The organism is Nitratireductor sp. CH_MIT9313-5, from assembly GCF_037029545.1.
GTDB lineage: Bacteria > Pseudomonadota > Alphaproteobacteria > Rhizobiales > Rhizobiaceae > Chelativorans.
In genome coordinates, this window is the sequence record NZ_JAYMER010000008.1 from 1 (window position 1) to 102571 (window position 102571).

108 protein-coding genes and 1 pseudogene are annotated in these 102571 nt (G+C 61.9%); 48 read left to right on the forward strand and 61 right to left on the reverse strand.

Annotation, left to right across the window (positions count from 1 at the left end; translation table 11 throughout):
* Positions 1–169 precede the first annotated feature (169 nt).
* Positions 170–1120, reverse strand: a complete 951-nt coding sequence (locus WA367_RS00675; protein WP_336054965.1) for an RHE_PE00001 family protein — start codon at positions 1118–1120, stop codon at positions 170–172.
* 31 nt (positions 1121–1151) lie between these two features.
* Positions 1152–1766 (reverse strand): recombinase family protein, encoded by a 615-nt coding sequence (locus WA367_RS00680; RefSeq protein ID WP_108610824.1) that lies wholly within the window; start codon positions 1764–1766, stop codon positions 1152–1154.
* A 125-nt stretch (positions 1767–1891) separates the two neighbouring features.
* On the opposite strand from WA367_RS00680, the gene WA367_RS00685 reads away from it, so the two are divergent.
* Positions 1892–4777, forward strand: a complete 2886-nt coding sequence (locus WA367_RS00685; protein WP_127601112.1) for a Tn3 family transposase — start codon at positions 1892–1894, stop codon at positions 4775–4777.
* A 32-nt stretch (positions 4778–4809) separates the two neighbouring features.
* On the opposite strand, the pseudogene WA367_RS00690 reads toward WA367_RS00685, so the two are convergent.
* The 8 genes and pseudogenes from WA367_RS00690 to WA367_RS00725 form a co-directional block, all read right to left on the reverse strand.
* Positions 4810–7926 (reverse strand): annotated as a pseudogene (locus WA367_RS00690) (DEAD/DEAH box helicase family protein); the annotation flags it as partial.
* Between the two features lie 86 nt (positions 7927–8012).
* The gene (locus WA367_RS00695) at positions 8013–8411 is read right to left on the reverse strand and encodes a DUF3085 domain-containing protein (protein WP_127601110.1); all 399 of its coding nucleotides are present in this window, start codon (positions 8409–8411) and stop codon (positions 8013–8015) included.
* Between the two features lie 8 nt (positions 8412–8419).
* Positions 8420–9022, reverse strand: coding sequence for a DUF1419 domain-containing protein (locus tag WA367_RS00700; RefSeq protein WP_127601108.1), 603 nt, complete (start codon positions 9020–9022; stop codon positions 8420–8422).
* 127 nt (positions 9023–9149) lie between these two features.
* Positions 9150–10148, reverse strand: coding sequence for a DUF3991 and toprim domain-containing protein (locus WA367_RS00705; protein WP_127601106.1), 999 nt, complete (start codon positions 10146–10148; stop codon positions 9150–9152).
* 198 nt (positions 10149–10346) lie between these two features.
* Positions 10347–10619: a hypothetical protein gene (locus tag WA367_RS00710; RefSeq protein ID WP_127601104.1), complete on the reverse strand. Its 273-nt coding sequence runs from the start codon at positions 10617–10619 to the stop codon at positions 10347–10349.
* A gap of 280 nt (positions 10620–10899) precedes the next feature.
* On the reverse strand, positions 10900–12414 hold the full coding sequence (locus WA367_RS00715) for a Fic family protein (RefSeq protein WP_336054966.1): 1515 nt from the start codon (positions 12412–12414) through the stop codon (positions 10900–10902).
* A 338-nt stretch (positions 12415–12752) separates the two neighbouring features.
* Positions 12753–13427 (reverse strand): glutathione S-transferase family protein, encoded by a 675-nt coding sequence (locus tag WA367_RS00720; protein WP_127601099.1) that lies wholly within the window; start codon positions 13425–13427, stop codon positions 12753–12755.
* A 94-nt stretch (positions 13428–13521) separates the two neighbouring features.
* The gene (locus WA367_RS00725) at positions 13522–13959 is read right to left on the reverse strand and encodes a winged helix-turn-helix transcriptional regulator (protein ID WP_127601097.1); all 438 of its coding nucleotides are present in this window, start codon (positions 13957–13959) and stop codon (positions 13522–13524) included.
* 96 nt (positions 13960–14055) lie between these two features.
* Here WA367_RS00725 and WA367_RS00730 point away from each other — a divergent pair, with 96 nt between their 5' ends.
* The 3 genes from WA367_RS00730 to WA367_RS00740 all read left to right on the forward strand — a co-directional run bounded on the left by WA367_RS00730 (position 14056) and on the right by WA367_RS00740 (position 16998).
* Entirely contained in the window at positions 14056–14931 is an 876-nt protein-coding gene (locus WA367_RS00730; RefSeq protein ID WP_127601094.1) for an SDR family oxidoreductase, read from the forward strand.
* A gap of 36 nt (positions 14932–14967) precedes the next feature.
* A complete protein-coding gene (locus WA367_RS00735) occupies positions 14968–15873 on the forward strand; it encodes an NADP-dependent oxidoreductase (RefSeq protein WP_127601092.1) in 906 nt (301 codons plus the stop codon).
* Positions 15874–15951: 78 nt separating this feature from the next.
* Positions 15952–16998 carry an LLM class flavin-dependent oxidoreductase gene (locus WA367_RS00740; RefSeq protein WP_127601090.1) on the forward strand — a complete coding sequence of 349 codons (1047 nt, stop codon included), beginning with the start codon at positions 15952–15954 and terminating at the stop codon, positions 16996–16998.
* A gap of 94 nt (positions 16999–17092) precedes the next feature.
* Here the strand turns inward: WA367_RS00740 and WA367_RS00745 are convergent, their stop codons facing one another.
* From WA367_RS00745 to WA367_RS00755, 3 genes are read right to left on the reverse strand one after another with little or no spacing between them, the layout of a single operon-like run.
* Complete coding sequence (locus tag WA367_RS00745; protein ID WP_127601088.1) at positions 17093–17449, reverse strand: DoxX family protein; 357 nt, start codon at positions 17447–17449, stop codon at positions 17093–17095.
* Complete coding sequence (locus WA367_RS00750) at positions 17446–18057, reverse strand: flavin reductase family protein (protein ID WP_127601086.1); 612 nt, start codon at positions 18055–18057, stop codon at positions 17446–17448. Before WA367_RS00750 ends, WA367_RS00745 begins: the two co-directional genes overlap by 4 nt.
* Positions 18058–18093: 36 nt before the next feature.
* Positions 18094–18696 (reverse strand): superoxide dismutase, encoded by a 603-nt coding sequence (locus WA367_RS00755; RefSeq protein ID WP_127601084.1) that lies wholly within the window; start codon positions 18694–18696, stop codon positions 18094–18096.
* Here WA367_RS00755 and WA367_RS00760 point away from each other — a divergent pair.
* From WA367_RS00760 to WA367_RS00770, 3 genes are read left to right on the forward strand one after another with little or no spacing between them, the layout of a single operon-like run.
* Positions 18661–19449 carry a helix-turn-helix transcriptional regulator gene (locus WA367_RS00760; RefSeq protein WP_336054967.1) on the forward strand — a complete coding sequence of 263 codons (789 nt, stop codon included), beginning with the start codon at positions 18661–18663 and terminating at the stop codon, positions 19447–19449. The two genes, WA367_RS00755 and WA367_RS00760, sit on opposite strands and share 36 nt — an antisense overlap.
* Positions 19446–19919: a group III truncated hemoglobin gene (locus WA367_RS00765; protein ID WP_127601082.1), complete on the forward strand. Its 474-nt coding sequence runs from the start codon at positions 19446–19448 to the stop codon at positions 19917–19919. The genes WA367_RS00760 and WA367_RS00765 overlap by 4 nt, the downstream gene beginning before the upstream one ends.
* Positions 19916–20263, forward strand: a complete 348-nt coding sequence (locus WA367_RS00770; RefSeq protein ID WP_238720023.1) for an MFS transporter — start codon at positions 19916–19918, stop codon at positions 20261–20263. The genes WA367_RS00765 and WA367_RS00770 overlap by 4 nt, the downstream gene beginning before the upstream one ends.
* Before the next feature lie 333 nt (positions 20264–20596).
* Here WA367_RS00770 and WA367_RS00775 read toward each other — a convergent pair whose 3' ends face one another.
* The 3 genes from WA367_RS00775 to WA367_RS00785 form a co-directional block, all read right to left on the reverse strand.
* On the reverse strand, positions 20597–21184 hold the full coding sequence (locus WA367_RS00775) for an RES family NAD+ phosphorylase (RefSeq protein ID WP_336054968.1): 588 nt from the start codon (positions 21182–21184) through the stop codon (positions 20597–20599).
* Positions 21181–21939 (reverse strand): hypothetical protein, encoded by a 759-nt coding sequence (locus WA367_RS00780; protein WP_336054969.1) that lies wholly within the window; start codon positions 21937–21939, stop codon positions 21181–21183. The genes WA367_RS00775 and WA367_RS00780 overlap by 4 nt, the downstream gene beginning before the upstream one ends.
* Positions 21940–22298: 359 nt before the next feature.
* A complete protein-coding gene (locus WA367_RS00785) occupies positions 22299–22694 on the reverse strand; it encodes a hypothetical protein (protein WP_336054970.1) in 396 nt (131 codons plus the stop codon).
* 184 nt (positions 22695–22878) lie between these two features.
* Between WA367_RS00785 and WA367_RS00790 the strand changes: the two genes are divergently transcribed.
* Entirely contained in the window at positions 22879–23667 is a 789-nt protein-coding gene (locus WA367_RS00790) for a hypothetical protein (RefSeq protein ID WP_127601156.1), read from the forward strand.
* Between the two features lie 187 nt (positions 23668–23854).
* Positions 23855–24433: a poly-gamma-glutamate hydrolase family protein gene (locus WA367_RS00795; protein WP_164749969.1), complete on the forward strand. Its 579-nt coding sequence runs from the start codon at positions 23855–23857 to the stop codon at positions 24431–24433.
* Positions 24434–24472: 39 nt separating this feature from the next.
* Here the strand turns inward: WA367_RS00795 and WA367_RS00800 are convergent, their stop codons facing one another.
* A complete protein-coding gene (locus WA367_RS00800) occupies positions 24473–25579 on the reverse strand; it encodes an RHE_PE00001 family protein (RefSeq protein WP_127601152.1) in 1107 nt (368 codons plus the stop codon).
* Positions 25580–25861: 282 nt separating this feature from the next.
* Between WA367_RS00800 and WA367_RS00805 the strand changes: the two genes are divergently transcribed.
* Positions 25862–26785, forward strand: coding sequence for a recombinase family protein (locus WA367_RS00805; RefSeq protein ID WP_223006666.1), 924 nt, complete (start codon positions 25862–25864; stop codon positions 26783–26785).
* A gap of 369 nt (positions 26786–27154) precedes the next feature.
* Here WA367_RS00805 and repC read toward each other — a convergent pair whose 3' ends face one another.
* The 3 genes from repC to repA all read right to left on the reverse strand — a co-directional run bounded on the left by repC (position 27155) and on the right by repA (position 30932).
* Complete coding sequence (gene repC, locus WA367_RS00810; RefSeq protein WP_223006667.1) at positions 27155–28471, reverse strand: plasmid replication protein RepC; 1317 nt, start codon at positions 28469–28471, stop codon at positions 27155–27157.
* Positions 28472–28661: 190 nt separating this feature from the next.
* Entirely contained in the window at positions 28662–29657 is a 996-nt protein-coding gene (gene repB / locus WA367_RS00815; RefSeq protein ID WP_223006668.1) for a plasmid partitioning protein RepB, read from the reverse strand.
* Between the two features lie 78 nt (positions 29658–29735).
* Positions 29736–30932 carry a plasmid partitioning protein RepA gene (gene repA, locus WA367_RS00820; protein WP_223006669.1) on the reverse strand — a complete coding sequence of 399 codons (1197 nt, stop codon included), beginning with the start codon at positions 30930–30932 and terminating at the stop codon, positions 29736–29738.
* A 515-nt stretch (positions 30933–31447) separates the two neighbouring features.
* Between repA and trbB the strand changes: the two genes are divergently transcribed.
* The 12 genes from trbB (at position 31448) to WA367_RS00880 (ending at position 41720) form a co-directional block, all read left to right on the forward strand.
* On the forward strand, positions 31448–32419 hold the full coding sequence (trbB, locus tag WA367_RS00825) for a P-type conjugative transfer ATPase TrbB (RefSeq protein ID WP_223006670.1): 972 nt from the start codon (positions 31448–31450) through the stop codon (positions 32417–32419).
* Complete coding sequence (locus WA367_RS00830; RefSeq protein WP_009452544.1) at positions 32409–32786, forward strand: TrbC/VirB2 family protein; 378 nt, start codon at positions 32409–32411, stop codon at positions 32784–32786. The genes trbB and WA367_RS00830 overlap by 11 nt, the downstream gene beginning before the upstream one ends.
* Complete coding sequence (locus tag WA367_RS00835) at positions 32779–33078, forward strand: conjugal transfer protein TrbD (protein WP_009452543.1); 300 nt, start codon at positions 32779–32781, stop codon at positions 33076–33078. The genes WA367_RS00830 and WA367_RS00835 overlap by 8 nt, the downstream gene beginning before the upstream one ends.
* A gap of 5 nt (positions 33079–33083) precedes the next feature.
* Positions 33084–35531: a conjugal transfer protein TrbE gene (locus WA367_RS00840; RefSeq protein WP_336054971.1), complete on the forward strand. Its 2448-nt coding sequence runs from the start codon at positions 33084–33086 to the stop codon at positions 35529–35531.
* Positions 35503–36303, forward strand: a complete 801-nt coding sequence (gene trbJ / locus WA367_RS00845; RefSeq protein ID WP_252928225.1) for a P-type conjugative transfer protein TrbJ — start codon at positions 35503–35505, stop codon at positions 36301–36303. The genes WA367_RS00840 and trbJ overlap by 29 nt, the downstream gene beginning before the upstream one ends.
* On the forward strand, positions 36300–36509 hold the full coding sequence (trbK, locus tag WA367_RS00850; protein WP_252928222.1) for an entry exclusion protein TrbK: 210 nt from the start codon (positions 36300–36302) through the stop codon (positions 36507–36509). The genes trbJ and trbK overlap by 4 nt, the downstream gene beginning before the upstream one ends.
* Entirely contained in the window at positions 36490–37656 is a 1167-nt protein-coding gene (gene trbL / locus WA367_RS00855; RefSeq protein WP_336054972.1) for a P-type conjugative transfer protein TrbL, read from the forward strand. Before trbK ends, trbL begins: the two co-directional genes overlap by 20 nt.
* Before the next feature lie 2 nt (positions 37657–37658).
* Positions 37659–38321 carry a conjugal transfer protein TrbF gene (locus WA367_RS00860; RefSeq protein ID WP_336054985.1) on the forward strand — a complete coding sequence of 221 codons (663 nt, stop codon included), beginning with the start codon at positions 37659–37661 and terminating at the stop codon, positions 38319–38321.
* A gap of 20 nt (positions 38322–38341) precedes the next feature.
* Entirely contained in the window at positions 38342–39166 is an 825-nt protein-coding gene (trbG, locus tag WA367_RS00865) for a P-type conjugative transfer protein TrbG (protein WP_336054973.1), read from the forward strand.
* A 3-nt stretch (positions 39167–39169) separates the two neighbouring features.
* Positions 39170–39637, forward strand: a complete 468-nt coding sequence (trbH, locus tag WA367_RS00870) for a conjugal transfer protein TrbH (RefSeq protein ID WP_106573610.1) — start codon at positions 39170–39172, stop codon at positions 39635–39637.
* Entirely contained in the window at positions 39634–40935 is a 1302-nt protein-coding gene (trbI, locus tag WA367_RS00875; protein WP_336054974.1) for an IncP-type conjugal transfer protein TrbI, read from the forward strand. The genes trbH and trbI overlap by 4 nt, the downstream gene beginning before the upstream one ends.
* Before the next feature lie 80 nt (positions 40936–41015).
* Positions 41016–41720, forward strand: a complete 705-nt coding sequence (locus WA367_RS00880; protein WP_336054975.1) for an autoinducer binding domain-containing protein — start codon at positions 41016–41018, stop codon at positions 41718–41720.
* 23 nt (positions 41721–41743) lie between these two features.
* Here the strand turns inward: WA367_RS00880 and WA367_RS00885 are convergent, their stop codons facing one another.
* From WA367_RS00885 to traA, 6 genes are all read right to left on the reverse strand, one after another.
* On the reverse strand, positions 41744–42082 hold the full coding sequence (locus WA367_RS00885) for a transcriptional repressor TraM (protein ID WP_106573606.1): 339 nt from the start codon (positions 42080–42082) through the stop codon (positions 41744–41746).
* A 290-nt stretch (positions 42083–42372) separates the two neighbouring features.
* Entirely contained in the window at positions 42373–43032 is a 660-nt protein-coding gene (locus tag WA367_RS00890) for an acyl-homoserine-lactone synthase (RefSeq protein ID WP_106573605.1), read from the reverse strand.
* 83 nt (positions 43033–43115) lie between these two features.
* Positions 43116–43865 (reverse strand): LuxR family transcriptional regulator, encoded by a 750-nt coding sequence (locus WA367_RS00895; RefSeq protein WP_106573604.1) that lies wholly within the window; start codon positions 43863–43865, stop codon positions 43116–43118.
* Between the two features lie 517 nt (positions 43866–44382).
* The gene (locus WA367_RS00900; protein ID WP_245414232.1) at positions 44383–45534 is read right to left on the reverse strand and encodes a conjugal transfer protein TraB; all 1152 of its coding nucleotides are present in this window, start codon (positions 45532–45534) and stop codon (positions 44383–44385) included.
* Positions 45535–45538: 4 nt separating this feature from the next.
* Entirely contained in the window at positions 45539–46072 is a 534-nt protein-coding gene (traF, locus tag WA367_RS00905) for a conjugative transfer signal peptidase TraF (protein WP_106573602.1), read from the reverse strand.
* Complete coding sequence (gene traA / locus WA367_RS00910; RefSeq protein WP_106573601.1) at positions 46069–49374, reverse strand: Ti-type conjugative transfer relaxase TraA; 3306 nt, start codon at positions 49372–49374, stop codon at positions 46069–46071. Before traA ends, traF begins: the two co-directional genes overlap by 4 nt.
* 251 nt (positions 49375–49625) lie before the next feature.
* Here traA and traC point away from each other — a divergent pair, with 251 nt between their 5' ends.
* The 4 genes from traC to WA367_RS00930 all read left to right on the forward strand — a co-directional run bounded on the left by traC (position 49626) and on the right by WA367_RS00930 (position 52387).
* Positions 49626–49889, forward strand: a complete 264-nt coding sequence (traC, locus tag WA367_RS00915; RefSeq protein ID WP_223006686.1) for a conjugal transfer protein TraC — start codon at positions 49626–49628, stop codon at positions 49887–49889.
* Positions 49890–49893: 4 nt separating this feature from the next.
* Positions 49894–50109 (forward strand): type IV conjugative transfer system coupling protein TraD, encoded by a 216-nt coding sequence (gene traD / locus WA367_RS00920; RefSeq protein WP_223006746.1) that lies wholly within the window; start codon positions 49894–49896, stop codon positions 50107–50109.
* Positions 50096–52009, forward strand: coding sequence for a Ti-type conjugative transfer system protein TraG (traG, locus tag WA367_RS00925; protein WP_336054976.1), 1914 nt, complete (start codon positions 50096–50098; stop codon positions 52007–52009). Before traD ends, traG begins: the two co-directional genes overlap by 14 nt.
* A gap of 111 nt (positions 52010–52120) precedes the next feature.
* Positions 52121–52387 carry a WGR domain-containing protein gene (locus WA367_RS00930; RefSeq protein WP_336054977.1) on the forward strand — a complete coding sequence of 89 codons (267 nt, stop codon included), beginning with the start codon at positions 52121–52123 and terminating at the stop codon, positions 52385–52387.
* Positions 52388–52475: 88 nt separating this feature from the next.
* Here the strand turns inward: WA367_RS00930 and WA367_RS00935 are convergent, their stop codons facing one another.
* The 4 genes from WA367_RS00935 to WA367_RS00950 all read right to left on the reverse strand — a co-directional run bounded on the left by WA367_RS00935 (position 52476) and on the right by WA367_RS00950 (position 55676).
* Positions 52476–52793 (reverse strand): DUF736 domain-containing protein, encoded by a 318-nt coding sequence (locus WA367_RS00935; RefSeq protein WP_223006688.1) that lies wholly within the window; start codon positions 52791–52793, stop codon positions 52476–52478.
* A gap of 589 nt (positions 52794–53382) precedes the next feature.
* Entirely contained in the window at positions 53383–54324 is a 942-nt protein-coding gene (locus tag WA367_RS00940) for a hypothetical protein (protein ID WP_336054978.1), read from the reverse strand.
* On the reverse strand, positions 54324–55256 hold the full coding sequence (locus WA367_RS00945) for an ArdC family protein (RefSeq protein WP_336054979.1): 933 nt from the start codon (positions 55254–55256) through the stop codon (positions 54324–54326). Before WA367_RS00945 ends, WA367_RS00940 begins: the two co-directional genes overlap by 1 nt.
* 234 nt (positions 55257–55490) lie before the next feature.
* A complete protein-coding gene (locus WA367_RS00950; protein ID WP_106573446.1) occupies positions 55491–55676 on the reverse strand; it encodes a hypothetical protein in 186 nt (61 codons plus the stop codon).
* Positions 55677–55951: 275 nt separating this feature from the next.
* Here WA367_RS00950 and WA367_RS00955 point away from each other — a divergent pair, with 275 nt between their 5' ends.
* Genes WA367_RS00955 through WA367_RS00965 form a run of 3 tightly spaced genes read left to right on the forward strand, consistent with a single transcriptional unit; the run spans position 55952 to position 58777 of the window.
* Entirely contained in the window at positions 55952–56431 is a 480-nt protein-coding gene (locus tag WA367_RS00955; RefSeq protein ID WP_106573445.1) for a DUF6932 family protein, read from the forward strand.
* Positions 56428–57705: an XRE family transcriptional regulator gene (locus WA367_RS00960; protein WP_106573444.1), complete on the forward strand. Its 1278-nt coding sequence runs from the start codon at positions 56428–56430 to the stop codon at positions 57703–57705. The genes WA367_RS00955 and WA367_RS00960 overlap by 4 nt, the downstream gene beginning before the upstream one ends.
* Positions 57692–58777 carry a beta family protein gene (locus tag WA367_RS00965; protein ID WP_106573443.1) on the forward strand — a complete coding sequence of 362 codons (1086 nt, stop codon included), beginning with the start codon at positions 57692–57694 and terminating at the stop codon, positions 58775–58777. Before WA367_RS00960 ends, WA367_RS00965 begins: the two co-directional genes overlap by 14 nt.
* Here WA367_RS00965 and WA367_RS00970 read toward each other — a convergent pair.
* The 6 genes from WA367_RS00970 to WA367_RS00995 all read right to left on the reverse strand — a co-directional run bounded on the left by WA367_RS00970 (position 58731) and on the right by WA367_RS00995 (position 64270).
* Positions 58731–59336, reverse strand: a complete 606-nt coding sequence (locus WA367_RS00970; protein WP_106573456.1) for a sce7726 family protein — start codon at positions 59334–59336, stop codon at positions 58731–58733. The genes WA367_RS00965 and WA367_RS00970 overlap by 47 nt on opposite strands.
* A 222-nt stretch (positions 59337–59558) precedes the next feature.
* Positions 59559–60146, reverse strand: a complete 588-nt coding sequence (locus WA367_RS00975) for a hypothetical protein (protein ID WP_106573442.1) — start codon at positions 60144–60146, stop codon at positions 59559–59561.
* A gap of 502 nt (positions 60147–60648) precedes the next feature.
* Positions 60649–60966, reverse strand: coding sequence for a hypothetical protein (locus tag WA367_RS00980; protein WP_199190554.1), 318 nt, complete (start codon positions 60964–60966; stop codon positions 60649–60651).
* Between the two features lie 196 nt (positions 60967–61162).
* Positions 61163–62041, reverse strand: coding sequence for a DUF7007 domain-containing protein (locus tag WA367_RS00985; RefSeq protein WP_106573441.1), 879 nt, complete (start codon positions 62039–62041; stop codon positions 61163–61165).
* Entirely contained in the window at positions 62038–62511 is a 474-nt protein-coding gene (locus tag WA367_RS00990) for a hypothetical protein (protein WP_106573440.1), read from the reverse strand. Before WA367_RS00990 ends, WA367_RS00985 begins: the two co-directional genes overlap by 4 nt.
* A gap of 91 nt (positions 62512–62602) precedes the next feature.
* Complete coding sequence (locus WA367_RS00995; RefSeq protein ID WP_106573439.1) at positions 62603–64270, reverse strand: ParB N-terminal domain-containing protein; 1668 nt, start codon at positions 64268–64270, stop codon at positions 62603–62605.
* 391 nt (positions 64271–64661) lie between these two features.
* Between WA367_RS00995 and WA367_RS01000 the strand changes: the two genes are divergently transcribed.
* Both WA367_RS01000 and WA367_RS01005 read left to right on the forward strand, forming a co-directional pair.
* Complete coding sequence (locus WA367_RS01000; RefSeq protein WP_106573438.1) at positions 64662–65012, forward strand: MbcA/ParS/Xre antitoxin family protein; 351 nt, start codon at positions 64662–64664, stop codon at positions 65010–65012.
* A 2-nt stretch (positions 65013–65014) separates the two neighbouring features.
* Entirely contained in the window at positions 65015–65515 is a 501-nt protein-coding gene (locus tag WA367_RS01005; RefSeq protein WP_280951752.1) for an RES family NAD+ phosphorylase, read from the forward strand.
* A gap of 12 nt (positions 65516–65527) precedes the next feature.
* On the opposite strand, the gene WA367_RS01010 is transcribed toward WA367_RS01005, so the two are convergent.
* From WA367_RS01010 to WA367_RS01035, 6 genes are all read right to left on the reverse strand, one after another.
* The gene (locus WA367_RS01010; protein WP_106573437.1) at positions 65528–70600 is read right to left on the reverse strand and encodes an N-6 DNA methylase; all 5073 of its coding nucleotides are present in this window, start codon (positions 70598–70600) and stop codon (positions 65528–65530) included.
* A gap of 86 nt (positions 70601–70686) precedes the next feature.
* Positions 70687–71085, reverse strand: a complete 399-nt coding sequence (locus WA367_RS01015) for a DUF3085 domain-containing protein (protein ID WP_106573436.1) — start codon at positions 71083–71085, stop codon at positions 70687–70689.
* Positions 71086–71092: 7 nt separating this feature from the next.
* Positions 71093–71692: a DUF1419 domain-containing protein gene (locus WA367_RS01020; RefSeq protein ID WP_106573435.1), complete on the reverse strand. Its 600-nt coding sequence runs from the start codon at positions 71690–71692 to the stop codon at positions 71093–71095.
* Positions 71693–71816: 124 nt separating this feature from the next.
* A complete protein-coding gene (locus WA367_RS01025) occupies positions 71817–72785 on the reverse strand; it encodes a DUF3991 and toprim domain-containing protein (protein ID WP_106573434.1) in 969 nt (322 codons plus the stop codon).
* Positions 72786–73102: 317 nt separating this feature from the next.
* Positions 73103–73435: a YnfA family protein gene (locus WA367_RS01030; protein ID WP_106573433.1), complete on the reverse strand. Its 333-nt coding sequence runs from the start codon at positions 73433–73435 to the stop codon at positions 73103–73105.
* On the reverse strand, positions 73432–73881 hold the full coding sequence (locus tag WA367_RS01035; protein WP_199190552.1) for a MerR family transcriptional regulator: 450 nt from the start codon (positions 73879–73881) through the stop codon (positions 73432–73434). The genes WA367_RS01030 and WA367_RS01035 overlap by 4 nt, the downstream gene beginning before the upstream one ends.
* A gap of 82 nt (positions 73882–73963) precedes the next feature.
* Between WA367_RS01035 and WA367_RS01040 the strand changes: the two genes are divergently transcribed.
* Positions 73964–74332 (forward strand): hypothetical protein, encoded by a 369-nt coding sequence (locus WA367_RS01040; protein WP_106573453.1) that lies wholly within the window; start codon positions 73964–73966, stop codon positions 74330–74332.
* An 11-nt stretch (positions 74333–74343) separates the two neighbouring features.
* Positions 74344–74808: a hypothetical protein gene (locus WA367_RS01045; protein WP_106573431.1), complete on the forward strand. Its 465-nt coding sequence runs from the start codon at positions 74344–74346 to the stop codon at positions 74806–74808.
* A 77-nt stretch (positions 74809–74885) separates the two neighbouring features.
* Here the strand turns inward: WA367_RS01045 and WA367_RS01050 are convergent, their stop codons facing one another.
* From WA367_RS01050 to WA367_RS01060, 3 genes are all read right to left on the reverse strand, one after another.
* Positions 74886–75398 carry a hypothetical protein gene (locus WA367_RS01050; RefSeq protein ID WP_146149224.1) on the reverse strand — a complete coding sequence of 171 codons (513 nt, stop codon included), beginning with the start codon at positions 75396–75398 and terminating at the stop codon, positions 74886–74888.
* A 67-nt stretch (positions 75399–75465) separates the two neighbouring features.
* Entirely contained in the window at positions 75466–75879 is a 414-nt protein-coding gene (locus WA367_RS01055; protein WP_106573429.1) for a MerR family transcriptional regulator, read from the reverse strand.
* A gap of 333 nt (positions 75880–76212) precedes the next feature.
* A protein-coding gene (locus WA367_RS01060) for an IS3 family transposase (RefSeq protein WP_106573428.1) occupies positions 76213–77267 on the reverse strand; the annotation gives its coding sequence in 2 pieces (ribosomal slippage) (positions 76213–77015 and positions 77015–77267; 1056 coding nt in all).
* On the opposite strand from WA367_RS01060, the gene WA367_RS01065 reads away from it, so the two are divergent.
* Positions 77255–77752 carry a copper chaperone PCu(A)C gene (locus WA367_RS01065; RefSeq protein ID WP_106573427.1) on the forward strand — a complete coding sequence of 166 codons (498 nt, stop codon included), beginning with the start codon at positions 77255–77257 and terminating at the stop codon, positions 77750–77752. The genes WA367_RS01060 and WA367_RS01065 overlap by 13 nt on opposite strands.
* A 183-nt stretch (positions 77753–77935) precedes the next feature.
* Entirely contained in the window at positions 77936–78526 is a 591-nt protein-coding gene (locus WA367_RS01070) for a transglutaminase-like cysteine peptidase (protein ID WP_106573426.1), read from the forward strand.
* A 1-nt stretch (position 78527) separates the two neighbouring features.
* Here the strand turns inward: WA367_RS01070 and WA367_RS01075 are convergent, their stop codons facing one another.
* Positions 78528–78722 (reverse strand): hypothetical protein, encoded by a 195-nt coding sequence (locus WA367_RS01075; RefSeq protein WP_106573425.1) that lies wholly within the window; start codon positions 78720–78722, stop codon positions 78528–78530.
* A gap of 490 nt (positions 78723–79212) precedes the next feature.
* On the opposite strand from WA367_RS01075, the gene WA367_RS01080 reads away from it, so the two are divergent.
* Entirely contained in the window at positions 79213–80181 is a 969-nt protein-coding gene (locus tag WA367_RS01080; protein WP_442935509.1) for a L,D-transpeptidase family protein, read from the forward strand.
* Between the two features lie 12 nt (positions 80182–80193).
* On the opposite strand, the gene WA367_RS01085 is transcribed toward WA367_RS01080, so the two are convergent.
* Positions 80194–80919: a heparan-alpha-glucosaminide N-acetyltransferase gene (locus WA367_RS01085; RefSeq protein WP_106573423.1), complete on the reverse strand. Its 726-nt coding sequence runs from the start codon at positions 80917–80919 to the stop codon at positions 80194–80196.
* Positions 80920–81610: 691 nt separating this feature from the next.
* On the opposite strand from WA367_RS01085, the gene WA367_RS01090 reads away from it, so the two are divergent.
* From WA367_RS01090 to WA367_RS01110, 5 genes are all read left to right on the forward strand, one after another.
* Positions 81611–82267, forward strand: a complete 657-nt coding sequence (locus WA367_RS01090) for a L,D-transpeptidase (protein ID WP_442935510.1) — start codon at positions 81611–81613, stop codon at positions 82265–82267.
* Positions 82268–82336: 69 nt separating this feature from the next.
* Positions 82337–82963 (forward strand): DsbA family protein, encoded by a 627-nt coding sequence (locus tag WA367_RS01095; RefSeq protein WP_106573421.1) that lies wholly within the window; start codon positions 82337–82339, stop codon positions 82961–82963.
* 92 nt (positions 82964–83055) lie between these two features.
* Complete coding sequence (locus WA367_RS01100; protein ID WP_106573452.1) at positions 83056–83859, forward strand: peptidylprolyl isomerase; 804 nt, start codon at positions 83056–83058, stop codon at positions 83857–83859.
* 32 nt (positions 83860–83891) lie between these two features.
* Positions 83892–84452 (forward strand): L,D-transpeptidase, encoded by a 561-nt coding sequence (locus WA367_RS01105; RefSeq protein ID WP_106573420.1) that lies wholly within the window; start codon positions 83892–83894, stop codon positions 84450–84452.
* Complete coding sequence (locus tag WA367_RS01110) at positions 84449–85504, forward strand: flavin-containing monooxygenase (RefSeq protein ID WP_106573419.1); 1056 nt, start codon at positions 84449–84451, stop codon at positions 85502–85504. Before WA367_RS01105 ends, WA367_RS01110 begins: the two co-directional genes overlap by 4 nt.
* A 50-nt stretch (positions 85505–85554) precedes the next feature.
* On the opposite strand, the gene WA367_RS01115 is transcribed toward WA367_RS01110, so the two are convergent.
* From WA367_RS01115 to WA367_RS01150, 8 genes are all read right to left on the reverse strand, one after another.
* Positions 85555–86055, reverse strand: coding sequence for a copper chaperone PCu(A)C (locus tag WA367_RS01115; protein ID WP_336054981.1), 501 nt, complete (start codon positions 86053–86055; stop codon positions 85555–85557).
* Positions 86056–86481, reverse strand: a complete 426-nt coding sequence (locus WA367_RS01120; RefSeq protein WP_336054982.1) for a copper chaperone PCu(A)C — start codon at positions 86479–86481, stop codon at positions 86056–86058.
* 38 nt (positions 86482–86519) lie between these two features.
* Positions 86520–87089 carry an SCO family protein gene (locus WA367_RS01125; RefSeq protein WP_336054983.1) on the reverse strand — a complete coding sequence of 190 codons (570 nt, stop codon included), beginning with the start codon at positions 87087–87089 and terminating at the stop codon, positions 86520–86522.
* Between the two features lie 107 nt (positions 87090–87196).
* On the reverse strand, positions 87197–87850 hold the full coding sequence (locus tag WA367_RS01130; protein WP_106573415.1) for a cytochrome c oxidase assembly protein: 654 nt from the start codon (positions 87848–87850) through the stop codon (positions 87197–87199).
* A 405-nt stretch (positions 87851–88255) separates the two neighbouring features.
* Positions 88256–89269, reverse strand: coding sequence for a cell wall hydrolase (locus WA367_RS01135; RefSeq protein WP_106573414.1), 1014 nt, complete (start codon positions 89267–89269; stop codon positions 88256–88258).
* Positions 89270–89380: 111 nt separating this feature from the next.
* Positions 89381–91753: a heavy metal translocating P-type ATPase gene (locus tag WA367_RS01140; protein WP_199190549.1), complete on the reverse strand. Its 2373-nt coding sequence runs from the start codon at positions 91751–91753 to the stop codon at positions 89381–89383.
* Positions 91754–91882: 129 nt separating this feature from the next.
* A complete protein-coding gene (locus WA367_RS01145; RefSeq protein ID WP_106573412.1) occupies positions 91883–92434 on the reverse strand; it encodes a methyltransferase family protein in 552 nt (183 codons plus the stop codon).
* Positions 92435–92720: 286 nt separating this feature from the next.
* Positions 92721–93320: a transglutaminase-like cysteine peptidase gene (locus WA367_RS01150; RefSeq protein WP_106573411.1), complete on the reverse strand. Its 600-nt coding sequence runs from the start codon at positions 93318–93320 to the stop codon at positions 92721–92723.
* A gap of 349 nt (positions 93321–93669) precedes the next feature.
* Here WA367_RS01150 and WA367_RS01155 point away from each other — a divergent pair, with 349 nt between their 5' ends.
* Genes WA367_RS01155 through WA367_RS01165 form a run of 3 tightly spaced genes read left to right on the forward strand, consistent with a single transcriptional unit; the run spans position 93670 to position 95762 of the window.
* The gene (locus WA367_RS01155) at positions 93670–94473 is read left to right on the forward strand and encodes a ZIP family metal transporter (RefSeq protein WP_106573410.1); all 804 of its coding nucleotides are present in this window, start codon (positions 93670–93672) and stop codon (positions 94471–94473) included.
* The gene (locus tag WA367_RS01160) at positions 94463–95431 is read left to right on the forward strand and encodes a cation diffusion facilitator family transporter (protein ID WP_106573409.1); all 969 of its coding nucleotides are present in this window, start codon (positions 94463–94465) and stop codon (positions 95429–95431) included. The genes WA367_RS01155 and WA367_RS01160 overlap by 11 nt, the downstream gene beginning before the upstream one ends.
* Complete coding sequence (locus WA367_RS01165; protein WP_106573408.1) at positions 95400–95762, forward strand: STAS/SEC14 domain-containing protein; 363 nt, start codon at positions 95400–95402, stop codon at positions 95760–95762. Before WA367_RS01160 ends, WA367_RS01165 begins: the two co-directional genes overlap by 32 nt.
* Positions 95763–95918: 156 nt before the next feature.
* On the opposite strand, the gene WA367_RS01170 is transcribed toward WA367_RS01165, so the two are convergent.
* The gene (locus tag WA367_RS01170; RefSeq protein WP_106573407.1) at positions 95919–96167 is read right to left on the reverse strand and encodes a TFIIB-type zinc ribbon-containing protein; all 249 of its coding nucleotides are present in this window, start codon (positions 96165–96167) and stop codon (positions 95919–95921) included.
* A gap of 166 nt (positions 96168–96333) precedes the next feature.
* Here WA367_RS01170 and WA367_RS01175 point away from each other — a divergent pair, with 166 nt between their 5' ends.
* Both WA367_RS01175 and WA367_RS01180 read left to right on the forward strand, forming a co-directional pair.
* Positions 96334–97464 (forward strand): multicopper oxidase domain-containing protein, encoded by a 1131-nt coding sequence (locus WA367_RS01175; protein ID WP_106573406.1) that lies wholly within the window; start codon positions 96334–96336, stop codon positions 97462–97464.
* Positions 97461–98672 (forward strand): ZIP family metal transporter, encoded by a 1212-nt coding sequence (locus WA367_RS01180; RefSeq protein ID WP_106573405.1) that lies wholly within the window; start codon positions 97461–97463, stop codon positions 98670–98672. The genes WA367_RS01175 and WA367_RS01180 overlap by 4 nt, the downstream gene beginning before the upstream one ends.
* A gap of 83 nt (positions 98673–98755) precedes the next feature.
* Here WA367_RS01180 and WA367_RS01185 read toward each other — a convergent pair whose 3' ends face one another.
* The 5 genes from WA367_RS01185 to WA367_RS01205 all read right to left on the reverse strand — a co-directional run bounded on the left by WA367_RS01185 (position 98756) and on the right by WA367_RS01205 (position 101474).
* Positions 98756–100075, reverse strand: a complete 1320-nt coding sequence (locus WA367_RS01185; RefSeq protein ID WP_106573404.1) for an MFS transporter — start codon at positions 100073–100075, stop codon at positions 98756–98758.
* A 7-nt stretch (positions 100076–100082) separates the two neighbouring features.
* Entirely contained in the window at positions 100083–100358 is a 276-nt protein-coding gene (locus WA367_RS01190; protein ID WP_106573403.1) for a metal-sensing transcriptional repressor, read from the reverse strand.
* Positions 100359–100484: 126 nt separating this feature from the next.
* Positions 100485–100718: a GDCCVxC domain-containing (seleno)protein gene (locus tag WA367_RS01195; RefSeq protein WP_106573451.1), complete on the reverse strand. Its 234-nt coding sequence runs from the start codon at positions 100716–100718 to the stop codon at positions 100485–100487.
* A 5-nt stretch (positions 100719–100723) separates the two neighbouring features.
* Positions 100724–101056, reverse strand: coding sequence for a heavy-metal-associated domain-containing protein (locus tag WA367_RS01200; RefSeq protein ID WP_106573402.1), 333 nt, complete (start codon positions 101054–101056; stop codon positions 100724–100726).
* A gap of 10 nt (positions 101057–101066) precedes the next feature.
* Positions 101067–101474 (reverse strand): mercuric transporter MerT family protein, encoded by a 408-nt coding sequence (locus WA367_RS01205; protein WP_336054984.1) that lies wholly within the window; start codon positions 101472–101474, stop codon positions 101067–101069.
* 67 nt (positions 101475–101541) lie between these two features.
* Between WA367_RS01205 and WA367_RS01210 the strand changes: the two genes are divergently transcribed.
* Positions 101542–101955, forward strand: a complete 414-nt coding sequence (locus WA367_RS01210) for a MerR family transcriptional regulator (RefSeq protein ID WP_106573401.1) — start codon at positions 101542–101544, stop codon at positions 101953–101955.
* 2 nt (positions 101956–101957) lie between these two features.
* Positions 101958–102281: a YnfA family protein gene (locus WA367_RS01215; protein WP_106573400.1), complete on the forward strand. Its 324-nt coding sequence runs from the start codon at positions 101958–101960 to the stop codon at positions 102279–102281.
* Positions 102282–102571: the final 290 nt, after the last annotated feature.

The following is a 102571-nucleotide window of genomic DNA, read 5'->3' on the forward strand; positions in this document are numbered from 1 at the left end:
CAAGCAGGGGTGGGTTCAAACATGGGTCACTTCTCGATGGAAAAATCCCTCAATCCCGGGTCAGTTCTCGGCGGAAATCAACACTCTGTCGGCTTTCGTGTGGGTTTGGTCATTTCGCTCGCCTCGAAACCACTGATTGACGTATGGGAAAATGTTGGCGATGAGCAACCTATAAGATCCCCCACGCTCGATAGCGCCCTCTCCCAGTCATTTCACGGACGCTGAGTTCTCTCACCAAGTTTAAGGCCCCGCGTGGCGAGATCCTGGCCGCCTTCGCAATCATGTGCGCTGACACGATAGGTCGCGACAGAAGAAGATCGATTGCGATGGGCAGGCTGCTCGTCGATCGCTTGCCCGCCGCCTTCCGCTGGAGTTGCCGCCTTGCCAGTGTCAGGCGGTCAACATCCTTGAGCCCGGCTCCAGCGGAAGCGCTCAGGGCATCGAGATAGGCGACCAGCCTGGTCGTTCGATCGCGTGCTCGACGGCGCTCGCGGGGGATTTCTCGCAAACCCACCGAATAGGCCAGCAAGTGCGATCGGACCTTTCCGCGCGATCTCATGAAGTCAGAAATAAGAATTTGCCCGAGCCAGTGCTGACGCTGTATCGGCTCGAGATGCTCCCATGCGTCCCATAGAACGGCCGCGGCCAAGGTTGCCGGAAGCACCTCCACCGTCTTGACCAACTCAAGCCAGGCGGCGACCCGCTCGGTTTCATCCCACTCGGGATCACGGATGAGCAGCTCGCCGATGCTAACTTCCGGTTCACGCGACTTCTGGGCACCGGATGCGTCACCATCGACCAGCCATTCCGTTCTGGCTAGGACCTCATCGATCTCGGCCAGTTCGGGAGAAAGAACGTCGATGTCATCGTGTTCGACGTCAGCCCCCTCCTCTCCTCTATCGAGCTGTTCTTGCTCGCCAGCAGGCTCCTGGGCGATTCCGGCGAGCGCCATTATCCCTGATCGGGAAACCGCCCAACCGGGGTCGTTCCGCGATATCCGCCGTCTCGCCCGGACGATCCTGTGCGCTATGACCAGCTCGTGACTCGGTGCGCGAACGTCCATCTGTGCATCGTGGAGAACCAGATCTTCGAGATGGACGAGTTCGCCAGCAACCCACATACTGGGGTCGTTTGCGGGAGGGGGCGAAATCCTACGCTAAGCCGAGGACACGCTTTCCGTAGTTCCTGAGTTCGCCGTTCGGGCCGACATAGCGGTAGAGGGTGACGCGCTCGATCCCCAGTTCCTTGCACAAATTGGAAACGGACGTGTCGCGTTGCGCCATGGCGGCTTGCGCGAGGCGCACCTGAGCTTTGGTGAGGGCAAATTTTCGACCGCCCTTGCGTCCGCGCGCCCTTGCGGCGGCGAGACCGGCCATGGTGCGTTCCCGGATCAGATCCCGCTCAAACTCGGCCAAGGTGGCGAAGATACCGAACACCATGCGGCCGGATGCGGTTGTGGTGTCGATCTGCGCACCCTTTCCGGTCAACACCCGCAGGCCGATCCTGCGTTCTGACAGATCCTTCACGGTGTTGACCAGGTGGGCAAGCGACCGTCCGAGGCGATCGAGCTTCCAGACCACCAGCACATCGCCTTCGCGCAAGGTTTTTAGGCAGGCGGCCAGGCCAGGCCGATCATCCCGAGCGCCGGAAGCGCGATCCTCATAGATGTTGTCCTGTTCGACACCGGCGGCGCGCAGATCGTCGTGCTGCAGGTCGAGGGACTGTGAGCCATCGGCTTTGGAAACGCGGGCATATCCGATCAGCATGTTTCTTAAACGTTGGTTTGAGGCGGCGCGCCGGCCACGATTGCATCGGTCTCTAGAAATGTATCTCAACCAGCTTCATAAACAAAGCATCTTGAACATCATCAAATTTTGAAAAAGGAACATCGATGCCACGTCGCGTCACTCTAACCGATCGGCAGAAGGACGCGCTGTTGCGCCTGCCGACCTCGCAGGCGGACTTGCTCAAACACTATACGCTGAGTGACGAGGATCTCGGGCATATCGGGCAGCGTCGCCGCCCGCACAACAGGTTCGGCTTCGCCTTGCAATTATGCGTCCTACGCTATCCTGGTCGGGTGCTGGCTCCGGGCGAGCTGATTCCGGCGGAGGTCGTCGAGTTCATCGGAGCGCAACTCGGCTTGAATGCCGACGATCTCGTTGACTATGCCGCTCGCGAGGAGACGCGGCACGAGCATCTTTCCGAGTTGCGGGCGCTCTACGGATACCGCACCTTTTCGGGACGTGGTGCGCGCGAGCTGAAGGATTGGCTGTTCCGAGAAGCCGAGATGGCGGTGTCGAACGAGGATATCGCCCGTCGCTTCGTGATCGAGTGCCGTCGAACTCGCACGGTCCTTCCTGCGACATCGACGATCGAGCGGCTTTGCGCCACGGCCCTGGTCGACGCCGAGCGGCGGACCGAGACGAGGATCGCCAGCCGGTTGTCCATGCCGATCCGGGAACAGTTACTGGCATTGCTCGAGGAGACGGCGGACGATCGGGTGACCCGCTTCGTGTGGCTGCGGCAGTTTGAGCCTGGCTCGAACTCTGCGTCGGCCAACCGGCTGCTCGATCGGCTAGAATACCTGCAACGTGTTGATCTTCCCGAGGATCTGCTGGCCAGTGTTCCTGCCCATCGGGTGACACGTCTGCGCAGGCAGGGCGAGCGGTATTATGCCGACGGCATGCGTGATCTCCCGGAGGACAGGCGGCTTGCGATTCTGGCCGTGTGCGCATCAGAATGGCAGGCGATGCTTGCCGACGCCGTGGTCGAGACCCATGACCGGATCGTCGGCAGGCTCTACCGTGCTTCGGAGCGCATTTGCCAGGCGAAGGTCGCGGATGAAGCGAACGCGGTGCGCGACACCTTGAAATCCTTCGCCGAAATTGGCGGTGCCCTGGTCGATGCACAGGATGACGGCCAGCCGCTGGAAACCGTCATCGCGAGCGGTTCGGGTTGGGATGGCTTCAAAACCCTTGTTGCAGTGGCAACCAGGCTGACCGCCACCATGGCCGACGATCCGCTCAATCATGTGCTCGACGGGTATCATCGCTTCCGTCGCTATTCCCCGCGGATGTTGCGTTTGCTTGATCTTCGGGCTGCGCCGGTCGCAATGCCGCTGCTGGAAGCCGTGATGGTCCTACGCAACGGTTTGAACGATCGTGCACATACCGGCTTCCTGCGGCCGAGTTCGAAATGGCATCGTCATCTTCGTGCCCAGGCGGCTGGCGACACTCGCCTCTGGGAGATCGCGGTGCTGTTCCATCTGCGCGATGCCTTCCGATCCGGGGATGTCTGGCTGGCCAGATCCCGGCGCTATGCTGATCTGAAACACGCACTCGTTCCGGCGCAGGCCGCGGCGGAAAGCGGCCGTCTTGCCGTGCCGTTGCGGCCGGAGGAATGGCTGGCAGACCGGCAAGCGCGCCTCGACATCCGTTTGCGCGAGCTTGGCCGTGCCGCGCGCACGGGCACGATTCCCGGCGGGTCGATCGAAAGCGGCGTCCTGCATATCGACAAGCTCGAAGCCGCCGCACCCGACGGCGCCGAGGACCTAGTGCTCGATCTCTACAAGCAGATAGCGCCCACACGCATCACCGATCTTTTACTGGAAGCGGATGCTGCGACCGGCTTCTGCGAAGCTTTCACCCATTTACGCACGGGCGCCCCCTGCGCCGACCGGATCGGGCTTATGAACGTTATCTTGGCAGAGGGGATCAATCTCGGCCTGCGCAAAATGGCGGACGCCACCAACACTCACACCTTCTGGGAGTTGATCCGCATTGGACGGTGGCATGTCGAAGGCGAAGCGTACGACCGGGCGCTGGCCATGGTGGTCGAGGCGCAGGCAGCGTTACCCATGGCCCAGTTCTGGGGCATGGGCACTTCGGCTTCGAGCGACGGCCAGTTCTTCGCCGCCACAGAGCAGGGCGAAGCCATGAACCTGGTCAACGCGAAGTACGGCAATACCCCGGGCCTGAAAGCCTATAGCCACGTCTCCGACCAATATGCGGCGTTCGCGACCCAGGTGATACCTGCAACGGCGAGCGAAGCCCCCTATATCCTCGACGGCCTGCTCATGAATGACGCTGGCCGCCATATCCGCGAGCAGTTCACCGACACGGGCGGCTTCACCGATCACGTCTTTGCCGCATGCGCCATTCTCGGCTACCGGTTTGCCCCTCGCATCCGGGATCTGCCGTCCAAGCGACTCTATGCGTTCAATCCATCGGCCGCCCCGGCGCACTTGCGGGCCTTGATCGGCGGCAAGATCAACCAGGCCATGATCGAGCGCAACTGGCCCGACATCCTGCGCATCGCCGCCACTATTGCGGCCGGAAGCATCGCGCCCAGCCAGATACTGCGCAAGCTCGCCTCCTATCCGCGGCAGAACGAACTTGCCACGGCTTTGCGCGAGGTCGGCCGCGTCGAGCGAACCCTGTTCATGATCGACTGGATTCTGGACGCCGATCTGCAACGCCGCGCCCAGATCGGGCTCAACAAGGGCGAAGCGCATCATGCGCTGAAGCGGGCAATCAGCTTCCATCGCCGGGGTGAAATCCGCGACCGTTCCGCCGAAGGCCAGCATTACCGGATCGCCGGCATGAACCTGCTCGCTGCGATCATCATCTTCTGGAACACCATGAAGCTGGGCGAAGTCGTCGCCAACCAGAAACGCGAGGGAAAATTGCTATTGCCCGATCTGCTGGCCCATGTCTCGCCCCTCGGATGGGAGCACATCAACCTTACCGGAGAATATCGTTGGCCAAAGCCTTAGCGTAGGATTCCGCCCCCTCCCGCAAACGACCCCAGGAGGTCGTCCTTGACCGAGCCGAGCGCCTCCAACCGGTCCCGCAATCCTTCCTTCAGCCGCTCGAGGCGTTTGCGCGACACCCGGTCGTCGCTTTCGACCCGGGTGAGCAGTTCCTCGTAGAGCGTAAGCTCGTCCTCGATCATCTGGCGCTCGAATTCGGCCGGGACGGCGATGAACTTGAAGGCCGAATGGGTGATGATGATCGCGTCCCAATTGGCCGTGGCGGCCCGCGACAGGAAGCGATGGCGCTTGTCCTTTGTGAAGTTGGTCTCGTCGGCGACCAGGATCCGCGCCGTCGGATAGAGCGCCAGGAACTCTCGTGCGGCCTGCGCCAGGCAATGGCCGGGAACGACCAGCATGGCTTTCGAGATCAGGCCGAGCCGGCGCTGTTCCATGATGGCGGCCGCCATCGTCATGGTCTTGCCGGCGCCGACGGCATGGGCGAGATAGGTGGCGCCCGACGAGATGATCCGCCAGATGCCGCGTTTCTGGTGGCCATAAAGAACAAAGGCGCCAGAGGCGCCCGGCAACTGGAGATGGTCCCCGTCGAAGGATCGGGGCGCGATATTATTGAAGGTATCGTTGTAGACCCGCGCCAGCCGGTCGGTGCGGACGGAATCGGACCAGACCCAACTCTGGAACGCGTTCTTGATCTTGGTCAGCTTTTCCTTGGCCGCCTCGGTGTCGACGACATTGAGCACCCGCCGCTCGCTATCGCCGTCCTTCACGGTATCGAAGATCTGCGGGATCCGGCTGTTGAGGGCATCGGCGAGCAGCTCGCCGGCATGCCGGCGCTTGGTTCCCCATTCGGACGTGCCCTCGGCGCGATAGGCAAGCATGCGGGCATCGACCGTCCAGGAGGCGAGTTCCGGCATGTGCCGGATCGTGATGTCCGTTCCCATCGTCTCCTTGACGAAGTCGACGACATCGGAAGCGGGAATCCATGGCGCGCCAAGCCGCGCGGTGATCTCGGATGGGCTGAGATCGGCCGGCTGCACGGCTTCGAGCGCCTCGACATTGCGGCTGTATGCCGGGTCGAGCTCCGCTGCGGCCTCGGCGATCGCCAGCTTGTCGCGCACGGGACCGGAGAGATAGGCGTCGGATGTCTGCCATGACCCATCCGCCGGATCGCGGTAGATCGCGCTGCCCAGCTCCTCGATGACCGTCTCGCGGTCTTCATGCAGCAGTTCGGCGATATGGTCGACATCGACATGCCCGCGCTCGTTGAGAACGACGGCGAGCGCATCGGCGGCACTGGTGATCACCGGCGGCGACGGCGGTGCGATGACCCGCTCGGAAAAGATCGGGCCGGGCTTGGCCGTATCCGTATCGAGATCGTAGGTCTCGATCGATGCGACCAGCCAGCAATCCGGGTCGTCGAGGAAGGGCTGCAGGTTCGGACGGCGATGGGTCTCGCGCGTTTCACCCGTCGCCTCGTTTTCCGTGATCGACACCCTGGTTTGATTGATCGGCCCGAAGTCGCGCACGAAGCTCGACCAGGCGATGCGCAGCTTCACCTGCAGGTCCCGCCAGGGCTGATCGGTCTCCTGGGCCTTGAGGACCGCGCGCACCGCGTCTCGGACCGGGATCAGCTTTCGGACGATGTTGATCTGCTTTTCGGAGAACCCTTCGCCGGATCGGCCCCTACGGATGAGAACCGGAGCGGGTTTGCCGTCAAGCACCTGCATGAGGCCCCTCGACGCGTCGAAGACAAAGCTGCCTTCCCTGACATGGACATCCTCGGGTCTAACGATGTCGATATCTGTGGGGCGAAGCTCAAGATCGACATCGATCGCTTCGGGCTCGCCATCATAAAGGGCTTCCGGGAGGGAAAGGATGGCCGTGTCTAACCTGGTTTCGAGATCGCCCTCATCGGGCAGACAGGTATAGGTCTCGCCGAAGGGACCGGATGTGGTCGCGTGACGGCCGAGTACATGGTCCGGATGGTCGGCAAACCAGCGGTTGACCCGGACGGCCTCGCTGTCCTCGCTGGCGGCAACGACCTCGACGAGGTCCAGCCAGTTCGCCTCGCCCTGCGGCTCGCCGGGCTTGCGCTTGCGGAAGAACAGGATATCGACGACGACATCCGAGCCGGCATCTGCGCGAAAACTGCCTTCGGGCAGGCGGATCGCGGCGATCAGGTCGGCCGACTTGGCGATGTGTTTGCGCGCCGCGGCATCCACCTTGTCCATCGTGCCCGACGATGTGACGAAGGCGGCCAGCGCGCCGGGTTTCAGAAGGTCTATCGATCGGGCGATGAAATAATCATGCAGACGCAGACCCATCGACCGGTAGGCGCGGTCGGAGCGAACCGTCCGATCCGAGAACGGCGGATTACCGATGGCGAGATCGAAATGCGCCGGCAGATCGGTGCGCGCGAAATCGCCCTCGATGATGCGGGCGACCGGCTGCAGAAGGCGAGCGATCCGCGCCGTGACCGGATCGAGCTCGACGCCGGTGACGAAAGACGCATCCCTTAGTGCCGCCGGGATCAGGGCCGGAAACAGCCCCGTCCCGATGCCCGGTTCGAGCACACGGCCGCCTCGCCAGCCGAGGCGCTCGAGCCCTTTCCAGATCGCCCGGACGATGAACTCAGGCGTGAAATGCGCATATTGCGTGCAGCGGGCGAGCGAGGCGTAGTCGGCCTCGTTCACGGATGCCTGCAGCTCTTCGCCAAGCACTTCCCAACCCTTGCGGAATCCCTCCTCGCCCGGCCGGGTGAAGATTGTGTTGGCGAGATCGGAGGCGCCGAACCCGGTGAACCGGATGAGGCGTGCCTGCTCTTCGGACGTCGCGGGCCGGTCCTCCCCCGCGATCGCCGCGGCAAGCGAGATGGCGTCGAGGTTGGCACGGGCGCGGGCTTTCCAGCCCTTTGCCAAGGCGCGATTTCCGGAAAGATGGAAGTTGCTGCCGCGCTCGGGCGCTTCGGCCGCCGGTCGTTTCGCGGACTCCTCGCGCGCTGGCGAACCGGATGAATTCGCCAAGGGCGCAGGTTCGGTCTCGCCTGTTTCAGCCTTTGGGCCATCGGCGAAGGCGGTGACGCCAAGGCCGAGCCCCGAGGACAAGGCCGAGCTACCGAACATATCGAGCGTGAAGGGATCGTGGTCTGACATGGTGATGTCTCCTGTAAGGCGGGCGCACGAAGCCGCGCCGCCGGGAGGCCCGGCAGCGTTTGCCACGTGCGGATTTGAAAGCGGGGTTAGCGGGTGATCAGCGAGAACGAGATATCGTTCTCCGTAAGCTGGATGCCGAGATGGGTGATCCCGAAGCTGCGGTTGAAGCTTGGAACCAGCAGATCGGCATCGATAAACTCGATGCCGTCATCGCCGCCGAAGTGTCGGCGTTTGTAGTCCCACCAGTCGGTATCGCCCTTCGGGTGGCACTCGGTCGAATAAACGACGAGTGGTTTCTGACCTTCGGCGAGCTTGCCGTTGGAGATGATGTAGACGCCCTCGTCGCCGACGAGCCAGAAGCCGGGCTTTTCGCCCTCTCCCGGCCGTGTGCCGTAATAGGGATTGCGGAAACCGCCATTGGCGGCGGCATCCTCTTCGCCGCGCGCGATGACCTTGCGCACCGCAAGGATCGGAAATGTGAACATGGCCCACCTCACGCGGCTTCGGGCAGCGGCAGGTGACGCAAATGCACCGGCAGCTTTTCGGAGATCTGCTGATCGGTCAGGCTCTCGAGCAGCTCGAACCGCGTGACCGGCTTGGCGTAGACGATGACTGTCCGCTTGCCGCGATGTTCGGGGCGGAAGTCGTCGCCGGCATAACCGCGATACTTGTCGTGGGTGGCGCTCCAGATGTGCTCGATCCGCTCGTCGCGGGTCATCGCCTTGACCGGCTGCCGTTCGCGCTCGACGATCGCATCGCGCATGTCATAGACGGACCGCGGATCGGACAGGTCGCAATAGGCGTGGAAGTACCGGGTCACGCCATTGATGCTGAGCGTATAGAAGACGCTGGCGATGCTGCCGGTCAGGAATTCGCGCATGGCGAACATCTCTCCGCGCATCCAGAGCGGCGGCAGGATTTCGAGCATATAGTCATGCTGGGCTTGCGCGATTTCGAACCATTCGCCGGCGTAAAGCGCGCTGTCATCGTTTTGCCAGCGGTTGGGCCGCTCGGCATGGCGGTCAAATAATCTGAACATCTGGTGGCGATCGGTAGTGCCGAAATAGACTTTTCGGATGGATGGATGAGAGGTCATGGCAGGCTCCTTCGGGACTTGTCCCGGGCCGGAGCGCGGCGCACCCTTTCGGTGTCACCATCTTCTTCAGCCCTTCCGGACCCTTTCCCGCGGCCGCCTCTCCGTCCGGCCGGGTCAAGGGCCGGCGTCAGCCGGGCGGAGCTTCACCCTTGAGGCGGGTGGCGGGCATGCGGCAGGGCTTTCTCCCCTCTCCCTCTCCCTCTCCCTCTCCCTCTCCCTTTTCCTTCGTCTTTCTCACCGTCTCCCGCAGGACGTGGTTCCAGTCCTCAAGCTCCGGGCACAGGCGCACGAAGCCGCAACCGGCATCGGTGGCAAGCGCCTCGAGTCTTGTGGCATAGGTCTCCCCTTGCGCATTGTTGTCGGTGGCCGCGACCAGGAGGGCGTCTGGCTGGACGGCAAGATCGAGCAGCGCCTCGGAGCTCGCCGGCGACCAGCCGCCGCCGGTGCTGAGATAGCGCGTGTCGGGGCGCTGTTCCTCGAGTGCGGCAAGGCTCATAGCGTCGATCGCGGCCTCGGTGACGCAAAGTCGCGGCCCATCGGCGGGCCCAAACCGAAAGAGGACTTTCGCGCCTCCCGTTGCAAATCCACGCCAGTCGGGACCGCGCTCCTCCCAGCCGGTCACGGCGCCGGAGCGGTCCCGATGGGCCGCCCACATGCTGCTTTGCGGGCCTTCGCACAGGATGTCCTGCGTGATGGCCGCTCTGAGAATCGCCTCGGGAATGTCACGCTCGTCGTGCAGATAGCGCCATGTCAGCGATCCACGCCAGGGTTTGCGCCGCGCGTTCCAGCGTTCGGGAATGGAGAGATCAGGCGCGTGCGCGCGTGACAATCGCTTCCATTCCGGTTCGGAAGGGACGAAGCCGACCAGATCGGCGACGACATAAAGCGCGGCCGCGAACGGGAGACCGTCGAGATGCTCGACCAGTCTGAAGACGTCCCCCTTGGCCTCCGACAGCGGATCGAACCAACCCTTGCCCTCGTGAATGACGATGATGATGTCGTCGCCGCGGCGGTACTTGACCGCCTTGCGGGTGCTTTCCTTCAGATCGACGGCGAAGCCGGCGGTTTCCAGGACCGCCCCGCAATTCACCTTCTCTCTCAGCTCTTCGAGCTCGGCTTTTTCCATTTTCTTTCCGCGTCTTGCGCGGTCCTCTATCCGGTTTCCGCTCCCTGGTCTTTAGGGGCGGGACCCGGATGCCGCGAAGAGCAAGGCAGGCCAGGGCGCGGCTGGCAATCCGGCAATTGTGCCGGGGCAGATTTATTCGCAGCCAGACGTGGCGCAGCTTCCCTTGCCTGCCGCCGCGCGCAAGCGGCAGGCCCAGCCTCACATCCCCTTGGCTTCCTCCTCGTCCGCGATCCGGCGGACGACATCGAAGTCCATTTCTGCGAGGGGACTGATGCGCGCGACTTCCGCTGCCACTTTGACCCAATGATAGAATTCGTCCCGGTCCCCGTGATGACGGGCACGCGCGGCTCGGCGTTGTGCCTCGTAATAGGCGTTGACCTCATCGGCAGCAGCAAGATGACGGGCATCGGCCTGCCAGCGGCGCCGGATCGCATTTCTGTGCTGAACCCATCGGTGAATCGCCGTGAACACTGGTAGTCCTTGCCTCCAGGTCCCGCCCCCTGGGTCAGGGATGGCCGCCCGCATGGGTGAAAACCCGTTCCGGGGCTTCAGCATTGCCAACAGCCCGGTCCGAAGGGCGACGCCCACAGCAACGTCATTTCCGGCCGTACCTCCAATATGTTCACTGCCCGACATTCCGGCTTTTGGAAGAGACCGCTGACCAAAATTTATATCTAATCTTTGGTCAGTGAGGGTAGCCAGCATCCTGCCCGATCCCTCGGGTGGCTCTCTCCAGGCTCAATCTACAAAGTCATGACGACAAGTGTGCTTTTTTCGGCAACTCGCCAGACCAGGCAAGCCGGTCCGCAATCAATTCGGCAAATGATGCAATTGAACCTTCGACACTCGCGGCCTCCAAAGACGTCATGTAGGCGGCCCTGTGTTCCAGATCGATGATCGTCCAGGGATAGCCGCCCGAAGCAAGCATGGTGTTCATCAGGAAACGCGCCATACGGCCGTTACCATCCGGATAGGGATGAATGTAACCCAGGAGCCAATGGCCTAACACGGCCCGAACTGCCGCTGATTCCTCGTGCTGAAGCCGATGAAACAATGCCGCCATTCCATCGGAAATGGCCTCGACACGAGGTGGAGTATGTCGCGAACCGCGCAGATAGACGGGATGATTGCGATATCCGGCCAGTGCCCCCGCCTTCAGGATGCCTGCAGTCACCGATGGTCGAAACAGCTCTTCATACCAGCTATCGTGTTCCTTGCTCACAACCAGACCTGGCGGTTCTCCTGCGATGATCTTTTCGATTGATGCCCGGACAGCCTGGAACGCCTGCCAGTATCCCCTCGCCGCCAAAGCGTCGATGTCCTTCTTGTGTTCGGGATTGCCAAGCGGATCAAACGAACCTTGCCGTACCTGTTCAATCAACTCCTCAGTGACGGAATAGCCCTCGATGGACAGCGAGTGATAGGCGTCGTTGACATAGATATCATCGACCTTGGCCAAATAGGCTTGCCTGTCTGTGGGCAGGCCGGGTTCCTTCGGGAACAGGTCGATGATCGTTTGCCGATGTTTGTCCCATGCGTTGTTCACGCGCGCTGCAAGGGCAGAAATCCCGATGGGAAGAGACGCGACATGCTCAACATCGGCAAACGGGTCTTTTTCCCGGATATCGTAGTCGGCTGCCTTCATTTTCCGAATTATGGCGTCGGCCTCGTCTCCCCGTTCCATGCGACGTAGCGCACCGGCGATCCTCCCCGCAGCCGACACGTGACCTCCGTCAAGTAGCCGGGAAAGAAGCGGATTTGTGTTCTTCAGGCCGCTGAGAACGATCTGCGCCTCGGCCGGATAGTTTCTGAAAAACGCTTCAGGAACGTTGATCAGTGCCGCCTCGACGGTCAGAAGAGACAATCCGTCCTTTGCGGCGATGTCCTCTTTGGGAGGCAATGCCTTCTTGAGATCATAAAGCGACGTGTCGAATGGCAGGACGGTGTTGTTCCCCGATCCCTTTGGGCTCCATATGATGACCTGTTTTGGGATAAACCCGCTTTCCGCGTGGAGCAACAGCGACTGCTCGGATGAGAAACACCAGTCCGATCCGAAACGCTCATGGCAATAGCGGCGGCAGAAATCCCAAAAGGAGGTGTACCAGAAGGTGGATTCGTTGGGCTTGTCCTGCGGACGGGTGACGATCAGCCAGCCAAGGATGATGTCCTTCAGGAAACCGTTCTTCTTGAGCCTCTCACGATGCGTACGGCTGAGTTCACCGCTTTTCAGCACATTGCCGTGCTGCGCTTGCAGGTCCTTGAGCACCTCGAGCGAGGCAGCGAGCTTTTCATTTGGCGTGGCCATGATATGTGTCCGCGATCAGCATCCCGGCAGGATACGCGTTTTCTTGGTTGTTGAATTACACGTATTTACTGCTGATAGATTACACGTTTTACGCGCCGTGTAAATGCGCGTACATCACGACACGCGCCCAAACTATGCCGCGCCGCGACCGACCCGCTGGAACCTTGCTTCACGTCGAATAGCAGGTCAGAGGTCACCGATCACAGCCGCCCTGAACACCGAGGCCACTGCTCATCACCGTGAATCCAAAGGAACAATGCCTTCTCCCTGGGATTAGCTGCGCCTAACTGATGCGGCAACTATGTATGGCTGCCCAGGACGAATGCGTCGTTCTTGCGCAGAAAGCCCAGGTAGCGATCGACGTAGTCGGTTGGAACAGCGGTCTTTACGCTCGCACGATCGGCAAGTGCTTTGCGCCAAGCCTCTAGCTTGGCAAAGCCCTCGACCAAACCCGTTGGCAAAACGGTTTCGATAGTATCGATCTGACGAAACGCCGGTCCGAACGCGGCGTCGACAAAGGAAAACCCACCGCCGGCAAAATACGGCCCCTCTACTTCGCCTTCCAGACGCCCGAATTTTTCCCGGACCGCCATTGCAGCTGCATCGAGATCGGCTGCATTCCCCGCTGTGGTGTATTTCCAGAGATCGCCCAGCAATTGCGAGGCAAACTCCATCCACGCACGATGGCGCGCCCGTTGCAGGGCATCCTGTGGATGCAGTTTCGGTCCCGGCGCCGCCTCTTCGATATACTCGACGATCACGGAGCTTTCGAAAACATAGACCGGCTCTTCCCGATCCCTTTCAACCTTGAGTATGGGAACCTTCCCGAATGGCGATATCTCGCGAAACCAGCCCGGCCTGTCCGCCAGATCAATGTAGACGACATCGAAATCAGCACTTTTTTCTTTCAGTGCGATGACGGCCCGCTGAACGAATGGGCATAGCGGGAAACTGATCAGTGTAAGCTTGGTCATCAGGTTGCTATCCTATTTGAAATAAAGAAAATGTCTGCGAGACAATGTTTCCACCAATCGGCATTAAAAGTGCTCGATGTTGCGCGGCGATGCGTTAAGCGGCAACGGTCTCTTGCCTGTCGAAGGCATCACGCGCGGCGCGGATATCGTCATGGCGCTTGTCGGCCCAGACGATCAGCCCGGCCAGCGGCCGAAGCGCCGAATGGCCGAGGTCGGTCAGGCGGTAGTCGACTCTCGGTGGTGTCGTTGGATAAACGGTCCTCTCAACCAGTCCGTCGCGCTGCAAAGCCCTCAGCGTCTGTGTGAGCATCCGCTTGGAGATGTCCCCGACCGCCTTGTTCAGCGCACTGAATCGTTTGGGCTCGCGGGCGAGCATCATCAGGATCAACACCGACCATTTGTCACCGATCCGGTCGAGCACGTCCCGAACCGGGCAGTTGGAGGCATCGACGCCTTCAGCCTGCCATTGATCAAAGTGTTGGATAATCTCTTCCGGCACCTCCGGGAGGTTACTCACGTGTTCCCTGGTCATTGAAAACTGCCTCCTTCCAATGCCTATCGATCCTTGGTAACGAAACGAGACCATAACTCATTTTGTAACCAAAATCAAAGCGTGAAGGAAAATGTCATGGCTACCAAATACCTCGTCACCGGCGCATCAGGCCAACTGGGCGCTCTTGCGGTCGCCGATCTGGTGAAGGAAGTTCCTGCGCAAGATGTCGTCGCATTGGTGCGGCGGCCGGACTCGGCAGCGCCGCTCGAGGCGCTGGGCGTCGAGGTGCGTGTCGGGAACTATGACGACCCTGCCTCGCTCGAGAAGGCGTTCCAGGACATCGACCGTCTGCTTCTTATCTCAGCCTCCGAAATGGGAAAGCGGACAGCACAGCACAAGAATGCGATAAATGCCGCAAAGGCGGCCGGCGTCAGCTTCATCGCTTATACCTCTATTTTGAGGGCCGACAGTTCCCCGATCGGGCTCGCCGCAGAGCATCTGGAGACCGAGAACGCCATCAAGGCGTCCGGCATCCCCTATGCCCTGCTGCGCAATGGCTGGTATACCGAGAACAAGACCGCCTCGATCGCGCCTGCGCTTGAGCACGGCGCCTATATTGGGGCAGCCGGGGAAGGACGCTTCTCTAGTGCAACCCGGCAGGATTTCGCGGAGGCCGCCGTTGCCGTCCTGACCGCCGATACGCCGGAAGCCGGCGCGGTCTACGAACTGGCTGGCGACGAGAGCTACACAATGGCCGAGTTCGCCGCGCAAATCGCCAGCGCGTCCGGCAAGCCCGTCGCCTATGTCGACATGAGCGAAACAGAGTTTGCCGCGGCGCTCGAAGGCGCCGGCCTGCCGGGGCCAATCGCCGCCATGCTGGCTGACAGCGATGCGCAGGCGGCAAAGGGTGCGCTGCAGGACGACAGCCACACACTTCAGAGCCTGATCGGCCGCCCGACCACACCCTGGGCTGAGACCGTGCGCGCCGCGGTTAAAGAGCTGAGCGCCTGACGCAGGCTGGACAACAAGAACCACAAGGAAACCATTATGAAAGCAGTGCAGTTCAATGAGTATGGAGGACCGGAGGTCCTGAAGATCGTCGAGATCGACGAGCCCCATGCCGGTCCGGGCCAGGTTCGGATCGCGGTCAAGGCGGCCGGGGTCAATCCGGCAGAGTGGAAGATACGGGCAGGCCTCTTCAAGGACTTCATGCCGGTCGAATTCCCCTCTGGTGTCGGCTTCGAAGGTGCCGGGATCGTCGACGAGGTCGGCGAAGGCGTGACAGGCGTCGCGGTTGGCGATGCCGTATTCGGCTCGGGTGTCGCCACGGCGGCGGAATATGCGGTGCTGAACTACTGGACGCGCAAACCCGACGACATGCCCTTCGACGTGGCCGGTGGGTTTTCCGTGGCTTCGGAGACAGCGATCCGCAGCCTCAACTATACGGACGCGAAGGCCGGCGAGACAGTTCTGATCTGTGGCGCAGCGGGCGGGGTCGGCTCCGCGGCGATCCAGATCGCGCGGGCGCGCGGGATGACCGTCATCGGGACGGCGAGCGCGGCCAAACACGACTATCTGCGCGAACTGGGCGCCATTCCGACGACCTATGAACCGGGCCTCGCAGCACGCGCGAAGGAACTGGCGCCGCAGGGCGTGGACGTGGCGCTGGATCTCGCCGGCGCCGGGATCATCCCAGAACTGATCGAGATTACCGGCGATGCGTCGCGGGTCATCTCGATTGCCGATTTCACCGCGCCGGAACATGGCGCGCAGTTCACGCCGACGCCGCAGGAGCACCCCGAACGGGCGTTGGCGGAAGCGGCGCGGCTCTACTCGGAAGGCGCCTTGCGCCTGCAGGTGGAGAAGACCTTTCCGCTTTCGCAGATCGCCGAGGCCCAGGCGCTCAGTGCCGAAGGGCATGTCACGGGTAAGCTGGTCGTTACCGTAAGCTAACCCACGAGTGAGTTACCACTCCGACACCCGGGCGGCGCTACTGCTACCCGGTTGTCCTGACCAATCATGCGAGGCCCAATGGAAATCGGACTCTTCACCTTCGGCGATATCGGCACCAATCCGCATACCGGATTAACGGTCAGCGCGCCCGAACGTCTGCGCAACATCGTCGAGGAAATCGTTCTTGCCGATCAGGTCGGGGTCGACGTCTACGGGCTGGGCGAACATCACCGGCCTGACTATGCGGTCTCGGCGATCGCGGTCGCACTTGCGGCCGCGGCGACACAAACTAAGCATATAAGGTTCACCAGCACCGTTTCCGTTCTGAGTTCCGACGACCCGGTGCGGGTGTTCCAACAGTTCGCAACCCTGGACGGGCTGAGCGATGGACGCGCCGAGATCATCGCCGGGCGCGGTGCCTTCATCGAGTCCTTCCCCCTGTTCGGTTATGATCTGGATGACTACGAGGATCTGTTCATCGAAAAGCTCCACATGCTGCTGGCGATTAATAAACAGGAGCATGTGAACTGGCCGGGCAGCAAACATACCCAGGCGCTCGACGGGCTGGGGGTCTATCCCCGGCCTGTGCAGGCCCCGCTTCCGATCTGGATGGCGGTCGGTGGAACGCCACAGTCGGCAGCTCGCGCGGCAAGCCTCGGCCTGCCCGCCGCCTTCGCCCTGATCCTCGGCGGCGAATGGGCGCGGCTTGCGCCGCTGCTGCAGCTCTACCATCAAACGGGTCACTCCGCCGGGCAAGACAGGTCCCGCCTGAAGACCTCGCTGAATGCGCATGCGTTCGTTCATGAAAGCATGGAAAAGGCGATCGACATCTATTATCCGGCGCATTCCGCCAGGATGGGCGATCTGGGGCGCGAGCGTGGCATGTCTACCCAGAGCCGGGAGACCTTCACCGCGTTTTGCGGTCCGCGCGGCGGCTACTTCGTCGGCGGGCCCACCGAAGTGGCCGAGAAGATCCTCGCCGCCCACGAGGCATTGAGGTTCGACCGCATAATGCTGCAGTTCGGGGTCGGCGTCATCGAGCATCGCGAAATGCTGAAAGCCATCGAAATCCTCGGCACCGGCGTTATTCCGGAAGTGCGCAGGGGACTTTCAAAGAGCGCTTGAAACCGACGGCTTCCTGCGGCCATCTGCAAACGACAGCAAAATGCGGCCCGCGACGAGTTGACGGGGCGGATGTCGCCGAGGGCGGCGCTCCCGGTCAGTACCTTCTGTGCTGGGCACGCCATGTGAGCCAGCCGTTGAGACATACGAGACAAAGCACGATTAGCGGTGCGACCGCGTGCGAATATTCCCCGTTGAGGAGCACCGTTACTGCCGCCGCCGCCATGACAGCGGCCGCAAGCAGGCAACCGGCAAGCCGTGTGAACGGCACTGCGATGAGCACGGCCGAGGTCCATTCAAGAATTCCGGTGACATAGTGGAACCAGCCCGGGTAGCCCCAGGTCTCATAATCTTCGATGACCTCAGGCGATGCGAAGATGTTCAGAAAGCCCCCGAATAAGAAGAAGGCCGCCAGCAGCCAGGCGTAAATGTGTCTCCAGGGAATGTTCTTCACGGCTTCTCTCCGTTCTCGATCAGCGCGCCGTCAGGGACGACATGACCGCCGTTGCGTCCGATGGATTCTGTAATCGACTTGTACCGGCGTTGATGCCAGATCAGGGGCCGCCGTTCGGAAATTTTCTCGATAGCCACGACCCCACCGGCGAAGAGCATATGGGTCTCAGTTTCCATCGCGCCGATCAGGTCACAATCCATGGCGACGACCGCTTCCGCCAACCGTGGATGTCCGGAGGGCCATTCGGACCAGGAGCCATGGTCGAACCGTTGGTCCGGGTGGCCGCGGCCCGCGAAGGCGTCGGCCACGTTCTGCTGCTTCCGCGACAGCATCGCGAGCGAGAAGCCGTTGGACTTGCCGATCATATCGGCAAGGTCGCTCGTGATGTCGATTGAAACCAGAATGGAGGGCGGATCGACGGACAGCGAGAATAGCGACGTCACCGTTCGTCCGAGGCGCCTATCACCATGACGCGCCGTCACGACGCAGGCGGTTGTGGCGAAGGAGGCCATGGCGTCGCGGAAGTCACGCTGAGCGGCAAAGGGCCGAAATGCGGTGCCGAGCCGAAACGCCGTTGGCTCGGTCGGATGAGCCTCATGGTCTGTCATGATCCTTGGTCTTTCCGGCTCTGCCGGTGGCGGACCCTATCCGAGGTTCGCTTCCGCGAATTCGTAGTTGGCCAGATTGTCGAGGAAGTTCGACACATAATCCGGACGGCGGTTGCGGAAGTCGAGATAGTAGCTGTGTTCCCAGACATCGAGGCCGAGAAGCACCCTGCCCCCGCCGGTCGCCAGCGGGTTGGAGCCGTTCGGCGTCTTGGCGGTCTTCAGCTTACCGTCGTCGCCGAGAACGAGCCATGCCCAGCCGGACCCGAACTGGCCGACAGCGGCGGTCTTGAAGGCTTCCTTGAAGGCGTCGACCGAGCCGAAATCCTCGACGATCTTCGCTTCCAGCTTACCAGGGATCGCGCCGCCCTTCGGCGAGAGCGCGCTCCAGAAATGGATGTGGTTCCAGTGCTGGCCGGCATTGTTGAAGACCGGCGCCATGTCGGGCTTGTCCTTGACGAAGGCGATGATCTCCTCGAGCGACTTGCCCTGCAGGTCGGCGTTCTTCTCGACGAAGCCGTTCAGCGCCGTCACATAGGCCTGATGGTGCTTGCCGTGGTGCAGTTCCAGCGTTTCCTGGCCCATGCCGCGTTCGGCGAGAGCGGATTGGGCGTAATCGAGGGCGGGCAGTTCGAAGGTCATGACGGGTTCCTTTCATTGGACGGCTTGCACCGGCATACCGCATCGGTTATTTTCCAAGTGATGTCTTTGAAAACTACCTCCGATAATATGTCAAGTGAAGGCTTGGAAAATACCGGCTGGACGCCACGCAATCCGGCAGAGCGCGTCCTTATGCTGCTCAAGATGCATGGATCGCTGACTGCAGCTGCCCTCGGCGATAGGCTCGGCACGACCGGCGAAGCCGCGCGCCAGCAGCTTGTCCGGCTGGCTGACGAGGGTCTCGCGGTCGCCTCCAGCGAGCCGGCCGGCGTCGGCCGGCCAACACGGATCTGGAAACTGACCGCGGCGGGACATTCCCGCTTCCCGGACACCCATGCCGCGCTGACCGTGCAAGTCCTGGAGTCTGTTCGTTCGGTTCTGGGCGAGGATGCTCTCGAGCGGATCATCGAGAAACGCGAGGACGAGACCCGCGCGCAATACAGGGCCGCCATGGTCGGCTGCACCGGCCTTCATGAACGCGTCGCAGCCCTCACGGAATTGCGTTCAGGCGAGGGATACATGGCGAGTTGGCGGGAAACAGACGACGGGAATTTGTTGCTGGTCGAGAACCATTGCCCGATCTGTGCCGCTGCCACCTCCTGCCAGGGCTTTTGCCGCGCCGAACTCAATATTTTCCGCGACGTCCTGGGTCCGGAGGCCACGGTGGAGCGCGCGGAACATCTGGTCAATGGCGGACACCGCTGCAGCTATGTCATACGTGAGGCCGACGCATGAATACGTCCGCCACCGGGCGGCTGCGCGCCGTCCATCCCGACATCGGGCGCGCGCTGGGCGAAGGCCTCGACGAGGCCATGATCCGCCGCGTGGTCGACCGCTTCTACGCGCTTGCCCGCCACGACGGGTTGATCGGTCCGATCTTCCTGCGCGTCGTCCCGGACGAGCGTTGGCAGGCGCATCTGGATACAATCATCGATTTCTGGAGTTCGATGCTGCTCGGCACCGGGCGCTATGGCGGGCGGCCGATGCCCAAGCACATGGCGATTCCGGAACTCGACGACGTGCATTTCCAGCGCTGGCTCGCGCTCTTCCGCCGGACCGTGGAGGAACTGTGCCCGCCGGCGTCCGCCGCCCTCTTCATTGATCGCTCAGAGCGGGTCGCCAATTCCTTCCGCATCAACATCAAAATGCGCCGCGGCGAAGAAATCATTCATATGAAGCCGCTGGATCGCGAGGAATTGTCTTGAACGCCCTGCAAGAAACGCGATCTTCGACAACCAGTTTCTATCTGACCGCTGTCATTCTCGGATTGCTCACGGCTGTCGGGCCATTCGCGATTGACATGTACCTGCCGGCGCTCCCCTTCATCGAAAAGGGGCTCGACACGGACACGGCTACCGTACAGCTGAGCCTCCTGTCCTTCTTCGTCGCAATGTCGCTCTCGCAACTGGCTTACGGTCCGCTTGCCGACATATATGGACGCAAACGACCACTCTTTCTCGGTCTTGTGCTCTATCTTCTGGGTGCCGTGGCCCATTCATCGAGGACCAAAACAAACCCGTACCCCCAGGCGACGTTGCCTATACCGTGAGCCTGCTTTCCGAGATGTTCGCAACCGAAATTTCCAATATGCGGAGCCAAATTACGCGCAACTTTGCATCGGTAGTCTCTCACGAAGTGTCGTGAACGATAGGGCTCGACGCTGAATCGACGCCCAATGAAAATTGGCCATCGAGTGAAGGTCGCGGACCGCCCCTTTGGAGGACAAAGATAGTTCGGCCTGATGTCAATCTCCGGAGAGCCACGTTGGCATGCCCTGCTCGCGGGATTTGATCTTCAAGTTGTATCACTCGCGAGACGATTACCAGCCTATGGAGGCAAGTGAATGGCGAAACGGCCTTAGTACAGGAACCGCGAGAGGCTTCTAGGGCGCAAAGCCAACGCCGTACTGCTCGGCCAAACTCCAGAACCAGTCGTGATCCAGATCCGTCTCGCGGGCCACTTCGCGAATTGCGCCTTCTGTCGCGTCGAAAAGAGCATGACAGAGCTCATCATCGTCATGCCGCGAGAAATAGGCTATTCCGTCAACATTTACCGGGTGGCTTGCCAGCGCCTTCGACCAGGACTGAGGCACATCATAGGGTAGACCGCTGTGAGTCACCTCGGCGGTTGCGCCAAGCCGAGCAAGGCCGGGACCCGCCATGCGGATCAAACGTAGGGATCTGGTAACGCTCAGCCGTACGTATGCCTTGCGATCAAGAAGCTCGCCGTCAATCAGCGTTCGTCCGGGTGTCCTGAGAAACGTCTCCGCGAATGCTCCAGCCGGGTTCTCGGCCGTGTAAAGGACACCATAAGTCTGATCCGGTGCATTAAAGCGACCCTGCTGGGATTTATCGAAATAGATCGGGTCGTATGCAGCACTGTAGAACCGGTGAATGATAGTCCCTTTAGGGATTTCTACCAGTTCCGGCTCGCGTGAATTCAGGTCAGGCGGCGGGAGCGGTCCACTCACGCTCCCTGCTCACCATGTCGCTTTGCCGCTTCGACAACGGTGGAGACATCGCCTGCTTTCAGCAACTCAATCGGTCGCTGGCCGTCCAGCCGAACGTCTGGATTGACGAGGAAGTTGAGAACCATCCAAGAATTCTTCGTCCGCAATGCGTCACGCACGGCTTTCAAGCCAGGGACGACAGTTCCATCGCGCTTGAACTGAACAGTTGGAAAGGCACGCCGGTTGCTGGGGCCGGGCACGGCGATTAGCGACCCCTCATGCACACGCTTGTCGACAGCTTGCCGAGAGACGCCACGCATTAATGTCCGGACTTGCTCAAGATCGTAGGCGCCACCCGCCTCACGCAAATCCTCTTGAGCAATACGAACGCCTTCCAAAATGGCGCGGCTGCGTGCGTCAGGCTCGAAAGCGCTTTTATCGACAGCCGTCTCGGTGCCCTTGCGTGAACCCAACGCGCGGGCGACGAGTTCGGCCCGGCGAGCTACTCTAGGACCAAGCGCCTTTTCGATTCTGTTCGCAGAGCTTGGTTTCGAAGAAACAATTGCCACCTCGGCATCCGCTGGCAGCTTGTAGTCGACGAGCACCTTGGCCATGTCACGCTTCACGGTGAACATGGTGATGACGTCCTTGGATCTTGCGCTCTGCCCGATGGCCAAGCGACCTGCGGGCTTTGATACTGCTTTTTCAGCCATGTCACTCACCTCCAATGACTGCAATATATGCCTGAATGCAACTTTGTCAACTAAAGCAACCATGACAACCTAGCTAACTCTAGCACATCGGGGTGCCAAGTCCGTTTGACAACCGCCCGCGAGATTATGGCATCATGTTTCCAAAAACAGATTTCAACATGGTGATTCCTTGCAATGCTCGCTCGAATACATTTGGACATATTGAGAGAGGATTTCGGAGATTTCTTCTCGGGCTGGGGTGATCAGCAATTCACCAACGCGATTAGCGATGGCATCAAGACAGCCGTTGAACGCTGTTTGCGTGGATTCTTTGGTCCTTCTCTTATGAAAGTGCGGATCGAAGATTCGATCACGGCTCAATGCGTGGATGGATACAACAATCTGGGTCTCGATCTCGCTGCGATTTGCAGACTTGGATGTTTCTACGTCCACGGACTGCGTTTCGAGATCGACCTGCCGAACGAAACCAGCGTGTCGGACTGGCAATTTGTAGCGGGGCCATCCGGATGCATGAACTCCTCATCGTCAGCTCTAACACCGCTGTAGGGACAGACGGTACCGGCGGTACCGGGAGCATATTTCATGCGTTCCGCCTTGGCTGGGTCTGCCGCGAACCCTGCGACGGTATCACCAAGTACGAAGTGGCGGGGATGGGCGTCAGCATTGGGCGAATATCGGTAGACCCGACCGTCAGGTGTCTTGGGAATCGGGATGCTGAGCTGCATTTTCGTGCGCGTTCCACCGCTGCGCATCTTTTCAAGTCGTTTCAGCTTCATCCGCTCGCTCTCATACCAACTGGTCTCTGCAGGGCAGAGCATCCAGGTTCTCCGCGATCAGCCACCGGTGCCGTCGAAATAATAGGCTGGTGGCCGCTTTGTCGCTCCGTCTGACCGTATCACCCGAAGTACCCGAAAGCGTATGAACTATTTTTATTTCCGGTCCCCCTGATTCGGCCGCTCCAGACTATGGTTCGATAATAGATCAAAGACGGAGAAAAGCAGAATGGAAGACGGAAGAAAGGCAGTGGAGAAGATACTGGAAGAGCACGTAAGCTATAATACCGAAAATGGTACCCTTCCCTCCGAGACGACCGTTTGCAGGAGCCTGCTATCGCGATATGCCGAACTGATTGAAGCTTACGACGAGCTCTGGACAAAGGCGAACCAAAGCGAGTTTCAGTTGCGGGTGTTCATTGACGGACTGCTCGGAACAGCCGCATTTTGGAACCCCGCCAAGATGGCTGAGGCTCGACGGATGCGTGCCAAGCTGGAGGATGTGAACCAGAAGATCTCGGGAATGGCTATGGAATTGGCCGAACTGTTTGAACAACGCGCTAAGCTCCATGACCATTCCGGCTTCGTCAGCGAGACGCACTATCACGTGCTGGATGTTCTCAGCGAGGCCGCTAGGAACAATCCCCGCTTCACATCCTCTGTGCGAGAACCACTCGAAGCCCTGCATAGCCAATTCGACTTGAAGTACTGGCCTTCCATGTCGGAATTCGTGTCCGTCTTGGGGACCGACGCCGCAAGGGCAACCGTTCACGCTCATCAGTCGGTGACCGCGGCTGGAACAGCATCCTCTCGCCCGTCTCGCGCTGATTTCTTCAGGGCGCTGCTTCAATTCATCGAAGAAAACCGCGATGGCCGCCATCTACCGACCAAATTCAGCCTTTCTGACGCCACATATGCTTCACTTGCCAACTGTGCGCTGGATCTCGGGCCGGACGATCTTGCGAGCGCTGAATACGTGAAGCGCTTGCGCCAAAGGGATCGGGAGGAGGATCGGTGATGAGAACGACGAAGCGCCTTCGCGAAATAAACTGCCTGTTCGATGACTTTTCTGGTCTGCCAACGATCTGATCCGATCACGAACAAGTATGCGTGGTGTGGACATCGACAAAGTCGGACCTTTGTCGTTCTTAATGGTATTCCTTTTCCGACAGGATCGAAAATCACCCTGTTCGGGAGGAGAAAAGATGTCGCGCGAACACGAATACGAAAACTTCGAAGCGCTCCGCCAGAATGAGCAAGAAGACGTGGACTTTAGCGTGACGGCGCGCACCGTCGCTGAGAGCAAAGTGGCAATCGTCGCGCCGCATGGCGGCGGAATTGAACCTCTCACTGCGGAGCTTGCGGAATCAATCGCAGGAAGCAACCACAATTATTACGCGCTCCGAGGCCTTAAGAAACGGGGGAACAAGGTCCTGCATATCACCTCACATCGCTTCGACGAAGAGCGGGCGCTGACGCTGATCGGGCCTTGCGAGAAGGTAGTTACGGTTCATGGCTTGGCGGGGGACAAGAGATCTCTGCAAATCGGTGGACGCGATGAAGCGTTGCGAAACCGTGTTCATAAGGCCCTGGAAAGCGCGGGCTTTGAGAGCGAAGTCGTCACTGACGGAGCATATGGCGGCATGGAGCCAGGGAACATCTGCAATCGCGGAAGTACCGGCGCTGGTGTGCAACTCGAAATCCATGCTGGGCTTCGTCAGATGATGAAGGAAGATGTTGCCACTTATAACAGGTTTGTCGATGCGGTTCGGTCAGCGTTGTAGAAGCCACCTTCCGAGTTCTACGCGCGGCTTCATCTACGGCTAGAGTACGCCCCACGCACGGTAACGCCCCCTCCCCGTCATCTCTCGAACTCCGAGTTCGCTGACCAGATTCAACGCGCCGCGCGGCGTGATTTTCGCGGCCTTCGCAACCATGTGTGCTGAAACGATCGGGCGCGATAACAGGAGATCAATCGCAACGGGAAGGCTGCTCGTCGTCCGCCTGCCCGCCGCCTTCCGGCAAAGTTGCCGTTTCGCTAGTGTCAACCGGTCGATGTCCTTCATCCCGACCGCAGCGGCCGAGCCCATCGCATCGAGAAACGCGACAAGCCTCGTCGTTCGGTCGCGCGATCGCCGACGCTCCCTCGGAACTTCCCGCAAGCCCACAGCATAGGTCAGCAGGTGGGATCGGACCTTTCCTCGCGATCGCAGGAAATCCGAAACGAGCACCTGCCCGAGCCAGTGCTGGCGCTGCAGGGGTTCGAGATATTCCCATGCATCCCAGAGAACCGCTGCGGCTAGAGTGGCCGGAATTGGCTCGACCTTCTTGACCAGCGCGAGCCACTCGCCGATACGCTCACCCTCATCCCAATCCGGATCGCGAATGAGCAGCTCGCCGACACTGGGCTCGGGCTCCCGCTTCCTTTGCTCGGCGGGCTCGTTGCCATCGACCAGCCATTTCGTGCGGGCTAGGATTTCGTCGATCTCGGCGAACTCAGGCGACAGTGCATCGTGATCGAGTAGGTCGAGCTCCACCCCCTCCCCTCCCCTGTCGGCCGGTTTGGCTTCGGCGGAGGGTTCCTCGGCAACGCCGGCGAGCGCCATAATCCCCGCCCGCGAAACCGCCCAGCCGGGATCGTTCCGGGACACGCGCCGCCGGGCCCGCACGATACGGTGCGCGATAACAAGCTCATGGCTCGGCGCGCGAATGTCCATCTGTGCGTCGTGGAGAACCAGATCCTCGAGATGGACGAGTTCGCCGCCGACCCACATACTGGAGACAGAATCGAAGAAATCAGCCCGCTCTGCAAAGCCTGCGCCGACCTCGGATCGGGCGACGCGCTCATCGAGTCGGGCAAGCGCGTCCTCCGCGGCCGCAATCGGCCCAAGGAGGGTCTCGTGGTTCAATTTTCCGATTTCATAAGCCATTGATAACAAAACGCTTCGATTTTAATACGGAAGCTAACACGCTTTTCACTTCCGTCACACCGGTAATTCAATTGCCTCTCCATATATAATGAGCGCTGCGGTCTCCGGGATTGAACAGAGACCTGGCAATCCGTGCTCAGATCGACGAGAGAGCTTGTTTTTCCGGGGTTTTTGACGCTTTCGGTTGTCAGAAAGGCACTCAAGAGACGTTTACAAACGATCGGTTATCCGTATCTTCTATGTTTGTAAACTCGCCTTCAACACTGCAATCAGGCGCTCCAAATGGCCAAAACACCGCCCAATCCCTCTTCCCGTCGGCCACAGGGCCGGCTTATCGGCTATGCGCGCGTCTCCACGGACGAGCAGGCGACGGAAGCGCAGGAGATGGAGCTGAGGTCGGCCGGATGCGATACTATCATCCAGGAGCATGGGTCTGGCGCCTCGCGGACCCGCCCCGCCCTCGCCCGGCTTGTTCGCGAGATCGGCGCCGGCGACACCCTTGTTGTGGTTCGCCTCGACCGCCTGGCGCGCTCGGTGAGCCACCTGCTCAATGTCATCGAGGAGCTGACGTCCAAAGGCGCCTATTTCCGCTCGTTGAGCGATCCCATCGATACCACGACGCCGCAGGGCATGTTTTCGCTGCAGGTCCTTGGCGCCGTCGCCCAGCTGGAACGGGCTCTCAACTCGGAGCGGACGAAGGCAGGCGTCAAAGCTGCCAAGGCAAAAGGCCGACTACCAGGCAATCCCGGTATTCGCGAACGCAGGCCGGAGGCACTGGCCAGGATGACGGCTGCTCAGAAGGCGGCCTACGGCGCGCGCATCCAGTCCACTGCCAATCAATGGCTTCCGATCGTTCGGCGCATGCGCCCGGACCACACCTGGGACGATATCTCGCGCGTGCTGAAGCAACGCGGCTTCGATTGGACCCCGGAGCGCCTGCGGCGTGCGGTAAGATGGATGGTCAGCGAAGGCATGGCCGACAAGTCGCTCCTGAGGAAGTCACCGCCTCGACCGCCCGAGGATCGCCTGATGACGCTTGTGGCGGGCATCCATTCCTCCAATCCGGAGCTCACCTTGCGAGAAATCGCAAACCAGCTCGAGCGCCTTCATGAGCGCACGCCGCGGGGTGGTACGAGATGGGCGCCCTCCTCCGTCAAGAATCTTCTCGACCGGGCAAAGCGCAGCGGCCTGCTCGAGGCAGCCTGAGCACGGAAGCCGGAATGACGTTGGGGCGCGAACGCGGTACAGATCGCGGGTGCCCACCGTCGCCAGCATACGCCAACAAACCCGGAGAGCGCTGCAATGGAAACGATGACTGTCAACAGCCGGGACGACTTCGCGCAATGGGCGATCGCGCGGGCCTGATCGATCCTAGAGGACCAAGGTTCGGAACTCGCTACAGCGGTCCGGAACGAAGGCGAACGACGGATCGGTGAAACCGCAAACGCTCTTGGCCAAGCGATCGTCGACGCACTGCTCGAGGCATTCGACGAGCTTGTCGACGGCGACTGAGCACAATGTTTCCGCCAAAAGGTGGCCGGGGGAAACGAGGCAGTTCGGCTCATCGAGGTACCCTCACCGTCTCGGGCGTTCCAGCGATCGCAGCAGCGCGTCCGAGACTTCCAAACGCTCGCCCGCCTTGTTCCCGTCGCTTTGCGGCTCTGGAGCCTTCGCGGCGGAAGACCTGCTGGCGTCCAGCTTGGCGCGCAAAAGCGCCATAACCATCGGCCATGTGGAGAATTTGCCCTCCCTTGCCTTGTCCGTCAGGCTGCGCAGATAACCGCCGGCGCTGTTGATCTGGTCGGAGCGCTGCAGGATCGCCGCGAGCGTAATCGCAGCCTGCACCTCCCCCATTGCCTCGCCCGCTTCTCGCCAGGCGCTGGGGCTGACCCCAAGCAGTGGCCGGGCCACCTCCGCGGCCGCCAGAAAGTCCCGCCAGTGGCGAATCTCACCCCCTGGCACCAAATCTTTCACGTCCGGGCAGGCATCAAGCACGATCCCCAAGGGCAATTCCCGCTTCGGCAAGCTCCGCAGGTTGTCGTTCTCCGCGGCGCTGCCGCCCGCTTCATCTTCTTTTCGAGAGCCTTCTTCAGATTCAGATATGGAGTCTGGGTTTGAATTCTGTATGTGGCGGCCAGAATGGGACTCATTGGCGTCCGGATTCTGTGTTTTTGCAAATGATTCCAACACCTCGAGGATCTCCGTGTAGAGACCGTGGAGATCGCAGCAGATGTCCTCGATGAGTTGCCTAGGGGCAGATCGCGGCAGGCGGCCGACAATAGCCTGGTAGGTCTGCTGTACCCTGCCCCAATTGCCCGGAACGTTCTCCTCGATGCCGGTCTCGATGAGCTTGACGATGTCGCGGCGCAGTAGCGTCAGGCGTTCCTTGGCAAGCCGAAATGCATTCTTTTCGGCTCGAACCGCGTCCGCCAGTTCCTCGAATTCCTCTGCACGGGCGACGATCGGGGCCAGATCGAACCCGTAGGCCTGTTCGACCTGCCCGCCCCTGCCCTTGCGGGCGAAGCGTTTGCCGTTCGGACTATCGCGACGAATGATCAGTCCGCAGTCGACCAGGACAGCCAGGTGCCGCCGCAGCGTTGTCGCCGGCATGCCGTTTGCACGAGCCATGAGTTGCTCGTTCGACGGCCAGACAATCAGTTCACCGTCGCCCGAGAGCTCCGTTTCTGGATGGAACGAGAGCAGGGCATTGAGAATGGCCAGCGAGCGGTCCGTGGCGCCGATCAGGTCGCGCGCTTCCCGGATCGTGTGGAACACCTTCCATTTCTGGACCTGCGCACCTTCCGGCACGGTCTTTGCCGCAGCCTGGCTTGCCATCATGCCAAGCGACATCGTTCGCCGCCCAAAGGGCGTCGTTGGGGTATGCGTCTGCATTTTTCTTCACCTATCGCTAGGCAATAGAAAACTGCTCGCCGAATCGGCGCTCACGACTCAGAAGAGCCTTGACTGTGATTCTCGGAAGTGCGATTCTCTAGTCACCACAACAAGAGAGGGCTTCCGGAAGCGATTTCGGTGGCCTTTTTCTTTGCCAAATTTCCTTCTGGCCGGAGTTCCGGCCGTTGATTCAGTCGCTGCCCTCCTCTCCGTTTTCCTGAAATTCCTGATAGAGGCGCTCTAGTCTCCTCGAGAGATAGGCGCCAAACTGCGAGGCGTCCTTGGCTTTCAAAGCTAAGGTGAAAGCCTTTCCGTTGTCCTTGGTTGAAACCTTCACGGCGTCGTTGGATAGGCTCCAGGCCCTTTCCGTGGGTGGTTGTTTCTTAGGCTTCCTTGCGCCCGAGACCTTGAGCTTTTCAAGCAAGAAGCCAAACCGATCGGCCTCCTCAAGGGCGGTGAACGCGTCCGATTGAACCAGTTCCAGAGCCTGGGCAGATTTCGCGGGCACCTGTACGATCTTCTTGAGTTCTTCCCAGCGATCACGTCCGATACCCTTGGCGGCGCCAAGAGCTTCGAGAACAGGAGCAGGGACCGTTTCGGCTACCGAGAGCATTCTGGACAGCAAGGTATCATCTATGGTGAGAGCGCTCTTAATTGTGCCTTTGTCGATCCCGGACTCTTGGAGCCGTCTTGCGTAGAGCGATTTTTCAATAAAACTGAGGTCGTCTCTGGCAGAGTTCTCCTGGCCCTGCGCAATCACGTGGGCAATCTCTTCGAGAGGCTTGATTACCGCCTTGACCTTCTGGCCAAGTTTTTTGGCGACGCGCACCCTGCGATGTCCAAACACAATGATATGACGGTTGCTTTCTTTGGGATGCGGCCGAACCAGCACGGGCTGATGTTGGCCCGCTTCCTTGATGGCTTCGAGGAGTTCCTGATCCTTGCCTGGATCCTCACCAATTCGGTCCTGATAAGGGGAGGGATCCAGTGTTTCAGGGTCCAGTGAAACGACCACGTCACCTTCTAGGACCCGCATCGAATTCTCTGCTAGGTCATCCAGCGACTGCATCATTGAACGCGATGCACCACGACGCGCGTATTCGACGCGCGACTCCCCCTTCTCGGCGGTTTCCGCTGACTTTGCTGGCTGCACGCCAATATTCGCGAGAAGATGCTTCCTAGCCATTCGTCATACCCGAAATCAAAGATATCTTGTTGAACTGCCTCTGTTTTTTGGCGATTTGCACGGCTGTCAAATTCCCGGTCATTTTCGACCCCAAGCCTTGTGAACAAGAGCGGTTATTTCGCTATTCACAGCGTTCAGCGACTCGACCGCCCGGTCATAGGTCGCCCGCACAAACTGAGTGCGCTCGACTTCGTAGACTGTCTGCTTCGTGATACCGGCATCGGAGATGGCTGTAGACTTCACCATTTGATTGTTCAGCATTCTCTTGCTGAACATAGCCTGCATGAAGCCAACCATTTGCGACTGGGGCCCATCCGTCGCCTCGTATCTCGTCGCAAGAAATCGGAACCAGTCGAGATTGACCTTGGCTCCGGCACCTTTGATGGATTGCAGGATACCGCCAAGCATCAGCAGGAATTGACTCATGCTCATGATGTCGAGCATCTGGGGATGCACGGTGATGAGCACTGCAGTGGAGGCGGTTAAGGCGGTCAGCGTCAAATAGCCGAGCTGCGGGGGGCAATCGATCACGACCACATCATACTGGTCGTCGACCTCCTTCAGGGCTTTCGAGATGCGCGTAAAGAACAGGCGGCCCTCATGCGAGTTGGCGGCTGCCAACGGCGTTTCGTACTCGTACTCCTGGAGTTCCAAATTCGCGGGAACGATATCCAATCCCGGGAAGTTTGTGGGCTGGATTATGTCCTTGATCGAGCGCTGCTGATCGTCATAGCGCAGTGCTTCGAACAAGGAAGGATTTTTGTCGAGCTCAGGCTGAATACCGTGAAGTGCCGTCAGCGACGCTTGTGGATCAAGGTCAATGGCGAGGACCCTGTGTCCCGTAAGCGCAAGATACTGAGCGAGATGGGCAGTGGTTGTTGTCTTGCCCGAACCACCCTTGAAGTTGACAACAGAGATCACCTGCAGGTGCTCGCCCTCGCGACGGCACGGCACATAGTTTTTCACGTCGCTTCGGCCGTGTTTGTCAAGATACTGGCGAAGCTCCAGCATTTGCTCTGCCGTGTAAGAGCGTCTGCCCGAGGATGACACCGTCGGAACAGGACCCTTTCCGTCGAGGTGAAGCTTCTTGATGTGGTTTTGTGTTACACCGATAAAATCAGCCACTTCGGCAAGCGAGAACAATCGCAGTCCCTTTTGCGCGTCAGGCGGATACTGCTCCAGACGCAGCATGTTCAACCGGTCAGAGATCAACTCACCCTGCTGGATGATCTCTTCGTCGAAATCCAACTCTTGTTGCTCTATGACCGGCACCACCGAGCTCTCTCCTTGAAATAACGCTTTTTCCAAAACAACGCACGGGAAAGCGTTATTACTATGGGCGATTCTGGTTCGGGTGCAAGCGGTTTTTGGTTAATGAAACCCTAATACGAGTCGCGCCGAGAGAGCGTCACATTTCGGCTCTGAGCCATTTCTTGTCGTTTTTTCTGTCACTTACGCCGCACCCTCCGCGCATTTGGCCCAAGATTTTATACTGGCAGTTTTGACGGGGGAGACAGCGATGGCACCGGCTGAGCCTCGTCACTGATCCGAAATTGGCGGAACTCTGCCGATTCTGAACCCGACTCAGCAAAAGTGAGTCGCATCAACGCCCCTGCCAAGAAGGTATCCAGGGCAAATCAGGGAACCACCCCGGCACTTCTGCCGGGGTGATCAATTCTGGTCCTTCGGGCAAGAACTGCATCTCGCACAGGAGTAGTGGCGGTGGATGCAATGTCGGCAATGAATGGCCGTAGCGAAAGTGACCTGACAATCTCGGGAAGGAGCGAGCCATGAGTTCGACTCCTTCCCATTCGCGGCTCGTGCGCAAACTGACGGACGCACTCGGAGAGGCAATCTGCCAGGCGCTCGACGATCCGCTGGTCGTCGAGATCATGCTCAATCCGGACGGCCGGCTGTTCGTTGAACGGCTGGGGCAGGGGATCGAGTCCATTGGTGAGCTCGCGCCCGGCGCCGCCGAAATCATTATCGGCAGCGTGGCCCATGCGTTGCAGACCGAAGTGGATGCGAGCCAGCCGATCATCTCGGGCGAACTCCCCATCGGAGGGCACCGCTTCGAGGGACTGCTGCCACCGATCGTCGCTGCGCCCACATTCACCATTCGAAGGCGGGCATCCCGGCTCATCCCGCTGGAGGAATATGTGGGCGCCGGGATCATGACCCACCGTCAAGCTACGGTGCTACGAAGCGCCGTTGCCTCGCGCATGAACATCGTGATCAGCGGCGGCACTGGGTCGGGCAAGACGACTTTGGCCAACGCCGTGATTGCGGAGATCGTCTCCCTGTCGCCCGATGACCGTCTGGTCATCCTGGAGGACACCGCGGAGATCCAGTGTGCCGCCGAGAACGCGGTTGCCCTTCATACCAGCGACACAGTGGACATGGCCCGGCTGTTGAAGAGCACGATGCGACTGAGGCCGGATCGGATCATCGTCGGCGAAGTCCGCGACGGTGCCGCGCTCACCCTGCTCAAGGCATGGAATACCGGCCATCCGGGTGGCGTGACGACCATTCACGCCGACAGCGCCGTCTCCGCGCTTCGCCGCCTCGAGCAATTGACCGCGGAGGTCAGCCAGCAGCCGATGCGCGAGGTCATCGGCGAAGCCGTCGACCTTGTCGTCTCGATCGAACGTGCCGGCCACGGGCGGCGGGTGCGTGATGTCATGCGTGTCACGGCCTTCGACGGCGCGCGCTACGCAACCGATCACCATCCCCAGATCGACGAGGAAAGTCATGCCGCATAACACCCGCGCTCTGGCCGCCGTCCCGGTCGCGGCAACGCTCTTGCTTGTCGCGCTTGCCACGCCAGCGCTCGCCTCAAGTGGCGGCGGTCTGCCCTGGGAAGGGCCGCTTCAACAGATACAGCAGTCCATCACCGGTCCGGTTGCGGGCTTCATCGCGCTGGCCGCCGTTGCGGTCGCAGGCGGCATGCTCATCTTTGGCGGAGAGCTCAACGATTTCGCGCGCCGGCTGATGTATGTCGTGTTGGTCGCCGGCATCCTCCTCGGCGCCACGCAGATCGTTGGCCTATTCGGCGCGAGCGGCGCCTCGATCGGCTATCCGGCCGACGAGGCGCCGCCGGCCGGGGCAGGGGAGGGGAGCGATGGCTGAGCCAGGCGTTGCTCTCACACGATCCCGCATCCATCGGGCGCTTTCGCGCCCGAACCATTTGATGGGGGCCGATCGGGAGCTGGTGTTGCTGACCGGTCTTGCCGCGGTGATCCTGATCTTCGTGGTCCTGACGTGGTTTTCCGTGCTGCTCGGGATCGCTATCTGGACCGCCGTGTTGGCTGCGCTTCGCATGATGGCCAAAGCCGATCCGATGATGCGGCAGGTCTATCTGCGCCATATTCGCTACCGCGCGGGCTACCGTCCGACCGCCTCACCATGGCGGAGGCCCTGACTGGAATGGTCGCGCTTCGTCAGTTCCGCAACACCCGGCCGTCCTTCTCCGACCTTCTGCCCTATGCGGGCCTGGTCGACGACGGCGTGATCCTGCTCAAGGATGGGTCGGTGATGGCCGGCTGGTATTTTGCCGGCCCGGACTCGGAAAGCTCGACCAATCTCGAGCGCAATGAGGTGTCGAGGCAGATCAACACGATTCTGTCCCGGTTCGGCTCGGGCTGGATGATCCAGGTCGAGGCGGTGCGCATCCCCACCGTCGCCTATCCCGCACGCGAGGACTGTCATTTCCCTGAGCCTGTGACACGCGCGATCGACAACGAACGCCGGGCGCATTTCGAGGCCGAAAGCGGGCATTACGAGAGCCAGCACGCGATCATTCTCACTTACCGGCCGCCCGAACGACGGCGGTCGGGCCTCGCACGCTATGTCTATTCTGACAGTGACAGCCGCTCGGAGACCTACGCCGATGTGGTCCTGGAGACCTTCCGCACGTCTATCCGCGAGTTCGAGCAGTATCTGGCCAATGTGCTTTCGATCCGGCGCATGGTGACGCGCACGGTCGCCGACCCTGAGACCGGCCGCGAGATCCAGTACGATGAACTCTTCCAGTTCATCCGGTTCTGCATCGTGGGAGAGAGCCATCCGGTTCGACTGCCGGCGATCCCGATGTATCTCGACTGGCTGGCCACGGCCGAGTTCCACCATGGCCTCTCGCCGGTGGTCGACGGGCGGTATCTGGCCGTCGTCGCGATCGACGGGCTTCCGGCCGAGAGCTGGCCGGGCATTCTCAATTCGCTCGACCTGATGCCGCTCACTTACCGGTGGTCGAGCCGCTTCATTTTCCTCGACGACCAGGAAGCGCGTGCAAAGCTCGAACGCACCCGCAAGAAATGGCAGCAGAAGGTGCGGCCGTTCTTCGACCAGCTTTTCCAGACCCAGAGCCGCGCGGTCGACCAGGACGCCATGACGATGGTCGCCGAGGCCGAGGACGCCATTGCCGAGGCCTCTTCCCAGCTCGTCGCCTTTGGCTATTACACACCGGTGATCGTCCTCTTCGATACCGACGACGCGCGGTTGCGCGACCAGGCCGAGGCGGTGCGCCGGCTTGTCCAGGCCGAAGGGTTCGGCGCGCGCATCGAGACACTCAATGCGACCGAAGCCTATCTCGGCAGCCTGCCGGGCATCACCTATGCCAATGTCCGCGAACCGCTCGTCAACACGCGCAATCTGGCGGACCTCATTCCTCTCAACTCGGTCTGGTCAGGCAGCACGACCGCGCCGTGCCCGTTCTATCCGACCGGATCCCCACCCTTGATGCAGGTCGCTTCGGGCTCGACGCCCTTCCGGCTGAACCTTCATGTCGACGATGTAGGGCATACGCTCGTGTTCGGTCCGACCGGTTCGGGCAAGTCGACATTGCTCGCGCTGATTGCGGCCCAGTTTCGCCGCTACGAGAACGCGCAGATCTTCGCCTTCGACAAGGGCCGGTCCCTGCGCCCGCTCACGATCGCCGCGGAGGGCGATCATTATGAGGTCGGGGCAGGGGAGGGGACTTCCCTGTCGTTCTGCCCGCTGGCCGAGTTGTCGACCGAGGGAGATCGGGCCTGGGCAAGCGAATGGATCGAGACGCTGATCGCTATGCAAGGTGTTGCGATCACACCAGATCATCGCAACGCGATCTCGCGGCAGGTCGGCCTCATGGCGTCGGCGCGCGGCCGCTCGCTCTCGGATTTCGTGAGCGGGGTGCAGATGCGCGAAATCAAGGACGCGCTCCACCATTACACGGTCGACGGGCCGATGGGGCAACTTCTCGACGCCGAGGAAGACGGGCTGGCGCTCGGCGCGTTCCAGACCTTTGAAATCGAGGAGCTGATGAACATGGGCGAGCGCAATCTCGTGCCCGTGCTCCTCTATCTCTTCCGCAGGATCGAAAAACGCCTGACGGGCGCGCCCAGTCTCATTGTTCTCGACGAGGCCTGGCTAATGCTCGGCCATCCCACCTTCAGGGACAAGATCAGGGAGTGGCTCAAGGTGCTGCGCAAGGCGAACTGCGCGGTGCTTCTGGCGACACAGTCGATATCCGACGCCGAACGGTCGGGCATCATCGACGTGCTCAAGGAAAGCTGTCCGACCAAGATCTGCCTGCCGAACGGCGCCGCGCGAGAGCCGGGCACGCGCGAATTCTATGAGCGCATCGGCTTCAACGAGCGACAGATCGAGATCGTCGCGACGGCAACGCCGAAGCGCGAATACTACGTCGCAAGCCCCGAGGGCAGGCGGCTATTCGACATGGCGCTTGGCCCGGTCGCGCTCGCCTTCGCTGGCGCCTCGGGCAAGGAAGACCTCAAACGCATCGATCAGCTGCACAAGGATCATGGTCCGGACTGGCCGGCTGCTTGGCTTTTGGAAAGGGGTATAGGCAATGCCGAAGCCATTCTCACACGCGATTAGGATCACCGCCGCCTCGGTGGTGAGCGCCTGCCTGGCTTTCACGGGCCCGGCGCATGCCGGCGCGGTCACGGGGAACGCAACCGAATGGACGCAGCTGCTCAACAACGCCGAGCTGGTGGGGCTCACAGGCCAGTCGGCCGAGCAGATCCAGAACCAGATGACGCAGATCACGCAACTTTCCGAGCAAATCCAGAACCAGATCCGCATCTACGAGAACATGCTGCAGAACACGTTGCAGCTGCCCGATCACATCTGGGGGCAGGTCGAAAGCGACCTCATGCAACTCCAGAGCCTCGTCAACCAGGGCGAGGGCATCGCCTTTGCGATGGGCAATATCGACGACGTTCTCAAGCAACGCTTCGAGAGCTTCGCCGAGTTCGAGACGGGGCTCGCGAACGGCGAGGATTTTTCCTCGAGCTATCAGTCATGGTCGGACACCAACCGCGAGACGATTTCGGCGACGCTGCGGGCGGCCGGGCTGACGGCCGATCAGTTCGCCAGTGAAGAGGCGACGATGAGCCAACTTCGCTCGATGTCGCAGAGCTCCGTCGGACAGATGCAGGCGCTTCAGGTCGGCCATCAGATTGCCGCGCAACAGGTGGCGCAGACGCAGAAACTGCGCGGCCTCGTCTCCCAGCAGATCACGATGATGGCGACCTGGCATCAATCCGAGCAGGCCGCAAAGGATCTCGCGCAGACACGTCGAGAGGACTTCTTCAACTCGAACGCGCCGTCGACATCGGGCGGCCAGGTCATGGAGCCGCGCTGGTGACGAGAACACTTATCATCGTGGCGGCGGCCACTGTCATTGTCGGAATCGCTGTTGCGATCTGGGTCGTCCCGAACCTTGGCGGGGAACCGGACCGGGCACGCAGAGTCCTCGACAGACCGACTGAGTATGACACCACCGGCGGGCAGGAGATGCGGCCGCGCTGGGGCAACGGAGAGGGGCAGGGCGATGAGGCCCCCGAGAACTAAACTCGCCCTTGCCGTATTCCTCGGGGCCCTGCTTCTTCTCCAGCCCGCCCTTGCACAGGATGGCTCGCTCCTCACGACGCTGGAAAACGAGGTCGCGGACGCCGCGCAGGGTTGGGAGACGACCGTCATGCAGGCGGCCCGCTCGCTGTTCTGGATCCTTGCCGGCATCGAGGTTGGCATCGCTGCGGTCTGGCTGGCCCTCGGTGCGGCATCGCTCGACACGTGGTTCGCCGAGCTGGTGCGGCGCATCATGTTCATCGGCCTGTTCGTCTTCATCCTTGAGCAGGGACCGGACTTCGCACGGGCAATGGTCGACAGCCTGTTCCAGATCGGCGCAGGGGGCGGATCGGCCTCACCGGCGAACGTCTTCAATGCCGGCCTGCAGGTCGCCAGCCAGATGTCGGAGAAAGCGCAGTTCGGGCTGTTCGAGGACAACGCGCTGGCGATCGCGGCGGTGTTCGCCATGGTGATCGTCGTCATTGCCTTCAGCCTGGTGGCCGCGATCTTCGTGGCCGTGATGGCCGAGATGTATGTCGGGCTGCTCGCCGGGATGATCATGCTGGGTCTCGGCGGCTCGAGCTTCACCAAGGACTTCGCCGTCCGGTATCTCGTCTATGCGTTCTCGGTCGGCATGAAGCTGATGGCGCTGGTGATGATCGCGCGCATCGGTTCTGAAGTCCTCATCAATCTCGCCAACTCCCCCTCGGGCGCCGACGAGTTTCTCTCCACGCTGGCGATCGGCGGCATTTCCGTCGTGGTGTTCGTCATCGCCATGTACGTACCCAACATCGTCCAGGGTGTCGTGCAGGGGGTATCGGTGACCGGCGGCATGGAGACGATCCGCCACGGCGGCCAGGCCGCAACCATGGCCGCCGGCAGCGCCGCGCTGGCCTGGGGCGGCGCGAGGGCAGGGGCCTCGGCCTATTCCGATGCACGGGCCGCTGGCAGCTCGTTCGGAGCCGCGGCGCTCAAAGGCATGACCAGCGGCGCGACGGCAGCCGGCTCCGCGCTCGCCTCGGCCGGGCGGGACAAGGCGATCGGCGTTCCCGGGTCCTGGGGGGCATCGACGCTCGGCCTTGCCAATTCCAAGCTCGATCAGAGCCAGGGCCGCCCCACCACCAGAAAATCAGCAGACGACAAGGCGTGACCATGGCCGCAAAGAGCCCACCGGAAAATCCCTACCTTGCCGCACGCCAGGAATGGAACGAGCGCTACGGCTCGTATGTGAAAGCGGCCGCGTCCTGGCGCATCGTCGGCGTGACGGGGATGCTGATGGCGGTGATTGGCTTCTCCTATGCGCTTTATCAGAGCACGCAGGTGCAGCTGGTGCCCTACATCGTGGAAGTCGATCGGCTCGGCACGGCGGTGAGCGCCGGCTTCCCGCAACAGATCGAATATGCCGACCCTCGCGTCGTGCGTGCCACGCTTGGCAGCTTCGTAAGCAATTTCCGTTCGGTCACGCCCGATGCCGTGGTCCAGAAGCAATATATCGACCGCACCTATGCGCACTTGCGCGCCGCCGATCCGGCGACCGAGAAGGTCAACGCCTGGTTTCGGGGCAACTCTCCGTTCGACCGCGCCCGCACGATGACGGTGGCCATCGAGGTCACGAACATCGTGCCGCTTTCCAACCAGAGCTACCAGGTCGACTGGACGGAATATGAGCGCGACCGGCAGGGCAGGGAACAGGACGTAAAGCGGTTTCGGGGCGTCGCCACGGTCACCCTGACGCCGCCCCAGGACGAGGCAGTCATCCGCCTCAACCCGATCGGCCTTTACCTCATAGATTTCGACTGGACGGCGCAGCTGTGAGTGCCCGGAGGATCCCTTTCATGAACATACCCAGACTCCGGAGCGCAGCATTCTGCACCGGGCTTGTTTTCTCGACAATTGCAGTGCCGGCCCTGGCACAGCCCCTGAGTGTCAACGAACAGCGTGGCACGAGCCTCTCCAGCCAGTGGCAGCAAGGGCAGGGGGTCGTGACGCGCGGCCCCGACGGTAAGGTCATCTTCCTCTTCGGCCAGGTTCAGCCATCGGTGGTCTGCTCGCCGCTGCAGGTGTGCGACATCGAACTCCAGCCGGGCGAAATCGTACGCGACGTGTTGCTCGGCGACACTGTGCGCTGGAAGGTCGAACCGGCGACGTCGGGCGCGCCGGGCAGCCAGGCAGTGCATCTGATCGTCAAACCATCGGAACCCGGCCTCGTCACCTCGATGGTGGTGACGACCTCGCGGCGCACCTACCACATCCAGCTCAAGTCCCATCAGACGAACTACATGGCGCGGGTCGGCTTCGACTATCCCGAAGACGTCAATGCGCGCTTCGCCGAGATTGCCGCGCGCATGGAGGCGAGCATCGTGCCCGGCGCCGGCGTGCCGGCGGAGCAGCTCAATTTCTCGTTTCGTGTGAGCGGAACGGCGAGATGGCGGCCGACCCGCATCTACAGCGACGGCCAGAAAACCTACATCCAGTTCCCCTCGTCGCTGTCGGGCCAGGATGCGCCGGTGCTGTTCGTGGTTTCCGGCGGCGAGAACCGGATCGTCAACTACCGCATGAACGGCACCATGATGGTGGTCGACTATTACATCGACAGGGCGATCCTCGTCTCGGGCGTCGGACGCTCTCAGGAGAAAATCACGATCAGGCGGGGAGGGTAGGGGATGCACCGTTCGATTTTCCTACCTCGCCTGGTGGTTTTCGTGCTGTGCGCCGCACTGCTGGCCGGGTGCCAGACACTGGGCGGTGCGGGTCTGGTCACGAGTTCGGCAACCGCAGAGCTCACCCCGGAGGCGGCGTCCGCGATCGCCGGCGACATGGTCGGGCGGCTTGCCGAGCAGGTCGGTCCAGGCACGACGACGATCCAGCTTGAGCCGGACGGCTCGATGTTCGGCGAGGCGCTGGAGTCTTCGCTCAGGGAATGGGGCTATGCCGTCGCCACGGACCAGGTGACGGAGGGGACGAATACCATTGCCCTCGCCTATGTCGTCGACACATTCGAAGGCAGCATCCTGGTCCGGTTGTCGACCCACGCGCTCGATCTCACACGCATGTACCAGATGGGCGGGGAGGGGGCGACGCCGATCTCGCCGCTGTCGATGATGCAGCGCGATGGAAGGGAGCCGTCATGACCGAGAGTCTCAAGCTCGGCGGCTCCGATCTCGCTGGCGGGCCGAGAATCCGGCGCCTCAATCGCCTGCCGATCGTCGTCGCGATCGTGCTGGTGGTGCTTTTCCTTGCCGCGATTTTCTATGGCCTGTCTTCGCGCGGTCTTCGCCTGGGCGATGACGATGCAGCGTTCACACCTGGGTCCCGACCGGCCTCGACCCATGCCGACCAGCTCAAGGAGGGTGTGCCGGACGGGATTATCGATGAACCGGCCCAAGCGCAGCCGCTCCCGGTCCCCCTCGAGCGCACGGAGCCAGAGGAAAACCCGTTCATGCCGAAGCCACCGGAAGCGTCCACGGCCGAACGGCAACGGGCGGCACTGGAGCCCGAAGAAATATGGCGCGCGCGCCTCGAGCGAGAGCAAGAAGAACAGCTCATGCGCGAGCTCCACCGTCAGCGCATGGCGCGATATCAAGCCAATGACGCGGCGTTCGATTCCCCGATCGCCGTTTCGCTGGGCGGCCTTTTGGCTGACGCCAACGACGGCACGAACGTGGCGCCTGGCGATCCGCAATCGTCGACAACGCGGCCGCAGAGCGCGCTCGACCTCTACGCCGCCGCCATGGAGGCGGGCGTTGGTGGCGCCACGGACGCGAACGGGCAAGCGGCCAAGGAGCGCTTCTTCAATCAGGACATCCGGGATCTGGGATATCTTCCCAATCCGGTCCTCGGTCAGATCTCGCCCTTTGAGCTCAAGCGCGGTTCGGTCATCCCGGCAACGCTCGTCACGGGCATCAACTCGGACCTTCCCGGGCGGATCACGGCTCAGGTCTCGCAAAATGTCTATGACAGCGCGACGGGCCGGCACCTTCTCATCCCGCAAGGATCGAAACTCTTCGGCCGCTACGATTCCGAGGTCACGTTCGGGCAGGACGGCGTGCTTGTGATCTGGACCGACCTCATTTTTCCGAACGGATCGACGCTCCAGATCGGCGGGATGGCGGGAACCGACGCCGCCGGCTATGGCGGGTTCCGGGACCAGGTCGACAACCACTATTTGCGCACGTTCGGCTCGGCGATCCTCGTCGCTCTGATCGGGGCCGGCACCGAAATGATGCTGCCGCAGGACCGCAACAGCTTCGGCACCGCCAACAGCGCCGAGGACGCCGCCAGGCGCTCCTTCGCCGAAACCTTCGGTCAGATCTCCGAGCAGACGGTCTCGCGCAACCTCAACGTCCAGCCGACACTCGAGATCCGTCCGGGCTACCGGTTCAACGTCCTGGTCGACCAGGGCATCGTCTTCCCCGGGTCGTATCGGTAGCGATGACCCAGTTCGTATTCAGCGCGCCGTGCAGAAGGGTCGCCTTCTCTCGCGGGGCTTGCCATTGGACACGCCTGCCATTGAACGCCAATCTGCTCAATCTCATCGACAGGCTTTCGCTGCCGCTTGACGAGCGTGCGGCTCGCCGGTCCTTGCGGGATTTTGCGGACGATACAGGGTTCGATTTCTTCGCCTATCTCTATCTTCGTGGTCCGGAGAGCTTCGCGGTCTCGAACTATCCGCGCGCCTGGCAGGAGCTTTATGTGCAACGGGAGTTCATCCGGGTCGATCCGGTGGTGACCAAGGCAAAGCACGGACCGCCGTTGTTCTCATGGTCGGCGGATGAGGCGCGTCGCAACGGACGAAGGGACGTGATCAGGTTCTTCATCGAGGCCGACCGGTTCGGCATCAGGTCTGGAATCTCGATTTCGATTCCCGTGGGGTTCAGGGACCGCATGGTGTTCACGCTTGCGAGCGGGAGGCCTGTATCGAAACTGAGCGAGGACATCGATCCGGTCACCGCTGCGGTCTCCGTCGCCTTCGTGCACTCCCGACTGGGAGGTGAACGTGGCGACGCGTCGCTAGCGACCGGCATCCGGCTATCGCCGCGCGAGGCTGAGTGCCTGCGCTGGTTCGCGGAGGGGATGTCGATGGCCGATATCGCTCTCATGCTCGACATCTCGTATCGCTCCGTTCGGTCCTATATCGACGCGGCTACGAACAAGCTGGGCGCCGCCAACAACCGGCAGGCAGGTACGATTGCTACACGAATCGGACTAATATGACCGTGGTCATGCCAGCTAGCCGGCTAATTGATCACTGGGCGCTGCCCGTCGACCTCAGGAACGAACCCGAGGCGCTCGACCACCAGGCTCACGACCTGATGCTGCGCATGAAGGTTGAGCATGGCGATCCGGTAGTCGTGCCTCAACTGCCCCAGATGCTCGTCTGTCGAACCGGCGGCGTCAAGCTGGCTGACCTCCTCGAACAGCTCCTGGGCCTTCTGCAACCGGCTCCTGTTCTCCCGAATGACCGCGACGGCCACCTGTGCCAGCTCTTTCTCACTCAGCTCGGCCAGGAGGGCGTTGATGACACTGGATGTCGCCGCCGGGCCGGGTCCGATGTCGACGTCTGGTTTTGTTCGCATTCAATCCCTGCGGCTTGGTTCGCGGTGCGCCCCCGCAAACTATAAAGACCATGACCCCAAGCCGGGGGTTAGAAAACCGCCACAGACGGTCCCTGCGACCTTTAGCACGAGTGCCTGGACATGCGTCGCAGGCCCCCGGCCGTGGCCAGAGGATCCTTGGTGTCGCGTCAGCCGACACCTGCTCTGTGGTGGGGTTTCTAAGCCCCAAGGCGGCGCGTACCGCCTCGGAGCCCTTATAGGACATGGTTGCCGCGTCGACCAGAGAACCATGTCACAAAAGCGAGGGTCGATTAGGCGTGGCGGGGGATTGGGGTCTGCCGCGGCTCTACATTCGCCAGCACAGGCGCGAGAAGTCTGCCGGCTTCGCCCAATCGCTCGCGCATGTCGTCTGACATGTCGAACACGCCGGCATAGGTCATCGTCCTGCCGATGCGCGTGGGGGTGCCGATGACCTCGAAGACGCAATCGATCGTGCGAAAGATTCGCGCCATTCGCGCGTCGAAGACGGATACGACGTGCTCGACACCAGCCCGCTGGCAAGCCTCGACGATGCCGCACAAGAGCTCGATTGTCGTGCGGTTGACGACATGGTTGGCTTCCGCACGTTCGCATGTGTTGAACGCGGCAGGATTTACGGCGAACCGGGAGCTTTCCCAGATGAGGGGGCTCGCCGGCGCCCCGCCCGGCACAAGAACCGGAAAGACGTCGCGCAACATGTTCGGGCCGGTGGTTGGCAGCAATCTCACGGCGCCCAGGAGCGCTCCGGTCCGGTCGTCCAGCGACAGAAGGTAAAGGGGATCTTCGGCGTCGAAGCGGTCTACCTCCCTGCCATCGGTGACGGTGACATCCCATTCAAGCCGGTCGGCGAATACCGCCGCCCGCATCCGAAACATCTCGTCGATCAGGGTTGGATGACGGTCGCGCTCTGCGCCCTCGACGATGGTGATCATGGTGTTGCTCCTTGCGTTTGTTAAAAACGCTGAAGCAACTAGACCCCGGGAGATGGCCTCGAAATCCGGCGCATCTGCCGGATTTACGGCAGTTGAGTGAGCAGACTAGCCTTGCCGGCTTTGTTGACCGCATGGGTGTTGTTGGCGGCACCTAGCTTGTGGCGGGCGCTCTCAAGATAGCAGCGCACGGTGTGCTCCGACAGACCGAGGATAACGGCGGTCTCCCACGCCGTCTTTCCCTCGGCTACCCACAACAGGCACTCTCGCTCGCGCGGGGACAGCCTGGCCTGCTCCACGGTCTTCCCCTCCAACCGCAGAATCGCCTGGTGCATATGGAGCGCCAGCATTTGGAAGTCGCGCATGTAGTGGAGTCGGAGGTACCGCCAGTCGCGATCGCTGGCGTCGCTCGTGATCGAGACCAGCGCTCTATCACCATGCTGGCCGTGGACGGGCAGGGAGATGCCACGACGGCCGAGGCCGAACTCCTTTGCCTCCCCGAACAGGCGCCGAACGTCCTCGTCTGCCCGATCGAACTCGTCCCAGTCGATGGGCAGCATACGGCGCATACCGATCTGCACGGTCGGATCGATATCGACGAAGCGCTGGGCCTTGTAGTGATCAACCCATTCGTTCGAATAGGTCACGGCGAGATAGGGGGATTGTCCAGGCTGTGCAGTCACCCCAGCGCCCAGATAGGCCACCGTCTTCAGCCCATAGATGTCGAGCAGCCTACCCAAGAGTGCGGGAATCCCAGTCGCGTCGGTTAGCTCCCCAAGCTTTTCGAGCAGTTCGAACAGTTCCAGATCATCGGAATTTCGATCTCGTCGGTTCATGCTCGACGCCCTTTCTGCAGTGCTGTAGTGCGTACGACCGATGATCGTCGATCAAGGAAGACCGGACCAGGCGACATTCCTGCCCGGCGATGAATTCTATGCGGGCCCCACGGCCAGCCGCCGTTCGGGTGGCCGATCCGCTCACGTTCTGGTGGCCGCCGGCCGGCCGCCTTCCATCGTCGGTCGCATGCAAGACCTGGCGCACGCCCCGACGACATGGCGCCGAGCTTTGCCGTGCAGGGCGCCAACACCATGACGCTCGGGTGGTTCTGGTGGCGGCTCTAGATCGGCGCGTCGAGGAGACGTACTTTGTGTTGAATAGGTTGGAAATTGGGCCGAATAAAGATGATTTTTTCCATCATCTTTTAGAGGCACATTGGCTGCAGAAAATCAAGGAGAGGCCTTCGCAAATGCTCTCATGATCGGGTTGTACTTCCCCATTTGAGCTTGGTTCGCGCCATACGGCTTCCGGTCCCCTGACGCTTAACCGCACAGCCCGGCTAGTCATCTGCTCATCTCAGATGTTGAACGCCATGATAAGTGGAAGATCAAAGAGCCGTGCCCAGGCAATGGTTGCGGACTTCTGAATAGCGACGATGCTGGTGCCGTCTGTCCACCAGCCGTTTCCCGTCGCCACAATGATGTCGGGCGAGTAGAGTGCCGATTGCAGAAAGGGCGATACAATGAGCTGCTCGTAGCAGATCAACGGGGCAATCCGTGCGCCACCGAATTCGACGATCGGATTTGCGAAGAATTGGGCCCGCGCGCCACCGGACTTGCCGATCAGCGCTAGCCAGGGCTGCCACATCGAGACCGGCACCGGCATTCTCTGACGGTAGAGGATGCGCGCTCCCTCGCCCGAGACTTCGACCATGACATTGTCATAGCCCTGCTCGTCAACCAGGATCGCTCCGGCATTGACGGTGACGTCGACTCCCTTGAGCTCACGGACCCAAAGGCGTTCGACGGTCGGCGACCAGACACCGGCGGCACCCTCGGGCAGTACCACGATCTTGTTGCCTTGGGCCACTGCCGCCTTTACTGCGGCGATCGTCTCGCGATGCTGGAACAACTCTGCATATGTGCCGCGCTCACCCCCGAATTCCGTGTCGACACCGATCCAGCCATCAGGCAGGCTGGGATCCGTCCATGTTGCGGCGGACCAGGCAAACGCTCCTCCCAAGACGAGCGTTGTGATCGGCCAGACCTTTGTCGTCATGACGAGGAGGCCGATCGCTGTCGCTCCGAGCCCCCACCAACCCCAGCCCGGGAACACGATACCGGCGGCGGTGATCGGATGCGCCCACCCAACGATGCCGAAGGGCGGCACGCTCATGAGGACCGCTGCCATGGCATATCGCACAGTCCGCCCACTCCCCGGCCGGGACGTCCACAACACCGCATGTACGGAGACGAAGGCGAGCGATGCGCCGAGCCAGAGCGCGAGACCTTCGGCTGTCCCGCTGCCAAAGTAATTGACAACGCCCTGGGGGAGACCGCGTGAAGCCGCGAGGAAATACCCCGCCGATACAATGCCGGCGGCGATCGGCGAGGGAGCATTTGCCCACAGGGCGGGGAACGCTATGGCGAGCGGAAGGGTGAGGGGATTGCCGCTCCATGCGATTGCTCCGGCGGCAACGGCAAGCACCGTGAGACCGACAGTCTTCACGACGTCACGGGTGAATGGTGAGGACGGGCTGGGCCAGGCCGAGGACACCGGCGGCCGGGACCGGCCCGAAATATCTCGAGTCATAGGAACCTGCGAAATCAGAGTGGAGGAAGATGCGACCGGGCGGCACGACGCCGCCGGCGAAGGGAATGAGCGCCCTGCCCTCGCCGTCAGCAGCGCGCAGCTCCGATCCTGCGAGCGGCACGCCGTCGACGGAAACGGAACCGGCGATCTCCACGCGCTGTCCCTGTGTCGCAGCGACTGTCTTGATCATCGGGCTCAGCCATCCCGAACAGAGCCCCGACCGCAGATATCCTCGCTGCCGCGCGAGCGTGAACACAGGTGTTGGCGGTGGGCAGATCATTATGAGATCGCCGACGGCAACCTCACGGTCGAGCGGCGCGATCCGCCAGATTCCGAGCGGGTAGCTCGAGGTAAGATTGAAGCGCAGGCTACCTAAATAGCCGAGGGAGAACAGGCCGCTCACGACCGCGACGCCGATCCAGAGAACTGTGAGCGCCCGACGCCTGCGGGTCATTTGAGCACCTGGGACTGACGCTGGCTCTGTCGCAGCGCCTCGATCTCCTTTAGCGCCTTCACGGTGCGCTCGTGGGCAGCGAGTTGCTGGCCGGCGCGCATGATCGGCCAGGCCGCAGCGAGCTTTTCGCGTTCGGCCGTGGGCAGGCCGAGGGCTGCTCTCCTGAACACGGCGCCCTCAGTGTCGCGCGCGCCGTTCGAGAGCAATGTGCGTTCTCCGAACCGCTCGGACACCGCCTTGTTGAAGCCGTCGATTTCGGCTTTGGCCATGCGATCGGCGAGAGCGAAGCCGAGTGCTGCCGAGAGATCGTTGCGGTCGATTGCATCGCGCACCTGTTCGAGCACGACACGCGCAGCGGGTGAAAGCGCAGGAATATCGATCGAGACGCGACGGCGTAGCGCCGTTTCATCGGCCTCGAGCCTGCGCTTGGCCGCTTCACGCAAACGCAGGTAGCGCTCAACCTCGCGCCCGAGGGCCGGCACGTTCGCCTCGGCCTCGTGCCGCGCCTCGCGATCCACTCTGCCCGCCAGAAACCCTTCACGGCCGCGCAACGCGCCGATCGAAGCGGGTTCACGCGCAAGCAGTCCGAGACGCTCTGACGCAGTTGCCGGATCGGTGAGCATGGCGTCGAAGCGCATGGCGCCAAACGCCGCCTCCGGATCTGCGAAGACCATGCGGAACCGGTCGGAAACCTCCTCCCACTGTCTCGCGACCTCCTTTTCCGCATGGGCCTTCTCGGCTGCGACGTCGGCGACGGATCTGGAGAATGTGGTCACGCCCTTGACCATCGGCTCGGCCTCCTTCTTCGATTGGACCTCGGACAGGGTGGCGTCGAACAGCCCGATGCGGGCGCCGACGGCGCGAAGCATTCGGCCGAGATCGGCAAGGCGTCGCTTCTGGCGCAGCGTCCAGTCCAGCCGGTCGCGAGCGAGTGTGCGGGCGACCCGCATAAGCTGAAGTCCACGGCTGTTGGCGAAGCTGAGCGCCTGCCGGTAGAAGCGTCCAGCGGCATAGTCGAGGGTGGTTTCCTTGGCGTTCCGCCGCGACAGGAGCGTGTCGAGCCCACCCGCGATCTGGAACGACCGCGCGCCATAGAAGAGCTGAAGGTCCTCCCTGTGCCGGGTCATCGCGACATAGGTCAAATGCCGGTCCAGCGAGAGCGAGGCGAGCACCTTGACGCGATCGACGGTCGCGCCCTGGCTCTTGTGGATCGTGGTGGCGTAGCCGAGATCGAGATTGCGATAGAACCGCTCCTCGACCTCAACGCGGCGCCTGTCGGTGCCCTCGCCGATCTCGGCGACAATCGTGCCGGGCCCGGCTTCGACCACCCTGCCGATCATGCCGTTCTTGACGCCGAGCGCGCCGTCATTTCTGAGAAACACGATCTGGTCACCGGCGTCGAAATTCCGTCGCCCCTCTTCCGTCTGGAACACGTAGCCCTCGCCGACAATCCCACGTTCGACCAGCCTTTCGCGGGCGAGCCGGTTGAGTTCGCGCACGTCACGACGCAGATGGGCCAGGATGAGCGTGGATTTCTTGGGATCGTATTCGCGGTTCCAGGATGCGATCAGGCTGTCGACCGCCTGGGCCTTGAGCTTCTCCCCGATCACCATGCCGTGGCCCCTATAGGCCGAGAGCGCCGCCGTCACATTACCGCGCGCCAGATCGAGCGAGGCGGTGCGCATCCAGGCGTCCTTCTGGCGGTAGATCGTCTCGAGCTCTGCATAGCCTGTGCGCTCGACGATGGCGCGGAAGGCAGCACCTGACTCGATCGGCTGGAGCTGCTCTGCATCGCCGACAAGCACCAGCTTGGCGCCAGCCTTCGAGACCGCCTCGACGAATGTCGCCATCTGTTTCGACGCGACCATGCCGGCTTCGTCCAGGACAAACACGGTCTTCCCATCGAGGCGCCGGCGGCCCTGTTTCCAGGCTAGCTCCCACGACGCCAGAGTACGCGAAGGGATCCCAGCTTCCGTCTCGAGGCCCTCGGCCGCCTTACCGGCCAGCGCGCCCCCGACCACCGTGTAGCCTGCCACCTCCCATGCCTCGCGCGCCGCGCGCATCATGGTCGTCTTGCCGGCGCCGGCGCGGCCGACAACGGTGGCAATCCGCGCGCCGGAGCTCACGTGCGCGATTGCCGTGCGCTGCTCCTCCGACAGACGGTCGTGACGCGCGAACACGTCGGCAACGATCTTCTCCCGGACGCCAAACCCCTTCGCCTTCACGAGCGCGGACGCCCGGGACACCATCTCCGCTTCGAGGCGGATCAGTTCGCGCGTGGTGAGCCTGTCCGGCAAGCGCGCGCCGGTCACAAAGTCGACCGCCCCGGTTTCGAGGCGAAGACAATCCGGGCTCTGAAGAATCCGCGCCAGGAGCTGCTGGAAGGCACCGGGATCGTCGACATAGCGGTGCAGCACCTTGGCGATGTCGCGCTCATCGAACACGCTCTTTTCGCGGCTGACGAGATCGAGCACGATGTCCGGCCGGGCCTGAATGCGCTCGGCGTTCACCGCGCGCGCAGCCGCATGCGAAGCGAGACGTTCGAGCCTGGGTGCCCTGCCCTCGCGCGTTGCCCGGCGCTCGATCGCCTTTGCGCCCGGGCCGATATGGGGCGTGGGCACAAGGTCGATGCCGCGCTCCGCATAGGATCGTCCGTCGACGCGGATCTCGAAGCCGCCCAACGCGAGGTGCTGGTTCTGAAGATCGAGCCAGCGTTGCCGCTGCTCGAGGAACTCGGCCTTCTCGCCCGCCCAGAGACGATACTGGATCTTTCCGTTCTTCGTGCGGATCGCCTGGCCGTCCGCTCCGATCACGGCGACCTTCTTTGCCCCGAAGCCGCTCTCGGTCAGGGGGCGCAGCGTCGTCATCAGATGCACATGCGGATTGCCTGGATCGTCGTGATAGACCCAGTCGGCGACCTGCCCGCGGCCGAGCACCTGCTCATGGACAAACTGGCGCACTAGCGCGGTGTTCTGCGCCTTCGACAGTTCCACCGGCAGGGCGATGATGAACTCCTTGGCGAACTGCGCGTCGGCGCGTTTTTCAAAGGCCTCGACCTTGTTCCAGAACGCTTCGGCGGCGCCCGCGGTCGAGCGGTCGGCGATCATCTCGCGCGCCCATTTGGGCGCATCGGCGGGAAGCAGGAATTCCTCGTGAGCGAGATTGCGCTTGCCCGAATAGTCGACGGTCCTCGCCTCGGCCGCATGCTCCATCTTCGCGCAGTGCCGATAGGCGGCCGACAGCACGGCACTGCGCCCGTCGGCACGTCCGATGATCTGGGGCGTGAAATGCGTGATGGCCACGGTGAGAGTGATCCCGGCGGTTGAACGACATGCGTTCCGCAGGCCACGCCTCTCCCGGGCGGGTCCGGGCGCGGAACGTCGCGTCAGCGACGTATTACTGCGCCCTTGGGGCATTCCTTCGGAACGCCGGGATGATCTCTCAAAGCGTCGGCTTCGCCGACCCGTCATTTCTGCCGGGTCGCGCTGCGCGCGATCCCGGCCGATCCTCGCCATCGCCACAACGCGAATGGTCGAGAAGGAAGACTACCGGAATGAAGAAGCCGTCATCGAAGATCAGAGAAGAAATCGCCAGGCTGCAGGAGCGGCTCAAGCAGGCCGAAACGCGCGAGGCCGAGCGCATCGGACGGCTCGCCCTCAAGGCAGGACTCGGCGATATCGAGATTGAGGAGCGCGCGCTTGTGACCGCGTTCGAGGAACTCGCGGCGCGGTTTCGCAAGGGGAGCGGACGGGCGGTCAGGCCAGCATCCGCGCCGGTCGCGTCTGGCGCGGCTCATGGGCCGTCTGGCGAGGCTTGAGCGGATGCGACAGGCAAACCAGTCAGAGGCGCGCAAGAAGGATACGCGCGAGAAGATCCAGCTCGGTGGGCTGATCACCAAGGCCGGGCTTCGTTACGAGAAGCGCGCTCTGCTGCTCGGCCTGCTGATCGACGGCGCCAGCCGAATCAGGACCGACGAAGCCGAGCGCGCGCGGCTGACGGCGATCGGGATGAAGGTGTTCGCCGATGACCCCGACTAAGCTCGCCTTGCTTCTTGCCCCGGTCATAATCATGACTGGTGCCTGCCTCGCCCTGACAGGCATAGAGCATTGGCTCGCAGGCTTCGCCCGCGCGCCGGACGCGCGCCTGATGCTTGGCCGGATCGGCATCGCGCTGCCCTACGCGGCGGCCGGCGGGACCGGTGTCGTCTTTCTCTTTGCGGCCAGGGGCGCGATCTCGATCCGGCTCGCGGGCTGGGGGGTCGTCGCCGGCACGCTGGTGGTGATCACAATCGCTGCGGTCCGCGAGATCGGCAGGCTCGCCGCATTTGCTGCAACGGTGCCGCCAGGCACATCGATCGTCGAATACATTGACCCCGCCACGCTGACGGGGGCGGTTGTTGCGGCGGTCGCCGGCGTGTTCGGTCTGCGCGTCGCCCTGCGCGGCAATGCCGCTTTCGCGTCGGCCGCGCCCCGCCGGGTCTGGGGCAAACGTGCCATCCATGGGGAGAGCGCGTGGATGACCATCTCTGCGGCCCGGCGCCTCTTTCCCGAGGCCGGCGGCATCGTCGTCGGCGAGGCCTGCCGCGTCGACAGGCAGGCGGACGGCGGGCGCGGTTTCCGCGCCGACGACCGCGAGACATGGGGTGCTGGGGGAAAATCGCCGCTGCTGTGTTTCGACGGTTCGTTCGGCTCCTCGCACGGGCTGGTCTTCGCCGGGTCGGGCGGCTTCAAGACCACCTCGGTCACAGTCCCGACCGCGCTCAAATGGGGCGGCGGGCTTGTTGCGCTCGATCCGTCGAACGAGGTCGCGCCGATGGTGATCGGGCACCGGCGCAAGGCCGGCCGATCGGTCTTCGTCCTCGACCCGAAGGAGCCGGGCACCGGCTTCAACGTGCTTGACTGGATCGGGAGGTTCGGCGGGACAAAAGAGGAAGACGTGGTGGCGGTCGCCACCTGGGTCGTGACCGACACGGCCCGCCAGGCTTCGATCCGCGACGACTTCTTTCGCGCGTCCGCGCTTCAGCTGATCACCGTGCTGATCGCCGATGTGTGCCTGTCGGGGCATACGGAAAAGGAAAACCAGCATCTGCGGCAGATGCGAGCGAACCTCTCTGAGCCAGAGCCCAAGCTGCGCGAGCGGCTGCAGCTGATCTACGACAACTCCGAATCCGCATTCGTCAAAGAGAACGTGGCACCCTTCATCGCCATGACGCCCGAGACCTTCTCCGGCGTCTACGCCAATGCGGTCAAGGAGACGCATTGGCTTTCCTATCCGAACTATGCCGCGCTGGTTTCCAGCAACAACTTCTCGACCGACGATCTGGCGGACGGCGACACAGACGTCTTCGTCAATCTTGATCTCAAGACGCTCGAGGCGCATCCCGGCCTGGCGCGCACCATAATCGGCGCCCTTGCCAATGCGATTTACAACCGGAACGGCAGGGTAAAGGGGCGCACCTTGTTCCTGCTCGATGAAGTCGCACGGCTTGGATATCTGCGCATCCTCGAGACCGCTCGGGACGCCGGCCGCAAATACGGCATCAGCCTGCTGATGCTGTTCCAGTCCATTGGCCAGATGCGCGAAACCTATGGCGGGCGCGACGCGACTTCGAAATGGTTCGAGTCGGCCTCGTGGATATCATTCGCCGCAATCAACGACCCGGAGACCGCCGATTACATCTCGCGGCGCTGCGGCAACACGACGGTCGAAGTCGACCAGCTCAGCCGGACGTCGCGCATGTCGGGTTCCTCGCGCACGCGCTCGCGGCAGCTCTCCGCGCGGCCACTGATCCTTCCGGAAGAGGTGCTGCGCATGCGCGGAGACGAGCAGATCGTGTTCACCTCAGGCAACCCGCCGCTGCGATGCGGCCGCGCCATCTGGTTCCGGCGAGACGATATGATCTCGGTCGTTGGGGAGAACCGGTTTCACCGGACGTAGTCGCCAAGAATCGCGCAAGGGTTCTCGGCATCAATGCCATGAATCGATGACCGTTCATCGATTCAAGAAAGTCGTTGGACGCCGCTTCCGTAGGAAGCGAGACTCCCCAGCATGAAAGATCTACATCCGGTTCATCTTCGCCGTATCGACCCGTCGCAGAACATGCGGCGGTTCTACAGCATTTCCCTTCAGCCCACATTGTTTGGAGGAGCGTCCCTCGTGCGCGATTGGGGTCGGATCGGAACGCGCGGACAGTCGATGATCGAAACCTTCGACACACCCGCTGAGGCCGGCGATGCGATGACTCGGCTCGAACGGAGGAAGCGGCGCCGGGGCTATCTTGACCCGCAAGTCTCGCGGAGCGGCAGGCGGGAGTGAAGTGGACGACCGGTGTCGCATCTGGCGGCCGTCGTTTCGTCGACACAGAAATGGCCCCGCCTTCGCGGCGGGGCCGTTTGGGACCTCGTCAGTCTCGGTTGCCGTTGGGGCGGGACCAGATGAGCTGCACGCCTTCCTGGCCTTCCACTTCGATCAGGGTGGCGTAGATCGGAGCCGGGAAGCTCGGGTCGTCCAGCTTGACCGAAAGGTAGTCGCGTTCGGTCTGCTTGGCCTGTTTCTGCCACGCCGCACCCAGCTCAACTGCATTCGAGTAGATGCGGAAATGTGGTCCGTTCTCGGAAGGGTTTTCGACGCGCTCGAAGCGGGCCTTGACGTTGAGCGTTAGAGTTTTGATCGCACCCGTGAATCCGGTCTTGGTGGTGGTGAAGGTGCCGATGTTTGCCATTGTCGTGTTCCTTTCGAAGTTTCGAGCCGCGCCCATCGCGGTCTCGATGGCTGTCGAAAAGATCGGGAACGACCGGCACGCACCTGAAAGGCCGCAATGAAATGGAGGACGGCCGGGATGAACTTTCTTGGTTCGCGAGGAATGCGAACGTCGGTTCGCAGGGGAAGAAAGTTCCGGACGGGCGTTGCGAGATGCCGGACGAGGCGGAGCCGGTTCCCGGTCAGACATGCCCCATCGAGACCGCGCCGGGCGAGCTCCAGGACATCGAGGCGAAGGAAACACGACCACGGCGTCCTGGCCCGGAGCCATTGCTATTCCGCGACACCGGTTGGTGGGATCAATCGCGCCCTCTGCGCCGGCGACGTTCACGGCAGGCCGCGCCCCTGCAACGGGCCCTATTCGCTCGTTCTCGCGCGCACGACGAGCGATGCCGTGAGCAGTCGGCCGAAGCACATAACCATCGCCCTGACCGTCCTCCGCTGGTCAGCCAGCTTCGGCAGAGTTACGCTTCTGGCATCCGCTGGAAGCCCGATGCCCGATGCCCACGATATCCCGCGACCTGACGGCATTCGAAAAGATCGAAGGCTGGCTAGACACCACACATGCCCTCGCACTCGTTCGGCCACAGGTCGAGTTGCCCATGGTCGGACAGCGTCGACAGATCGGCTTCGTCAAGGGGAACGGCGGACCGATGGAGAAAGACCTGTCCCCGAATGCCGCGCAAACCCGTCCTGATGGCTCGATCGACCTCGACCGCATCGGACCAGGCAGCGGCATCATGATCGCGCATGGCACGCCAGCGCGCGTTATCGTGAAACGGACAGCCGATGCAGGCCGATTTCGGCGGTTGAGGGTAATCGTGGCGGCGCAGCCAGGCGTGGCAGTCCCATCGGCTCATGCGCATCTCGATCAACGGCCAGCGGTTGACCTGCCAGGTTTCGCGGCTCGGCTTCACGCGCATGATCTCATCGCACGAGATTCCGATCCATTGCTCGACAACAGCATGGCCGGGCGAGCGCTTCCGGGCGAGCCCCGCAAGTTCCCTGACTTTCCGCCGGATCGGTACGATCTTGAAATCCGTGGTGCATTGACGCCGGATCATGCCGACGGAAACCGTGTCGCGTGTTGTGCGCCGTGTGGAGACCTCGACGAGCGCACCGGCCGCATCCTCGTCGAATACGGGCACGGCGGATCCCACCGGAGTGACGGTTTTGGCGAACGCTGGAATCGACGCCCAGCGTTTACCCTTTGCGGCTCGCATGAGCTGATCACGTATGTTGCCCGCCGAAACGACATGGACGGGAAACGGCAGGACGTTGGGCGATCCCAGCCAGTTGAGATGGTCATAGACCGCCTTGGGCTCCCAGCCGGTATCGGCGAATATCGCGCAATCGGGCATCGGGCCGATTTCGCGATGGGCGGCCATCAGCGCCAGGGTGGTCGATTGGACGCCGGCGCCGAGCGATAGCACGCGCAGTCGGATGGCGGAGGGCTCGATGCCCTCCGCAGCAGCATTCGAAAAGGAAAGCATCAGGCCGCCTCCAACTGTCCCGTGCCGGTGGCGGAGGGCTGCAGACCGTGCAGATAGGTCACGGCCCGTTGCGCATGGGCGGCGGCCTGAAAGATTGCTCTTCGGTCGTCGGAAAGGACCCGCAACCAGCTCGCCACATACGACGCATGGTCCGGCCGCGGTTCAAGCTCGGGAACGATGCCGAGGTCGGCGCAAAGCAGTGCCGAGCCAATCTCGGCGACGAGCTCTTCGCGCGCGCGCTCGGTCTTGTCCCTGGCGTAGCGGCTCAGATCGCGGCCAACCCGGTCGGGCCTCGAGGTCCAGTGGACTGTTTCGTGACTGAGCACCGCGACGTAGGATTCAGCATCCCGGAAGGCCTCGAAGGGCGGCATCTGGATGTGATCGCTTGCCGGCGCGTAGAAGGCCCGGGCGCCGCCATGCCGGATCACGGCCCCGGTACTGGCGAAGAACCGGTCGGCATGTTCGATCCGCTCGACAGGATCGATGACCTTCTCGGGTCGGTGGTAATAGTGATCGGGAAGCCCGTCGATCTGATCGCAATTGAAGACGGTGTACGTTTTGAGGAACGGAATATCGCGCTCCAATTCCTCGCCCTGCGCGTCAGTCTCGGTTTTCGTGAACCGGCTCGCATAGACGACCGTCGCGCCGGTTTCGCCCTTGCGGACTTGTGCGCCGATCTGAGCCGCCTGCCGATAGGTCATCCAGAGCGGCGCGGTGAACCCGCGCGCCAGGCTCTCCGACCACAGCAACAGGACGTTGATGCCGGTGTATGGTTCACCGGTGTGGCGCAGCGGCCGGGTGATCCGGCCGTCGACATGGCCGACGCTCCAGGGTTTCACCCACGGCCGCACGCCCTTCTCCAGATCGGCAACGATCTTTTGCGTTATGCGCGCGTAGATATCGGTCTTCGCGCCCTTTTCTTTCCTGCTCATTACAACCTCCGTTTCTGGAGGCCGCGCCGATCGCGGCCCCGTCACGGGGCCGGTTCAGGCGGAGCTTCAGGGCGCGCCTGCACCCGCAGGGCCGGACCGAAGGGGAGGACGGCGCAAGCCGTTGCCGGCGCGGCCGGCTCTGCCCAGGCCACCGACCGGGACGGGCTGCGGGAGGACGAGACAAGCGCGGCGACGCCTGGCGCCGCCGCTGCGGAAAGTGAACCGAGAGCCGGTTCAGTGAACCGCGTGTCCACCGGTGTAGGGATCGTATTCGAAGAGGATGTCGACCTCGGCGTCGTCGACTTCGTCGGCGGGCAGCACCCCATATGCGTCGTCGGACTGGAAGAGGACCACCGGGGTCATCAGGGTGCGGGCGAGTCTCCAAGCGTGTTTCTGAGCGAGTGAAAGATCGTGCGACATCCGAGGCTCCATCGTTGGAGCGGGCCAATTCCCGCTCTGATGGCTCCGTCAGTGTGCGGCACGCGGACGCGATCACCGTGCAGGCGTCAGCCAAACGGCCGCAGCCTTGCTAGCGGACCCTTTACGGGTTGATCGTGGAAGTTCCGCGGCCGCACCAGGAATGCCATCCCTGAAGAGCGGGATTGACCCTCCCCGGGACTTGAAGCCCGTGTTGCGCGTTCTCGAGGGGGAAGCCGGGCTTGCTTTTCGTCTGATACAACATTATTGTTGTAACGATGATTCCTGCCCTCGTCCAATTGCCCGGCTCTCCGTGGCCTACACTGCCCGCCGGGATGCACGCGGCGAGTTTGGAGGACGTGGCGACTGCTTTCGCAACGAACGTTTGGCGGCGGGAGCTTTTCGAGGGGCTCGTTCTCGCCTCCGGCAAGCTGCGATTGGCGGGATGTGCGATGATATATCTCGACGGGAGCTATGTGACAGGCAAGCCGAGGCCTGGCGACTTCGATGCATGCTGGGACCCTATCGGGGTCAATCCGGCCAAGCTTGATCCCGTGTTCCTGGAATTTTCGAACGGTCGGGCAGGGCAGAAAGCGGCATTCAAGGGCGAGTTCTTTCCGTCCTCGATGATGTGCGCGGATGTCGGGCGGGCATTCGTCGATTTTTTCCAACTGGATCGTTTCACAGGAAAACACAAAGGGATCATCGCCATTTCGCTTTCGGCCGATCCGCTTCTCTCCGGGAAGGTGCAGCCATGATTTACAGCGACAAACAGTATGGCGTATCGAGTGCCCAACTAGCCAAGTTGCAAGACGCCCTTGCTGCTGCGAAAGCGCGCGCATCGGATCAGCATTGGCTCAAGCAGGCGGAAATTGATGGGCTCGAAAGCCAAATCGCCGATATAGAGGCGGAGCTTGCTGAATACGATCTGCTGAAATCCGGCCAGGTCTCGTTCTCGAAAACCTATGCGCTTGAAGAATTGCCGCATGTGCTGGTGCAGGCACGAATTGCCTCCGGAATGAGTCAAACGGACCTCGCCCAGAGACTTGGCATGAAGCCGCAACAGGTGCAGCGCTACGAGGCGACCGACTACATGGGCGCAAGCCTTGGGCGGCTGATCGAGATTTCGAAGACGCTCGGTGTGAAGGCGTCGGGAAGTTTTGAGGGACCGAGGCAGGCTGGCGGATCCGTGTTCGCGTGGGGTGATGCCGATGATATCGTCTGGGGGCAGTTTCCCAACAAGGAGATGATCAAACGCAGGTGGTTTGATCTGCCCCGCGGCGCAAACCCGATCGAGCGCGTCAAGGAGTACTTCCTGCACGCGGCCGGACCGCAATTCGCGACAGTCTTCCATCGCAAGAAGATGCGCAGCGGAAACGTGCCGAACGAATACGCCCTACTCGCGTGGCAGGCGCGCATTCTTGAGCGCGCGCGTAGCAAGATCGAAGCAGAAGAGATCGGGACGTTCGAACTCGATGACCGGTGGCTGCCGGAACTGGTGCATCTCACGAAAAGGAAGGACGGGCCGAAGCGTGCCCGCGATCTGTTGGCAGAGAAAGGCATCGTTCTCGTCGTCGAGCGTCACCTGCCAGGGTCGTATTTGGACGGCGCTGCCATGCTCGCTGATGGTGAGACACCAGTTGTGGGCCTTACGCTACGCTATGATCGACTGGATAATTTCTGGTTTGTGCTGTTGCATGAGCTCGGTCATGTCTTCCTGCACCTCTTCGACGGTTTGCGGTTCGACTTCTTCGACGAAGAGGACGGCAATGACGGTGATGCGATCGAGGCGCAGGCTGACAAATTCGCACTCGACGCGCTGATACCGGAAGCATTGTGGGATCAGTGTCTGTCCCGCTTCGCCCTTTCGGAAGAGGCGGTGAGGATCGACGCGGAGACGATCGGGATCGATCCGAGCATCATCGCGGGGCGCATCAGGAAGGAGCGCGGCAACTACACCATCCTGAACAATCTGGTTGGTCGGGACCAGGTGCGCTCGCAGCTAGAGGAGGCGAGCGATGATCTTGACTGAGGATATGTATGTTCCGGCGTTGCGGTGGCGTCAGGGCGAATACCAGGCGCTCGCCCGCCTTGCCGCCGTCGCCAAGGACCGTATCGTGCCCTATGTCACGATTCCAGAAGTCGAATTCGATTTCGAGTTGTGGCAGCCGAAGAAGACGGTTCAGGAGCATGTGCATCCGTTCGCCGCTCGCTTCAAGGCCAAGTGGGGGCAACGGCCAGCGTGGGTAGGCGTGCATCCCAGTATTTCCGGCAACCCCATGGGCGACGGCCGCGACATCTTCACATACGTGTTCGAAGCCATGCGGACATTCCAGGCAAATGCGATGCCCGCCGTTCCTCTCGATGCCTCCTCAGCCATGGTCGCATCGGTTGCAGGAATCGTTGCGACCGATGACCTTGGAGCGGCTATCACAGTTCGGCTGGAGGATCTGATGAAGCCCCATGCGCGAATGCGCATCGAGGCTTTGACCGCAGCGCTTGGTGTATCGCTCGACGAAGTTGACCTCATTATCGATCTCGGCGCACCGAATTTTGAGCCCTACAATGCTTTTGCTGGCGCGCTCATTGCGGCAATGCAAAAGCTTGGGGATCTGCATGCCTTCCGCAATTTCGTCGTGATCGGCACGGCGATACCGGAAACGTTCAAGGATGTTGCCAAGGGCGCCGACCAGCTCCCGCGTCACGACTGGCTCTTCTATCGGGCGCTGCTCGGCAAGATGCCAGCCGGCGTTCGCCAGCCGAACTACGGCGACTACACGATCGTCCATCCAGAATTCAAGGCGTTGGATATGCGCATGATCAAGGCGGCCGGAAAGCTCGTCTATACGACGTCGTCGGCTTGGGAGGTGCGCAAGGGCGGGGCATTCAACGACAATCGTGCACAGATGCATGGTCACTGCGCGTCAATCGTAGCGTCGGGAAAGTTCGACGGTGCCGGCTATTCAAGCGGCGATGAATATATCGCAAGATGCGCGGTTCATAAGGAAGGACCGAGCAATCAGACGCGGTGGAAGGAGGTGGCGATCAACCACCACATCACGCGTGTGCTGGACGATCTCGCCACGCTTGGCGCTGCGCCATGAAAGTGCGAATGGAGGCGGTGATCTCGCGCAAGCTCATGGCTTCACATAGCATCTCGTAAAGCTGCCTTCTCGGCCGCCGGAGGTCCTTCGGCGCATATCCTGCCTGGCCCAAGAGTTCGATGACTTCATCGCGCCAGAGAAGATGCGCCATCATGACCGGATCGATCTCGGGATTGGCGATGGCGTTTCGCAATACATGAAAGCTGATACCGCCTCGTGGTCCCTGCTCCGCCACGATCACGCCGCACCATTCGGGGGCGTGACGCATGATGCTTGCGACATGCTTCGGCGCAGCGACGAGTGAGAGCTTTTGTAGCGTCTGGCGGTAGATGTCGATCTGCGTCGCGAACCGGTCCAGGTTGTCCTTGGCGCTCTTGATTTCATAGCCGTGGATACAGCCGTTGATGACGGCCACGTCGATACGACTTCGGGCGTGCGCAAGGCCCAGTTCGTCGATCACGAGCGTATCGGGATGAGATTTGGCGCGCCGCAATCGTTTGGCATGTAGCGCAGTGCGAATGTCTGCGTCTGTCGTTCCCAACTTTGTCATGGCCGCCATCGTCATCCCCCCAGCCCACTTTCTGCCGGAAGTTCTGCTTTGTGCCAAGGTGGCATTCTAACTCACCTGACATTTCTCGGGGGCGTCACCAGCGATGTGCACGCCGATCGAGCTCGACCCTGAAGACCGCTGTTCTGGCCGAATGCTTATTGTCGTAGCAATCTCTCGCGGGAAGGCAGCTATCGAACCGAACGGGCGGAGCCGGAGCTCCGCCCGAGCCGTTCAGCCAAGGGCGGCCATCTGCATTTCGGCCGCCTTGCGATCGACGGTCTGGCCGGGATTTTCGACATGGCGTTCGAAGGGCTTCCAGGCTTCGCCGACGACCTCTTCGTAGGCAGCCACCACGCCTTCGGCGGCGCAGCGGAGCGCGTGGGCCTGAATACCCATGTCGGCCGCGAACTCGCGCTTGCGCTGGGCGGCGCTGTCGAAACCAACAGGACCGTCGAGGTCCGCGTCGCGGTCGTCGTTGGCGTTTCTGGCCGTGGCGTCGCGGGCTTCCGAGACCGACCGGGAATAGAACTGCCCGGCGCCGTGGGCTGAACCGACATAGGAGCCTACGATCCGCTGGAGATGGATCTGCATGGCCCGTTCGCCGAGGCCTTCGTTCAAGGAGTCGGCCGTGTCGATGATGATCTTGCGATGGAGTTCGCGGATACCGTCGCTGTCGATGACGGGGAGGCCGAAGCTTTCGGAGATGAGCGATGCCTGGGCGCTGTCGGGACAGGCGAGGCGGACCATTTCGAGGGAGGCGCCCTTGCGGAGCTGGACCACCTTGCTGGATTGACGGCTGGAACGAGCGGTTCTGGTCATGTGAGATTCCTTTCCTTCACGGTCTGGCCGAAGGCTCGAGCCGGCCCCTGCCGGCCCTCCCTTCGGGCGCGGTCCAGAAAAACCGGCGGAAGGAGGAGGCTTCAGGGTCCGTGCGGACCAGAGCCGAGCGGACCAGCCTTGCGGGCAAGCAGGGCTCACTGCCCTCGCGCGGTCCCGCGAGGCTGGTTTGCCGAGGCTGGTGCGCATGGCCGCTCCGCGGCGCGCCAGCGGCCTTGAAGGCTCCGGCCGCCGGTTTAGGACCGAAGCCAAAACCGACGGGAGGCCGGCAGGGGGTGGCGTTCCACCGAAGCTGCCCCATGAAGGAAATGATGATGACCGGACAGCACGCCCGTCATCCCGACAGGCTGGACATCCCGGCATCTTGCGGCCGAACACTGCTGTCCTCACAATTCCTCCTGAGGATGGCGGTCGCACACGCCCGACGAGCGAGCTTCCGTCACAATGCATCGATCGAGTCAGTTCCTTCGACGTATGGAAGGTATCAGCTGACCGGCGCCTTGCATGCGGGATCGGGGCCTGGACGGGCAGATCCGAATCGTTTGTCCGCGCTTGGCTCTCGCGCGGTGCTCCATTCGGGAAACGGTGTTGCTCCCGGCGTGTAGTCGGCCGGAATCACGACAGGTACCATCGATGCGGCGAGGTCTTCGCCGGCGACGGCCCAATCGACTATCGTGCCGGCCGCCGGAACAGCTTCTGCACAACGGTCGAACTGGTTCTCCAAAGCCGCTGCGACGGCCGAACGGGGACTGGCGGCCTGCGTGTCGACGAGGATGTGTACCGCGACGAGAAAGGTGGTCATCGGTTGGGTCTCCGTGCTGGATGATTGAAGCGTGGCGCTCGGATCGAGTCGAGCACCGCGCGCTTCCAGGCATCGGCGCCTGTGAAGCGATGGCGATGGCGCGTGTGTCGGACGACAAGACGGGGATGTGGGCCTTCCATCCCGAACGCAGCCCGCCAGCCGAAGCGGACCGCGATCGCTTTCCATGGGATGGACATCACCTCCCCCCGGCGACAAAGCTCGACGGCCCGCCATAGGATGCGTGGCGCGCCGGATCGACGACGAAGCCGAAACGTCCAACCTCGTACTCGCCGGCCGGGACCAGAAAGCGCTGGCGCTCGATACCCTCGCCACGGCCTCCACCCAATGTGGCGACCACCTCAACGAAACCATCGTGGTGCTCTGAGCTGATTGCCGAGACGACAACCCAGTCCCCCCTATGCCGCGCCTCAAATGCCCGGCGATCCTTCTCACGGGATTCGCCGGGCCGCAGAACGGTTCCGAAGATCGCCTCCCAGGCGTCCGGCCAGGAGTCCTTCAGGGTTTGCTCGGCACACCGCCGTTCGAACCCGGTGAACAGATGCGGGTAGGTGATCGCAACGATCGCCCATTCGGCGTCTTCCTCGTACCAGCCGTCCCTTTTTTGGAGCCGGAAGTCGACACTGGCATTGCGGTCGGCGGAGAGATGGAAACCGCCGTGTCCGGCCGTCGAATGGCAGACGATGCCCTCGGCAAAGACCGTCGCGCCCTGCGAGGGTCCCCATGGCGTATGGGCGCGGGAGCGGATTTCCCGGCGACCGAGCGCGCGCTTTTCGCGATTGTGCTCGGCCTGCTCGAGCACCTTTGCCCTGAATTCCGCCTCGTCCGCGAGTTGGCCACCATGCCCGTAGAAGTCATTGCGGGTGAGTTCCGCCAGCGGCCGGCGCGCGCACCAGCATGTGGCGAGAAAATACTGGCCGACGCGCCCCGGCAGCATGGCAAAGACAGTGTCATCGACGCGCGCCACGGGAAATCCTTCAGCACTGATGCCGAAATGAGCCCCCGACTGGCCCGGCGTTCCACCCGGCCGAGGGTGCGATGGCTGATCACGGGTCATGCCGCCCTCCCCTCGACCTGATCGGCCGCAGCCATGTCCGCGGTTACCTCACGGAGCACGGCATTTGGATAGCCGTGCCGCGACAACCATTCATCGGCGGCCTGACGGTTGGCCGCGACATGGACGAGCTCGGCCTCATCGCCGGGGCGGTCGAGCACGAGGACGGAGCCGATGGCGGGCCGTTCGACTACCGTGAAGGCGAGGTCGCTATCGACCGAAAAGGTCTTGAAGACCCTGAGCACGATCACCGCCTTGCTGCCGAAATCGCCCTCATGAAGCGTGATCGCGGCCGGTATTGTGGTCTCGCCGACGCGCGTGCCGGCCTGTTTCCTGACGAGCCGGCCGGTGTTGTTGCGACTTTCCCAGGCCCGAAGCTTGCGCCGATGGCGTTCGGGGGGGTTTGGGGTGCCGTCGGAATAGCGGATGATCGCGCCCAGCGGCACGTGGTCAAAAATCAATTGCGCGGACATGGATGTCCTCCTGTTCTGGATGGTGAAAACGAAAGCGCCGCCGGGGTGAACCGGCGGCGGATCAGGCATTCGAAAGAGAAGTGTGGTGGGGCTATTCGGCGGCCTCGCGGAACCCTTCGCTGGCGTCCTGGTCCGGGTCGACGGGTTCGGCATCCGTGCCGCCCGGCTCCTCGTCCTCCTCGGTAACCGCGTTGGAGGCGAGCCATGCGCCAAGCGCTTCGCGGTCGGGCGCGAAGAACGCCGAGGGATGAACGAAGCTCTGCTCGTTGAACGCCTCGACCAGCGCCGCCCGCGTATCCTTGACCCGGGCCCGGGGCAGGACGGATGTGCCTTCGCACGAGGCTTCGAGGGCGGAGCGCGACAGGCAGGACAGAAATTCCTCCGTGCCCATGTTCGGCAGAAAGCCGTCGGCGCCGATCACATCGCCGGCAGCGCGGGCCACGATGCCGCTATTGGTCCGGTTCTCCCGGCAGGAGAGCACCTCGATCAGCATGGAGCGAACCGCGACGCGCAGGGTCTCCATGTCGAAGGAGAGATTGCCCTCGGTGTCGAAAAGTGCCGCCGCGTGACGCGCGATCCGTCGATTGCCACAGTAATAATCGTCTCCACCTCCATTGGCGGAGTCGACCCTGACATTCTGGCCGGCGAAGGCGAGGACCAGCAGGGCCATCAGCGTGTCGTCCTCGATCGGGGCGCGGCCGAGCGCCTCATGAAGGGCGTCCGTGCGGAAGTCGCCGATCATCTCGATGCCCTTGCGGGTGACGTCAGGCCGCGTCTTGGGCATCACGACGGCATCCTCGCCCGAAGATCCCGTGCCCTTGGCTGCTTTCGGCTCCGGCATGCGGAAGTGAACGGTCTGCACCTTGCCGTCGCGATCGAGATACATGGCGGAGTGATCGGACTTCTTCGGCTTGCCGTAGACCCGCTCGGCCTTCTTGGGCAGCTCCGGCTGGCCCCATGTATTGGCCTCGGTGATGACGCCCTTCTTGGGCAGGTTCCGCGTCATCCACTCCTGCTGGGCACCGAGATAGGCCTCGACATCGGTGGTGTAGCGGCTGTCCTCGTCGGCGGGGGCGAACAGGTCCTCGACCCAGGAAATGCCATAGGCCCGAGCGAGTTCGTCATCGAAACTCGCGTCGCGCGCATACATGCGGGTCTTGGAAAGGCCGTTGGCCACGCTCCACCAGGAAACCTGGGGATCGCCCTTACTGGGCTTGTGCGCCTTCCAGACCTCCTTCTGCTCCTCGAGCGAGGTGGCCGCGATCGTGCGGAGCTGGCTTTCGTTGGGCATGTCGCCCTTGGCCATATGATCGAGCATGGCCGGCAACACATTGGCGAGCAACCGCAGCTTTCGGATCTGGCGGACCGAAAGCGCGAGCGCCACGGCGATCGCCTCCTCGGTCCAGCCGATGGCGACGAGGCGCTCGATCGCGCGCCACTGGTCGACCGGATTGAGCCCTTCATGGGCGAGCGTTTCAACGAGCGAACGCATGGCGCCACCATCCTCGGCGGCTTCTCCGACGATGACCGCGATCTCTTCGAGACCGGCGGCGATCGCCTGTTTGACGCGGCGATGCCCGGCCTGGATGACAAAACCGTTGCCGCCATCGGCCTGAGGCGCCACGACGGGCGGCTGCACGATGCCGACCGCCTTGATCGTTGCGAGCAGCAGCGCATCGGCCTGGGGATTGGATTTCGAGCGGCGGGCCTTGTCGGGGTTTTCGACGAGCGCGCGCGGATCGACGAGCTTGATTTCCATCGGGATGCTCCTTTCGGGGTTCGGGAACCCGGCACCGCGCCGGTCCCTTTTTCGTCTTCTTCCCGAAGACATCCCCCGGCCCGCGGAGCGGACGGGCCGGTGCAACTGCGGCCGAGCATCCCTGTCCGGCAGGGCGAGCATGGCTCGTGAGCCATCGCGACGACCGACGGGCCGGGATCGCGAGCGGCGCGGTTGAGGTGAAACCGCCAGCGGGCTGGCCGCTCTGCGAGGGACTCTTTCCCCCTGCCTTTCCCTGCTATCCTGTTTTACCCGTCACCGCTTGGCGCACGACACATCACCAACTCGCCGGCATGCAGAGCGTGACACTTGAACGCCGTTGATATTGACGCTATACTGCGCCAGAAACACTGGCAATGGATAAGGCGACAGAATGAATCTCGCACAATACTCAGATCACGGGATGTTCGCGCCGAACAAGATCGCAACCGTCTTTCGCACGACGAGCGAAGAGATTGCGCGCACGGTCGGCCTTGGCAAGGACGCGATCCAGCGCAAGGATCGGGTACGCTCGGACAAGACACAGCGCCGCCTGCGCGAAATGGTGGAGATCGTCAACAAGGTCGAACCGCGTTTCGGCTCCGCACTGATGGCCTACGCCTGGTATCGGTCCGAGCCGTTGCCGGGATTTTCCGGGCAGACGGCCATGCAGCTGGTTCGCGACGGTCGGGCCGAAGAGGTTCTCGATTTCATCGATGCCGTCGACGCCGGCGTTCACGCCTGATCGTGGCGTTCACTTATTCCGGAAAGCTCTACCGGGCAATCAATCCGGTCTTCGCGCGCGAACCGATGTCGGGGCGCGGCGCGGAACGCTATGGCGGCCGCTTCAATCCGAAGGGTGTTCCGGCCCTTTACACCTCGACATCTGTGCTGACCGCTCTGAGGGAGTCCAATCAAGTAGGCGATCTGCAGCCGACGACGTTGGTCTGTTACCGCGCCGAGATCGAAATGGTCTTCGACGCCGCAGATACGGCGGCCCTTAAGGCGGCAGGTCTTGACGAAGGCTCACTGGCAGATCCGACCTGGCGTGATCAGATGATCAAGACAGGTGAGGCACGCACACAGCGTTTCGCGCGCAACCTGATTTCGGAAGGCTACAACGGACTGCTCGTTCGCAGTTTCGCCAAGGGAGCCGGTCCGGACGACAAAAATCTGGTGCTCTGGAAATGGAGTGCGAGTGGCCCGTCCCGCCTGGAGCTGATCGATGATGAGGATCGGTTGGGCTGAGCGCAACGCGCGTCATGCAGCCTTATCGACACCTGGCGCGTTGGCGACAACATCGTCGGCCAGATCCTTTTCGATCTCGGCCAGTTGCCGGCGCTTGTCTTTAAGCTCTCCCGCAAAGGCGAAGGCTTCGCCCTGGCGAGCGCGGTAGGAGGCGAGCCTGCGCTCGGCGTCCGCCAGACGCTGGCGATACCGGAGCCGCTCGTCCTCGAATCCCGAAAGCGCGTGATCGAGCCTGGAGACCGCGCCGAGCGGTGTCGTCGTGACTGGAAGTTCGATTTCGTGTTCGGCACCGGTGCGCATCAGCATGGTCGTATAGCGATATCCATCCGCACCGACCCGCTCGCCGGAGAATTCGACGTCGAAGCCGCCGATCGAGGCGATTGCGGTATCACCGTCCTGCTGGAGCTGGACCATGGTGAGGATCTCCTTCATCAGCGCCCTGCCGGCGGGTTTGCGCTCGGAAAAGGAACTGCCGGCGACCGTCATGGCGAAGGCCTCGCCCACGGTCGGGAGACGCCGGTCGATGTCTATGCCGATGTCGGCGATGCGGCGGGTCGCAACCTCGATGTCGCGTTCGGCCTCGCGGATCTGACGGCGGACCGCATGCTGATCGTCCATATGGGCGGCGCGCAAGCGCTCCAGCCGGGCGATATCGGCTTCGAGCCCGGCCTTCTGCATCAGGCGCGGGTCGCCCGACGCGATCGCCTTGGCCATCGCGAACTGGTTGGCCTGGCCCTCGCCCATGTCCTCGAGCCTGCGGATCGAGGTGTCGCCGGAAAGTGCCGCGGCGATGAAGCGGGCCTTGCGCTCGTTGTTCTGCCACATGGTGGCATCGAGCGAGCCCTCCGTCGCATAGGCGAAGATATCGATCTCGTCATGCTGATTGCCCTGCCGGCCGATGCGTCCCTCACGCTGCTCGATCTGCGAGGGCAGCCACGGCACGTCAAGGTGATGCAGCGCCTTGAGGCGCAGCTGAGCGTTGACGCCGGTGCCCATGGTTTCCGACGAGCCGATCAGGAACCGGACCTTGCCGGCATTGACGTCACCGAACAGGCGCTGCTTGGCCTGCGCGCGTCGGTAATCCTGCATGAAGGCGATCTCCGACGCCGGTACGCCCCTGCGCAGAAGCTCGTCCCGGATCCAGCGATAGGCAGAGAATCCCCTGCTCTTTTCCACGCTGATCGTGCCGAGATCGGAGAAGATCATCTGCGCAGCACCGGGCAGCTCAAAGCAATCGCCATCGGGCTTGCGATAGGTGTTCTGTGAGGTTTCCGCCCAGATGCGGAAGGCGTTGCCGATCAAGTCGTTGAGCTTGTTGTCGGGCTCGTCTCCATTGTCGGGGTCGACCAGGCGCAGATCGATCGCGGCGTGGCGGCCGTCGGTGATCACCGACAACAGGATGTCGTCTCCGGGCTGCGCCGGTCCCTCCCGTTCCTCGATCGCCTTGATGCGGGCGTCGAGCACGGTCTGGTAGCGTTTGAAGGCGGCGGACGGCCTGGAGGTCCTGATCTGCCGCTTGCCGGTCGAGACCGCCGGCACCTTCACATACTGGCGCAAGTCCTCGGGCAGCACGACGTCCGCAAAGGAACGGAACATGGCGATGAGCTCGGGCACGTTGACGAAGGTGGCAAAGCGCGTGACCGGCTTGTATTTGCCCGAGGGCTGAAGCTCGAGTTCGGTCGTCACATCGCCGAAGGTCGAGGCCCAGGCGTCGAACTCGTGCAGACCACGCTCCTTCAGCGCCTCGATGCCGAGAAAGCGCTGCACCGAGAACATCTCGCCGAGCGTGTTGGTGATCGGGGTGCCCGAGGCCAGCACCAGCGCACTGCCGGGGTTCTTGGTTTCAACGAAGCGGGACTTGACGTAGAGGTCCCACGCCCGCTGCGAGCCGTTCGGATCGACTCCCTTCAAGCTCGACATGTTGGTGGCAAAGGAGAGCTTGCGGAACTCCTGGGCCTCGTCGACGATGATCTGATCGATGCCGAGTTCGGATATGGTCAGAAGATCGTCCTTGCGTGTCGCGGGCGCTTCGAGCCGTTCCTTGAGCCCCTCCTTCAGCCGCTCAAGCCGCTTGCGCGACACGCGGTCGTCGCCGTCGACCTTGGTCAGCAGGTCTTCGTAAAGCTCCAACTCGTCCTGGATCATCTGCTGCTCGAAGGCGGACGGAATGGAGATGAACCTGAACGCCGAATGGGTGATGATGATCGCATCCCAATTGGCCGTGGCGGCGCGGGCGAGGAAGAGATGTCGCTTGTCCTTGGTGAAGTTGGTTTCGTCGGCAACGAGGATGCGGGCGGTCGGGTAGAGCGCCAGGAACTCGCGCGCCGCCTGCGCGAGGCAGTGACCGGGAACGACCAGCATCGCCTTGGCGATCAGCCCGAGCCGCTTCTGCTCCATGACTGCCGCCGCCATCGTCATGGTCTTGCCAGCGCCGACGGCGTGGGCGAGATAGGTCGAACCCGCCGAGATGATGCGCCAGATGCCGCGTTTCTGGTGCCCATAAAGAGAAAAGGCGCCCGAGGCGCCTGGAAGCTGAAGGTGATCGCCGTTGAATTTTCGCGGGGCGATGTTGTTGAACTGCTCGTTGTAGTCCCGGGCAAGCCGGTCGGTCCGTTCGGGATCGGACCAGATCCAGGTTTGGAAGGCCGTCTTGATCTTTGTGAGCTTCTCCTTGGCCGCCTCGGTGTCGACCACATTGAGGACGCGCTTTTCGCTGTCGCTCTCCCTCACCGTATCGAAGATCTGCGGCACCCGGCTGTTGAGCGCATCGGCGAGAAGTTCGCCGGCGTGCCGCCGATCCGTGCCCCATTCCGAGGTCCCGGCGGCGGCATACCCAAGCTGGCGCGCCTCGACCGTCCAGGAGGCAAGCTCGGGCATGTGGCGGATCTTGATTTCCACGCCCATCATCTCCTTGACGAAGGCGACAATGTCGGTGGCGGGAATCCAGGGGCCACCCAGTCGCGCCGTGATATCGGACGGGCTCAGGTCGGCGGGCTGGACATCACGCAGCGCCCTGACATTGCGTTCAAACACCGGGTCGAGGGCGGAAGCGGCTTCCGCCGCCCTGAGCTTGTCGCGCACCTTCCCCGAGAGATAGGCGTCGGCGGTCTGCCAGGACCCGGTCTCGGGTTCGCGGAAAACGGCGTCACCCAGCTCGGCGATGACGGTGTCCACGTCGGTATGCATGAGCTCGGCAATGTGATCGATATCGACATGACCGCGCTCGTTGAGCACCACGGCCAGCGCATCGGCGGCTGAAGCGATGACCGGCGCCGAGGGCGGAGCGATCACCCGCTCGGTGAAGATGGGACCCGGGCGCGCCGTGTTCGTCTCGAGGTCGTAATCCTCGATCGAGGCAACGAGCCAGCAATCGGGGTCGTCGAGGAAGGGCTGGAGATTGGGACGACGGTGCGTTTCGCGGACTTCGCCGGTCTCAAGATCCTCCTTCACCGACACGGTGGTGGAATTGACCGGACCGAAGGTGCGCACGAAATTCGACCACGCAATGCGCAGCCTGACCTGGTGCTGCTTGAAGGGCTGATCGAGCTCCTGAGCCTTAAGGACCTCCCGCACGGCGTCGCGGATCGGGATCAGTTTTCGGATGACCCTGGCCTGTTTGTCGGAGACGCCTTCTGCGGTACGGCCCTTGCGCACCGTGATGGTGACGGGTTCACCGTCGCGCATCTGCATCAGTGCCTGGTTCTTGCGGATAAAGAAGCTGCCCTCGCGGATGCCCTGCCCTTCAGGCTTATCGAATTCGTGGGCATCGCCGGCGTCGGTTTCCGCCTCGCCGTCATAGATCGCTTCCGCAAGAAGATGGATGGCGGCGCCAAGGGCCTGCTCCAGATCAACATGGGGCTGCGGCAGGCAGGTATAGGTTTCGCCGTATGGTCCGGACGTCGTGGCATGGATTCCCAACACGTGATCGGGATGCTGCGCGAACCAGCGATTGACCCGGATAGGGCCCTCATCCTCGGTTGCAGGCCGGACCTCTTCTGTTTCCAGCCAGGACATGTCGCCCTCGGCGTCGTCAGGCCCGCGCTTCCGGAAAAAGAGGATGTCGACCACCACGTTCGTGCCGGCTTCGGCCCGGAAACTGCCCTCCGGTAGGCGGATGGCAGCGACAAGATCGGCCTGACTGGCGATCGTATCCCGGGCGGCTGCATCGGCCTTGTCCATGGTGCCGCTGGAGGTGACGAAAGCCGCAAGCCCGCCGGGCTTCAGCCGGTCGATCGCCTTGACGATGAAATAGTCGTGCAGCCGCAGACCAAAGCCGCGATACGCCCGGTCCGAACGCACCGTGCGATCGGAAAAGGGCGGATTGCCGATCGCCAGATCGAAATGCGCCGGCAGGTCCGTATGGGCGAAATCGCCATTGACGATCCGGGCGCGGGGCTGGAGCAGACGGGCGATGCGCGCCGTGACCGGATCGAGCTCGATGCCGGTGACATGGGTGACCGGGCGCAGGTCCTCGGGCATCAGGGCAGGAAACAGTCCCGTGCCGATGCCAGGTTCGAGCACCCGGCCGCCGCGCCAGCCAAGCCGCAGCAAGCCCAACCAGATGGCGCGGACGATGAACTCCGGCGTAAAATGCGCATATTGCGTGCAGCGGGCGAGCGAAGCGTATTCCTGCTCAGAGGTGACATCCTGCAGATCGGCGCCGATCTCCTGCCAGTCCTTTCGAAACGCCTCCTCGCCCGGGCGCCGGAACACCGAGTTGGCCAGCTCCGAGGCGCCGAACCCGGTGAACCTGATGAGCGCCGCCTGTTCCTCGACCGTTGCCGGACGGGCTTCGGATTCGATCGTCTGGGCGAGCGCGATGGCGGCGATATTGTCCTTGGCGCGTTGTCTCCAGCCACGGGCCAGACCGCGATCGCCGGCGAGAAGGAAATTCTCGCCGCGTTCATTGTCCGCGGTCTTGCCGGGGCGTTGTGAAGCCACGGGCAGCGGCACTTCCGACGCGTCGTCCTCGTGTTCCTCCGGCGGTTCGATCGTCGTGCCGAACGCGGTGACGCCAAGACCGAGGCCGGATGAACGGGAGGTGTTGCCAAAAAGATCGAGCGTGAAGGGGTCGTCATTGGGCATGGATTGTTCTCCGTGTGTTGGGGTGCACGCCCGCCCGCCGCCGGGATGACCGGTGACGCGACGCTCGCGACAGATTCGGGATGGGATCAGCAGGTGATCAGCGCGAACGAGATGTCGTGCTCGGTGAGCTGCACCCTCAGATGGGTGGCGCCGAAGTTCCGGTTGAAGCTCGGGATCAGCAGGTCGGCGTCGATGAATTCGATGCCGTCATCGCCACCGAAATGCCGGCGCTTGTAGTCCCACCAGTCCGGATTGCCCTTCGGATGGCATTCGGCGGAATAGAGGACGAGCGGCCTCTGCCCATCGGCGAGCTTGCCGTTGGAGATGATGTAGACGCCCTCGTCGCCAACGAGCCACAGGCCGGGCTTTTCGCCCTGGCCGGGTTTCAAGCCGTAATAGGGGTCGCGGAAGCCGCCATTGGCGGCCGCGTCGGCTTCCCCGCGCGCGATGACCTTGCGCACGGCCATGATCGGGAAGGTGAACATGGCGGCCTCACGCGGCCTCGGCGAACGGCAGGTGGCGCAGATGAACCGGGAGCTTCTCCGAGATTTGCGCGTCGGTCAGATGATCCAGCAGCGCTAAGCTGCTTCCATGCCTGCCATAGACGATGACGGTGCGCTTGCCCCGATGCTCGGGCGGATAACCCGCCCCGGCATAGCCGCGATACCGGTCCTCGGTGGCGCTCCAGATATGCTCGATCCGCTCCTCGCGGGTCATCGCCTTGACCGAGCGGCGCTCCCGCTCGACGATGGCGTCGCGCATCTCGACCGGCGAACCCGGCCGGGCGAGATCGCAATATGCATGGAAGTAGCGGTCCGCCCCATTGATGCGCAGCGCGTAGAACACGCTGGTGATGCTGCCGGTCAGGAATTCGCCCAGGGCGAACATCTCACCACCCATCCAGAGCGGCGGCAGGATATCGAGCATGTAATCGTGCTCGGGCCGGGCGATCTCGAACCATTCGCCCGCGTACAGGGCGCCATCGTCGTTCTGCCAGCGGTTCGGGCGCTGGGCGTGGCGATCGAACAGACGGAACATCTGCCGGCGATCGGCTATCCCGAAATAGATCTTGCGGATGGGAGAGAGGGTCATGGGTGGGCTCCTTGGCCTCCGGGGCTGGAGCGCGGCTCATCCTCTCGACGTCGCCATCGTCTTCAGCCCTTCCGGACCCCACTCAAGCGGCCGCCTCTCCGTTCGGCCGGGTCAAGGGCCGGCGTCAGCCGGGCGAAGCGTCACCCTTGAGGCGGCCGGCGGGCATGCGGCAGCCGTCCTTCCTATCCTTCCCACTCGATTCCTGGTTCCTCCCCAATTCCGAGTTCCAGTCTTCCGCCAGCGGACACATCCGCTCGAAACCGCATCCTGCCTCCGCAGCGAGGTCTCGCAGACGGCTGGCGTATATCTCGCCCTGCGCGTTGTTGTCGGTGGCCGCCACAAGATGGGCGCCCGTCCGGTGGGAGTATGTTCGAAGGGCTTCCGCCGTGGCCGGCGCCCAGCCGCCGCCGGTGCTCAGATATAGTGTGTCTGATCGAATGTCCTCGATCGCGGCCAGGCTCATGGCGTCGATCGCCGCCTCTGTCACACAGAGCCGGAGCGCATCGGGCCGGCCAAGACGGAACAGCGTCTTGGCGCCGCCGGTCGCGAAGCCGCGCCAATCGGGACCGCGCTCCTCCCAGCCGGTCACCTCACCGGCGGAATCGGTGTGGCCGGCCCACATGCTACCCTTCGGGCCTTCGCGCAGGAGGTTCCCGGCAATGGCCTTCCGGATAACACGCTCAGGGATGTGGCGCGTGTCGCGGAGATAACGCCATGTCGCCGAGCCGGGCCATGGTTGGCGCCGGACCCGCCAGCGTTCCATGATCGTCAAGTCGGGCGCGCGGTCCCTGGCCTCGCGTGTCCAGACCGGTTCGGTCGGGACAAAGCCGACCAGTTCGGCAACGACATGGAGCGCGGCGGCAAAAGGAACGCCGTCGAGATGTTCCACCAGGGAGAAGATGTCGCCCTTCGCATCGGACAAGGGATCGAACCAGCCCTTGCCGTCATGGATCACGATGATGATCTCGCTGGCGCGGCGATACTTCATCGCCTTGCGGCTGCTCTCCTTGAGATCGAGCGCGAACCCCGCGTCCTCCAGCACGGCGCTGCAGGGCACCTTTCTTCTCAGCTCTTCCAGGTCTGCTTTTTCCATGTCTCGCCTGCGCCTTCGCGCGCTCCTCTTATCCGATTCCCGCTCCCAGTCTCTGCCGGAACGAGGATCGGCATGCCGCGAAGAGCAAGACGGGCAAGGGCGCGGCGGGCAACCCGGCAGATTTGCAGGGGCGGACCGATCTGGCCTGCCGCGGCGAAGCCTCCCTTGCCGGGCGCAGCGCGCAAGCGGCACCTAGACCCGCACGTCAACCGCTGCGTCTCTCTTCCTCTGCGCTGCATCTCCGAATGGTCCTGGAATTCCGGGCAAAGTGCGATTCTGAACCTTCAAGCAGCTTGAGAATGCAAGAGCCGTCGAGTTCAGGAAGCCGTTCGCGGTCCGAACAGGATTACTGTTGCGCCGACCAGACAGATGGCGGCGCCTAACGTATCCCATCGGTCAGGTCGCACTCCTTCGATCGTCCATAGCCAGAGAAGCGACGCGCAGATATAGACACCGCCATAGGCGGCGTAAGCTCGACCGGCAGCGCTTGTGTCGACCAGCGTCAACAGCCAGCCGAACAACAGGAGCGATATCGCACCGGGCGCTATCCACAATGGGGTCTTTCCCTCGCGCAGCCACAGCCAGAGGCTGAAACACCCGGCGATCTCGAAGAAGGCGGCGGCTGCATAGACGACGGCGGTCTTGCTCACTGGCGTTGCTCCCGCTCCGGCGACCGCGAGGCACCGGCGACAGGTTCGGCCATGTCGTGAAGGATGGTGCAATCAGGTCCGGGGCCGCCGGCGCAGGCGGCGTCGCAGCGGCGCACGAAATCCGCGAGATTGCTCTGCAGCTTCCTCAATTCCGCGATCTTGTCCCGCACCGCGCCCAGATGGTCGACAGCGATGGCGCGCGCTTCCATGCAGGAGCGGTCGCTGTCCTGCGTGAGCGCCACTAGCGAGCGGACCTGGTCGATCGGGAAGCCGAACTCGCGGCATTGACGGATGAAGGTCAGGCGACGGCGATCCTCTTCCCCGTAGCACCGCTGGCCGCCATCACGCCGGTCGGCCGGCGGCAACAGGCCGATCTCCTCGTAATAGCGAATGGTGGGCGGATTGGTGCGGGTGCAGCGGGCAAGGTCGCCAATTCTGAATGTCATCGGGATGATCCCAAAGGGTTGAACTTAAAGTCACTTGAAGGACTAGGTTATGGATGGCGAATGTGAATTGAAAGGGATCGTCATGGAAAATACCGACATTTCGGCGGAGGCTCCAATAGCCTGCTCGCTGGAGAGCGGCGCGTTCAGGGAGCGTCTCGCATGGATTGCTGACCTCAACCGAGCGGCCTTGCTGGACGCGCAACGCGAAGGCTTGCGATTGATCCTGACCTACCGACGCGACCATGCTGATCAGGTGCGCGAGATGGTACGGCGGGAGCAGCAATGCTGCGCCTTTCTCGGATTCGAGCTCCACGTGGGGGATGACAGCGTGACACTCGCCATCGCGGCGCCCGAGAGCGCCGCCGACGCGCTGGACGCGGTCTTTGAACCATTCCTGCCGAGCGAAACCGGCAGCGCAGGTTGCGGTTGCACGGCAACGCGTGACACATAGGAGACTCGATCATGGCTGCAACTGAACACGCCGGACGTTCCTGGCTGAGAGCTATCGGGATCGGCATCCTCGTTTCCGCTCTCACCGCCGCGGTGATGCTCGCACTGACAGCCGCCGGTGTATCGCCGTTCCCGAAGCCGCCCTCGCTAGCTTTTGCGGAGACCGCGCTCGGACGGACCTTGCCCCTGCCGATCGGGCTGCTGTTTCACACAGCATACGTGACCTTCTGGTCGGTGATGTTTGTACGGTATCTTCCCCGTCGGGATGTCTGGGCCGCGTTGGGTCTCGCCGCCGTGCTTTGGATCGTGATCCTGGTGGTGTTCTTCCCTATCGTCGGATGGGGCCTTGCCGGCCTGGCCATCAGCCCGAAACTGATCGTCGCATCCTTCGTGCCTCATTTGCTCTTCGGATTGCTGCTTTGGGGGCTGCACATGTATCTGCCGGGAAAAGATGCTCGTGGCGCCCGCGGAACGTGACAATATAAGTCGTGAGCCGACATGGGTCGGACCCGCCTCCCCGTCACTCAAGTTGCCTGACCACCCAGCGTGCCGGCTCAAATTGCCGGTCCGCTCGCCGGAAAACGGCAATAGTAGGTCATTCGTTCGACGACTGTACCCCGATCCGCCGGAATGCCATTGAGGGTCAGCGTTGTAACCTGAGTGGACGGCGGCGAAACGATCGTTCCCGCTATTTTCGTTTCGGGATGCTCATCCGGAACGAGCGTGAACCGGTATGCCCCTCCTTCGCTGTCTGTCCAGGTCACACTCCCGCGATCGTAATCACCTTCGGCGGAATAGGTCGTCTCGATCCGAGTTGGCGTAACGATGAGATACAGTTCGAGCTCGTCCGTCTCGAAGTTCGGAACTCTCCCCCACAGCCAATCCTCCGCCTTGGCAACGGAAGGTTTGACCTCGGCCACCAGGTCGCGACAATCTGCGTCCATGGGAACGCCAGGTCCGGGATACCAGAGATAGACACCGAAGGGTCCCGGTGCAGCGAAGGCACCGGGCGGTGCCAAACACAGCATCACAAGAAGTCCGCCAATTCGGAAGCTTCGTTCGGACATGGGCGTCACTTGTACCCTTACTGCGACCTACTACCTGGCGAACCCCGTGAAGGAGACAGTAACCAAGCTAGTGCTCGTCGTCGCACAGATCATGGCTGGCGAGCGCGCGGAACACGTAGCAGTCCTTGATCTGCTCGCCTTCGCAACCGGCGGCGATTCGCGCCAGTTCGCGTTCCAATCGGCGAAGCCTGTTGATCTTGTCGCGCACCGCCTGCAACTGCTCTGCTGCTATCCGATCCGCATCGGCGCACGGCCGGTTCGGGTGTGCACTGAGTTCAATCAACTCGCGTATTGCCTCGATCTTCAGCCCGAGATCGCGGGCGTGCTTGATGAATGCGAGGCGGTCGCGTTCCTCTGGAGTGTACCGGCGCTGGTTCCCTTCCGAGCGCTCGGGTGGAGCCAGAAGGCCCATCTGCTCGTAATAACGTATGGTCGGTATCTTGACGCCCGTGCGCCGGGACAGGACTCCAATCGTCAGCATGGCAGGTCTCACAGCAGTTCCATGATTTCTATAGAGTCTAGAGGTATTGCAGGCATCCAGCAATGGGAACATTTGCCGCAACAGATGACGCGCTTATCAAGCCGCAGAGTTCGTGATGAACCTTGACCCTCTAGCAGCTTGAGGTCACATCATTACCCCAATCACGCAGAGGGAGGGCTGTCATGATACGTCTGTTGCCAACACTCGTCCTTGGGCTCCTGATACAGATCGCGGCGGCGCACGCGACCGAAGGAGCTCCATCGCATAAGGCTGCTGACCTGAGCCCTGACGTCCCTCCAGTTGTTTGGAGAGTCCTGGGTTTCATTTCTGGCCTTATGCGGCCTGCATTTCCAGCCTGATTTTCGTGGCGAACTCGGCCGGCGGGACGTTGCCGAGAGCTGAGTGTGGTCTGTGGTTGTTGTAATCCTCCCTCCAGTTGGCGATGGCGGTCCGGGCTTCGGCAAGTGACGAGAACAGCGTCTCGTTCAGCAGTTCATCGCGAAAGCGGCCGTTGAAGCTCTCGACAAAGGCATTTTGCGTGGGCTTGCCCGGGGCGATGTAGTGCCATTCGATGCCGGTCTGCTGGCACCATTTGAGTATGGCCATACTGGTCAGCTCGGTGCCGTTGTCGCTGACGATCGTGTTCGGCCGGCCGCGACGGGCGATGACCGGATCGAGTTCGCGAACCACGCGCCGGCCGGAAAGCGAGGTGTCTGCAATCAGCGTCAGGCATTCGCGGGTGAAGTCGTCGCTGAGAAAGTCCAGGCTCCAGCGTTCATTCGCCTGTTCCGGCACAAGCATGGGGCGGCGCGTTCCCAGGGCCCGCTTGCGACCGCTGCGCTTACGGACCTGCAGCTTCTCTTCCTGGTAAAGGCGTCTGAGCTTCTTCAGGTTCATCGCGATCCCCTGTCGTTGCAGCATCACGTGAATGCGCCGATAGCCGAAGCGCCGGCGCTCCGCGGCGACCTGCTTCATTGCAGCTCTCACCGCCGCATCGTCCGGACGCACGCTGCGATAACGCACGCTCGACCGGTCGACCGCGAGCACATCACACGCCCGACGCTGGCTCACACCGTGCACTGCGCACAGGTGAGCCACCGCATCCCGCCTGGCATCGGGCGTCACCATTTTTTTGTGGCGACATCCTTCAGCATAGCGTTGTCGAGCATCGCTTCGGCCAGCAACCGCTTCAGCTTGGCATTCTCGTCTTCCAGAGCCTTCAGCCGCCGGGCGTCCGACACCTCCATGCCGCCGAACTTGGCTTTGTATTTGTAGAAGGTCGCTTCCGAGATGCCGTGCTTGCGGCAAACATCGGCGGTCTTCACCCCCGATTCCTGCTCCTTCAGGATCGCTATGATCTGCTCTTCCGTGAACCGTGAACGCTTCATTCGTCCGTCTCCGTGATCGACGGACTCTACCAAAATCTGGAGGAGATTCAGGGGCTCAGGTCACTGCATCCGACGAGCTCTCGGTCGAACACGCTGAGATCGTTTTGCCAACTATCGGACGGGCGAGTGCAACGGGCTATTTGGCCGTCTGGAACGGGAAGCGTTCGCAGGCAAACCTCGTGTCTGTCGAAAGCCCTGCATTCGAGTCTGTCACCATCTACAAGATGGAGCAAGACGGCGGTATCGCGAGAAAGCGCCGGGTGGAAGGTATATTACCCATTCCCGGTAACGCGGAGCTTTTGATGCGGCCCGGCGGCGTGCATCTATTGCTCACCCAGCCGAAAGAAACGCTCTCGTCCGGAGATGCTGTCGAATTGACGCTGGTATTCGATAGCGGAAAACGTATTGCGGCAACCGCCACACTGCTGGCTGTCGGCACGTCCGTGACAGATCATCACCATGGCGACGGGGATGTCACGCTTTGACGTGCGGGCAGTGCCGCCAGTCCAAATAGACGGAATTCGAGGACGCCTCATCGTGGTTAACGACGGGTTTAGATAGCCGTCGGACTTTGATTCTAATTTGCATAAACTCTAACTTATTGTTTTCGCGTGATTTTTAGCTCCAGCAGCTAACGTCTCTCCCGCAAACTTGGGGAGAGTGTCACAATGCATCGACTTGTTCTGGGCGCGATTGCGCTCGCAATCTCGTGCGCTTCGGCTGGAGCCAACGCACTGCATCTCAATCCGTCGCAGTCGGCGCTGGCGAAGAACATGGAAACCTTCGGCAACACGTCAATTCCGATCGGTTACTACGAATACTGCCAGCGCTATGGTGAGCGCTGCAACCGTCCGCCGGAGAAAGCCAGTGTCGAGCTGACACGGGAACTCTGGAAAACAATCATCGAGGTGAATAACGAGGTAAACACCACCGTGGAGCCTCTGACGGACAGGGAGATTTTCGGCGTCGAGGAGCGCTGGGACTATCCGGACCAGGTCGGCGACTGTGAAGATTTCGCGTTGGAGAAACGGAAGATCCTGAACGAGAAAGGCGTTCCGCTGGGGGCGCTGCTGATGACGGTGGGCCGGGATGCCGACGGCGGCGGCCACGCAGTCCTGACAGTGGTGACCGATCACGGCGACTTCGTCCTCGACAACGTCGAGCCGCGTGTACTTCTGTGGAAGGAAGCAGAGCTGTACTATCTCAAGCGGCAGTCGCCAGACGATCCAAACAGGTGGGTCAGTCTCGCCTCCAACTGACTCAGTCCGATCCGATCGGTCTGAGCCACGCGAATTCGAACGCCGCAGCTACGGAAAGCACAAAGGCTGCGGCGTTTCCATAAACCATTTCCATGATGTTGTGTCCGCCGAGTAGGCAGTAGAGCCAGAATATGGTCGCCAGGACAGGGTAGAGGGCCACGCCGGCAACCAGAAAGGTGGCGATGCGTGCGAGCATGGTCGCTCCGACGATTTGGGTTCACGCCGTCAACAACTAAGGTCCATCGCGCTCCCGCGCCATTCACTGGTCGGTGATCGCGTCCGGCGTCCCTACATGCTCGTGCTAAGCTCCGCTTCCATGTGCCAAAAACTAAGCCCGAAAGCGGCTGCCACGAATGCAACCAACGCCAGCATAACCACGACGTTACGGGACCGGCGACTGCTTGCCAGGGCAGCACTCTCGCGGATAGTGAGACGTTCGGGTGCTTCAGTCACTGTGATGTATCTCCCTTTGTGCGACCTGTGTTAAGGAGATCGGATGCGGCGGTGAAGAGGGTAGTCGGTTCACGGTGCTGCGGCGGTTTGCCGCCGCTTGGATGAGTCACGTAAACGCGCCATTAATCGTCATTGGCGAGTCTCTGGTCTCTTCACCAACGCCGAATGCACCTCCGGGGATCACATTCTAAATTATGGTTCGATTGATCATTGCATTCGCGCTGGTTTCGGTCATGGGCCTAGCCACGTCTGCGTGCGTTTCAACGGTGCTCGACGTGGACGGGAGGTCAGTTCAGCCGGTCCCGGCGACGCTTATCGCGGAAATGAATCGCAAATCAATGTCGCGGTCAGCACCGATTCTGATTCGGATCTTCAAGCAAGAGAGCGAGCTGGAGATTTGGAAGCGCGACAAAAGCGGCAAGTTCGCGCTTCTCAAGACCTATCCAATGTGCCGTTGGTCGGGAAAGCTTGGGCCGAAGACGCGCGAAGGCGACCGTCAGGCACCCGAAGGCTTCTATCATGTCAGCGCGGGCATGCTTAACCCGAACTCGCAATACTACCTTTCCTTCAATCTCGGATATCCGAACAGGCTCGAATCCGCACTCGGCCATACCGGGGAAGCGTTGATGGTACACGGCGCATGCTCCTCGTCCGGCTGCTTCGCAATGACGGATGAGGGTGTGGCCGAGATCTACGCGGTGGCGCGCGAAGCGCTGAAGGGCGGCCAGACGGCATTCCAGGTTCAGGCTTTTCCATTCCGCATGACACCTGAAAACATGGCGAAGAACCGAAACCATCCGAGTTTCGAGTACTGGATGAACCTGAAGAAGGGTTACGATATTTTCGAAGTTACACGCCAGCAGCCTCGCGTCTCCCACTGCGCAGGCCGCTACGCATTCAACACCGAGTTTGAAGGCGGCGAGCCGAGGGATCCCCTCGCCGCATGTCCTCCGGCCATCTCCATTCCAAATTCCGTCGTCGCGGCGCGCTCGCAATCGGATCTGCGGGAAATGAACAGGATAGTCGAGGAAGGCTCGGCTGTGCGGGCGCACGCCTATTCGGACGGGGGAATGCACCCGAAATTCCGTGAGCTGCTGGAGCGCCTTGGCGACAAGGCGCTTGCCGAACGGGTTTCCGTGGACGCGGTGCCGATCAGCCGTCCCGATGCCGCTCTTGCCGATCCTCACACCCCGAACGAATAGACATTCGCCGGGTCAAATCAATAGCCGGGAAACCGGTACGATGACAGCCAGAAGAACGGGCTGGTGCACGAGGTAGATCACGAGGCTTCTGCGCCCGCACCACGCAAGGAACCGTGCGGTCTGACCCTGCGGCGCCGCGCTTGACAGATGTCCTTCCAGATCAGTGGTCAGCAGCCATTTCGTCGCTGCCATGCCAAAAAGCGTGAGACCGACCCAGGGAAATATCGGCACGAAATCATTGCTCGGCGGGGGCTGCGTAAAAAAGCCGATCCAGGCCAGCAATCTGGTGTCGAAAGCTGTCGACTCGTAGAAAAACGGAAGCGCAAAAATTGCAATCCCGGCCGCCAAACATAGTGACGCGGGAGCGCGAATGAACAAGGCCCCTATCAGCGTCGCCGTTGCGATTGCATGAAGGATGCCGAAATAGACGAAATTGGCCGGGAAAACCAGATATGTCATCACTGTGACAGCCGCCGCTGCGAGGGCGATGATACTCAGACGCCGCATGAATGGCGACCATCTGATTTGCGTTCGATGTGCAAGAACGAGGCTGACGCCGACGAGGATCATGAAGGTGCCGGCCAGACTGCGACCGAACATCAGCCAAGCGGGATGCTGCGCGACACCTGAGATGATGCCGGTGAACTCAAAATCCCAGACGAGATGGAACAGGACCACGCCCGCAATCGCGAGGCCACGAACGATGTCGACAGCAATGAGGCGTTGCGTCCCTGCCAAGGAGCGATCTCCTGTTTGCATTTCAGGTTCGTGTAAAAGCTCATCCCGCTGGAGGTTCAACCCCATATTCCGGCTCGGCCACCAAATCTCACATTGATTTGGCTTTTCTTAATTATCCCGTTGCTCTAATTGGAGACATGCTCCGGGTACTGTCCACTATCCTGTTCGTTCTGTTCGTACTCATTCACGCGGCGACCGCACCGGTCGTTGCCGCGGGGTCAACTGTCGAAACTGGCGAGGCTAGCCGGAAAGCGCCGCTTGTCTCCGAAAATTGCGGCACAGCAGGCAACTCCGGAATTTGGCAGCAGCAAAAGAATGTTGCGCCGGATGCAGATCTCCCGCGGCTTTCGACATGTCCGGATCATTGTGTGTGGTTGGTACAAGCTCTTGAGCCCCCATCTCGCGCGGTCAGCAGCCTGCGCGCTCACACCGGATCACCCTCTGCCGCGCCCGTTACCTTCGAGGTTTCCCTTCCGCCGCCGCAATAAACGCGATAACGGCGGGCGAGGCTTACTTGCCCAAATCACAACGAGCGTCCCGTCTCGCGGCCCTCCGGAGCGCCGCAGGCTGGTCATCATCCGGGATAACAGTTCCCGCTTGCGGCAAGCCGCAGTGCATCGTGAGCAAAAAAATCGTGAAAAGCAGCAAAGACATCCACTTTGACCCGAAGCGACGCGCCTTCCTTGCCGGTATGACAAGTACCGCAGGTGCATTCGTCGTTTCAGGCTGTACGACAACGAACGGCGAGAAAACGGCTGAGCCGGAGCCACAGCCGGACCGGTCCTATGTTTCAATGTATGCGGCAATGCCGGACGAGAGGTTTCCGATACCCGCGGTCGATATTTCGAAGGTCAACAGGCGGTTTTACCGCCAGCTCGTCGATGACCCCACGGGCGAACGTCCGGGTACCATCGTTGTCGATACGCGACGCTTCTATCTTTACCTGATCCAGCCCCGAGGCAAGGCCATGCGCTATGGCGTTGGCCTGGGTCGTGCCGGGTTCGAATGGTCGGGTCGCGGCGTGATCCAATGGAAGCAGGAATGGCCAACTTGGACGCCGCCCGCTGAAATGATCGCGCGTGAGCCTGAACTGGAGAAGTACAGCGCGGAGAACGGCGGAATGGCGCCGGGGCTCAACAACCCGCTCGGCGCGCGCGCGCTCTATATTTTCCAGGACGGTGAAGACACGCTCTACCGCCTCCACGGCACGCCCGAATACTGGACGATCGGGAAAGCGGTGTCGAGTGGCTGCGTGCGACTGATGAACCAGGACATCATAGACCTCTACAAGCGTGTCTCAACCCCGTCCCCGATTATCGTGCGCAGCGGTGCCCTCACGAGCGTCTAGACGAAAAACGGTCTTGCACCTCTAGCAGCTAGAGGTCCCACCGTCCGCTGAGCAGTTATTGGAGAAGCCATGAAACGCCGTCATTTTCTTGCAGGAGTGTCCATATTTGCCGTCGCCGGCATATGTCCGCTTCCGCTATTCGCTCAGTCCACGCAACAGCAGTTGCTGGCACCCGGTCCGCTTCCAGAGAAAAGTTTCGGAGATGCGGACGCACCCGTGACCGTCATTGAATACGCGTCGCTGACCTGCGGTCATTGCCGCAATTTCCATATGACGGTCTGGCCCGATTTCAAGGCCAAGTACGTCGATACAGGCAAGGTCCGTTTCATCATACGTGAATTCCCGTTCGACCCGCGCGCCTCGGCCGGTTTCATGCTGGCACGGTGCGCCGGCGAGGACAAATGGTACCCGACGCTCGACCTGCTCTATCGCTCGCAGGACCGTTGGGCCCGGGTTTCCGACGCGACCTCGGCTCTGAAGTCGATCATGGGCATGACGGGCATGGAGGGTGAGCAGGTTGAAGCCTGTCTCCAGGATCAAGACCTGCTGGACAAGATCACGGCTATCGCTGACACGGGGAAGTCGTACGGCGTCGACTCGACGCCAACCTTCTTCGTCAACGGCGAAATGTACAAAGGCGTGCTCAGCCTCGAGCGATTTAGTGAAATCATCGACCCTCTCTTGGTTGCCGAATAAGGAGCGGACAAATGCACGAGACGACGATCATTTCCGGATTCGGCTCCGCATGGCGCGGCATCATTGCTGCAACAATCGCATTCGCTGCAGCCATGACGGCCAGTCCCTCCGTCCTTGCTCAGCAGGAGGAGATTGTCGCGCGTGTCGACGGCCAGGACATCACAGCGTCGGAACTGGCGGTTGCCGAAGAGATGTACGCGCAGCAACTGGGCTCCATGCCGGAAGATGCGAAGCGCTCGGTTCTCGTCGACGCGCTGATAGACCTGCGCATCGTCGCAAACGAAGCGCGAGAAAAGGGAATTGCCGGGGACGAATCCTTCAAGCGCAGAATGGCGTTCCTCGAACAGCAAACGCTACGTTCCGTTTTCATCAGCGATCAGATCTTCGCGTCTGTAACGGAAGAGGCGGTGAGGACCGCCTACGAGGCGCAAGTCGCGCGCATGCCCCGCGTTGAGGAAACGCGGATTCGGCACATCCTGCTGGATACCAAAGAGGCTGCGGCCGCGGTCATCGAGGCGCTGAACACCGGCGAGGACTTCGCCGTTCTCGCGCGCGCAAGATCCGGGGACACGGTCTCGAAGCCGAAAGGGGGTGATCTGGGTTTCGTCGCGGCCGGCCAGTCGCTTCCGGAGATCGACGCCGCCGCCGCGAAACTGCAGGTCGATGAATACACCGCCGAGCCGGTCCGCAGTTCCTTCGGCTACCATGTGCTGAAGGTGGAAGAGAGGCGGCAGCAGCCGGCGCCGGAGTTCGAAACCGTCGCACCTCAGATTCGTCAATCGCTTCAGGCGGCGGAGCAGCAGCGCATCATCGGGGAGCTTCGGGCAGAAGCCGAAGTCGAAAAGCTGGTGCCAGACGTGACGCCGCCAGCCGCGGACGACGGTCACGACCACTAACCACATTTCATTGGCGGTTCCAGGGGGACATCATGCTCAATCGAAGGCAATTCCTGCTCACCTCTTTCGCGCTGTTCGCCGCCGTGCAGGGCGCGGCAGCGCATCCGGAAACAGGGCCTGCGCTTGACCCGCAATTCCTGCCACAACAGGTCGATTTCACACGGGAATATCCTGTCGGTACGATCGTGGTCGATACGGCGAACCGCTTCCTCTATCTGATCGAGTCGAAGAATATCGCTCGACGCTACGGGATAGGGGTCGGCCGGGCGGGTCTCGCCTTTTCCGGCACTGCCGAGATCGGCCGCAAGGCGAAGTGGCCCAGTTGGCGTCCGACCGACAACATGATCAGACGCAATCCCGGAAAATATGCGCGATTTGCGGATGGTGTACCGGGCGGCCCGAACAATCCGCTCGGCTCACGTGCACTGTACCTCTATCGCGACGGCCAGGACACTTTGTACCGCATCCATGGCACGACCGAACCGTCGTCGATCGGTAAAGCCGTGTCAAACGGGTGTTTCCGAATGCTGAACGAACATGTCGAAGACCTGTTCGAGCGCGTCCCGGTTGGAGCAAAGGTTGTTGTCGATTGACAAAGCCTCCTTTCGTGCTGGTTGTAGGTGCCGGTCAGGCGGGGCTCGCTGCTGGCTACCACTTGCGCAGGGCAGGCATTCCGTTCGTTATCGTCGACGGCAACGACCGCGTCGGAGACAGCTGGCGCAGGAGATATGCGTCGCTGACGCTGTTCACGCCGCGGCAGTTCAGCGAGCTGCCGGGAGCGACTATTCCAGGCAACCGCGAACTCTATCCGACCCGCGACGAGTTCGCCGACTACCTTGAAGCGTATGCGGGTCTGTTCAATCTGCCGTTGCGGCTGAATTCACGCGTCGTCAGGCTGCAGCGGTCGCGTGATGGAGAGTTCAAGGCCACATTGGAGAGCGGTGAGGACTTGGCGGCTACGCATGTCGTCATCGCGACGGGCGGATTTCAGATCCCGGTGATTCCCAAGATCGCCGCAGGCTTCGGGAGTGCGGTGACGCAGTTGACTGTCGAGACCTATCGCGATCCGTCCTCGGTGCCCGACGGGGTGGTCCTGATCGTTGGTGACGGCGCAAGCGGGCGTGACATTGCCGCCGAGCTTGCCTCCAAACGCCCAACCTTGCTTGCGGCAGGGAAGCCGCGCAAACTGTTCCCGGAGCGCTTTCTGGGAAAGAGCATCTGGTGGTGGCTCCATTGGTCCGGCCTCATGCGTGCGCCAGCGGACTCGGCTGTCGGGCGGCTGATGCGCCGGACCGATCCGTTTCCCGATCGCGAGCGCAACATCGACAGCCTCGCTCGCAAGGGCGTTCGACTGATGCCCCGTCTCACGGAAGCTGCGGGAACGAGCGCGAGATTTTCTGACGCAGGCGAGGCTGAAATTGGCTCCGTCATCTGGGCGGTAGGCTACCGCGACGATAGCGACTGGGTGCAGATTCCGGCCGCCAAGAACCCGGACGGCTCCTTCGCCCACACGAACGGCGTGTCGCCAGTTCCGAACTTGTTCTTCGTGGGCAGACCATGGCAGCAAAATCGCGCTTCGGCCCTCATCATGGGCGCCGGTCCCGGTGCTGGCGCCATCGTGAAACTGATTTCCGAACGGATATAGTCGCCAGATTTCCGGCGGACCGCGGTTATGCGTGAACAGCTCTCACTAATTTAATGTCCACCCTCTTCTTCAATGATAACTTTGACCGGCAGCTTACCGGCATCCCCGAAATCCAGGATCAACTCGAAGCTGTCGCCTTGCTCGATGGAGTCGCGGATTCCGGACAACCAGATGTGTTCTCGCCACGCGGCAAGTGACACGGGCTTGTTTGGACGCAATTCGATGAATTCGAGCCAGTTTATTTCACCGTCCTTTGAAATGCGAAAGCCAACATCCTCAGCCAGTGGGCTCGAGGCCCCGACGAGCCGCGCGCTCTTGCCGCCACGATTGAGGACTGGGCCGTACACCGCGATACCCCCGGCACCCTCCTCGGATGGGGATGCCCAGACATGACCGACCGCGATATCGTCTAGCTCGTAACTATGCGCCAGCGTTTCGGAGGGCGTCTGCAGGAGCACAAAGACGAGGCCCGCCGCTAGCCCCGGGACCGCCTTTTTGAACCGTGCTCCGCCACTGCGGGCGACCGCGTGCCAAAACTCCATCGCCGTCATCTAATCGTCCTCCGGTCCTCTGGCGCCTGGCCCGAAAACCGGCACAGAAACCGTGATCGGAGATGCATTCGCAAAACGCAGCGTAAGCGTGAATGTCTCTCCCTTCTCAATCGGCCGCTCCAGATCCATGAGCATGACATGATACCCGCCCGGCTCCATTCGAACGCTCCCACCGGCGGGCACCTCGATTGGTCCGGCCGGCACCATCTTCATGACATCGCCTTGCTTGACCGTGCGGTGAACCTCCGCGCGGCCTGCCACGGGAGTCTCCAGCGCAACGAGAGTGGCGGGGCGATCATCCTTGTTCAGGATGGTCACGTAGGCAGCGGCAGGTCGCGAGGCCAGGATGGAGGCGCGCGCCCACGGCTGCTGGACGGAGATGGTGGCTCCATCCTGCCCCCAGGCCGGAATCACAAACACGAGCACAAACAAGCTCATCAACCCGATAGGATACGTGCGCACAGTCAGGTCTCCCCACCCACACCGCCGAATCTGGCAATGGCCTCGCGGATCGTCTCGGCCATCTCCTCCGGAGCGGTGCCGTAGCTGAAATGGGTGAGATACTCGCCCGATTTCGACATCAGATATGTATTGCCTTGATGGCTCACCAGGTATTCGCCGCTGCCCTGATAGGCTTCGCCCTCCATACCGACCTTCTCGTACGCCACCCGGTACGTCTCCGCCATGGCGTCGACCTGATCAATCGTCCCGGTCAGTCCGGTAATCCGTTCATCGAATGCCTTTACATACTCAGCCATGACCGCCGGCGTGTCGCGCTCCGGATCGAGGCTTACGAAAAGATATGTCACGGCATCGGCATCGTTCTTCAACAGTTCGATCGTGCGGGCGATTTCGGCCAGCGTCGTCGGACATATGTCGGGACAGTTCGTGAAGCCAAAGAAGACAAGCCGCAGCTTTCCAGCGAAGTCGTCGTTGGTGACGGTCTCACCCGTGTGATCGACGAGCGAAAACTTTCCGCCTATGGGGACAGAACCCGGCTCGGCAAAGGTTTCCTGTTTCGGCTGGTTAGCCATCAAACCCTGCGACGTGCCGCGCATGACGTATGCGGCACCGAGGGCAACCGCCAGCACCAAAGCGACCGCGGCCAGAAAACCCGAGAGGACTCTCAAACCCCTGCTGTTCATCGTCTTGGCGCGTCGTTCTCGAATTCCACCGACCTGGCGCCATCCAGCCTTGCATCGGTTGCTTCCGAGCCAGCCTTCAGATCGCGAGCCGCGTCGATTTCCTCGCTCGACAAATCCTTTTGCCTGAAGAAGGTGTAGGAGAGCGTGACCTCACGGAACATTTTCGCGTTCTCGTCCTTCAGCATCTGCTCGTCGAGGTAGAGGACAAGCGGCATCCTCGCGCTCTCGCCCGGCCCGAGTTTCTCCTCCGTGAAGCAGAAGCACTCAATCTTGAAGAAGTACGGCGCCGTTGGGTACGGGGTGACATTGAACGTCGCACGCGCGACGATCGTTTCGTCGGACTTGTTCTCGGCGTAGTAGTAGACCTTTGTCGGCTCCCCAAAGCGAGTTTCGACGCTTCGCTGCTCCGGTCGAAACTCCCAGGGCAGACCTGGCGCAACATTGGCGTCGAAACGAACTGTGACCGTTTTATCCCTGATTGCCGCAGTCGGCTGCTTCGCAACAGCGCGCTGCACGGTTCCACCGTAGCCTGTCAGGTCGCAGAACATCCGATAGAGGGTTGGGGAATAGGCTACCAGAGTGGTCATGGCCGCAAGTACCGTCCCAGTGAGGAGGAGCACGCGCATATTCTTGAGGCGTAGGCTGTTCATCGTTTCTGTTTGCCGATCCGATCGTTCGGGATCATCTCGTGCCTCGCCATTCCTGACAACGCGACACCGCATCGCGTGCGGGATTGACGCAGCTGATTTGCGGTTCCACTCGCCGCTACGGGCCCGAAGAGGTGACTGTACAACCTCTAGCGGCTTCAGGTTCAAGGAATAACTGCAGCTCGTACCAAACTCGGCGATAGCCAATGGGTCCTTCGCGCGCACCCTGTCCGGCTGGCACTCTCGCAGCATCATATGTTTGCTATCGAGAATTCGCCGGGCGAGATGCGCCAATTCTGGTCTATGGGGCAAAGAGCTGATTTTGGCGACGTCAGAATTACAGGCCAGCTTGCCGAACGTGATCCGGTAGTGATTTTTGAGATCCCAGATCGCCGAGATAAGCGATGCTCAGCTCCAACCGCCGTTGTATGTCCGGTAAAAGATGTGGCTACCGATTTGCGTCATCTCTTCCATCCCATCAGCCCATTCAGGACTGACGTAGGTCGCATTGTAGTGCGTCGATGAGCCAACTTCCTGCAGGAATATCTTTCCCCCCGTCACGGCCATCGCCACTTCGCGGGCCGCACGATAGGCACGGCGGTTGATGATTCGCTCGGGAAGGCCGTCACAGGCGAACGAGAATTGGCATCGTTTATACCATCCAGCGTTCTGATAGACGACATTGCACACTTCATTGGGATATGTGGGGTTGCGCACTCTATTCAGGATCACTTGGGCTACCGCCGCCTGCCCTTTCAGGCTCTCTCCCCGGGCCTCGAAATATATGGCGGTCGACAGGCATTTTTGTTCTTCAGAAGTGAAGACGTTCGGCGGTAAAGGGTTCTTCATCCATTCGTGGTCCCCCTCAACAACGGGAGGCACGAACCGCCCATTCCGCTTAGTTCCGAGTAGAGCATCAAAGGGGGATGAAGGGTCGTGGAAGGGATCTGTTGGCGCGTACGCCGTCGCTAGGATATCCGCGCCATCATTGGTCACCAGATCGGCTAGCTTTGCCGGGACGCCTGCAAGCCGATCCATTTCCGCGTTGTGAAAAAGCATTCGCTTCGTAGGTCGCTTCGCGTCGCCCACATCAAACGGTGCGAGACGCTGCGCGTTGACCGCCAAGGGACGCAATCCTAAGCGAAGGCCCAATGCAACTTCGGCCAATTGGCGCTTACGTGCTCCAGCAGAGACCCTGTCCTGCTTATCGCCTCGTACCACGTGCGGCTCGTCGGAAACATGCCGAGCATGTGTCGGCTCTTTCTGCAAGGCGATTTCGTTCGGCATGATATGAGGAGAGCGCCCTTGCGGATTTCCCGCGGGATCAATGCCCGCCATGCTGATGACGAGCCAGATCAGGGCGAATAGGAATTTGGTGAGGATTCCCGAGGGGAAGCGTCGTTTTCGGCTGCGTCCCTGCATATTGCCCCTTCGAATGTGTCCCGAGCAGCCTGGATCGTTAACCTTAATGAGCCGTTAAATCAAAGTTCCCTTTCGCCGCAAGATAGGCAATTTATTTGGCCGCCGCCGCTCCTAGTGACCATGAGTGATACGGCCGACAACCATGGAATCGACGGCGCCTTCCAGACGTTCCTTCGTGAACATCGTCCCGGCGCGTGGCCGCAGCAGACGCAGCGCGTTGGCAACGACGAGCAACGACACGCCGACATCCGCTGCGATCGCGCCCCACATCGAGGCCATGCCGAAGGCGGTCAGGCCGACGAAGACGGCCTTGGTCGCCAGCGAGACACCGATGTTTTGGTGGATGATGGACATGGTGCGCCGCGAATGGCCGATTAGCCATGGCACTTTTCCGATGTCGTCAGTCATCAGCGCGATATCCGCCGTCTCGATCGCCGCGTCCGAACCAACCGCGCCCATAGCAATTCCGTAGTGCGCGCGGGCCATGGCCGGGGCGTCGTTCACCCCGTCACCGATCATCGCGACCATGTCGTGGCTCGCCACCAGTTCCGTAATGGCGGCAACCTTGTCTTCGGGCAGCAATTCGGCGCGAACCTCGTCGATGTCAACTTCGGCGGCGACGGCGCGGGCGGTGCGGTCGTTGTCGCCGGTAAGCATGACGATTTTCTTCACGCCCTGTTTGTGCAGTTGTGCAACGATGCCGCGTGCATCCGGCCGGATCCTGTCACGCAGTTCCAGCAGGCCCAGAACGCCGGAGTCGTCGCCGACGGCGACCATGGTGGCGCCCGCCCCTTCGATGCGGTCGCGCAGGTCGGCGGGGATTGCGGCGCCAAAGCTCTTTTCGGCGGCGAACCTGTCAGACCCGAGCCAGACGGTGCGGCCGTCGAATCGGCCTTCGATGCCACGGCCTGGCACGGTGCGGGTATCCTCGGCGGCGGTCACGTCCTTGCCTGCATGGGCGAGGATCGCCTGCGCGAGCGGATGCGACGACCTGGCCTCGAGCGACGCGGCAACGGCCACTAGGTCGGCTTCCGACGTGCCGCCCAGCGGATGCACGGCGGCCACTTCGGGCTTGCCTTCGGTGATCGTGCCGGTCTTGTCGAGCGCCAGCGCAGTGGTGCGTCCCGGCGCCTCGACGTAGGCGCCGCCCTTGATCAACACGCCCGCCCGTGCCGAGGCGGTGAGCGCCGCCACGATGGAGACCGGCGTCGAGATCACCAGCGCGCACGGGCAGGCGATGACCAGCAGCACGAGCGCGTTGTAGAACCAGTAGTTCCAGGCGCCGCCGAGAAGGAGCGGCGGCAGCAGCGCGATGGCGACGGCGGCCACCATCACTATCGGCGTATAGATGCGAGCAAATTTCGACACCCACTGCTCCACCGGCGCCCGGCGCGAATGCGCGTCGCCGACCATGCGGATGATCTTTGCCAGCGTGCTGTCCGATGCGGGTTTGGTAGCGCGCACCGTCAGCGTGCCCTCGCCGTTGATGGTACCGGCATAGACCTCGTCGCCTGCCTCCTTGGGGACCAGAGCGCTTTCGCCAGTGATCGGGGCCTGATCGACCGCACCCGCCCCTTCCGTCACCTCGCCGTCGAGCGGGATGCGGTCGCCGCCGCGCACTATGAATCGGTCACCCACGACGACCTCGGCCGCGGGCACGTCCGCCTCGGAGCCGTCGCTGCGGATCACCCGCGCCGTGGCTGGCGCCAGATCGAGAAGCGCCGCGACTGCGTTGCGCGCGCGCCCCACGCTCCAACTTTCGAGATAGAGCGACAGCGCAAAGAAGAAGGCGACGGTCGCGGCCTCGAAATATTCGCCCAGGCCGACGGCACCGGCGACGGCGACGACCATCAACAGGTTCATGTCGGGCGACAGGCGTCGGGCCGAAGACCATGCCTTGGGCGCGACCAGCCACACGCCGAAGATGATTGCCAAGCCGAACAGATCAGCTTCGGCCAGCGGCATCGGCGCCTCGCCATGGCTCGCAAAGAGGCCAAGCGCTCCACCCATGCCGGTCTCGACGATGTGCCAGAGAAAACCCGCCGCCCAGAACCCGCAACTTGCGGCCGTGAACCGCGCCTGCCGTTTCAGGTGAACTGCGCGATCGGCCTCCGCCCTGTCTGCGTTCCAGGGCCGCGCGCCCATGCCGGTGCCGACGACCGCCTTTATGATCTTGTCGTCGGAGGCGGGATTTGCCGTCTCCAGCACCGTCATCCGGCCGTTGATCACGTCGAAGGCCAAATGCTCGGCGCCGCCGACCACCGGTCCGACAACGCGGTTCAGGATCGCCACTTCTTCGGCGCAATCGAGACCATTGACCTGAAAGCTACGCCCGGCGGTACCCACCGGGCCCGTTGGCACATCGGCACCGCAGCACGCGACGCCATTCTCACGATCGTGGGAATGCACATGACCTTGCGGGTGAGAATGCCCACACTCGTGCCCCTGAGAACGTTCGTGGTCGTGTTGTTTTTCGGTCGGCATCGTTGTCTCCTGTCCCGCGTCGGCTGAGGTTGCGTTTCACCGTTCCGCGGTCGACTCTGATTGGTCCTTCCAAGATAGGACCTCTAGCAACTGTAGGTTCAAGACCCGATGCGAAGTTTTCAAGCGGTCTCAGATGAAGCGTCGAACGCGCCGCTTGTAGTCGCGGTAGGCGTCGCCGAGCCGCGCCTCAAGCCACGGTTCCTCGGAAAATGGGGCGATGAACGCGCTGATAATCGCCAAAAGCGCCGGCCATAATGCGAGCCAGGAATTGGCAGCAAGCACAAAGCCGGCGAAGACGAGGATGTCGCCGATGTATTGGGGATTGCGCGTGAACCGGTAGGGGCCGCCAGTCGCAAGATCGCCGGCGAGTCCGGTCGTCGGCCTTGAGCCGAGGGCGGCAACGCCCCACCAGGCCAGCGCATTGCCCAGAACCAGAAGGACGCCGCCGACGACCCGCCAAGGCCAGGCATCCAGGTCGAGGCTGCCGTAATCAGCGATACCAATGTAAAGCGTTGCGAAGATCAGCAGGCCGACCACCACCCACACCAGCCAGAACTGCCATCCCACCTGCGCGGAAGGAGGCGGCCACACACGCTGGGCCGGTTTCGCAATGGACCAGAACAGCAGCGCAACCAGTAGCGCCGCTGATGTGACAGCGATGAAGAAGACAATGGTGAGCATTTCGAGCCCCGCAAGAAATCATGCATGAGAATACGCTGCACCTGGAAGCCAGAACCGGGGCAGCCTTATGCATCGGTGCCGACTGTAGTTCCTATAGGGACTAGAAGATTCAAGAGTTGGAAGGCACGGCGGATTTTCAGTGGAAAGCGACCGACTGCCAGCAATCGCATCTGCGAAAGAGTACACCGCAACGAGCTATAGCTTCATGAAGGCTACACAGCGCAGCTTGGCGTGCAAATGTCACACGACTCCCGGCTGCGACGTACGGCCGGCATGCAGCGGCGGATCAATGCAGTGCGCCCACCAGTGGCGCATCGCCGTCGCGGATGCTCACCCACCGTCCAGTGTGATAGGTCGCCTGTCTCTTCAAAAACAGGTAGCCGGTCTCGTCCCAGGGGAGAATGTCATCAGTAAGATTGTCGAGTATGTAGTCGCCGACTTCCGTTCTGACGGTGAGGACGGCATGCCCCTCTCCGTTGGATTTCTTGAGAACTGTGAGCAGTAGGTTTGCGGGCGCAACGCCCTCATTCATCAGGACGCGGCGCTTTTGGAGCGCATAGTCCTCACAATCACCCCTGTCCGTCGGATAGGTCCAGAATTCGTCCTTGCCGTAGACGTCGCTGTCATACATCGGCTTGATCGCCTTGTTGATCGACCCTGATAGGTCGGCGAGACGTCGCCGAAAATCATTGCTCCACGCTACAGGACTGACGTCATTCGATCGTACTGAGCACTCCTTCGGCATGCGCTTGCACAGTTCATAGTGTCCGATCGGCTGAGAGGTCTGGCCTCCAGTCACCATTTGGCTCGGATGCGCCGAAGCCGGCCCCGATGAGGCTATACCGAACAATGCAACGAGGATCCCCAGCAATCTCTTGCTCGGCATCGTTTCCACCCCTTCGCCCGATTCGTTACCAATAAGTTAACAACGCAACGGGCGGCTGACCATTGCAGATAGGCCACAGTTCGGGATGCAATTTGCCTCGTCGGTGCAGCGGCAGGATTGCCCCTAATCTCCGGCTGATCGGCGCTTGCAAGGGGTCAAATGTGCATCCACTCACTGCACCGCAAAGTCAATTCGCCTCGCGGTATTCCGCGAATACCTGCACAGAGAATTTGGCTCGGGGAACAGCAATATTGCGCTCGGCGTTGGATGCGCTAGGCAAGCTACGGCGGCATCGGCTTCATGTGATGCCTCCAACAAATATGGAAAAGTCATTTCCAAGGGAGCGAGAGTGAACGATCTGTGGCTGGTCATCGGTCTTGCGCTGCTTCCGGGGCTGGGCAACCTAGCCGGGGGAATGGTGGCTGAGTTCGTCCGCACGACGCCGCGTCTTCTCAATCTCGCTCTGCACGCGGCGTCGGGCATCGTCATCGGCGTGGTCGCCATCGAGCTGATGCCCGAGGCGCTCGACAATCTTGCCGGCTGGTGGATCGCCGCCTCCTTCGCTGCAGGCGGCGCAGCCTATGTTGGAGCCGAGACATTGATCGAGCGGGTGACGTCGGGAGACGGCGGCAGCCCAATGTGGATGATCTATGTCGCCGTCGCGGTCGACCTTTCGGGAGACGGGTTGATGATTGGATCGGGCTCGGCGGTTGCGACGTCGCTCGCCATCGTCCTGGCCGCCGGGCAGGTGCTGGCGGATTTTCCCGAGGGCTATTCGGTGGTGGCGAATCTACGGGAGAAGAAGGTGTCGCGGGGCAGGCGAATTGCCGTCTCGTTCTCTTTCCCCGTCTATTGCCTCGGGGCGGCGCTGATCGCGTGGTTGCTTCTGCAGAACGCGCCGGACGCCGCCAAGTACGTCGCCCTGAGCTTCGTCGCCGGCCTTCTGACGGTCGCCGCCGTGGAAGATATGCTGGAGGAAGCGCATGAGGCCACAGGAGACACACGAAGTTCTACGCTTGCCTTCGTCTGCGGCTTTGCGCTTTTCGCGCTCGTCTCCGCCGGACTCGGCTCCCTCATCGGCAAGGACGGCTCGCAGGGGGAAAACACATCAGGAGTTTATACGTTGAAGGATCACATGATCCATGCCTCATGATCACAGCCACGCCCACATAGATCCGAAATCGGGGGACCGGCGGGTCTCCGTCGCCATTTGGGCGAATGGCCTCCTGACCGTCGCGCAGATCGTCGGCGGCATCATGGCTGGCAGTCTCGCGCTGATCGCCGACGCGCTGCATAACTTCTCCGACATGGCATCCCTCGTCATTGCCTTCGCAGCGCGCAAGATTGCGCGCCGCCCGGCCGACAAACGCATGACCTTCGGATATGGCCGCATCGAGATTGTCGCCGCCCTGATCAACTATACCACGCTCATACTCGTCGGCTTCTACCTGATCTATGAGGGCGGCATGCGGATGATCGAGCCTTCTGAGGTCCAGGGTTGGACCGTGGTGATCCTCGGCAGCATCGCTCTCGCAGTGGATACGCTGACAGCGCTGCTTACCTACTCGATGCAGAAAGGCAGCGTGAACATACGCGCGCTCTTCCTGCACAACCTGTCTGACGCGCTTGCATCGGTCGCCGTGATTATCGGCGGCTCCCTCATTATCCTTTACGACATGCGCTGGGTTGACCCCGCGATCACGATCGGTATCGCGCTCTACATCTTGTATCTTGCCTTCACCGAAATCGGTGGCCCAATCCGGACGCTGATGCTGGGGAGCCCGCCTGATATCGATAGCGACGCCGTGATCAACGCGGTGCGGAACGTCGCCGGGGTCCAGGACGTTCACCACGTGCATCTCTGGCAGATGCAGGAGCATGAGGCGGCGCTTGACTGCCACGTGGTCCTGACAGCGAAGGGCTGGAAGCGCATCGAATCTGTCAAGGCCGACATCAAGGAGCGCCTGAAGGGCCGCTTCGGCATCACCCATTCCAGCTTGGAATTCGAACGCGTCGATTCCGCCCACGATGACGCCGATCTCTACGGCCATGGCGGGGCGGCGGGAAAAGAGAACGACCATGTTCACCGAAACACTGACAACGCAGGATGACGTCGTGGGGATTGCCTGCGAAGGCAAGCTGACAGAAGACGACCTGAAACGGATGCACGCGCTGCTGCACGAACGGTTGCGATCGGAAGACAAGCCCGGCCTTGTCATCGACCTCACAGGAACCGAAGGTTACGAGGGGCTCGCCGCTCTACGCGAAGACCTGAAGATGGATGCGACGCACCGCAACGACTTTCGCCGTATCGCCGTCGTCGGCGACAGCAAGTGGATGGATTGGGGAACATCGCTGGCCGGGCTTCTGACGCGTTCCGAGATGCGCTGGTTCGGGCCCGGCGAGAAGGATGAGGCCGCCGAGTGGGCGCGCAGCGGCTGATTCAATCTGACATCAGTCGGCCCCGCCGGGCGGTCGCGGTCGATCCGGGTGCTCCTTGTTCTGCCTGATCACCCGATATCCGGCTGCCTGTTGTTGTCGGCGCGTCTGAGGATCGACTGGTTGCACGCGGCAGCGGAAACCGCGTCGGCATGACCGTCAAAAGTCGAACACCTCGTTCAGGAACGATTCCTTCTTCTTGCGGTACGGCTTACCGCCGTGCCCGTGACCTTGTTGGTGGGGCGCCTCTCGGCTTGGCAAAGGAGCCGACTGTGTCGCCGATCGCTCCATGAACTTGTCCAACTCGCCACGGTCAAGCCACACGCCGCGGCACTTCGGGCAATAATCGATCTCGACACCGCTGCGTTCGGGCATGACCAGTGTTTCATTGTCAACGGGACATTGCATGCGCTCGTATCTCCTGTTCTCGTTTCCGCTCTGAGGTCAATTCCGTTCCGAAACAACTTCTCGATCTCCCGATTCAACCAGGGTCTTTTCCGGGCCGTGCCCCGCGCTTGCACTGGGACAACTGCGATGCTAACTTGCAAATCGTTTGCATTTGCAGGAATGAAAGATGGGCGAGATCACCGATTGGTTCAGGGTAAAATTGAGCAGGCGCGGCGTGCTGGGCGCTGGTATCCTCGCGGCTGGGGGATCGGCCATTGCCGCCGCAGGCGCCGCGCAGCAGCCCGCCCCAGCGGAGCGTTCCAGCGGCTCGGGGCACGACGGATTGGGCTCAGCCGGTCACGGCCCGAGCCACGGCGCGATGATGACCGTCGGCGAGGTCGATGAGGAGCGCAACGGCTTCGACACCAGGAAGATGCTGACCGACTGGGAGACCGGCACCGTCTCGCGCCTGCCCGGCGGGCGGGTTCTGCGCACCTTCGAGATCGATGCCGTCGACAAGGAGATCGAGATCGCCCCCGGCGTCATGTTCCCGGCCTGGACCTATAACGGCCGGGTACCGGGGCCTGCGCTGCGCGCCACAGAAGGCGAGAGGCTGAAGATCGTCTTTCGTAACTTCGGCTCTCACCCACATTCGATCCACTGTCACAATATCCATTCCGCGCGCATGGACGGCATTCCGGGCGCCGGCGTGATCGCGCCGGGCGAGGAGTTCGTCTACGAGTTCGACGCCGTACCCTTCGGCTGCCACCTCTATCATTGCCATGCGCTGCCGCTAAAACGGCACATCCACAAGGGGCTCTACGGGCTCTTCGTCATCGACCCCGACCCCGCGCTTCACCCGGAACACACCGATGTCGCCCGGTCTCGCCTGCTCGGCACGCCGGAGAATGCGGAGTGGCAGGAACTGGCGATGGTGATGAACGCCTTCGACACCAATTTCGACGACGAGAATGAGGTCTATGCCGTCAACACGGTCGCGCATACCTACATGAAGCGGCCGATCCCGATACGGCGCGACAAGCCGGTGCGGGTCTACCTCGTGAACGCCGTCGAATTCGACCCGATCAACTCGCTCCACCTGCATGCCAACTTCTTCGACTACTACGATCACGGTACGACGCTGACGCCGACGCTTCGAACGGTCGATACGGTCATGCAGTGCCAGGCCCAGCGCGGCATTCTCGAGTTCTCCTTCAAGGACCACGAGCCGGGGCTCTATATGTTCCATGCGCACCAGTCGGAGTTTGCCGAGCTCGGCTGGATGAGCTTCTTCGATGTTCAGGAGGCCGTGGCATGAATGAAGCGCACCCCGTCACCGAAGCAGGATCGACTCCGGCCGAAGAAGCGCCGCGCTCCCGCGCGCCCCTCGTCTGGCTCGTTTTGCCGCTCGCCGTGCTGGCGCTTGCGGTTGCATGGCTTGTCGCGGCTGACCCGTTGAGAAGTTTCGACAACGGTGCGCCCCCCGTGGAGAACCTGACATTCGAGCGAACGGTCCTGTCGTCGGGCGGCATCGACTTACTCGTCCGCGCCGGCGGCTCGGAACCGATGACCATCGCCCAGGTCCTTGTCGACGATGCCTATTGGGAGTTTTCCCAGGATCCGTCAGGACCGCTCGCGCGCGGGGAGACCGCCTGGATCCATCTGCCCTATCCCTGGGTTCAGGGTGAAGCGCACGCGGTGAAGATCATCACCAATACCGGTGCAACCTTCGAGCACGAAATCCCGGTCGCCGTGCCGACGCCGGTGCCCACCACGGGAAGCCTCGTCAATCAGGCGCTCCTGGGCGCCTTTGTCGGCATCGTTCCCGTTGCGATCGGGCTTATGTTCTATCCGGCGCTGCGCGGCATCGGGCGCGGCGGCATGAACTTCCTTCTCGCCATGACCGTGGGCCTGCTGGTCTTCCTGATGATAGACGCCGGAGGGGAGGCATTCGAGCTTGCGGACGAAGCCGCGGCCATCTTCCAGGGCCAGGTGATGGTTGTTCTGGCGGCCGCGGCAAGCTTTCTGCTACTCATGGCGATCGGCCGCCGCGACGGCAGACCGGCCGGGCTGGCGCTCGCGACATTCATCGCCCTCGGCATCGGCCTGCACAATCTCGGCGAGGGCCTCGCCATTGGCGCGGCCTTCGCGTCTGGGGCGGCGGGTCTCGGTACCTTCCTGGTGCTCGGCTTCACGCTTCACAATATCACCGAGGGGATCGGGATTGCCGCCCCGATGCTAAAGGGGCGACCCGCTCTGTGGATATTTCCGGCGCTGACGCTGCTTGCCGGCGGCCCGGCGGTACTCGGGCTCTGGATCGGAAGCCTCGCCCATGCGCCGCAATGGTCGGCGCTGGCGCTGGCGATTGGGGCGGGCGCCATCCTTCAGGTCGTCATTGAGGTTGCCGCCTATCTCATGAAATCCGACGGGCGTGGCGTCGCGGCCCTGTCCTCGTGGCCTGTCCTGTCCGGAGCCGCCTTCGGGGTGGCGTTCATGTACGCCACGGCCATGCTGGTGAAGATTTGACTTGATCTAATTCCGGGTGTTCGGGGAAGCGGGAAAGTGGCAGTCGGGATCGACATGCCGTCATGAATCGTCCCATCCCCCGCTCAGGGCTCGCGCGGCCATTGCGGATGCAGATCGTCGATAACGAAAGCATGGGCGTGGCGCAGGCCGCCGCTGGGTATGCCCTCTTTCCAATGCGGGTCATCGGCAGGCAGTTCGGGATGTCTGTGCGGGATCGTCTCCTTGTCGGTCGCCGGCCAGAGAAGCAGCGCCGCCGCCAATGCTGCAGCGGCGATGACGGCAAGAACCAGGAATGTCGGGACCAGTCCAATTGTGGCGCCCAGCCAACCCGCCAACGGATAGGTAGCAAGCCAACAGGCATGCGACAGGGCAAATTGCGCGGCAAAAAGGGCCGGTCGATCCTCGGGATGCGAGGAGCGCCGCAGCAATCGGCCGGAAGGCGTTTGCGCGGTGGAATAGCCGATCCCGATCACGAACCAGAGCGGCAGAAGGACAGCAAAGCCTGGCACAACGGTTCCCGCAATGAGGCCTGCGATCATGACCGCGACGCCAGCGAGCATCGCTACACGGTCGGAGATGGTTTCGAGCAGCTTCGGCAGGGCAAGCGCCGCCAGCATCGACCCGCCACCGAAAGCCGCAAGCGCCAAGGCTGTCGATTGCTGAGAAAGACCGAATGCGCCTTGTACAATGACCACAGTGTTGACGATCACCATCGCACCGGCCGCGGCGACGGCCATGTTAATTGCCAGCAGGCCGCGCAACCGCGGTGTTGCCAGATAGATGCGCATCCCACGCGTGGTTCGTTCGTATATCGGCCGCGGCGTGGTCGGTTTCGGGCTGGGCAGCAAGACCGAGACAACCAGGGCGGCCGATGCGAGGAAGCCGATGACGGTGCCTGCAAACAACGTATGAAAGCTCATCAGCGTGAGCAGCAGCGCGGCCAGTATCGGACTCACGAGGCTTTCGAGATCGTAGGCCAGCCGCGAGAGGGACAAGGCGCGTGTATAGTCCTTCTCCTCGGGCAGAACATCGGGGATCGTCGCCTGAAATGTCGGGGTAAACGCCGCCGATGCCGATTGCAGCAGGAAAATCAGCACATAGATCTGCCAGACCTCGGTGACGAATGGCAATAACACCGCGATTGCCGCGCGCACCAGATCGAGGCTGACCAGCATGGCGCGCCGGGGAAGGCGTTCGGCGAACGCTGCCGCAACCGGCGCAACGCCGACATAAGCGATCATCTTGATGGCGAGCGCGGTACCCAGGACCGCCCCGGCATCGGCTCCTGCCAGATCGAATGCCAGCAACCCAAGCGCAACGGTTGCCAGTCCCGTGCCGATCAGGGCGATGACCTGTGCGCTGAAGAGATGCCGATAAGTGCGGTTCGCCAGGATTTCGAGCATCGGCGTTTCACAGATATTTCGTGATCGTCTTGAATTCGGCGATCGAGCGCTTCTGCACTTCCGGCAAGCCCTCCGCGGCTTCGCCGAGACAATGGTCGAGATGATCCCGGATCAGCGTTTTCTTGGCTTCGGCAATCGCTTTTTCGACGGCGTGAAGTTGCTGCGCGAGATCGAGGCATGGTCGACCGTCCTCAATCATGCCGATCACACTTTGCAGGTGACCACCGGCGCGTTTGAGACGCTTGACGATGGCCGGATGCGTGGAATGGAGAGCTGCTGACATGTTCAGACCATATCCTCCCTAGGGGGATATGGTCAAAGGCCACGGTAAGTCACTGGCCTCGACCGTTCAAGCCGTGTTGGCCGGCCAACAAGACACAACAAGCCAGTACCTCATGCCTCGCGACAATCAGTCTTGATTGGCGCAGCAATCGACACCGTTCTCCGAGCTCTGGACCGGCGGACAGGGAACATCACCATAGGAGCAGAACACGCAACAATCCCCGGGTCTGGGTTTGATCGTGTTTCCACAATTGTTGCATTCATAGAAATACTGACAGGCATCCGTCGGCATCGTCTCCGTCGCACGGTGCCCGCAAACCGGGCAGGTAATTATCGATACTGTCTTGAGAGCGCTGGTCACGGCCGTCACAAGATATGCTTTGCCGGATAACCGGCATTGGCTGAGGCGGCGGCAATGGCTTCAATGGTCGTCACGGACGGATCGAACACCACGGTCGCCGTCCTGGCATCGAAGTCGACCTCGACTTGTCTCACGCCTTCGACACCCTCCATCGCCTTTCTCACCGTGACGGGGCAGAGCGCGCAGGTCATGCCCGGCACGTCGAAGGTGGCGGTCTGTTGGGTCGCACCCGCTTGCGCGGCCGAAACGAGAATCGGCGAGGGGATCGAACCAATAAGGGGAAGACCGGACACACCGATAACCAGCAATCCCGCCGTAGCGATGAGAAGTCGTTTCATGTCAGTTCTCCTAATAGAAAAGCGGCGCCCACCAGTTGATGGTCAGCGCGACGACGACCAGAACCGTCGAAAGCCACAGGGCCGATTTGGTGATGAGGGCGGATTCGGGACGGGCGCAGTAGGATCCGTCCGCGCAGGCGGGCTTGGCCTTCAAATAGACCTGCCGGAACCCGAGCACGATGAAGACAAGCGCCACGCCGGCAAAGATCGGCTTGTAGGGCTCGAGCGCGGTCAGATTGCCGATCCAGGCACCCGACACGCCGAGCAACAACAGGACGAGCGGCGCGATACAGCAGGTTGACGCCAGAATCGCGCCGACGACACCGCCGGCGGCAAACCATTCCTTCTTTCGATCCGCCACGTGCGTCGGCGCATCCAGTGTCACGGTTTCAATTCCAGTCTCGATCATGCGGTTCATCCTCGAATTTCATTCCAGAGCAAGCTAAGGTCTGTAGCAACTACAGACTCAAGGAAGAATCCGAACAATGGCCGATCACGTTTCCGGGAAGCGATTACAGCGCGCCGAACTGGCAAGGCGCACGGGCTGCAATCTCGAAACCATCCGTTACTACGAGAAGACGGGCATGATACCCGATCCGCCGCGCACGGTGTCGGGTTACCGCGTCTACGACGAAGCCCACGTCGCGCGGCTGCGATTCATCCTGCGCGCCCGCGAGCTCGGCTTTTCCATCGACGAGATCCGCGGCCTGCTCGACCTCGTCGATGGCGGTACGCAGACCTGCGCCGAAGTGAAGGAACGGACAGAGCGACACCTCGCCGATATCCGGGCCAAGATCGCCGACCTGAAACGGATCGAGCAGGTGCTGGCGGCGACCGCCGCGCAGTGTTCCGGAGAGGATGTGCCGGAATGTCCCGTTCTGGAGGCGTTGGCATCGTGACGATGACGTTGGCGGTTTATGTCGGCGCGGCACTTGCGGAGATCGCCGGCTGTTTCACTTTCTGGGCCTGGCTGCGCCTGGATCGCTCGCCGCTCTGGCTCATTCCGGGCATGGCAAGTCTTGCCGTCTTCGCCTGGCTTCTGACGCGCATCGACAGCGACTTCGCCGGTCGTGCCTATGCAGCCTATGGCGGCGTCTACATTGCCGCATCGCTTGTCTGGCTCTGGGTAATCGAGTCCCAACGACCGGACCGCTGGGACGTCACAGGTGCTGCGGTATGTCTTCTGGGCGCCGCAATCATTCTGTGGGGCCCTCGATCCATTTGACGCTTGGAACCCAAATCGATGGCCAGCGCCGCCGGCCCAAGGAATTTAGGACTTCCTATAACCGCAGGTCCCGATCACATCGCGATAGGCATCGATCAGCGGACGATCGCTCGCGACAGAGCTCCCCCATTCATCGTCCAGTTTCTCCAGTGCTATGAGCATGGATTCGGCGATGTCCGGCCGGTTTTTCCGGCAGGCACATCTGAATGTTGATTTCCGCTGAGAGCTGACCCGGGATTTTCGTCGAGAAGTGACCCGCCTTCATGTATGGTTTGGGTCTCAGGTTGTGG

Coding starts and splice junctions, on each gene's coding strand:
- WA367_RS01135 (WP_106573414.1), bottom strand. CDS start 89,269: ATGCAGGGACGCAGCCGAAAACGACGCTTCCCCTCGGGAATCCTCACC.
- WA367_RS00940 (WP_336054978.1), bottom strand. CDS start 54,324: ATGCTTTCCTTTTCGAATGCTGCTGCGGAGGGCATCGAGCCCTCCGCC.
- WA367_RS01080 (WP_442935509.1), top strand. CDS start 79,213: ATGGGCCTAGCCACGTCTGCGTGCGTTTCAACGGTGCTCGACGTGGAC.
- WA367_RS01115 (WP_336054981.1), bottom strand. CDS start 86,055: ATGACGGCGATGGAGTTTTGGCACGCGGTCGCCCGCAGTGGCGGAGCA.
- trbI (WP_336054974.1), top strand. CDS start 39,634: ATGACCGAGAGTCTCAAGCTCGGCGGCTCCGATCTCGCTGGCGGGCCG.
- WA367_RS00985 (WP_106573441.1), bottom strand. CDS start 62,041: ATGACCCGTGATCAGCCATCGCACCCTCGGCCGGGTGGAACGCCGGGC.
- repC (WP_223006667.1), bottom strand. CDS start 28,471: ATGCAGACGCATACCCCAACGACGCCCTTTGGGCGGCGAACGATGTCG.
- WA367_RS01215 (WP_106573400.1), top strand. CDS start 101,958: ATGACGTTGGCGGTTTATGTCGGCGCGGCACTTGCGGAGATCGCCGGC.
- WA367_RS01170 (WP_106573407.1), bottom strand. CDS start 96,167: ATGCAATGTCCCGTTGACAATGAAACACTGGTCATGCCCGAACGCAGC.
- WA367_RS00720 (WP_127601099.1), bottom strand. CDS start 13,427: ATGACCAAGCTTACACTGATCAGTTTCCCGCTATGCCCATTCGTTCAG.
- WA367_RS01145 (WP_106573412.1), bottom strand. CDS start 92,434: ATGCTCACCATTGTCTTCTTCATCGCTGTCACATCAGCGGCGCTACTG.
- WA367_RS00935 (WP_223006688.1), bottom strand. CDS start 52,793: ATGGCAAACATCGGCACCTTCACCACCACCAAGACCGGATTCACGGGT.
- WA367_RS00680 (WP_108610824.1), bottom strand. CDS start 1,766: ATGCTGATCGGATATGCCCGCGTTTCCAAAGCCGATGGCTCACAGTCC.
- WA367_RS01045 (WP_106573431.1), top strand. CDS start 74,344: ATGGCTGCAACTGAACACGCCGGACGTTCCTGGCTGAGAGCTATCGGG.
- WA367_RS00675 (WP_336054965.1), bottom strand. CDS start 1,120: ATGTGGGTTGCTGGCGAACTCGTCCATCTCGAAGATCTGGTTCTCCAC.
- WA367_RS01050 (WP_146149224.1), bottom strand. CDS start 75,398: ATGTCCGAACGAAGCTTCCGAATTGGCGGACTTCTTGTGATGCTGTGT.
- WA367_RS01090 (WP_442935510.1), top strand. CDS start 81,611: ATGACAAGTACCGCAGGTGCATTCGTCGTTTCAGGCTGTACGACAACG.
- WA367_RS00955 (WP_106573445.1), top strand. CDS start 55,952: ATGATTCCTGCCCTCGTCCAATTGCCCGGCTCTCCGTGGCCTACACTG.
- WA367_RS00830 (WP_009452544.1), top strand. CDS start 32,409: ATGCCGCATAACACCCGCGCTCTGGCCGCCGTCCCGGTCGCGGCAACG.
- WA367_RS01010 (WP_106573437.1), bottom strand. CDS start 70,600: ATGCCCAATGACGACCCCTTCACGCTCGATCTTTTTGGCAACACCTCC.
- WA367_RS01025 (WP_106573434.1), bottom strand. CDS start 72,785: ATGGAAAAAGCAGACCTGGAAGAGCTGAGAAGAAAGGTGCCCTGCAGC.
- WA367_RS01100 (WP_106573452.1), top strand. CDS start 83,056: ATGACGGCCAGTCCCTCCGTCCTTGCTCAGCAGGAGGAGATTGTCGCG.
- WA367_RS01015 (WP_106573436.1), bottom strand. CDS start 71,085: ATGTTCACCTTCCCGATCATGGCCGTGCGCAAGGTCATCGCGCGCGGG.
- WA367_RS00960 (WP_106573444.1), top strand. CDS start 56,428: ATGATTTACAGCGACAAACAGTATGGCGTATCGAGTGCCCAACTAGCC.
- WA367_RS00860 (WP_336054985.1), top strand. CDS start 37,659: ATGGCCGCAAAGAGCCCACCGGAAAATCCCTACCTTGCCGCACGCCAG.
- WA367_RS01175 (WP_106573406.1), top strand. CDS start 96,334: ATGGGCGAGATCACCGATTGGTTCAGGGTAAAATTGAGCAGGCGCGGC.
- WA367_RS00735 (WP_127601092.1), top strand. CDS start 14,968: ATGAAAGCAGTGCAGTTCAATGAGTATGGAGGACCGGAGGTCCTGAAG.
- WA367_RS01205 (WP_336054984.1), bottom strand. CDS start 101,474: ATGAACCGCATGATCGAGACTGGAATTGAAACCGTGACACTGGATGCG.
- traC (WP_223006686.1), top strand. CDS start 49,626: ATGAAGAAGCCGTCATCGAAGATCAGAGAAGAAATCGCCAGGCTGCAG.
- WA367_RS01190 (WP_106573403.1), bottom strand. CDS start 100,358: ATGTCAGCAGCTCTCCATTCCACGCATCCGGCCATCGTCAAGCGTCTC.
- WA367_RS01150 (WP_106573411.1), bottom strand. CDS start 93,320: ATGCCGAGCAAGAGATTGCTGGGGATCCTCGTTGCATTGTTCGGTATA.
- WA367_RS01000 (WP_106573438.1), top strand. CDS start 64,662: ATGAATCTCGCACAATACTCAGATCACGGGATGTTCGCGCCGAACAAG.
- WA367_RS00975 (WP_106573442.1), bottom strand. CDS start 60,146: ATGACCAGAACCGCTCGTTCCAGCCGTCAATCCAGCAAGGTGGTCCAG.
- traF (WP_106573602.1), bottom strand. CDS start 46,072: ATGACCCGCAGGCGTCGGGCGCTCACAGTTCTCTGGATCGGCGTCGCG.
- trbH (WP_106573610.1), top strand. CDS start 39,170: ATGCACCGTTCGATTTTCCTACCTCGCCTGGTGGTTTTCGTGCTGTGC.
- WA367_RS01200 (WP_106573402.1), bottom strand. CDS start 101,056: ATGAAACGACTTCTCATCGCTACGGCGGGATTGCTGGTTATCGGTGTG.
- WA367_RS01180 (WP_106573405.1), top strand. CDS start 97,461: ATGAATGAAGCGCACCCCGTCACCGAAGCAGGATCGACTCCGGCCGAA.
- WA367_RS00785 (WP_336054970.1), bottom strand. CDS start 22,694: ATGCTCTGCCCTGCAGAGACCAGTTGGTATGAGAGCGAGCGGATGAAG.
- WA367_RS00980 (WP_199190554.1), bottom strand. CDS start 60,966: ATGACCACCTTTCTCGTCGCGGTACACATCCTCGTCGACACGCAGGCC.
- WA367_RS00990 (WP_106573440.1), bottom strand. CDS start 62,511: ATGTCCGCGCAATTGATTTTTGACCACGTGCCGCTGGGCGCGATCATC.
- WA367_RS00730 (WP_127601094.1), top strand. CDS start 14,056: ATGGCTACCAAATACCTCGTCACCGGCGCATCAGGCCAACTGGGCGCT.
- WA367_RS00800 (WP_127601152.1), bottom strand. CDS start 25,579: ATGGCTTATGAAATCGGAAAATTGAACCACGAGACCCTCCTTGGGCCG.
- WA367_RS01095 (WP_106573421.1), top strand. CDS start 82,337: ATGAAACGCCGTCATTTTCTTGCAGGAGTGTCCATATTTGCCGTCGCC.
- WA367_RS01055 (WP_106573429.1), bottom strand. CDS start 75,879: ATGCTGACGATTGGAGTCCTGTCCCGGCGCACGGGCGTCAAGATACCG.
- WA367_RS01105 (WP_106573420.1), top strand. CDS start 83,892: ATGCTCAATCGAAGGCAATTCCTGCTCACCTCTTTCGCGCTGTTCGCC.
- WA367_RS01165 (WP_106573408.1), top strand. CDS start 95,400: ATGTTCACCGAAACACTGACAACGCAGGATGACGTCGTGGGGATTGCC.
- WA367_RS01070 (WP_106573426.1), top strand. CDS start 77,936: ATGCATCGACTTGTTCTGGGCGCGATTGCGCTCGCAATCTCGTGCGCT.
- WA367_RS01075 (WP_106573425.1), bottom strand. CDS start 78,722: ATGCTCGCACGCATCGCCACCTTTCTGGTTGCCGGCGTGGCCCTCTAC.
- traD (WP_223006746.1), top strand. CDS start 49,894: ATGCGACAGGCAAACCAGTCAGAGGCGCGCAAGAAGGATACGCGCGAG.
- WA367_RS00740 (WP_127601090.1), top strand. CDS start 15,952: ATGGAAATCGGACTCTTCACCTTCGGCGATATCGGCACCAATCCGCAT.
- trbB (WP_223006670.1), top strand. CDS start 31,448: ATGAGTTCGACTCCTTCCCATTCGCGGCTCGTGCGCAAACTGACGGAC.
- trbJ (WP_252928225.1), top strand. CDS start 35,503: ATGCCGAAGCCATTCTCACACGCGATTAGGATCACCGCCGCCTCGGTG.
- WA367_RS00995 (WP_106573439.1), bottom strand. CDS start 64,270: ATGGAAATCAAGCTCGTCGATCCGCGCGCGCTCGTCGAAAACCCCGAC.
- trbG (WP_336054973.1), top strand. CDS start 38,342: ATGAACATACCCAGACTCCGGAGCGCAGCATTCTGCACCGGGCTTGTT.
- WA367_RS01035 (WP_199190552.1), bottom strand. CDS start 73,881: ATGACATTCAGAATTGGCGACCTTGCCCGCTGCACCCGCACCAATCCG.
- WA367_RS00840 (WP_336054971.1), top strand. CDS start 33,084: ATGGTCGCGCTTCGTCAGTTCCGCAACACCCGGCCGTCCTTCTCCGAC.
- WA367_RS01125 (WP_336054983.1), bottom strand. CDS start 87,089: ATGGCTAACCAGCCGAAACAGGAAACCTTTGCCGAGCCGGGTTCTGTC.
- WA367_RS00790 (WP_127601156.1), top strand. CDS start 22,879: ATGGAAGACGGAAGAAAGGCAGTGGAGAAGATACTGGAAGAGCACGTA.
- WA367_RS00890 (WP_106573605.1), bottom strand. CDS start 43,032: ATGATCACCATCGTCGAGGGCGCAGAGCGCGACCGTCATCCAACCCTG.
- WA367_RS00780 (WP_336054969.1), bottom strand. CDS start 21,939: ATGGTTGCTTTAGTTGACAAAGTTGCATTCAGGCATATATTGCAGTCA.
- WA367_RS01210 (WP_106573401.1), top strand. CDS start 101,542: ATGGCCGATCACGTTTCCGGGAAGCGATTACAGCGCGCCGAACTGGCA.
- WA367_RS00725 (WP_127601097.1), bottom strand. CDS start 13,959: ATGACCAGGGAACACGTGAGTAACCTCCCGGAGGTGCCGGAAGAGATT.
- traG (WP_336054976.1), top strand. CDS start 50,096: ATGACCCCGACTAAGCTCGCCTTGCTTCTTGCCCCGGTCATAATCATG.
- WA367_RS01140 (WP_199190549.1), bottom strand. CDS start 91,753: ATGCCGACCGAAAAACAACACGACCACGAACGTTCTCAGGGGCACGAG.
- WA367_RS00945 (WP_336054979.1), bottom strand. CDS start 55,256: ATGAGCAGGAAAGAAAAGGGCGCGAAGACCGATATCTACGCGCGCATA.
- WA367_RS00695 (WP_127601110.1), bottom strand. CDS start 8,411: ATGTTCACATTTCCGATCCTTGCGGTGCGCAAGGTCATCGCGCGCGGC.
- WA367_RS00750 (WP_127601086.1), bottom strand. CDS start 18,057: ATGACAGACCATGAGGCTCATCCGACCGAGCCAACGGCGTTTCGGCTC.
- WA367_RS00895 (WP_106573604.1), bottom strand. CDS start 43,865: ATGAACCGACGAGATCGAAATTCCGATGATCTGGAACTGTTCGAACTG.
- WA367_RS01040 (WP_106573453.1), top strand. CDS start 73,964: ATGGAAAATACCGACATTTCGGCGGAGGCTCCAATAGCCTGCTCGCTG.
- WA367_RS00795 (WP_164749969.1), top strand. CDS start 23,855: ATGTCGCGCGAACACGAATACGAAAACTTCGAAGCGCTCCGCCAGAAT.
- WA367_RS00950 (WP_106573446.1), bottom strand. CDS start 55,676: ATGTCGCACGATCTTTCACTCGCTCAGAAACACGCTTGGAGACTCGCC.
- WA367_RS00835 (WP_009452543.1), top strand. CDS start 32,779: ATGGCTGAGCCAGGCGTTGCTCTCACACGATCCCGCATCCATCGGGCG.
- WA367_RS01160 (WP_106573409.1), top strand. CDS start 94,463: ATGCCTCATGATCACAGCCACGCCCACATAGATCCGAAATCGGGGGAC.
- WA367_RS01020 (WP_106573435.1), bottom strand. CDS start 71,692: ATGACCCTCTCTCCCATCCGCAAGATCTATTTCGGGATAGCCGATCGC.
- WA367_RS00705 (WP_127601106.1), bottom strand. CDS start 10,148: ATGGAAAAAGCCGAGCTCGAAGAGCTGAGAGAGAAGGTGAATTGCGGG.
- WA367_RS00700 (WP_127601108.1), bottom strand. CDS start 9,022: ATGACCTCTCATCCATCCATCCGAAAAGTCTATTTCGGCACTACCGAT.
- WA367_RS00965 (WP_106573443.1), top strand. CDS start 57,692: ATGATCTTGACTGAGGATATGTATGTTCCGGCGTTGCGGTGGCGTCAG.
- WA367_RS01130 (WP_106573415.1), bottom strand. CDS start 87,850: ATGAACAGCCTACGCCTCAAGAATATGCGCGTGCTCCTCCTCACTGGG.
- trbL (WP_336054972.1), top strand. CDS start 36,490: ATGAGGCCCCCGAGAACTAAACTCGCCCTTGCCGTATTCCTCGGGGCC.
- WA367_RS00755 (WP_127601084.1), bottom strand. CDS start 18,696: ATGACCTTCGAACTGCCCGCCCTCGATTACGCCCAATCCGCTCTCGCC.
- WA367_RS01185 (WP_106573404.1), bottom strand. CDS start 100,075: ATGCTCGAAATCCTGGCGAACCGCACTTATCGGCATCTCTTCAGCGCA.
- WA367_RS00685 (WP_127601112.1), top strand. CDS start 1,892: ATGCCACGTCGCGTCACTCTAACCGATCGGCAGAAGGACGCGCTGTTG.
- WA367_RS00930 (WP_336054977.1), top strand. CDS start 52,121: ATGAAAGATCTACATCCGGTTCATCTTCGCCGTATCGACCCGTCGCAG.
- WA367_RS00970 (WP_106573456.1), bottom strand. CDS start 59,336: ATGGCGGCCATGACAAAGTTGGGAACGACAGACGCAGACATTCGCACT.
- repB (WP_223006668.1), bottom strand. CDS start 29,657: ATGGCTAGGAAGCATCTTCTCGCGAATATTGGCGTGCAGCCAGCAAAG.
- WA367_RS00805 (WP_223006666.1), top strand. CDS start 25,862: ATGGCCAAAACACCGCCCAATCCCTCTTCCCGTCGGCCACAGGGCCGG.
- WA367_RS00885 (WP_106573606.1), bottom strand. CDS start 42,082: ATGCGAACAAAACCAGACGTCGACATCGGACCCGGCCCGGCGGCGACA.
- WA367_RS00765 (WP_127601082.1), top strand. CDS start 19,446: ATGAATACGTCCGCCACCGGGCGGCTGCGCGCCGTCCATCCCGACATC.